We start from the raw sequence: 93,809 nt of genomic DNA on the forward strand, positions 1-93,809 counted from the left end.
TTTGCTTGACTTTCTGTCCTATAAAACCTTAAAAGCTGGGTAGGCTGACACAAATTTTTTAGATTTACGGCATGGTGAAAATGGCTCGCTTTCACTGCTCCTTTTAACTAAAACCATGAAAAAAAGTTTTTCGCTCCTGTTTGCCCTATTCGTTCTGCTAACCAGCGGCCTGCTGCACGCACAGGCTCCCGCCAAACCCAATGCCGCTGAGCTACTGCAGGATATTAAAAAGCTGAACGTGCTAGGCACGGCGCTGTATGTGGCGGCGCACCCCGACGACGAGAATACCCGCTTTATCGCCTACCTGTCGAACGAGAAGCTATACAACACCGGCTACTTGTCCGTAACCCGAGGCGACGGAGGGCAGAACCTGATCGGACCGGAGATTCGGGAAGGACTGGGCATCATCCGCACGCAGGAGTTGCTGCAGGCCCGCCGCCTCGACGGGGGGCAGCAGTTCTTTACCCGCGCCAACGACTTTGGCTTTTCTAAAAACCCGGAGGAGACCTTTGCCATCTGGGACAAGGAGAAGGTGCTGCATGATGTGGTGTGGGCCATCCGCAAGTTCAAGCCGGACGTGATCGTTACGCGCTTCTCTCCAAAACCCTCCGAAACACATGGCCACCACACAGCCTCCGCCATGCTGGCCAGCGAGGCTTTTGAAGCCGCCGCCGACCCAAAGCGTTTCCCGGAGCAACTCAAGCACGTGCAGGTGTGGCAGGCCAAACGCGTGCTTTGGAACACAGGCGTGTGGTCCTTCCGCAGCCAGAAAGAGTTTGAGGACTATGGTTCACAACTCTTGAAGGTGGATGTGGGCGGCTACAATCCGCTGCTGGGCAAATCCTACCCGGAGATCGCCGCCCTGAGCCGCAGCATGCACAAGAGTCAGGGCTTTGGCGCTACCGGCACGCGCGGTGTTACACTCGAGTATCTGGAGCATACCAAAGGAGAGCGGGCAAAAGAAGAGCTGTTTGAAGGCATCAACACGACCTGGAGCCGCGTGAAAGGAAGTGAAAAAGTGGCGGCCCTGTTGCAGCAAGCCGTAGCGGAATTTAAGCCCGAGCAGCCAGCTGCCGTGGTGCCCACCCTTCTGGCCGCCCGTAAGGAACTGGCCAAACTACCCGACAGCTACTGGAAGCGCCTTAAGACAGAGGAGTTGGAAGAGGTGGTGAAGCACAGCCTGGGCCTATACCTGGAAGCGGTGGCTACCGACTATGCCGTAACGCCGGGCGAACGCCTGCACGTGCAGCTGGAAGCCATTAACCGTTCCGCTATACCTGTGCAGCTGGTAAGCATGCGCCCCGCCTTTACTTCTAAGGACAGCCTGCTCAACAAAACGCTTTCACCAAACGAAGCGCGCCTGATTCCCTTCAAACTTGAAGTACCGGCTTCCGCACCACTCTCGCAACCTTATTGGTTACGGCAGGAGGGAACGCTGGGACTGTTCCGGGTGGATGAGCTGCAGGAAATCGGAGCGCCCGAGAACCAGCCGGCCGCCGTGGTGCGCTTCGACTTGAAAATCAACGGGGAGCCGTTCAGCTATACCGTGCCGGTCGTGTTTAAGCGCAACGATCCGGTAGACGGGGAGCAGTACAGACCTTTGGCCATCACGCCGCCCGTGTTTGTGAACATCTCCGAGAAAGTGCTGATGTTTGCCTCGCAGGAGCCCAAGCCGGTGCATGTGCTGGTGAAATCGGGCAAGGCAGGTATAAAAGGCAATGTGGCGCTGCAATTGCCGAAAGGCTGGCGGGCAGAACCTGCACAAATGGCATTTGACCTGGAGCAGCATGGGGCCGAGCAACTGGTGCGCTTTATGGTGCATCCGCCCAAGGGGCAGCAAGAAGTAGAGCTGAAAGCGGTGGCTACAGTAGCAGGCAAACCCTATACTCGCGGTCTCAACGTAATCCAGTACAGTCACATCCCGACCCAGACCACTTTCCCAGAGGCCGTGACCAAAGCCGTGCGCCTCGACCTGAAACGCAATGGGGAGCAGATCGCTTACCTGATGGGTGCCGGCGACGACATACCTGCCAGTCTGCAGCAGATCGGGTACAATGTAACATTGCTGAAAGACGAGGATATCACCGACCAGCACCTGAAGCGTTTTGATGCGGTGATCCTGGGCGTGCGGGCCTACAATACAGTAGAACGCATGAGCTTTTACCAGCCGCGTTTGCTCAATTACGTGCAGCAGGGCGGCACCGTGATCGTGCAGTATAACACGGGGCATAGCCTCAAGACCAACAACATTGCCCCTTATCCTTTGAAGATCTCAAGCCAGCGGGTAACAGTGGAGGATGCCGACGTGCGTTTCCTGAAGCCAGGCCACCAGGCGCTGAACTCGCCAAACAAGATCACCAAAAAGGATTTTGAAGGCTGGGTGCAGGAGCGGGGGCTATACTTCCCGAGTGAGTGGAGCAGCGAGTTCGAAGCCATCCTCTCGAGCAACGACCCCGGCGAACCGGCCCGTAACGGCGGCCTGCTGATTGCCAGGTATGGCAAAGGGCACTTTGTGTATACCGGTTACTCCTGGTTCAGACAGCTGCCCGCCGGGGTGCCGGGCGCCTATCGCATCTTCACCAACCTGATCTCGCTCGGAAACGGGCATGGTGCCCAAGGCAGCAGCGCAGAGAGTACAGCGAAATAGGCTATTAGCCTGGAACGGCATCAGTGACTAGTGCATTGTCACCAAGATCTTTGTTAAGAAAACCATGAAAGAAACCGATAGCAAGCCTGCAGAAGAGCTTGAAAAACCGCCCTTTTTCAAGAACTGGAAAAGCATGTACTGGCTGGTGCTGGGCAACCTCGCTTTTCTGATCACCCTGTTTTACATCATCACCCGCATCTATTCATGAGGTTACTTGACTGGATTGTACTGCTCGGCACGCTGGGCTTTATTGTGATTTACGGCGTCTGGAAAACCCGGGGTAGCAAAGACATTGAAGGCTACCTGAAAGGCGACAACAGCATGAAGTGGTGGACCATCGGGCTTTCCATCATGGCCACGCAGGCCAGCGCCATCACCTTTCTCTCTACACCAGGGCAGGCCTACGAAGACGGGATGCGCTTCGTGCAGTTCTACTTCGGACTGCCCATCGCCATGGTCATCATCTCGATCACGGTTATCCCTATTTTTTACCGCCTCAAGGTATACACGGCCTACGAATACCTTGAGAGCCGCTTCGACCTGAAGACCCGTTCGCTGGCGGCCCTGCTCTTTCTGGTGCAGCGCGGACTGGCGGCTGGCATCACCATTTATGCGCCGGCTATTATCCTGTCTACCATTCTAGGCTGGAACCTGACCCTCACCAACCTGTTCATCGGTGTTTTGGTGATCGTCTATACCGTGTCGGGGGGCACAAAGGCGGTAAGCGTGACCCAGAAGCAGCAAATGGCCGTGATGATGGGCGGTATGCTCGTGGCCGGTTTTATGGTGGTGCGTTACCTTCCTGAAAGCGTATCCTTTGGCGATGCCGTGGCCGTGGCTGGCAAAATGGGCAAGATGAACGTGGTGGATTTTTCTTTCGACTGGAACGATCGGTATAACTTCTGGTCAGGTATGACAGGCGGTCTGTTTCTGGCACTTTCCTACTTCGGCACCGACCAAAGCCAGGTGGCCCGCTACCTGGGCGGAAAATCAGTAGGGGAAAGCCGACTGGGTTTGCTTTTCAACGGTTTGCTCAAGATACCGATGCAGTTCATTATTCTGTTTATCGGGGTGATGGTGTTTGTGTTCTACCAGTTCAATCAGCCGCCCCTCTTCTTCAACGAGTCCGCCAAAGACAAGGTATACGCTACTGAATTCGCTCCGGAAATGGAGGCGCTCGAAGAGCAGCACACCGCATTGTTCAACCAGAAGCAGGAGGCCGTGCACGGCTTGGTGGCGGCCCTGCGAACCGACGATGAAACGGCTATTGCCGCTGCCCAGGCCGAGGTGCAAGGTATAACCGACGCCTCCAAAGTGGTGCGCAACGATGTGAAGGCACTCATCGCCAAGGCCACACCCGATGCCGAGACCAAAGATACCGACTACGTGTTCATTTCTTTTGTCATGAAGTACCTGCCGGCCGGACTGGTGGGTTTGCTGCTGGCGGTGATTTTCTCAGCGGCCATGTCGTCCACGGCTTCCGAGCTCAATGCGCTGGCATCCACCACGGTCGTGGACATCTACAAGCGCTCTGTTAAGAAAGAGAAGGACAACTTCCACTACCTGCGGGCATCCCGTGTTTTCACGGCAGCCTGGGGCGCACTGGCCATCATCTTCGCCACCTACGCCTCCCTGCTCGACAACCTGATTCAGGCTGTCAACATCATCGGGTCCATTTTCTACGGCACCATCCTGGGCATTTTTCTGGTAGCCTTCTATGTGAGGTACATCAAAGGGCACGCAGTATTCATTGCCGCGCTGATGGCCGAAGCCGTGGTACTGTATTGCCACTTCTATACCGATATCGCCTTCCTGTGGTTCAACGTGATCGGTTGTGTGGCGGTGGTCGTGTTCGGGGTGATCATCCAGTTCTTTATCGGGCAGAAGGATGACAGAACCTATGCATAATGATGTTCTATAGCACGAGCGAGGACGCCCCGAATCCAGTACGGGATCTTTGCTCGCGCTCTATGCCTTAGCCCCTGGGCTTCTGCCCCGCCACAATGTAAACCAGACTGCCGCCCGCCGAGACATACTCTTCGTTCAGGAGCCTCTGCTTGAGGGCGATCTTGTTGTAGAGCAGCTTCTGCCAATAGGCGTCGAACTTGTCTTTATCGCCGCCGCCGGCCATGAAGTAGTTCAGGTTATCCTGGTAGTCGTAACCCATCGAGTCGGAGTCGATCCACTGCAGCATCTGCTCCACGCGCAGCATTTTCTCCTGCGTGTCGTAGGGCGGGATGATCGAGAGGGCCTTGTCTGAGATCCACACCTTGATGTTCTCCAGGCCGGCCTTCAGGTATAGGTCAGGTATCACGTCGCCCAGGGAGTTGAAGCCTTCGCCCAGTCTTTTTTTGCCTTTTTCGATGCGCAGCTTTATTTCCAGTACCTCGAGGGTGCTTTCCACGTCAAAATCAGTTTCGCCGTAGCGGTCGAACATCAGGTTGGGCACGAGGTTGTTGGGTTCCAGCGCCACAACCCAGCCGCCGGGCTTGGTGATGCGGATCATCTCGCTGATCACCTGTTTGGGATCTTTCACATGGATCAGCAAAGTCTGACAGAGCGTAATGTCCGCCAGGTCATCAGGCAGGGGAATGCTGGAAGCGTTGCCCACCCGGAAGTCGTACCTGATGTCGTTGTGCCCGTAAATGCTCTGTGCTTTTTGCCTGGCTTCTTCTATGTACTGTGGCTCAAAATCAACACCGTATACCCTGGCACCGGAAGGGAGGTGCTTCGAGAACATGAAGCCCATCATACCCTTGCCGCAACCGATATCCACGAGCGTGCCGGTATATTCCAGGTGCAGACGGTGGGCCAGCAGCTCCAGGTAGTCGTCGTTCCACCAGTATTCCCGGGCGGGCCCAAGGTGGTCTTCTGAATGTTTTTTAGGTTCTTCCAACAGGTATAGTGTATTAGGTTCAAAATGGTATTAACCCACCCCTGCCCGTCCGGGGATGGTACTTCTCGTGCATAAATGTCCCCCTTGGAAGGCAGAACTTAACGGAACTGCCCCTTTGAAGGGGGCAGGGGGATGACAATTGTTCCCCAATTCCCCTTCTGGTGCTAGGGCCCTCTAAAAAGGGCCAGGTTTATACCATCAGTTAACGTATCTCAAAAAAGAAAGCCCCTGCCAGAGCAGAGGCTTTCGGTAAAAAGCGGGCAGGTATAGCCTACTTCATTTTCTTCCACTCGGCAATGGCCTTCTCATTCATACGCACGTAGTCGGCATTGTTTGCCTTTTTCGCCAGCTCGATTGATTGCTCAGCAGTTTTCACGGCGCCTTTGTAGTCTTTCATTTTCGCCTGGATTTTGGCCTGTGCGTGCAGGTTCCAGAATTTCGGGTCGTTGGCGTTGGCTTTCTTCATCCACTCCAGCGCCTGCTTCATGTCTTTGTTGTTGTCGGCGTAGTAGTTGGCAGCTGCAGCGTACAGCGCAGGAGACACCTCTTTGCCATTTACCACACGCTCCTGTATCTGTGCCATCACCTTGCTGTCTACTTCCGTCTCGATGGTGAAGCTGGCGATCGTCTTGTCCCACATAATCTCCAGATCGGCGGCGTTTGCCTTCAGGTTGGCAAAATTGATGGTGAATGTTTCCACCGTTCTTGGGTTGGTCTGCGGCTTCACGGTGAAGCGGAGCTGGTCGTCTTCCTGCTTGTAGGCAGCCACGTTTCCACCGATTTTAGTGTCTTTGTAGAGGATGATGGTCCACTCATTCTGGTTCGGAATGGTCAGCAGCGCGTACTCACCGGCAGGCACTTTTTTGCCCTGGATGGTCACCTCGTCGCTGAACTTAAGGGTAGTGGAGTTGTTGGCACCCGTGCGCCATACCTTGCCGAAAGGCACTACGTCACCACCGAAAACCGAGCGTCCTTTCATGGATGGGCGGGAGTAGCTCAAACTTGCGTTCGTCAGGCCAATTTCCTGGGTTACGGTGGACAGTGGGCTGGCGGCTGGCATGGCTATACCTTGCTGCTGGGCCTGAGCTGTCAGGGTAGTGCCGCCCAGCATCGCTGCGGAAAGAAGCACACTGAATAAAATCTTTTTCATTGTTCTATTTTTTAAGATTGCTGATGTTTTGCGATACGAAAATACTCAAAAATGATGATAATACCCCTTAAACGTTCCTTTCAGTGTAAGTTTTAAGGAGAACCCTAAAAGCTTCGCCCCACACTGAATCCGAAACGCGGTATAAAGGCCGGCCCCGGCGATTTGGTGTTGCTTTCTGTCGACAGAAAAGGCGTAAAGCCGACGCGCACCACCAGCCCGCCTGTCGGGTTCTGATAGCGGAACCCGATGCGGCTGAAGTACATGTTTCGCAAGAGGTCAGGTTCGTTGGTGAAGCGGCGGGTATAGCCCAGCCCGAACTCAAAGTGCTTCTGAAAGCGCCCGATCATACCCAGCGCCTCGACCGGCACCACCGGATAAAAGCCCGGCTCCTCAGCGGAAAAGAACTGGTTGCTCGCTATACCTATCCTGAAAGCCGCCTTCAGCATGGACTTCTGGTACACGATGCGGTCGTAGTTTGCGGACAGCAGATCACCATTCCCGCCCAATTCGGCATACACCGCATTACGTGCCCTAAACGAGTCGCGGTAATTCTGAGCCGAAGCCGATAAGCTGAATACAAGCAGCAGGCAAAAAAGGAGAGCTCGGGTGAAAGCGCTGGAAATATGCATAAAGTGATTCAGGAGCGAAGGTGCAGGTATAATGTAATGCTTCGCAAATTAGTGATTTATTGGGATATATTGATGTAGAAGTATGTGTGCTTGGCGGGAATGGTAACTGCCTGCATCAGGATTTGCAGGATTCCTGTGCATGATTGACATCCCCCTGCCCCCTTCGACGGGGGACTCTATTTTCTCTATCTGTCATCCTAAAAGGATCTTGGTTGAAGCGGGGACAGGCAGTTGCTATAACACACCCCTGCCCCTCTCGTAAGAGGAATTCCTGCCATTGCCATGCTACAGGTGTAAGCTATTTGTTTGAAGCAGTATCTTTGCAGTACCGGGTCGAACCACCCCTGCCCCTCCTTGTCCTTAAAGAGGACCCCTACCCCCAGGCGGGGAGCCTGATACTGCCACTTCAAAGTATAAGTTCGGTAGCCTCTGTTACATTCCAATGGCACGCATCGAAAAACTAACTTGCCCCGGAAGCAATGAAACAGATAGCATCAGCCAGGTGCACTTTACGGCGCTCCACTGTTCGAGCGTTCAGCGAGTGGGGGTAGGGGCCCTCGATTTGGAGCGTCTTGATTTTTTTGCTTACTGGGGGTAGGGGCCCTCTTTCTTTTCATCAAGGAAAAAATTGAGGCCCGCCCGGCCAGGGCAAGCTATAAAACAGTACAGGTTGCTATACCTGCAACTGCCACTAATGCTATACCTGCAACCCCGCCACTACTATACCTATAACAAAAAAGCCCCGTCGGCAAAACACCAACAGGGCTCCTATACCTTATAAAGTCAAGTTTAACTCATCTCAAACTGCAGCCTGAGCAGGTTGGCATAAATACCGTTATCGTTTAGCGACAGCACTTCATGTGAGCCTTCCTCTACGATCTCACCGCCATCAATCACCAGGATCTTATCCACTTTGCGAATGGTAGCCAGGCGGTGCGCGATCACGATGGTCGTTCTGTTCTTCATCAGTTCATCCATCGCCTGCTGCACCAGGTGCTCTGACTCAGAGTCTAGGGAACTGGTGGCTTCGTCGAGTACGAGGATAGCCGGGTTTTTCAGGATGGCGCGGGCAATGGCGACGCGCTGGCGCTGGCCGCCGGAGAGTTTGATGCCCCGCTCGCCTACCAGGGTGTCTAACCCCTCGGGGAAAGACGAGATGAAGTCGTAGGCATTGGCTTTGCGGGCCGCTGCTATAATTTCTTCTTCGGATGCTTCCGGGCGACCGTAGGCAATGTTTTCGCGGATGGAGCCTCCAAACAGCAGTACCTCCTGCGGTACGATGCCCACATTGGCGCGTAGTTCCGTCAGGCTCATCTGGCGGATGTCCTGCCCGTCGACAGTAATGCTGCCGTGGCTCACGTCATACAAGCGAAGCAAAAGCTGCACAATGGTAGACTTGCCGGCGCCGCTTGGGCCTACCAGCGCAATCTTCTCACCGTAGTTGATGCTGAAGTTGATGTCGCGGAGCACCTGGATGTCCGGACGGGTAGGGTAGGAGAAGGCTACCTGGCTGTAGCTGATATCGCCGCGAACCCGTCTGATCTCGCTCAGTGGGCGCTGTGCCTTATCAGTGGCTTCTTCCGGTTCAGCCAGTATTTCCTGTATGCGCTCAGTTGCACCCAGTGCCGACTGTATCTTGCCATAAAGCTCGCCCAGACCACCCACGGAGGCGCCGATAAACACGGTATAAATGATAAAGGAAATCAGCTCACCTATGGTCAGGTCGCCGTTCTGCACCAGTGTAGCGCCATACCAGATCACGAGGATGATGCCGCCAAACAGGCCTACAATCACAAAGGAGATGAAAGCACCACGGTAGTTAGCCGCAGAGAGGGCAGCTTTTACGGCTTTGCTCAGGGAGTGGCGATAACGACCGATTTCGAAGTTTTCATTGGTATAAGCCTTCACGGTATTGATCGCTTGCAAGGTCTCCTCCACAATCACGTTGGTGTTGGCCAGTTCGTCCTGTGTTTTCTTGGAGAGGCTCTTGATCTTGCGACCAAATACCAGCGTGAGCGCCACCAGCACCGGGAAAGTCGCCAGCATGAACATGGACAGCTTGATGGAGGTCCAGAGAATGATGATGATGCCCACCAAAAGCGTAGTGATCTGGCGGAAAAGCTCGGCCAGGGTGATCGACATGGCATCCTGTACCTGGGCCACATCGGTGGTGATGCGGCTGGTGATCTCGCCTACGCGCCTCTTTTCATAGAAAGGGATCGGCAGCATCATGAACTTGCTGTAGAGGTCGCGGCGGATGTCGGCTACGGCGTTTTCGCTTACCTGCGCAAAGAAGTATACCCTGAAAAAAGAGAAGATACCCTGCGCTAGGATCACGGCAAACAGGCCAAGGGCGATCATGTCGATGTCTTCGAGGAACCAGTCGGCGTTGCCAGTGGAGGAGTCGACCAGCTTGCCGGTGAGCAGCGGGAAGATCATGAAAGTCAGGCTGGAAAGTACCAGAAAGCCCAGACCGACCATGAACTTGAACTTGTAGGGTAGTACGTAGCTAAAGATCCTGATGCCGCGACGAAAGCTGTCTTTACTGATTTTCTTTCTGCCTTCTTTCTCCTGTGTGCTGTCGTTTAGCCCGATTCCGCGTTTTGCCATTAATGAAATCTATACTGAATAATAGGGGGTGCTGGCTTATAACAGCCAGACAGCACTAAAAATGCCACGTACCCGAAAAATCTTCCAAAGGTAAGCAAAGTATAGGATATAAATGCCAGAATCGGGATTTACAGGATTTAAGAGGGGCCTTGCCCACAGATTCGGAGGATTCTATTTCGCCTGTATCGGGATGTTGTAGGGACAGGTCGCGACCCAATGCCGTCAACTTAAGCAATGATCAATTCAAGCTGTCATCTCGACGATAGGAGAGATCTGGATACTTTCAAAATTTTCGCACTAATTCAGATTTCTCCCAAAGGTCGAAATGACAAAAAGGTCCTTAAGTTGACGGCATTGGGTCGCAACCTGCCCCTACGCGTGAACTACTCTTTTATACGATACCGCCCACAGCCCCACAAACGTCAACAACCCATTAAGGATCAGCACTTCAAAACCAAACTGGTAGCCGTTGAACCACGCGGCGGAGTTGGCACTGATGATGTAGGTAAGCACAGGTGCTGCGAGGCAGATCGCGGGCACATAACGGTCGCGCACCTGGAGGCGGGTAAATAGACCGAAGCTGTAGAGTCCCAGCAGCGGCCCGTAGGTATAGCCAGTCACTTGAAGCACCGTTGTGATCAGGCTTTGGCTGTTGATGGCGTTGACGGCAAAGATGACTAGGCCAAGCAGTAAAGAGAACCCGATATGCACAAAGTAACGCAGCCGTACCCGCTCGTGCTCGCTTTTATCTTTGAAGTTAAGGAAGTCCACACAGAAGGAGGTGGTGAGCGAGGTCAGCGCGGAGTCGGCAGAGGCATAGGCGATGGCGATGATGCCGAGGATGAAGGCTATACCTACCACAGGTGGGAAGTGGTTGAGCGCCAGATAGGGGAACACGTCGTCGCCACGTTCCGGCAGTGCTATACCTTTCGCGCCGGCGTACAGGTATAGCAGGGCGCCCAGCGCAAGGAACATCACGATGACCACCGTTAAAATGGCGGTGAACCAGAACATGTTCTTCTGCGCCTCGCCGATGTTCTTGCAGCTCAGGTTTTTCTGCATCATGTCCTGGTCAAGGCCCGTCATGGCAATGGTAATAAAAGCGCCTGCGAAAAACTGTTTCAGAAAATACTTGTCATCCTTGAAGTCCCAGGTGAACACATTCGAATAGTCACTGGCCGCTATCGTGTCGACCATTCCTTGGAACCCCAGGTTGAGTTCATCGGACACGACCCAGATACTGACTCCAACGGCCGTCAGCATGGCGGCGGACTGGAAAGTATCAGTCCAGATGATGGTCTTCATGCCGCTCCGGAAGGTATAGACCCAGATCAGCAGGATGGTGACGGCCACTGTGACAGCGAAGGGGATGCCTATTTCGTCGAAAGCAGCCAGTTGCAGCACACTGGCCACCAAAAATAGGCGTATGGCTGTGCTCAGTGTGCGTGATAGCAGGAAGTAAGCCGCCCCGGTTTTATAGGACCAGAAGCCGAAGCGCTGCTCCAGGTAGGTATAGATGGAAACCAGATTGAGACGGTAATACAGCGGGAGCAGTACCGTAGCAATCACCACATAGCCGGCTATATAGCCCAGCAGCAGCTGCAGGTACGAAAACTGCGCATCGCGCACCATACCCGGCACCGACACAAACGTAACGCCCGACAAAGTAGCGCCAATCATGCCAAAGGCCACCACATACCAGGGCGACTTCCGGTTAGCCAGGAAAAAGGTATAGGAGTCTGTCTTCTTACCTGTGAGGTAGGAAATCAGAACCAGGATGCCGAAATAGCCGATAAGGAGACTGATGATGAGCGTTGCAGACATGTGTAATGCGGAAAACGCTGCAAATATAACACTGCCTGCCGGTTTTTGGGCTATACCAGCTCCCGGAGCAAAACAGGCTCCCCGATAGCAGGTATACGCAGACCCTGCATCATGCCCGAGGCCGCTATCTGCTCGAGCAGGCGTACCGGCTCACCCGCCGGCTCATCTGACAGGTCAAATGTACCATAGTGCATCGGTATAAAAGTGCCGCCCCGCAGCACATTGTAGGCCCGTACCGCCTCGTGCGGGTTCAGGTGACTCTTCTGCATCAGAAAGCTCGGCCGGTAGGCACCCACTGGCATCAGGCAGACATCCATCGGGCCAAAAAGTTCCTCTATCTCCTCAAAGTGTCCGTTATAGCCTGTGTCGCCGGCAAAATAGAGCTGCATGGTGGGGGTTTTGATCAGGAAGCTTCCCCAGAGCACCTTGTTCATGTCGAACATCCCGCGACGGTGCCAGTGCGAAGCCGGAAGGAAGTAAATCTCGATGCCTTCCGGCGTGAGATCGAATTTCTGGTACCAGCCCGCCTCCTGGTAAGGCAGATGCGGCTCGGCGCTACGCAGCAGATCGCCGGCATGCAAAGGGGCAAGGGCTTTCATGTCCGGATTTTGGCGGTAGAGCGTTTTGATGGAGCGTTCGTCGAGGTGATCGCGGTGGCCGTGCGAGAGCAGCACCAGGTCTATACCTGCGAGCTGCTCCGGCGCGCAGGGCAGCCCGATGCGGCGCTTGATCATGGGCAGGTCGTAGAACACGGGATCGGTGATCATGGTCAGGCCATTCACCCGGATCAGAAACGTAGCGTGACCGAGCCAGACCACCATGTCCTCATTCGATGTGATGAAGTCAGTGCCGTAGACGACGGGTGGCACAAAGGTGTCGGCTTTCTTTTCTTCGCGCTGCGGATTGCGGGTTGTTTTCCATCGCAGCACCTTGCTCATTTTAGGAGTAAAGAGCTCGTCGCCATTCAAAAACTGTCCGTTAATGGTCTTGTTGCCGCGGAAATCTGGTTTTACCACGGGCAATTTGTCGTTTTTCAGATGTCTCACTGTTTCGTTCTTCTGCCTCAAAATCTGAATAAGCTTGTTTCAGGGATTATTAACACGATAACGCGCACGAAAGTTGAAACGTGTGCCGGTAATTAATTAAAATACGCCAACAGGCATTAAAAAAACGCCTTCTCCTTTCAGAAAAGACGCTTTGTTGTTTTTTTATCCTACACCGGTAGGCTAATACCAGAAACCTCCGCTTCGGCCCACAGACACCGGGTGGTGAAAAGGACTGTAGAACGGGGAGGCACCTTTGGAGTAGCGCATAGCACCGGTCACCGAAAAGTGCTCCGTTATTTTATAAGTCGCCCGCATGTCCATGCCCTGGCGGCCCGGGTTCATGAAGTTCATGTAAGCTGGGTTCTGAGCTGGTATGTTCGAGAAATCCTTCCACACGCTGCCGCTCAGGATCAGGCGGTCGTTTACCAGGTAGTCGGCCCCCACATGCGCAATGTAATGATCGCTTGGGCTGGTTCGCATCAGCGTCGTTCCGCCATCGGAAGTAGGTACGGTAAACTGGCCCGGCATCACTGACATGTAGGTCAGGCTGCTGAACACACGTAGGCGCGGATTGAGCTGGTAACGCACGGTAGGTTCCAGGTAGGTGGCGCCAAAACCGCTGCCAAAGCTGGCTCCGGCCGAAAGGCTGTAGCTGAGGCGCTTGGCCGGCATCTCAAATTTCGTCGGCCTTTCTGCTTCAGCAACTGGTGCCGGTCGCTCCTGCAGGGCTGTGGCCGGCGCTGTCTCCAGACTGGCTTTCTGGCCGGTCTGAGCCATCGCGCTACCCACAAAAAGCAGGCTGCAGGTCAGAATGGTGCTTAAAAATATTTTCACGTGAAAAAGTCTCTGTTGAATGTGGTACTAAGTTACAGCGCAATCGCTTCAGAAACAAGCGCGTGTACTCTTCAAAACGGGTATGCACCTCATTTGTTGTCTACGGCTATACCTTGCTTTTGCTGGTTGGTTTGGGAGTACGTTTACTTAAAAAAGCCAGCCAGAAGCTAAGGCCCAGCAAAAGCAGGTAGTTTAAGGTATAGACGGTCATCACCGAGGATGAAACAAGTCTGCCGGGAGCAAAAAGGATGTTCTGAAGAGAGGGCATCTCTAAAACGCCTCCAAAAGCCAGCAAGACCGCGATCACCAGTACGATCAGGGTATGCTGCAGCCTGAGGCTCTTCCTGCGCAGCGCGATGAACGAAAGTGCCACACCAAAGAGCGCTCCGGCAAAAGGGGCATACCGGTGTACCAGCCTAAATTTGCTGATCCGGTCGGAGTTGATCTGGTACATGTTGGCGCTTTGCTCAAACTGGCCCAGGTCGCCTGTTTCCAGGTATAGCTCTGTCAGCGGCATGTCATAAATATAGCCGAGCGCGACAAAAGCATAGGAAGCCAACAGGACAGCCAGACTGTGCAGCAGGATGATCTTCAGGTTTATACCTTGCATGCCTACTTGATCTTGGTTCCCAACCAGGCCTGTCTGAACTGTTGCATGGCGGGAGTCAGCTCCTTGCCTGCGCTCTCATAGCGCTCGATCATCAGCTCCGGCATCTCCTCCAGCACGATCTGGGTGCTCACGACCGGAGCCATTTCGCTGCTTCGGTAGGTGATTGGCACACTGTGCGTCGGCTTTAGTTTGCTCAGGATCTTCTCCAGTTCCTTCTCGCTGGTCACTTTTTTGCCATTGAGAGTCAGCAGGATGTCGCCCCGGTTCAGGCCGGCTTTATAGAGCGGTGAAGTCACATAGGTGCCGCTCAGGAGCTTCGCGCCGTTTTTGCTGAACTCGAATTGGGCAGGCCCTAAACTGGCTTTGCCGGGTTCGGCTTTGCGCAGCTGCAGACCGGCTTCGGCCAACAGGGCGGCGTAGTCTGGCAGTTCGCTGCCGTATACCTGTCGCCTGAAAAAATCGGCTGCCCAGGCGGTGTCTTTGGTCACTTCAGCCAGCGTGCGCTCCAAGTCAGCCATGGTATAGGGTTTCTCGGTTTTGCCATACGTCTGCCAGAGCGCCTGCATGTAGGCGTCGAGGGTGGTGTTGAAGTCGCGGCGCAGGGTCAGGTCCAGCCCCATGCCCAGCATGCTGCCGTAGGTATAGTAGGAGATAAAGGTGTTGCCGCGGTTGTTTGGGTCCACGGAGCGGGCTGCATCCACAAAGGGTGCCTGCAGGCTCATCTCCAGCAGACTATGGTAGTGCCTGCCTGGTGAGAGCAGCACATAGTTCAGGTCGCGGGCAACGTTCGTGACATCGTTGATGCCAAGGCGGTACATGGTCAGGGCTCCGTAGTAAGAGGTAAAACCCTCGGCCAGCCATAGGGCCTCCGTCATGTTGGCCCGCTGAAAATCGAAAGGCTCGAGGCTCTTCGGGCGCAGGCGCTCCACGTTCCAGGCATGGAAAAACTCATGCGACACCGTGCCGAGCAAGGCCGGGGTGGAGGTGCCCAGCGGACGGGAGCTCGACACAATGGTGGAGTTGCGGTGCTCCATGCCGTCGCCGATGGCCTGCGGTCCGTAGCAGGCAATAAAGGTATAGCGGCCGAAATCGAAGTCGGGCAGCTCTCCGAAAACCGCCTGCTGCTCGGCCACGATCTGTTTGGTTTTGGCCACGTAGTCATCAAACTGTGCTTTGGTACCGTGGTGGTGCATGGCTACCTGTATGGTTTTGGGTTTGCCGCGGTCCTGCACGGTCCACTCCGCAAACTCAAAACTGCTCAGTTCGGTGGGGCTGTCCATCAGGTACTGAAAGTGAGGCGCGGTGAAGGTGGAGTCGTTTACAGGTTGCAACTGCGTAGCCACTTTCCAGTTGCTACCCTGCGGGATTCGGAACGTCACACGGGCAGGGGCTTGCTCAAAGCCTCGGGCATACATGAGGGTGGCCGGCATGTTCAGGTGCGCGTGCGTCTCGTCGATGCCGGTATAGGTGCCATCGGCGTGGGCGCCGAACAAGGTATAGCTTAGCGTGATTTCTCCCCCATGTCCGCTCACATCCCACTGGTGCGGGTTGGGGCGGCTGATCTGGAGCTGTTTTCCTTTGCTGTCGGTGGCTTTTACGCTGTACACGTTTTTGGCAAACTCGTGCAGCGCATAGCGTCCCGGCGAGCTCCGGGGCATGAGCACCTGCAGCGTGTCGCTCTTTATACCTGTAAACGTGACGCTGATCTGTGCCTCGTGGTGCACGGCGTTCGGGAAGGAGAGGTGGTAGCTGACCTGCTGTTCCTGCGCCAGCAGTGGGGTAAAAGACAGCGACAGGGCGGCGCACAGGGCACCGAAAAGTCTCATGGACATAAGGGCGTGTTTGGTTCGAAACTAAAAGTAGGAATTTTAATGCTATCGCGCAAAGTGGCTATACCTTTCGGTAGGCCCTGGCCTGCACCAGACCACCGTAAAATGTGGCGGAAGTTTCCAGAAGCAGCGGTTGTCTGGCGAAGTGGGCACCAAAGTCAGGTAGTCTGGAGGCCTTCACATCGCTCACCAAACCAAAAAAGGTATACATGCTTTTGAGTAGCAATTGGTGCCAAGTGGGTGCTGGCGCTTGTGCTGGCCAGAAATCGCTGAAAAGCCAGAGTCCTTGTGGGCGTAGTGCGATGCACAAGCGGTTCATCAGGTATAGCAGCCGTTCTTCGGGGAACAAGTCGAGCAAAAAAGGAGTGAGGATCACATCAAACATTTCGCTGGGCGACAGGCTGTTTTCATCTCCTAAGCGGAAGTCTATACCTGTAAGCGCGTCTGGCGCCCGTTGTGCAATACGCTGCCTGGTCAGTTGCAGCATTTTAGGCGAGACCTCCAGGTAAGTGACTTCCAATTTTGGCCGGGACTTCAGCAACTGCTCCAGCAGCCAGCCGGAGCCACCCCCGATCAATAGTACCTTCGCCTCCTCAGGTATAAGTGACAGATGTTGGGTTTGTGCCCGCCGCAAGGCATTGCCGAAGACCAGCCGCGAAAGCGCGTCGTATACAGGGGCAATGCTATCGAAGTTGGTGTTACTCACTAATTTTGTCATTTTGACCCGGGGCGAGGGTCAATGCAGTCAATTTAAGAAAAGATGAAACTAAAAAGCAAAGCTGATTTGGACATCTTTGTCCGAATCTTAAGCTGCTGCGGACTTCCAAATCCGCGTTTACCAGCATACGGGGATGTGGGCATCCCCAACAGTTAGCTTCGGGACATGGATGTCCCGAAGAGCAATTGCATAAATTGACGGTATTGGGGGTAGGGACTCTCGTTACGGGAGAAATCTGAAGATAAAATGGATATGCCAATTAGTAACTTCAATCCTAAATGGATTCCATTGAACGACAGAGTTAAAGATTGGGGGATTAACATACTATTTCGCTCCAGATTTCTCACTAGCGTTCGAAATGACAAAAGTAGCAATCCTCATCACCCATCATAAAGATTACCGAGAATAGTGATCTTCTACAATCCCTTTGAGCTTCTCCAGTACATATTCTGTGAATTGCTTGAGCAGGCTCAGGCTGTTTCCTTTGAACACTTCCCTGAACTCCTCCGCTTTGCCGTCATACAGAAAGGAAACGAAGATCGTGCCCACCGGTTTTTCGGATGTTTCGGAGCCTCCGGCGCCCGCAAGGCCGGTAGTGGCGACGCTGATGTCGGCGTTCAGGGCTTTTTTCAGGCCCATCACCATCTCGTTGGTTACCTGCTGCGACTCGGCGGTGTAGAGGTCCAGCGTGTCCTGTTTCACACCCAGCAGTTTTTTCTTGGCTTCCACATTGTACACCACCAGGCTGCCGATCAGCACATCGCTGCTGCCTTTGGCTTTTACCAGTTCAGAGGACAGCATGCCAGCCGTGCAACTCTCAGCAAAGGCAACGGTCAGACCATTGTCTTTCAGCATCATGGTCAGTTCGGTAAGCTCCGTTTGATTCATAGAGTTATATTTACTTCAGATAAGGGGTGATTCTCATACTGTTTTGCCGTCCGGGGGGTTGCCTGTCAGCGGGTAGCGCTGCAGGATGCTGTAGCGGGGGTGGGGCGATCCTAACTCCGAGTGCCAAACTGCTATCTTATTCACCTGCAGTGTAATAGGGTCATCAGGGTAAAACGATTCAAGATCGTGGGGCGCAGGGCGGTCCTTGCGAAAGCGGGCCAGCGTGACATGCGGTTTAGGCTCGCGGTTGGGGGGCGGGGCTTCAGAAAGTGCCAGCGTGAGGCTCCGACTCAGCTGGGCGAAGGCATCATGGCTTCTAAATCGGGCCCAGATCAGGCGTGGAGAGCGGGGCTTGGGCCCTGGTTCTATGGCCTCCAGGTACAGATCAAACGGGGCGAACTGCTGTGCCAGGTGGGAGGTGACGTCTTGTATAGCGGCCAACTGAGTGGCAGGTACGTTGCCGATAAAGTAAAGCGTCAGGTGCAGGTTTTCTGTGGGGATTTGCCGGATGGCGTCACCTTTATACCTACTGGCCTGCTCCGTAAAATACTGCTTGAGCGCGTCAGGAAGCGGCGCCGCGATGAAGAGTCTGGTGGTTTGGCCCATGCGTTGTCGTGTCTTTACTCAATGGCTTTGCATACGTAATTAAAGGTCAGGCGTATACTTAGCCTACATTTGAACAGAGACCCCAATATTCATGATACGAAACTTCTATAAAAAGCTGGCAGCGGGCTTTGCGTTGTTCACCCTCGAGCTGATCTTTGTGATGGTGGTTTTCCTGGCCTGTGTGCTGGTCTTTCTCTACGTGAGCGCCCAGGTGGTAGAGGCGTCCGGCCCGATCAAGTTCGACGAAGCAGCCTTTGCCGTGGCGGCCGACTTGCGAAGCGATGGCTTTACCCGTTTCATTGAGTTCATCACTTTTTTCGCCTCCCGCCACTTCATGACGGCGGCGGGTCTGTTGCTGATCGCCTATTTTCTGTTCGTGCGGCGGCACAAGTGGTATTCGCTCAAAGTGCCGGTGGTAGCGCTGGGGAGCATTTCGCTCAACCTGGTGCTCAAGTTCTTTTTTGACAGGGAGCGGCCCGCCATGCCCCTGGTCGACGCCTCCGGCCTGAGTTTCCCGAGCGGACATTCCATGATCGCCGCTTCTTTTTACAGTCTGATCATCTACCTCACCTGGAAGCACGTAGATTCAAAGCCGCTACGAAATTTTTTAGTCGCCCTGCTCGTTATTTTTATTTTACTCATCGGCTTCAGTAGAATCTACCTGCGCGTGCACTATGCAACGGATGTGGTGGCAGGTTTTGCAGCTGGTATTCTGTGGGTTATCTTCGGCATCGGGCTGCTGCGCCGTATCGAGAAGTATACCCGAAAAGAGATTGCTCCGGTGGTTGAGGAGGAGTGATTCTTTGTAAGAGGAATTTTTTTTCGGGTGAACTATTGCAGATAATAATTTCTGTTATACCTTTGCAATCCCAATCAACAAGGGTTAAAGGGTTTTGGGAAACACATTTTGATTACTACCAGCGCACGTGGCGAAATTGGTAGACGTGCAGGTCTCAGAAGCCTGTGCCTTCGGGTGTGGGAGTTCGAGTCTCCCCGTGCGCACTAATTCAAAATGTAAAAGAGCCGACTGCAAAGCCGGCTCTTTTGTTTTTATACCTTTCTGGAGTGGTTATCAATTAATTATTTTTAAGTGTGTGAAGGGTATGATGGCGCGAGCGTCCACGCTCGTGTCCGCTATGGTGGGGCCTCTGGCCCAGGTATAGCATACCTAGCTTCGTAGCTACTTCTTGTTGCAGGTATAGCTACGTATGTTGTTTCATTGCTTCGCCTGTGCGGCGGGCACTCACTTTTTGTCTTGACACAAAAAGTAAGCAAAAAAGTCAAGACGATTTTAAACTCGCTGACCGCTCAAACACAAAATCGTCATCGGTGCACCTGGCCAGTGCACTTCGTTTCATAGCCAGCGGGGCAAATAAGTCTTCCTATACCTGCCAGTGGACTGTGTGGTGTGTAGCAGAGGAAAATACAGCGCTTAAACCTGTCAATGGCAGCTTCAGATTCCCCGCCTTAGACAAGGAGGGGCAGGGGTGGTTGGACCCGGTATAGCAAAAGAACTACTGTAACTACGCAGCTATACCTGAGGGGCGGCAGTAGCAGAAGTCCCCCTTCGAAGGGGGCAGGGGGATGACAATCGTTCCAAATTCCAGGGACTCTATACAAAGATTCTAACACGCTATACCTGCAGACATCACAGTGTGCGCAGCTCCTGCGAATGTCCTAACCGACTGCCATCCATAGCCATACCTTTGCCTGTTCAGCCACCGCCGATCTGTTAGACACTCGAAGGTCTGGAAGACACTGCGAGGTCTTTTCAAAAAACTATACCTCACCTAACCACTCCTTCCTTCGTAAAGTGGGCAAAATGCATGCGACATGAAAAGCCTTACCAAGCGATTTCTGAAACTACTCGCGTTGCTATCGGCTGAGGCGGTGCTGGTGGCTTTGGCTTTTTTTGCCTGTCTGCTGGTGTTCGGCTACATGACCCGCGAAGTATTCATTCTGCACGACACCGGCCTGGACAGTGCCCTGTTTCAATTTGCGGCCTCGCACCGTTCTGAAAGCATGACCCGCCTGATGCGTTTTTTCTCTTTTTTCGCCTCTGCCGACTACCTGCTGGTTGCGCCCGCCCTCATCGTGCTGGTCATGGCCTGGTTTCATCACCTGCGCTGGTACGCCCTGAAGGTATTGGTGATCGCCTTTACCAGTACCATGCTCAATCAGTTACTTAAGCGTCTTTTTGAACGGCCCCGGCCCGTCACGGCCATGCTGGAGCAGTCGGGGTTAAGTTTTCCCAGCGGTCACGCCATGATTGGCAGCTCCTTTTATGGATTACTCATTTACATCGTGTGGCGGGAGGTAAAAGACCCTTTCTGGCGCTGGTTGTGGGTAAGTCTGCTTTCTGTGTTGCTACTCCTCATCGGCTACAGCCGCATTTACCTCAATGTGCATTACGCCACCGATGTGCTGGCAGGCTACGCGATGGGTATTATCTGGCTACTAGTTGCTGTCTGGCTGATGAAGAAACTCGAGCGATGGTATTTTGGGAGGTTAGAAAGGTTGGAAGGGAGAAAGTTAAAAAGTTAAAGCTCTTTGTGGGGACAGGTCGCGACTTCATGTAGTCGATTTTAGAGATTAAAAGATGCTGATTCGGATATACTTGTCTGAACCCTAATGAAGGCCTCAACCCTCAAATTTGCTAGCCTCAAGATCCGCTTATTCCGGTATACGGGGATGTGGACATCCCCAGCAGAAAACTTCCGGACATGGATGTCCCGAAGAGCGATTAGACATGGATATCCGGAAGAGCAGGCAGAGAAATTTGATACATGACCAATGGGGGAGAATAATCCAGATCTCTCATTGTATTTGAAATGACAGTTCAGCCCCTTATCTCTTAAATTGCAGGCGTCGGGTTACAACCTGTCCGAATCATGTACTGGCAACAATTAACAATCAGCAATCAACAATTTAACCATTCAACAATTCAACCATCCAACCATCCAACCATCCAACAATTAACAATTCAACAATTCCCTTTGTCTTCAGCATCAGGCAGCTTAATTTAGGGTGATCAACCGCCTCTCTAAAACGGAAACTATGTCTCGCCCCTTGATTGCCAGTCTTTGCTATACCTTCTTATACCTTACTATACCTGCCTTTGCTCAGCAGCCCGACCAGATCACCGAGGTGAATGCCAGGCTGGAGAAAGAACGACGCGCCTTGCGGGAGACAGGTTTAAGACCGTTGCCTGAGAGAGCAGAACGCATGATGGACTTAGGGATGTGGCAGGAGGCTGAGGCACTGCTTAAATCAACTGCGGGTTCTCCAGCGGTAAATTTAGCTAAAGCGCGGCTTGCTATGCTGCGGCACGAATACCAGGCAGCGGAAGCGTTGGCAGGAGGGGTGCTGAAGCAGGAACCTGCCAACAGAGCCGCTTTGCTGTTGCAGGGTAAGCTGCAGATCCAGGCCTGGGAGTTGAAGGAGGCGCTGGCCACCGCCCAAAAACTGCTGCGTGTCAATCCCAAAGATGAAGCGGCTACCCTGCTGGCGGGACGTATCCTGATGCTGCAGAAGAAGTACAACGAGGCCCTGGCACAGGCGCTGAAAGTGCAACGCTGGAATCCGGACAATGCCGCCGCTTACCTGCTGGAGTCGGATGTGCTTTTCTGGGACCAGAAGCCGGAGGAGGCCGAGAAACCCCTTGTCAAAAGCCTCACCCTCGACCCATTCGATGCGGATGCCCGCTTCAATTACGGCTATGCCATCTGGCGCAGGGTGGATGCCACGCAACTCAATGCCATGGCCGCGCAGTGGGAGTTGGCGCTGGCGCTCAACCCGCTGCACTATGTCACGCACTGGCACTGGGGCAACGGCCATACCAACCTCACCTATGCCGATTATGCCCAGCCGGAAGACGAAGCCGTGCGCAAAGCCCTGCAACCCGCTGATCAGCTGATCTCACAAAACAAACTGCAGGAGGCATTGGCTGAGATCCGCAAAGTCCAGCAGGCGTACCCGGCTTCGGTACTGCCCGACATGCTGCGTGGTTCGGCCTATTACATGGCCTTCGACCTGCCGCGCCAGCCGCGCCTCGACTCTGCTGAAGTGATCTTTCAGCGTGTCCTCCATAAGAAACAGCACTACGGTCCGGCGCACAACGCCCTGGCCGCTGTCATCAAGCAAAAACAACTCGTATACCTGGCAGCTTATGATTCACTCACGCAAGTGATCCGGCAGACGGAGGTCAAGGACCCGGTTAATTTCGCCCGGGTGTTTCCGGATGTAACCTACTATCCGGGTGAGACGGTGAAGAAAATGGTCTGGTCGCAGCTGTACGCCAGCACGGTGTATTTCCCTTTCCTGTCGCGGCAGGGCGAAAAGTTTGTGATCCCGCCCCTGCACATCGACCTGGCTATTGCCATGAATTCGCCTTATTTCCGGCAGGCTACCACTTTTGACAATCGTCAGTGGATGGACATCCGGGGGGTGGGCAGCGGGGCAGCCGCCATTGAGTACGTTATCCGGGGCGCTTACCTGGAGCGGAACGTGGTGCTGCATGAGTATGTGCACCTGTTTCATGGACGGGTATTTACGGACGCTGAAAACAGGGCTGTGCGCCAGCTTTACCACAATGCCATGAAAGAAGGGCGCACACTCGACTATTATTCAGCCAACAACGAGCACGAATACCTGGCCCAGACCTACCCGGCCTACTTCGAGCCCGTGAAAGTGCATCCGCTCAACCACAAGTCCGTCAACACCACCGCCGACCTGAAAGCAAAGGATCCGGCGCTCTATACCTTCTTGGACGAACTTGTGAAAAGGCAGCAAGCCTACCTGGCCGGCAACAAACAGGCCATGGCCAGCAACTGGGCACAGGTATATTTGAACCTGGCCGACCGTGAAACAAGAGCACAGAACTACCCCAAAGCGGCCGCGCTCCTCGACTCAGCCCTGACTTGGGACGCCAACTACCAACCTGCCTTGCTTGCCTATGCCGGACTGAAGCAAAGACAGCTGGCCTTTGACGATGCGCAGCAGTGGTTGCAGCGCGCTCAAAAAGTGAACAAGGACTATGCACCGATCTATGCCGCTGAGGCGGATTTGTTTGAAGCTCGCCGCAGAGCCGGACAGTTGTCGGTACGCCGGGCAGTGCAGGAGCAGCAGTCGCGTTATGACCAGGCCCTTTTGCTGGAAGATGACCTGCTGACCCGCGCCCGCATCAACCAGGCTTTCCGGGAGATGTATGCTGCCTACGGACGTCTTTCTGAGGCCATTGCAGTAGGGGAGCGCTACGTGCAAGAAGCACCGACTATCTCCACCTACCTGCGCGACCGTCGCGACGAGGCCCAGGCTTATACCAGTTGGCTGCGCGGTACAGCCGCGCCATCGCAGGAGGCGGAGCGCACCCTGGCGGCACTGGTCGCCCGCAAGCCGCAGCACTATGAACTGCGTCAGCAGTATGCCGAAGTACTGGCCACACAGGGCAAGTATACCGAAGCCATCGCTACCCTTGCTGAAGCGCAGCGCATCCTCACAGCGGCAGGTACGCCCCGCCCGGGCTACATGGTCCGCATGGCGGCCTGGCAGTTGCTGTTGGGAGACAAAGCCGCCGCACAGCAATTGCTGGAGCCCATTAGCAACGGTAAAATGCGTGCCCGCAGCGAAGCTACACTATTGGCCAGGGTATACGCCGGACTTGGTGATACGAACAAGGCACAGGAGGAGCTCAAGAAGCAACCCGTACAAAACACGCCCGCCGAATTAGCTGATTTTCTGTTCGCCTCCGGCAAGGTATGGGATGCGGAAAAGGATCACAAACGTGCCCAAAAAGCCTACGAAGCCGCCCTTCGCGAAAACCCATACCTGTACGAAGCCCGCCAAAGCCTGGTCCGGCTGCTGCACGAGGAGGGTAGAAGCAGCCAGGCCGAACGCCTGCTTACAGAAGGTATAGAGTTGGGGTATAAGTTGTAGGTGGTGTTGTCTGAATCAGGATTTACAGGATTTAAGGATTGACAGGATTCTTGAATTGAATTTAAAAATTTAATAAGATTCTGAATGGATTAAAGGTAGAATCGTAGACTTGCTTTATGGGAAATGAAGAGCTTACTTTCAGAATTATTGGCTGTGCTATGAAAGTCCACAGGACGTTAGGCAACGGTTTTCAGCAAGTAATCTACCAAAGGTGTCTGGCAATCGAACTTCAGGCTGCAGGTATTACTTACGAGCGGGAGAAAGAGCAAGCTATATTCTATAATGGTAATTGAAGTAGGGAGTCGTCGGGCAGATTTTATAGTTGACAACAGTGTTGTAATCGAGTTGAAGGCATTAATAGACCTGGAAGATGTTCATTTAGCCCAAGCCAAAAACTACGTTGTCGCCTACAATCTTCCACTTGGATTGCTTATTAATTTTGGCGCAACAAGCCTACAATACAAAAAGGTCTTCACTACTAATTTTAAAATTAATAACAGCTAGTATTTTAACCAGGATTAGATTACACATCATCATATTTGTAAATCAATCCTGTCAATCCTTAAATCCTGTAAATCCTGATTCAGACAATATTCTAAACCCTCTAACCTAAACCCATGAAAAATCTCTTCCGCCTCGCTTTCTTTCTTTTGTTTATAGGCGTGTTCAGTGCCTGCAATTCCGGCACCTCAACTTCTGATCAGCAGATCGAGGAGATCGAGACTGCTACGGAGGTGACAACCGTATACCTTGTGCGCCATGCCGAAAAGGATACTACCGATGCCTCGAATGAAGATCCGGAGTTGACAGAGGCAGGCCATGCACGGGCGGAGGCCTTGCGGGCTTTGCTGGAGGGTCATAAGGTGGATGCTTTGTATGCGACGAAGTATATGCGCACCGGACAGACGCTTTACCCGCTGGCCAAGGAGCGCAACTTGGAGGTGGTGCAGTACGAAGGGCATGATTTTGAAGGGCTGAAAGCGCGTATCCTGCAGGAGCACCGCGGGCAGACGGTTGTGGTGGCCGGGCACTCCAATACCCTGCTGCCGATCATCGAAGCGTTTGGTGCGACAAAGCCTTTCGAAGAGATTGCAGACAGCCAATACCGCTATCTGTTTAAACTGACTGTTCGTCCGGACAGTACGGCTAGCGTGGAGGTGACAGAATTTGGTGCTTAAGCAAGTACCCTGGTCTTGCAGATGCGGTCGTGGAACAGGCGGGAATGGGAGGAAACTCTTGTTCCTGTCAAGGCCTGCATGAGCAACACAAAAATGCTGATTGGCTTGAAAATGTAGCGGAAGCTGGCACATCGGAACGAGATGCGTTCACCGGCATGACCCACGACGCGAAGCCCCAGCAAATGTTTGCCCATAGAACCCTGCCAGGTTGCACTTTCGGTGCCGGCAAAGTAGAGCCAGCCCATCAGCAAATGCAGCAGGCGCTCTGACTTAAAGATAAAAGCCTCTTCGTTGCTGCTGATAGTAAAGTACTCGATCAGTCCGATAACGGAAAGCAAGAAAAGTGCGTCCAGACAAAAAGCAAGCACCCTTGCGCCCAACTGGGCCTCGAGTAGATGCGGTTTCGCTTTCTGATAAGACAATTGCATACGTAATTAAGGAGTAATAGCACCTTAACATAAGATGCTATTACTCTATACTACATACCTGCAAGTGGGTTGCAGTATTTTATTAAAAATTGTAATTTTTAAAATATAGAGGTCTGTGTAGCAGTCCGGAGTGCCCCTTCATGGCGCAAGAGCCACTCTTTCCGCCATAGACCACCTGCATAACCTGTCAAACTTCCATCGCTGCCGATCACCCGGTGGCAGGGCACCACAATGCAGATCGGATTCCGGCCATTGGCAGCCCCTACAGCCCTGATGGCCTTCTCTCCCGAAACAACTTTTGATACGGCCAGGTAGCTGGTGGTTTTGCCATGCGGTATACCCTGCAGCTCCTGCCATACCTGCTTTTGGAAAGTCGTACCTGCTGGCGCCAACGTCAGGTTAAACTCCTGTCGCTTTCCCGCAAAGTATTCCTGTAGTTGCTGCACGCAAGCATTGAGACAAGCGGGCAGTTCATCTGTCTGGTCATCTGGTGTTACTTCGTCATCACAGAACCTGACTTCCGTTATACCCAGGTCTGTACCGCTGATCCGGAGTTGCCCCAGGGGAGATGGCATATAAGTAGTGTAGGTTCGGTTTTCCATAGTATGCGCCTGGTTATACCTCAAATATAGAAATTCAAACTCACGTTCGCCATCAAACTTTTGAGAGTGTACTGGCAAACGCAGGTGTCAGGTATAGGGCAGGTCTACTTGCTGGCTACTGCCGTGGGTGGGGTATAGCGCTCTACCCTGTTGGCATTCGCCTCTACCGACATCAGGTATTTGTAGATCGCTTTCAGGTCGGCTTCTTCCATGCCCGCATACATGGCCCAAGGCATAATGGTGTTGAAATCATCGGGACCCAGCTTTTTGGCAGTTGCCTCAGGTGTTCCGTAGCTTTTAAAGCGCTGCACAAAGGTTTCTTCCGTCCAGTTGCCTATACCTGTTTGCCTGTCAGGTGTGATGTTGGCGGAACGCAACACGGCGCCATTCGGAAACTTAAACTCGAACCCACCGGCCAGGTATTTCCCTTCAATAGGTGCCCCTTTCTCCTGTGGCGTATGGCATTCAGCGCAAGCCGCTATCGTGAGCAGGTACTTGCCGCGGACCAGTTCATCCTCCAGTGTGCGTTCATCAGTAGGAGTAGGTTTCCCTGACGGGATGGTGCGGAGGATCAGACTCATGGGGAAATCCGGTTTGGGGGCCGGCACCTGGTGCTTGATCGGATCAAGTGAACGAATGTAGGAGACAATGGCGTAAGCATCATTGGTCGTCATGTTGGCATACGACTTATAAGGCATTACAGGGAAAAGCGGATCGCCGTTGCGGCTAACTCCCGTTGTGAAAGCGCGGTATACCTCTCCATCGGTCCAGTTGCCTATACCTGTTTCGGGGTCAGAGGTGATGTTGCGGGCATAAAAAACGCCAGGGAAGCCCATAGAGTGGTCAAACACATCGCCCCCTTTGCCCTCTGTGCCAGGTATAACCGGACCTGCAAAGCGGGAAAAGTCGCGGGTAGAATGGCAGTCAATGCAAACCGCCACATGGTTGGCCAGGTAAGCGCCCCGTTCAAGTAACTCCGGCGTTTTCTTAATGGTGATGGAAGGAGCCGCATCCACCTTCGGGAAGGTATAGCGCAGGTATAAAACTCCAGCCGCTGCAATAACCACCAGCGCCACAAGCAGCATACCGATGATTCTAAATGCTTTTTTCATAACAGTGAGAGGAATAAGGTAAGAGATCGGGTTTGGGTTAACTGTAAAGTGTAATATTTAAAATAAATATCTTTATAGTCAAGTGCATTTTTACCTTGGGTTGTATATTTTAGTGCAGCGCTAATTTGGAGGTGTGAAAGCAGTATATAATCAAGTATAAGCATGAACTATGTTGTTGTATTAAATGTATGTACATATATTTGCGAAATGGAGAGTTTTTATGATCAGCTATTGTCAGAATTATTCTCTTCAAGCTGGTTTTATGAATGAAACTTTTTCTTTCATGTAGCGCGGTTTGTAAGGGCAGGTCACGGACCAATGCCTTCAACTTAAGCAATGATTAAATCAAGCTGTCATCTCGACAGAATGGAGAGATCTGGATTCTTTCAGGGTTTTCACACTGTTTCAGATTTCTCCCAAAGGTCGAAATGACAAAAAAAACCTTAAGTTGACCCCATCTATCCTACAAGTTTCTATTTCACTCAAACTTGCGGCATGGGGAGATCTGTAGGACAGGTCGCGACCTGTCCGAATTGTGCACGATAATCTTGTAAAACCAGATTCAGATAATTTTCAGTAGGAAAAGGTTAATGCCTCACAACAATTAAAACAGCATAACATGAATATAGAAGAAGAAATTAAGCAGGCGGTTTTCAGGAGTCCGCACCAGAAAGCGTACATTAACCTGGTCTACACGGCGGGATGGGTTGAGCAGCAGCAGAGTATGCAGTTCAAACCTTTTGGGGTGAGTCTACCGCAGTACAATGTTTTGCGTATCTTGCGCGGACAATACCCGAAACCTGCTACCGTTAGTATGCTGATTGAGCGCATGCTTGACAAGACTTCAAACGCCTCCCGGATCGTGGATAAACTGGTGGCCAAGGAACTGGTCACCCGTCAGCAGTGCCCGAATGATCGCCGCACCGTTGATGTGCTGATAACCGACAAGGGCCTTAATCTGCTCAAGCAGATGGACGAACTGGAAGGAGGGAAGGGGACAGGTATAACGAATTTGTCGGACGAAGAGGCCTTGCAGCTAAGCAAACTGTTGGATAAAGTGAGGGAGAAGAATTAAACCATTTGACAATTTAACCATCCAAACATTCAACAATTTATAAATCACATGAAAAAAACCGCTATTCTGGCATCACTTGCCGCCGTGCTGATGCTATCTGCCTTTACAGGCACCTCTCGCACTGATCTGAATGCAACTGAAGTGGCCGCTCCTGCCAAAGCCCGTACGTTTGCTGTGGAGACTGCTGCCAGCGAAGTAAACTGGAACGCCAAAAAAGTGACCGGTGAGCACTACGGCAAAATCTCTATGAAAAGCGGCCAGCTGCAGGTAGACAAAAACCGCGTGACAGGTGGCACCTTCGAGTTTGATATGAGCTCCATTACAGTAGAAGACATCAAAGATGCCGGCATGAATGGCAAACTGGTAGGTCACCTGAAGTCGGATGACTTTTTTGGCGTAGAAAAGCACCCAAGCGCTTCCTTCGTGATCACAGAAGCTACTCCGATTGCGAAAGCCGCAGCCGGAAAACCGAACTACAACGTAAAAGGCAACCTGACCATCAAAGGCATCACCAACCCGGTGAGCTTCCCGGCTACCATCGCCGTGAAAGACGGTGTGGCCACAGCCAAAGCCGATGTGACTGTAGACCGCACCAAATACGACATCCGCTACCGCTCCAGCAACTTCTTCGAGAACCTGGGCGACAAAGCGATCTACGATGAGTTTACAGTGAGCTTTAACGTAAAGGCGAAGCAAACGAATAGCTAAGGTATAGCTAAAGTAACCCTATGCAAGCCCTCCCCTGAAAACAGGGGAGGGCTTTTTGTTTCAAGCAGGTGGGGGATCCTATTTGTCATCTCGACGAAAGGAGAGATCTGAATCATTTCAAAGCCTGTTCAATGTTTCAGATTTCTCAATAGCATTCGAAATGACAAAAAAACTTTCTGCCGGTGTAGAGATTCTGACAATTCACCTATGCACGATTCGGACAAGTCGCGACCTGTCCTTGCAAAAACCTTTTAACAATTCAGCCATCAGCAATTTAACCATCAACAATCCAACAATTCAAAAAATCCTGAACTATGTTTGTACAATAAATGTATATACATTAGATTTGCAAACAAAATCAGAAAACTATAATTATCTAAATTAGAATTACATGAAAAAGACAGCAATTCTTGCATCTATGGCTGCAGCGTTTTTATTTACTGCCTGCACCGACAGCAATACTGCAACTGAAAACACAACTGCCGTAACAACTGAAGCCACTGTTGCAACAGAAGGTGAGGCTTATGCCGTAGATCCGGCTGCCAGCGAACTGACCTGGAACGGTAAAAAAGTGGGTGGTGAGCACTCTGGTAACATCAGCCTGCAAGGCGGCGAGTTGGTAGTAGCTGACGGCCAGCTAGTAGGTGGTGAGTTTACCATCGACATGGCCTCTATCACCAACACCGACTTAACAGATGCCAAGTACAATGCTGACTTAGTAGGTCACCTGAAGTCTGACGATTTCTTTGGCGTAGAGCAGCACCCAACGGCTAACTTCAAGATCAACAGCATCAGCCCGATAGCCGACGCTGCTGCCGGTCAGCCGAACTATAACGTAGAAGGCGACCTGACGATCAAAGGCAAAACAAACCCGGTGAGCTTCCCGGCTACGATCAACGTTGAGAACGGCACAGCCACTGCGAAAGCCGATGTGATCGTTGACCGCGCCAAGTATGATGTACGCTACGGTTCTAAGAGCTTCTTCGATGACCTGGGCGACAAGGTAATCGACGACAACTTCACCGTGAGCCTAGATATTACTGCAAAGAAGTAATTTATATTACCTTCCCCGAGTAGGTAAACCCCTCCCAAGCCCTCCCCTGAATACAGGCGGAGGGCTTTTTCTGTCTGAATCTAATTATAGTTGGTCCTCAACCCCAAGAATTTTCAGGATCGTTGTATATGCCGGTTCCAACCACCCCTTACCCCTCCTTGTCTAAGGCGGGGAATTTTTCTTACGACTTCAACTTTCAATACTTTTCGCTAAAGTATTTTGAAGTAATGACTATGAAACAATTAGTAAGCTAAAGTAAAAACAGATTCCCCGCCTTAAACAAGGAGGGGCTAGGGGTGGTTGGATAAATTGGGTGACAATTTCGTAACTTGCTCTGGTTAAACGAACCTACTACATCATGTTTCAAAAAGCTCTCTATACCTTATTTTTTATATTGCTAATCAATATCACCTCCTGCCAAACAGAAAAACAGCCGGATGCACAGCAGATCGTGGACCAGGCGATTGAGGTGCATGGCGGAGAACACTTTCTGAAGAGTGCGATCAGCTTTGAGTTCCGGGATAGGCAGTACCGCGCTTTGCGCAATGGCGGCGTCTTTGTGTATAGCCGTACCTTTACAGACTCTACCGGGCATGAAGTGCGGGATGTGTGGCGAAACAGTGGTTTTACCCGCACCATCAACGGCGTTGAGGTAGAGCTGCCTGAAGAAAAACAGAAAGCCTATACTGCTTCTGTCAACTCAGTGATATACTTTGCGCTCCTGCCTTACGCGCTCAACGACGATGCCGTGCGAAAAGAGTACCTTGGGGGGGCTACGATCAAAGGCGAGCCTTACAGCAAAGTTAGGATTACGTTTGCGCAAGAAGGCGGTGGCGAAGGTTATCAGGATGTTTACGTCTATTGGTTCCACCAGCAGCGCCACACCATGGATTACCTGGCCTACTCTTTCCAGGAAAATGACGGCGGTACCCGTTTCCGCGAAGCCATTAACCCCCGCACCGTCGGTGGTATTCTGTTCCAGGATTATAACAACTATACCTTAAAAGACGAGACTATTCCCCTGGAAGCCTATGACCAGGCCTTCGAAGCTGGTAAGATGGAGAAGGTGTCGGAAGTTGTGTTGGAAGATTTTGAAGTGAAAGAGTTAGAAGGCCTGTAGGGACAGGTCGCGACCTGTCCGAATCGTGCACGAGTACATACCTGCTATATATAGTGCGTCATCCCCCTACCCCCTTCAAAGGGGGACACTCAATATGTGTGAATCATTATTGAAGTACGCACTGAGGAAAGTCACCCTTTGAAGGGGGCAGGGGTGGGTTAGTCGTACACCAACAGCAATTAAACCATCAACAACACCTTCCAAGCCTCTAGCACCTGGTGGTCATCTAGCAGCTTCTTACCCAAATTCTCCAATTCCTCCCGCAACTGCGTCTGGTCTTCTCTATACTTATTTAAGGTATAAGCTACAACCGGATCAGTTTTAAAGGTTTCTACTTCCTCAGCAGTAGGTATAACCTCTGTATTCCCCAGCCGCGCCAGGTGATTGCCGGTTAGGATGCTGCTGTTGCGGATGTGCTCCGGCAACTGGTCTACGCCAACGCCTTTGTTGCGCACCGGCTTGGGCAACTCGAAAATGCAATCTCCATTGGCTCTGAGGTAGTAATCACCACCCATACGCGCGACAGCATCGAGTTTGTAAGGATCTATCTTGCCTTCCTCGTTAAGGATATTTTCATTCACATGAATCAGCAGCACCTCGCAGATCACCAGGTTACCGGCGCCGCCTTCTGGCCCCAGACTGATTATATCATTTACACGACACTCCATGGCCACAGGGGCTCCCTTCACCCGCGGGGCTCGTACCATCACTGAAGGCTCTGGCGTCAGGCCCGATTTGATAAATTCATTAATACCCTTGTCGTACTCCGTGCTGGCCAGCGACATCTGCTCTACTATGTCGTAGTTGCTAATGTTGATCACCACCTCACGGGTCATTTCTACATTCTCCAGGGTATGCTTTCCAGTATTGTCACGCACCCGGCGGGCAGGGGAGAAGACCACGATGGGTGGTTTGGCGCTGAAAACATTAAAGAAACTGAAAGGGCTCAGGTTCACATTCCCCTCCTCATCCACCGTACTGGCAAAGGCGATCGGCCGCGGCGCAATAGCCCCTAACAATAAAGCATGCACTTCTGCCGTTTTGGTTTCTTTCGGGTTGATGGTTTTCATGGTAATCTCTTGTGTTGTTTCGAAGTATGGCAAGTTAAGAAAAAACGAGCGGGCTAGTAGCAAGAGCGCTAACTTCTCAATAAAACTGTCCCCTTGAGGGGACCCCAAGGGTGTAGAGCCAGTTACCCCTATTGACCCTTGGTCGTAAGTCTCGAACTCTCGTTCTAGCTTGTCCTCAAAGGGATATTTTTGTATAAAACCTAAAGGCTCTGGATTGGAGTAGACATAATTAACCACACATAAAAAATGTTTTCAAAAACATTTTACGTAATTTTGCTTTCTAGCGACAATGTGTTTGCATCACTGAGACTTAGTTGTGCCCTTTAGCTTGTTGCATGAGCAAATGCTATTTACCCTATATGAAAATTAAACTAGTACTCTTCCTGAGTCTACTCTTCTTCGCCTCCTGCAGTTCACTGCGTACCCGTAACATCGTCTATTTTAGCGATCTGGAACAAAAGCCCATTCTTACAGAATCAGTAGAAATAAAGCGTCTGACCATCAAGCCCGGCGACTTATTAGGTATTGAAGTGCTTACTCCTAATGTGGAAACGAACATGCTGTTTAATAGAGGCATTATTATGGAGGAAGGTGCCAGTGGTGGTGGACAGATGATCCGGCAACTGGGTAACCAGACCGAAGGGTATTTAGTAGATAGGCGCGGTACCATTGATTTCCCTGTATTGGGTACGATGCCTGTCAATGGGATGACGACGGAACAACTTCGGGACTCCATCCTGTTACGGGTAAAAGAATATGTGCAGGACCCAATCGTTAAAGTAAGACTGCAAAATTTCAGGTTTACCATGATGGGCGAGACTGGACCAAGAGTAGTAGATGTACCCGCAGATAACGAGGATGTGAACCTGCTCGAAGGTCTTGCGATGGCAGGTGGTATTTCAATTTACGGCAAGATGGAAAACGTGCTAGTGATCAGAGAGCAAAATGGAGAGCGTACCATGGCTCGGTTAAACCTCAATAGCAAGGAAACACTTAATTCGCCTTACTTTTATTTGCAGCAGAATGACATTGTGTATGTAGAGCCAGATAAGGCCAAGGTGACAGGTACCAGCTTTATCCGCCGTAACTGGGGTTTTGCAGCAGGACTAGTGTCCTCTGCTTTTGTGCTATACCAATTATTTAAATAGTATAACGCTTCCTATTTTATAAAATGTCCGAATTCGATTTTCAGGAAGACAGCAGTGAGCCTTTAGATATAAAAGGCTTGGTCATGAAATACCTGCGGTACTGGTACCTTTTTGTGATCGGAGTGGCCCTTGCCCTTGCTACCGCTCATTTGTATTTACGGTATTCAACACCGGTTTATAGTGTTAAAGCGACAATCCTAATAAAGGACGAAAGCGGTGCCGACCTTGCGAGCAGTGCTATGTTCGCTGATATGGCGCTAATGAAGTCGAATAAGACTTTTTCTAATGAGGTTTTGGTGATTAAATCCAAAGGCCTCATGGAACGTGTGCTTTCTGAGTTGGGTTTAGAGGTTTCCTACTTTGGCGAAGGACGTATCAAGTCACCTGAACTGTACGGCGGAAGAAGTCCTATTGAAGTAGTGATCGCTGATCTAGACTCTGCAGGTTTTGGCCGTAGCTTTGTAATAGAGGTAGAAGACAATAATACCTTTAGCATTTTTGAAGGGGAGGATAAGGTTTCTACACATAAATTTGGTGAGCAGATCAAGAAAAAGTACGGAGCTTTTACAGTAGTAGCAGACTCCGAAGTCACGAGCGATAAAGGCCGAAGGGTGTTAGTTCGTTTCAATGATTTACGCAAACTAGCTGCTAAGTATAGCAGTCAACTTGGTGTCAAAAATGTAAATGAATATGCAACAGTGATGGAACTTAGTCTGACGGACCCAGTACCAGCCAAGGGCAAAGATATTCTTAATAAGTTAATCGAAGTATACAACAGGGAGTCGGTTTACGAAAAAAATCAAGCTGTTACAAAGACGATTGAGTTTATAGACGATCGCCTAGTATACCTTACGCAGGAATTGTCAGATGTTGAGAAAGAAGTTGTCCAATATCTGCAGGAAAATAAAATGATTGATGTGGCTGCTAGCGGAGGTGTTTACTCTAGTACTGCCCATGAGTATAATCAGCAAGTCACTCAAAATGAAATCAGATTGGATATTCTTGGTTCTATCGAAGATTATCTGAAAAAAGATGAAAATCGGTTTGAATTAGTTCCTACCAGCCTTGATATAGCAGACCCTACCCTTAACGGCCTTATTGCAAACTTTAACGAGTTGCAAAACCAACGCCAACGTTTGTTGCGAAACAATACCGAAACTAACCCATTAGTACGAAATGTTGACGAGCAATTAGAAACTTTGCGATTTAACATTCTGGAGAACCTGCAAAATATCAAAAATGGATTATTGATCGTTCGACGTAATTTGCAAGCAAGTGCCCAACAGTTTGAGTCACAAGTCCGTAAAGTACCTTCTATGCAGCGTGATTTGCAGGTAATCGGTCGGCAGCAGGGGATAAAAGAAGGCTTGTATCTTTACCTCTTGCAGAAACGTGAAGAAGCAGCTCTCTCCCAGGCTATCACCCCCTCTAACTCCCGCGTAATTGATTCTGCCACGGCTGAAGGAAGCCCAGTTGAACCATTGGCTACTAATATTTACTTAATGGCACTTTTAGCAGGCTTGGCTATTCCATTTGCAGGCATCTTCCTACGCGATATGCTCAATGATACCGTGCAGGAACTGCGAGATGTGGAGAAAGCAACAACCACCCCAATATTAGGTGAAATTGGACATAACGGCTCTGGGAAAATGCTGGTTATCTCTGAGCAAAGCCGTAGTTCCAGTGCTGAACTTTTCAGACTATTACGCGCTAATCTACAGTTCGCTGCCGGAGGCAAAGAGAATAAAGTTATTCTGATTACTTCCAGTATGAGCGGGGAGGGCAAAACCTTTTTCAGCCTTAACTTAGCGGCCAGTTTGGTCATGACAGGTAAAAAGGTCGTAGTACTCGGATTCGACCTCCGCAAGCCAAAATTGACCCAGGGTGTTAACCTGCCAAATAATATTGGTATCACGAACTATCTGATATCTGATACGGTGCTGATCGAAAGTCTAATCCAGTTTGTGCCTGAAATGCCAGAACTAGCTATTATTGGTTCAGGTCCAATTCCTCCGAATCCAGCCGAGTTGATGTTGCTACCAAAGATTGGGACGCTGTTGGATGAATTAAAAGCAAACTTCGATTTTATCATCCTTGACTCTTCTCCAGTCGGACAGGTAGCTGATACTTTGGCATTAGCACCTTACATCGATTCCAGCTTATATATTGTGCGCTATAATTACACGCATAAAAAGCAACTGCAAATAATAGACGATCTATACAAGTCTCGTAAACTCAAGCACCCAATGATCGTGCTAAATGATGCAAAGAAGGGCAATAGCTATGGTTACTCTTATGGCTACGGTTACGGCTATGGCAACTATTATGAGGAGGACTCGAAAGGGCTGGGGAGTAGGATTAGGAATTTAGTGAAGTAACCTCCCCAACCTCTTTCTAAGAAATGAGGGGTAAATGACGATTACTTAATCTAACACTTCAAGGATGGGAGGATCTCGTGCAAAGCAGACCCCCTTTGAAGTGGACAGGGGAGGACAAGCATTCCCCAACTCAGAATAGAAAATAAAACAACAATAACACAAGACAATGCCGACAACAGATACTACAGGTGTAGAGAATGCAATGATCGCCGTCATAGGCCTGGGTTATGTGGGCCTGCCGCTGGCAGTTGAGTTCGCAAAGAAGTACGCCACTGTAGGATTTGACATAAACGAGACCCGCGTGCGGGAGCTCAACGAGGGGCGCGACCGCACTCTAGAGGTGGAGGCCGAAAACCTTAATGCCGTACTTGTTAGCAACCCGCTGGATAAAGGGCTCTACTGCTCTCACAGCCTAGCGAATATCGAGGACTGCAACTACTATATCGTGACCGTGCCCACGCCAGTGGACAAAAACAACAGACCGGACCTGACCCCGCTCTACAAGGCCAGTGAGACGGTGGGCAAGGTGCTCAAAAAGGGCGACATTGTCATCTACGAGTCCACTGTGTACCCAGGCGTGACCGAGGAGGAGTGCGCGCCGGTGCTCGAGCGCGTGTCTGGGCTGAGGTTTAACCAGGACTTCTTCGCCGGATACTCACCCGAGCGCATCAACCCGGGCGACAAGGAGCATACGGTGGCCAAAATCCTGAAAGTCACCTCCGGCTCCACCCCCGTGGCGGCCGAGAAGGTGGACGCGCTCTACAGGGCCGTGATCACGGCCGGCACCCACAAGGCGACCTCGATTAAGGTGGCCGAGGCGGCCAAGGTGATCGAGAATACCCAGCGCGACATCAACATCGCCTTCGTCAACGAACTGGCCAAGATATTCAGCCGCCTGGGCATCGACACGGACGAGGTGCTGGAGGTGGCGGGCACCAAGTGGAACTTCCTCAAGTTCAAGCCAGGGCTGGTGGGCGGCCACTGCATCGGCGTGGACCCCTACTATCTGGCCCAGAAGGCGCAGGAGGCCGGTTACCACCCGGAGATCATCCTGGCCGGTCGCCGTCTGAACGACGGTATGGGCGAGTACGTGGCCCACGAGGTGATCAAGCTCATGGTCAAGAAGGATATCCCGGTGAAGGGCGCAAACATCCTGGTGCTGGGCATCACCTTCAAGGAGAACTGCCCGGACGTGCGCAACTCCAAGGTGGTCGACATCCTGCGCACGCTTAAGGACTACGACACCAACATTACCATCTATGACCCCTGGGCTGAGCCAGCCGAGGTGAAGCACGAGTACGGCTGGGACTCAGTAAAGGAGCTCAACGGCACCACCGGCTGTGACGCCATCATCTTGGCCGTGTCGCACGACGAGTTCAGGACCCTTGTCCTCAGTAAGCTCTGCAAAGAGAGGGCCGTGATCTACGACGTGAAGGGCGTGCTGCCGAAAGAGCTCTCCGATGCCAGACTATAGGAAAGGTGCGAAAATCCCCCTCTTTGGATAAGGAGGGGTTAGGGGTGGTGGAATCACTCTTAAACTTACTCAACATTTGAAAATGTACGACACCCAATACCACACACAAGACCTCAGCCAGAGAACCTTCCTCGTTACAGGTGGGGCGGGCTTAATCGGCTCCAACTTAGTCGAGTACCTGCTCAAGTACGGCGCAGGCAAGGTGCGCGTGTTGGACAATTTCTCAACCGGCTCCCTCGCCAACATCGGGGAGTTCAAGTCCAATCCAAGTTTCGAGCTGATGGAGGGGGACATCCGCGATCTGGAGACCTGCTGCGGGGCATTGGAGGGAGTGGATTATGTATCGCATCAGGCTACGCTAGGCTCTGTTCCTCGTTCCATTAACGACCCGATCACAAGCAATGAGGTCAACGTCAGCGGCTTTCTTAACATGCTCGTGGCTGCAAGAGATGCAGGCGTCAAGCGCATGGTGTACGCTGCCAGTTCCAGCACCTACGGTGACCACCCGGTCCTGCCGAAAATAGAGGATCAGATCGACAATCCGCTGTCCCCTTATGCAGTAACGAAATATGTGAACGAGCTGTATGCGAGTGTCTTTTCCAAGACCTACGACTTCCATACTATTGGACTGCGCTACTTCAACGTCTTCGGGCCAAAGCAGAACCCGAAGGGGCCCTATGCGGCGGTAATACCACTTTTTATAGAAGCTGCACTTGATAACAAAGCACCTTATACCAACGGGGATGGGGAGACGAGCCGTGACTTCACCTTTGTGGAGAACGCCGTGCAGGCCAACGTCAAAGCCCTGCTGGCTGAAGCAATAGATGAGCATAAGGTGGTCAACATAGCGTATGGCGAGCGCACCACGGTGAATCAATTGTGGAATAGAATCACGGAGATCACCGGGATTAAGGTGGCTCCGGAGTACATGGAAGAACGGAATGGGGAAGTTCGCCATAGCTTAGCTGATATCAGCAAAGCGAGTGAAATTATCGGGTATGCGTCTGATTTTTCGGTGCTGGAAGGGTTAGGAATAGCTTATAATTGGTATCTAAGAGAGCTTCCAAGATTAAAGGCTTAACTGAGAATTAATCATATTAGATTCAAAAGATGAAGATTTTAGTTACAGGAAGTGCTGGCTTTATAGGATTTCATTTAGTTAACAGACTGCTAGAGAGTGGCGATGAAGTAGTTGGATATGATAATATAAATGACTATTACGAAGTCCGTCTCAAATATGGAAGGTTAGAGGAAGCGGGTATCCTGAAGGATAAAATTGAAAAGGGAAAACTAGTACAGAGTAATAAGTTTGCTAGTTATAGATTCGTCAAAGAGGATTTAACGAGCAAAAAGTTTTTACTTAAATTATTTAAAACTGAAAAATTTGATGCAGTCGTGCATCTAGCTGCTCAAGCAGGTGTTAGATACTCCTTAGAAAAACCTGATGAATATATCTCATCAAATGTTCAGGGCTTTCTAAATATTTTAGAATCATGCAGGTATTACCCCGTTAAACACCTAGTTTACGCTTCGTCGAGTTCCGTATATGGAACTAATACTAAGGTCCCTTTCTCAACTGATGATAAGATTGATCATCCAATATCGTTATATGCAGCCTCAAAGAAATCGAATGAACTGATGGCGCATACCTATAGTCATTTGTTCAGTATCCCTACTACTGGAATCAGGTTTTTTACTGTTTATGGGCCATGGGGTAGGCCTGATATGGCTCTCTTTTTATTTACTAGAAAAATATTGGAGGGTAAGCCTATTCAAGTATTTAATAACGGCGAGATGCAGCGCGATTTCACTTATATAGACGACATTGTTGAGGGGGTTGTACGAGTTATTAATAAACCTGCAGTGGCTACAGGTAGGCCAAAAAATAACGATGAGAATGGACTTCAAGCACAAGCTCCATATAAGATCTACAATATAGGAAATTCATCTCCTGTACTGTTGACAGACTTTATTGATGCACTAGAGGATGCAATCGGAAAAGAGGCTCAGAAGCAGTACCTCCCACTACAACCTGGAGATGTTTTAACAACTTGGGCTGACGTAGACGATTTGATTAGAGACATTAATTATCAGCCAAAGACAGAGTTAAGAACAGGGATTGATGAATTTGTAAGATGGTATAAAGCATTTTATGCCACTAATTAAGATAATAAGACTTTAATTATACGTAATGGCTGAGTTAAAGAATAAAAAAGTATTAGTAACAGGAGCAGATGGATTTATTGGAAGCCATCTGGTAGAGCGTTTACTAGAAGAAGGCTGCCAAGTAAGAGCCTTTACTTATTATAATTCCTTTAATAGCTGGGGATGGTTGGATAATTTTCCGAAAGATAAGCTCTCACAAATAGATATTTTCTCGGGAGATGTAAGAGATCCTAATGGTGTGCGTACTGCTATGAAGGACATAGACGTAGTGTTCCATCTAGCAGCTTTGATAGCTATTCCTTTTAGCTACCACTCACCTGATAGTTACATAGATACCAATGTAAAAGGTACGCTGAATATTGTGCAGGCTGCCAAAGATCTGGGTGTAGAGAGAGTTCTAGTAACTTCTACTTCAGAGGTATATGGTACTGCCCAGTATATCCCAATCGATGAAAATCATCCAAAACAACCCCAGTCGCCCTATTCAGCGTCTAAAATAGGTGCTGACTGTATTGCAGACTCCTTTTATAGAAGCTTTAACTTGCCACTCACGATAGTACGCCCCTTCAATACTTATGGGCCACGCCAATCAGCCAGAGCTGTTATACCTACTATTATTACACAGTTGCTGCAGGGTAGGACAGAGATCAAATTAGGGGACCTTACACCTACACGCGATTTGCTTTTTGTGAAAGACACAGCCAATGGTTTTGTTGAAATCGCAAAATCTGATAGCCTGATAGGAGAAGACTGTAATATCGCAACTGAGTCTGAAATAACAGTTGGAGATCTTGCCCAAAGTCTTGTCAATCAAATAAACCCTGAAGCCAGAATTATTCAAGATAATGTCCGCTTAAGGCCTGAGAAAAGCGAGGTATTCCGTTTGTATGGTGCCAATGGGAAAATTAAGAGTCATACAAATTGGGAGATGCAGTATAGCTTGGAAGAGGGTCTAGCCGAAACAATTGAGTGGTTCAGAAACAAGGAGAACCTTCGCCAATACAAAGCTGACATTTATAATATCTAACCTGTTACTTCAGGTAATCAAACTTAAGAACTTTCTTTATGGGGCAATCTTCTAAGTATGGCCACATCATACAGTATATAAAATCTCAATTTCCTAACCAAGACTTCATACCCCTACATGAGCCAAGGTTCATGGGAAATGAGAAGAAGTATGTAGCGGATGCCATTGACTCAACTTTTGTTTCTTCTGTTGGCGCTTATGTGAATCGCTTTGAAGAAATGATGCAGGAGATCACAGGGGCAAAATATGCTATTGCCACAGTAAATGGGACTGCTGCCTTGCATATGGCACTTATAGTAGCGGGCGTAAAGCAAGGAGAAGAGGTGCTATCTCAGGACTTGACTTTTATTGCTACTGCCAACGCCATCAGCTATATAGGAGCTATACCTGTGTTTCTGGATATAGATAGGAAGACACTGGGTTTATCAGCTGAGAGATTGGAATTTTTTTTACAGCAACATGGTAAACAAGTAGATGGAGTAACCATTAACAGCAAGACAGGAAACCGGATTGCTGCTTGTGTGCCCATGCACACTTTTGGATTCCCATGTGAGATAGAGCGAATAGCAGAGATTTGTAATGAGTGGAATATTCCTCTAGTTGAGGATGCTGCAGAGTCTTTAGGCAGCTATTATAAAGGCAAACATACAGGCAACTTCGGCTTGTTGGGTACTTTCAGTTTCAATGGGAACAAGACAGTGACGTGTGGTGGGGGGGGAGCAATTGTAACCAACGATATATGTATTGCTAAACTTGCCAAGCACTTGACCACCCAAGCAAAAATGCCACATGCTTGGGAGTTTAATCACGATTATATAGGTTATAATTATCGCATGCCAAATCTAAATGCAGCATTAGCTTGCGCTCAATTGGAGCAATTGGCGGCTTTTATAGAAAATAAACGGGAGTTAGCTGAAAATTATAAAAATTTCTTTGAGAAGGTAGAAGGAATAGAATTTGTAACAGAAGAATTAGACGCGAAAGCCAACTATTGGTTGAATGCAATTCTACTGAAAGACAGAGAAGCACGTGATTCATTTTTGACGGAAGTGAACAGTAATGGAGTGATGTCCCGACCAGTATGGACTCTGATGCATAAGTTACCAATGTTCCAGAACAGCCTCCATGATGATTTAACTGTAAGTAAGTGTATTGAGGGAAGGTTAGTTAATATTCCGAGTAGCGTGAGAATTTAACATGGAGTCAGTTGCTTTATTTGGATATTCAGGTCATACCTTCGTTGTAGCTGATGCCATCAACCAAATTGGATATAAATTGATTGGTTATTATGACAAAAATGAAAGTAAGACTAATCCATATAACTTAAAATACCTTGGCGATGTAAATAATGAAGTTGCATTATCTATAATAAGCGAAAGCGGTGCAAGCTTCTCTGTCAGTATAGGTGATAATTCTATCCGAAGAATAGTAATTCAACATCTTAATAAAAAAGGATTTGTAATCGCTTTAATTGTGCATCCTGCAAGTACGGTATCAAAATTGGCAACTAATGGCATTGGAAGTTTTGTTGCCGCTGTTGCAGTAGTAAATCCTTTAGCTAAAATAGGTTTGGGAGCTATAATCAATACGAGTGCAGTTGTTGAGCATGAATGCATAATAGGAATAACACACACATTGCTCCGGGGCTGTTCTTGCTGGTAATGTAAGTGTTGGTGAAGGGAGCTTTATTGGAGCAAATTCTGTAGCAAAGCAGAGTATAAGAATTGGTAAGAATGTTCAGTTAGGAACTGGTACAGTTATTATCAATAATGTGCCTGATAACAAAATAGTAGTTGGTAATCCTGGGAGGTTCCTATATTAGAAAAATGGATAGAGTTGCAGTTGTAGCAGTTATTTTTCCTGGCAATTTGCCCTTCTTCGGTAGCTTTTTAGCTTCAGTAGAAATGCAAACAACTGCTGATTTTGATTTAATAATCATAAATGATGGTGCTGGAGATTTAACAGGTGTAATAGGTAACAAAAGCTACTTAATAAAAGATGTAATCATTTTAAAAGGATTTCCATTTGAAATAAGAGTTAAAGCCATTAAAGAACTTACCAATAGAGGGTATGAGAAGCTAATTTTTTCTGATACTGACGATACCCTTAGCTCTAATAGAGTTAAGGTAGTTGTAGAAGCATTAAATCACTACTCAATAGTATGTAATGACTTAGACATTCTTAACGAGGAGGGAACAGTTGTCGAAAAAAATTACTGGTCAAGGAGGCTGGGTGAAAATTTTATCATTGAGCCAGCCTTTTTAGTAGATAAAAACATAATCGGGTTTGGAAACTGTGGCATAAGATTAGATATTGAGCTTCCCTCTTTCAGAGCATATCCGAATATAATGGCGCCTGATTGGATTTTCTTTTCTCAGTTAGTACGTAACGAAAAGAAGGCTTTGTTTACTGCGCAAGGTACTGTAGGTTATCGACAGCATAGTAATAATACTATAGGATTAAAAAAAGTTACGCAGGCAAGAATACTAAAAACGATAAATTGCAAAATAGAATTTTATTCTGAGCTTGTTAAAATGGGTTATAGTTTCGAGCAGGAGTTACAAAGGCATTTACACATGAAAGAAGCTGCCTTAAATAATGATTCATGGGTAGAATCATCATTAAATAAAATTAGAAAGGAAAACTTAAATCTATTTTGGTGGGAAGAAACAAATACTTTGATATGAAAAGCATTAAAATAAACGGAAAAGAAATCTATAATTTCTGCGAACCATACGTAATTGCTGAAATTGGAGCCAATCACAATGGTGATATAGAACTAGCTAAATTTATGATCGATGCAGCGATCAATTGTGGTGCAGATGCTGTTAAATTTCAGTCATGGACCCCTACATCTCTTGTATCGAAGGAGGAATACGATAGGAACCAAAAGTATAATGATTCTGCAAAGAAGCATTTTGGGTCTCTTAAAGAAATGATTGAGAAGTATTACCTTACAAGGGAACAGCATTTCGAATTGAACCAATACTGTGCTGATAAAGGTGTAGACTTTTGCTCTACTCCCTTTTCTAAAGAAGAAACTGATCTGCTTGAAGAATTAGATGTTCCATTCTATAAGATAGCTTCTATGGACATAAATAATCTTCAACTGTTGTCTTATGTGGCCCAGAAGAATAAGCCAGTTGTTGTTTCTACAGGGATGGCCACACTTGCCGAGATAGAGAACGCGCTCAACACACTTTATAAAAATGGGTGTAATGATGTATCCTTACTACACTGTATTTCAATTTATCCGCCACTTTACGAGGACATACACCTAAACAACATCACTATGATGCAAAAGACATTTGGTGTTCCGGTTGGATTCTCAGATCACACTATTGGGTATTCTATCCCGCTAGCAAGTGTGGCACTAGGTGCATGTATAATTGAGAAACATTTTACAACTGATAAAGATCTTCCTGGTTGGGATCATGAAATTTCAGCTGATCCTGCTGAAATGACTATAATTTGCTATGAATCGAAGAACATAGCTAAATCTTTAGGTTCATACACAAGAGTAGTATCCAAGGCTGAGCAAGAGAAAAAACTTAAATTCAGAAGAAGTATTGTTACCCTAAAAGAGCTCAAAGCAGGGCATATTCTTACAATGGATGACCTTACTAGTAAAAGGCCTGGAACAGGTATATCCCCCGACTTAATGGACCAATTGGTTGGGAGAACATTGAAGAAGGATGTAGCAGAAGATTCGCTGCTGACTTGGGACAATATTATTTAACATAAGCTGATGGTAAAAGTAGTCGCCTGCATCATAGCAAGAACAGTTTCAACAAGGTTACCCTTAAAGGTATTAAGAGATGTTGGTAATGGCATGTCAATCCTTGACTTTTTGATCAATAGGCTGAAATCAGTAAAAGAAATTGATGAAATCTTTATTTGCACTTCTACAGAGCCAGTTGATGACATCCTTGAGGATGTAGCGTCAAGAAATAGCATAAATATCTATAGAGGATCAGCTGATCAAGTGATAGAGAGAATGCTTAAAGTAGGAGCTATAACAAATGCAGATTATCTAATCAGGATTACCGGGGACAATCCTTTCACTTCGATTGAACATATTTCTACTCAAGTAGAAATGATAGAAAAGGAGGAGTTAGATTATGTGAGGCTTGTTAATGTACCTGTAGGTGCAACAACAGAGGTGATAAAATATCAAGCACTCCTAAGGTGTAATGAAATGATGGATCCAGATGTAAGTGAATATATGATGCTTTATTTATTTGAGCCACATAATTTCAAGTGCGGAGTTATCATTCCTTACGTAGCAGACTATTCCCACTATAGTGTAACAGTTGATACACAACAGGACTTTGTGCGAACTCGGAGAGTGGTAGAGGTTCTAAAGGAAAAGGCTCCAGAAGAAATTATGTTGGAAGACATTCTTGCTCTATACACAAACGCTGAAATTTCAATTCCTTTTGCTGAAATAAAAGCGGTAGACGAGGTAAAGCTGCCTTATAATAAAAAAGTGAGCTATACTGAATTCAAAAAAGATATGGATAGACGTATATCTCAGTCAGTTCAACTTTAACCATTTTCCTTATGAGTTATTTATATGTAGAGACTGCATTTCATCATGAAGGCGATATAGACTATTTGAAAGAATTAGTGATAGCTGGAAAAGAAGCAGGTGCCGATGGAATAAAGTTTCAAGTTCTAACTAATATTGATGACTTTCTTAGTACAAAACATTCCGCCTATAACTCGCTTAAAGATTACTGTTTTAGCTTAAGCCATTGGAGAGAGGTCTTTACACTAGCTACGCAGAATGGCCTTGACATCATATTGATGCCCCTGAATGAGGAGGCCTTGGCTCTGATAGAGGAGTTCCCAGTGAAATATATTGATATTCACTCAGTTTCATTTAGTGATGATATTTTATTGGAAGCAATAAAAGAAACAGGAACTCCAATAATATTAGGAGTAGGAGGCAGAAGCATAGATGAAATAATAGAAAAATCTCTTTTTTTTGGAGAGCAGCTAAAAATTTTGATGGTGGGATTTCAGTCTTTTCCAAGTAGGCTCGAAGACATAAAATTAGGTAAAATTACTAAGCTTAAAGAGCTGTTTCCTTCCCTTGAAATAGGATACGCTGATCATTCGGCTTTTGATGATCCATTTGCAATATCGAGTAATGAATATGCCAGGTTGCTAGGTGCCACTATCTTTGAAAAACATATAGCTATAGAAGAGGGAGTTGAACGTGTTGACTTTCAGTCTGCTGTATCTGTTGAGAAAATTAAGGAAATCGTAAGATGTCTGAAGTATATCAATCAAAATATACTTGTAGACACCTCCACATCTTTTACTTTCACACAATCTGAATTAAGCTACAGAAACAGACAAAAACAAATAGTAGCAAAAGAGGAGGTAAAAGTTGGAACCCTTCTTACGGAGGAAATGCTGACCACTAAAATGATAGACAAGCAGTTAGGGTTCACAAATATATATGAAGTAGTAGGTAAAACTGCAGTTGTTAATATTGATAAGGATGACATCATCAGCAAAAATTCTTTAAAGTAAATATGGAGAAGTTAACTTATACCAATGATGTTACGCTTGAGGAAGCAATTAGGCTGCTCGATAAAAATGGTAATGGGTTTCTCCCTGTAGTAGACACTGATAACATCTTGATCGGAATCATTACTGATGGGGACTTGAGGAGAGCAATTCTTAATAAGAGCTTTGAAGTGGAAAGCTTAATAAATAGAAATCCAGTTGTTGCTTCATGTTTGACTCCTCATAAACAAGTGAAGCAGCAACTAAGGAAGTTGCATAGAAGGCATATGCCTTTAGTTGATGAAAATAAAAGACTTATTGAAGTAGTTATTCTTGATGATTTTGAGGTAGAACCTAAGCCGAATTGGGTTGTTATTATGGCAGGTGGCTTGGGGAGTCGTTTAGGTAATTTGACGAAAGACACTCCTAAGCCAATGTTAGAAGTTGGAGGTAAGCCCATACTTCAAGGAATAGTAGAGCACTTCAGATCACAGGGATTCCACAAATTTATATTCTGTGTCAATTATAAATCGCATGTAATTGAGAACTACTTTGGCGATGGTAAGAAATTCGGTATAGAAGTTATCTATACCAAAGAAGAGAAAAAGCTAGGTACAGCTGGTGCATTAGGCTTGATTGATTTTGATTTGAAGTTTCCCTTTTTTGTTGTTAATGGTGATGTGCTGGCAACTATAGATTATGACGATTTTTTAAATTATCATATAGTAAGCAAAGCTGATGCAACAATGTGTGTAAAGAGATACCAACATGAAGTTCCCTATGCATGTGTTGAATTTAATGATGAAAATTCTCTTTTAAGCTTGAAAGAAAAGCCTAAGTACAGCTATCATATTAATACAGGAATGTATGTATTAAATCCTGAAATAGTTGAGTGGATTCCCAAAAAATGTTATTATGACATGCCTACTCTATTTGAAGATTTAGTACTTCATGGTATGAAGAAGTTAAAAGTTTTCAATACTGATGAGTATTGGCTTGATATAGGAAAGCCAGAGGACTATGAAAAGGGAAAAAGCGATTTAGAATTACATGTAAAAGCTAATGGCTAAAAAACAGGTCGTTCTACTAAACTTTAACTATAGTAGAAAGCAATGGGTTAACCTGCTAAAACCTATTTTTACTGAAGAGTTTGAAATACATTGGATAAGCAAAGTGTCTCCTAAAGAAGAGAACTCTCCACTTATTAAAGGGCACACTTTCCACTATTGGGATAGTTACTCGAATGGTTTTGAGGTGATTGATTCTATTTCTCCTCAAGCAGTTATATTTATGGACATCTCCAGCGGATTATCTATATCATTGAATTATGCAGCTAAAAAGCGAGGTATTAAAACACTTTATTTGCAGCATGGTATTTTCAATGAATACGCGGATTACATGCTTTTAGAAAATCTCCAAAAGCAGAACAAGAATTTATTAGACAAAGATTCGGCCAAGAGTAAATTTAGTACTTTCCATTTTTTAAAGAAAACTTTAGGGTTTGAGGGACTACTTTATAACCTTCAAACTATTATATATCTCTTGATAGCTAGGAAAAGAAGTTACAGAAAAGCAGCTAAACTAATTAAAGATAAAAATCGGATACCGAGTTATTATCTATGCTATTCATTGAAGAACGCTCAAATACATGTACAATTAGATGGAGAAGGAGTTAAAGATAAAGTTAAAATAGTTGGTAATCCTGAACTAGAGCAATTTTTTGAAAAGAGTCATAATACTCTAAACCTGCAAAATAAATTTCAGAACTTCTGCCTACTTATAGATCAACCATTATCCGGAGGAGATTTGGGAGAATCATTCATTACAAGAGAGAAGCACATCCAGTTATACATAGCACTTGCTGAGAAAGCAAAAAGTGCTGGTATGAAGCTAGTAGTGAAACTACACCCCGGGAACTTTAAAGAGGACTGGCATCCTGTTCATGATAATATTATTTGGATAAGAGAGGAATATTCTATCATAGAACTGATAAAAGAGGCAAAAATTTGCTTTGGTGTCTACTCTGCAGCCACGATACTTTGCTTTTTAAGTAAACCAACAGTTTTGATAAAGTTCTTTGACTTGAAGAGGTTTTCTTATATCGAAGAGAATAATTTGGCTCAAGTAGTTACTTTTGAGGAATTGCTAAATGATGAACTGTTATTACCAAAGTTAAATAGTCAAAATGCATTTGAAGTCTCTTCCAAAGTGCTGCAAGATTATGGTTGGTATGGAAACCCAATATATAATCAAACATTAAGGAAGAGCTTGATAAGTGATATAACTGACAAATTGTAGCAATAAAATATAGAGTTAATTTTAGCATATGAATTTCAAAGATAAAGCGATTCTTATTACCGGAGGTACGGGATCATTAGGTAAAGCTTTAACCAAGCATATCTTAGAAACCCACTCAAATGTTAAGCGTTTGATTATCTTTTCAAGAGATGAGCAGAAGCAATTCATGATGGCCCAGGAGTTTCCACAAGATAAGTATCCTCAGATACGCTTCTTTATTGGTGATGTAAGGGATTATGATCGGGTGAAGAGGGCATTGAAAGGCGTTAACTACGTAATTCATGCCGCTGCTATGAAGCATGTGCCAATAGCAGAGTATAACCCGATGGAGTGCGTGAAGACAAACATCCTTGGTGCAGAAAATATCATTAATGCGTGCCTAGAAACTGAAGTTGAGCGTGTAGTGGCATTATCTACTGACAAGGCAGCTGCCCCAATCAACCTATATGGTGCTACCAAATTAGCTTCAGATAAATTATTTGTAGCTGCCAATAACATAAAAGGCTGGAATCCAATTCGATTCTCGGTGGTCCGTTACGGTAATGTGATGGGTTCGAATGGTTCTGTTATACCATTCTTTTTAAATAAGAAGAAAGATGGTGTACTCCCTATCACTGACACAACGATGACAAGGTTTAACATCAGTTTACAAGGTGGTGTAGACATGGTAATGCATGCTCTAGAAACTGCCTGGGGCGGTGAAATTTTTGTACCAAAGATTCCATCTTATAAAATCACTGATGTAGCAGAGGCTATTGGTCCTGAGTGCGAGAAAAAAGTGGTAGGTATCAGGCCAGGGGAGAAGATACACGAAGAAATGATTACTTCTTCCGACTCTTACTATACCTATGACCTTGGAAGATATTATGCCATAGTTCCGGCTATACCAAGATGGAATGTTGAGGACTTTATAAAGCAATTTGACGCTAAAAAAGTGCCCGCGGGCTTTCAGTACAACTCCGGTGAGAACACGGAGTGGGTGTCTATTGGGGAGCTGAGAGAGTTGATTAAGGAACACGTAGACGAGACTTTTTCCGTATGCTAACTAATCCCATTCCCTACGGCCGCCAGCACATCACCGAGGACGACATCCAGGCGGTGGTGGAGACGCTGCAGTCTGATTTCCTGACGCAGGGCCCGAAGGTGGCGCAGTTCGAGGGGGCCTTCGCCAAGTATGTGGGGGCAAAGTATGCCGTGGCGGTGAGCAACGGCACGGCCGCGCTGCACCTGTGCACCTTGGCGCTGGGTGTGAACGAGCAATCAAGGGTGATCACCTCGCCCATCACCTTCGTGGCCTCGGCCAACTGCGTGCGCTACTGCGGCGGCACCGTCGAGTTCGCCGACATCGACCCTGCCACAGCCCTGCTGGACGTGGAGAAGGTGCGGCAGCTAGTGGAGAGCAAGCCCCGCGGTTACTACGCCGGCATCATCCCGGTGGACTTTGCCGGCAACCCGGTGAACCTAGAGACGTTCCGCCAGCTGGCCGACGAGCACGGCCTGTGGCTCATCGAGGACGCGGCCCACTCCCCGGGCGGCTACTTCCTCGACAGCCAGGGCGAGAAGCAGCATTGCGGCAACGGCCGCTATGCGGATTTGGCCATCTTCTCCTTCCACCCCGTCAAGCACATCGCCACAGGCGAGGGCGGCATGGTGACCACCAACGACGAGGAGCTGTACCAGAAGCTGCTCCTGTACCGCACCCACGGCATTACCCGCGATGCGGAGCTGCTGGAGGAGCACCACGGCGGTTGGTACATGGAGATGCAGGAGCTGGGCTACAACTACCGCATCCCCGACATGCTCAGCGCCCTGGGCCTCTCGCAGCTGCAGCGCGCTGACGCAGGCCTGGCCCGCCGCAGGGGCATCGCCAAGGTATACTACCACGCCTTCGCCGGCGTGGCCGGCATAGAGGCGCTGTCCACGAACCCGGCCGCGCTGCACGGCGAGGAGACCGGCCACGCCTACCACCTCTACGTGATCAGGGTGGCGGACCGCAAGGGCCTGTACGACTTCCTCAGGAAGCACAACATCTTCGCGCAGGTGCACTACATCCCGGCCCACACCATGCCCTACTACCGGGGCCTGGGCTACAGCGAGGGCGATTTCCCGGCGGCCGAGCACTACTACAGCGAGTGCCTGAGCCTGCCGATGTACTCCTCGCTCTCGCAGCAGGAGCAGGAGTTTGTGATTGAGAGGGTGAAGGAGTTCGTGCAGCGGTGAGTGTGGTAGGTAACCTACGGAAACTGATTTTAGGCACCGCCCAGTTCGGACTGGACTACGGCATCAGTAATGTGCATGGGCGGCTGGCACAGGGCGAGGTAGTGGCTTTACTTGGTAAAGCTGCGGAGGCAGGCATCACTACTCTGGATACAGCAGCAGCCTATGGCGAAAGCGAGGCAAGCATCGGCATGGCCTTGCATGGCTCCGGCTCTTTCAGGATCATCACGAAGTATCCTCCCAACGCACCGGGTAAACCCACAGAACATGCTTTGGGGGAGTCGCTGCAGCGGCTGGGGCCGGGAAAAATTTACGGTTACCTCCTGCACAGCTACAGCACCTATCAGAACAAGCCGGCCGTGTTGGCTGAGCTTCAGGACCTAAAGGCGCAGGGCAAGGTGGAGAAGATCGGGGTCTCGCTCTATCATCCTGAAGAGGCTGTAGCGCTCTTACACGCCGATGCCCCCATAGACATCGTGCAGTTTCCCTACAGCGTCTTTGACCGCCGGTTCGAGCGTGTCCTTCCGGACTTACGCAGCAGGGGCATAGAAACGCACGCGCGCTCTATTTACCTGCAGGGCCTGTACTTTATGGGGCCGGATGCTATTCCTGTGCACCTGCAAAAGGCAGCTCCGAATGTAAAAGTGCTACAGCAAGTGGCGGCCAAGTATGACCTGCCGCTGGGCGCTATGCTGATGGGCTTTGTGCTGCAGAACGCAACCATCACAAACGTGGTTGTCGGTGTGGAGAGCCTGCAGACACTGGAGGAGAACATCGCCTTCACCACCACGCAACTATCAGAAGAGCTTATACTCTCGCTTCAGGATTTTGAGGAGCGGGACGAGAATATTATTTTACCTTACAACTGGGCAAAAGCATGAGCGCAAACGTGAAAACCTTATTTAACCTTGCTGGAAAAGTTGCTCTGGTAACCGGCGGCTACGGCCATCTGGGCACAGCCGTTTCGGAGGGGCTGGCAGAGGCCGGGGCAAGCGTCTATGTGCTGGGCCGGAGCAAGGAGAAATTCGCAGAGGCTTTTCAGCAAGAGGGGCATACTTCCATCCGGTTCCAAGAGTGCAATATTTCACTTACCCAAAGCATAAAGGATGCCTTCGCAGCCGTTGCGTTAAAAGAAGGCCGACTGGATGTGCTGGTAAACAATGCCTTCTACTCCAAGGGGCAAAACCCGGAAGCCTTAACCGATGAGGAATGGGCTTTTGGCATCGACGGCAACCTGAACAGCGTGTACCGCTGCATCCGGGAAATTGTGCCACACTTCAAGGCCAAAGGTGGCAGCATCATCAACGTGTCCTCTATGTACGGCATGGTCTCTCCAGACTTCAGCATCTACGACGAAAGCCCCGCTTTCCTGAACCCGCCGCACTACGGTGCTGCCAAGGCTGGCGTGCTGCAGCTCACGCGCTACTTCGCCTGTTATTTGGGCAAGTACAATATCACCGTCAACGCCGTCACCCCGGGTCCGTTCCCGAGTGAACAGGTGCAGCAGAACGAGGCCTTTGTGGAGCAACTGAAGAAGAAAAATCCATTGAACCGCATCGGCAGACCCGATGACCTGAAAGGGGCTTTCGTGTACCTGGCCTCAGATGCCTCGGCTTTTATGACAGGCCAGAACATGGTGCTGGATGGAGGGTGGATGGCATGGTAACAGTTGGCGCCATCGTACAGGCTCGGTTAGGTTCGGAGCGTTTGCCTAAGAAGGCCTTGCTGCCGCTGCCCTTTAGCGGTGGTCCTACCCTGCTGCAACATGTGGTAACGCGCGCAAAGGCAGCGCAATGCATAACCACGGTTGCCGTAGCTACTACAAAAAGACCTGCCGATGATGCCATCCATACCTTCTGCCAGGATAAACAGATAGACTTCTTCAGAGGCTCGGAGGATGATGTGCTGGAAAGGTTCTACACTAGTGCTCAAAAGTATGAGCTGGACGTAGTGGTAAGGCTTACGGGCGACAACCCCTTCATCACGCCGGCGACCATAGACGAGGCTGTTACACAACACGTAGCTGCAGGTGCGGACTACACTATAACGGAAGGCCTTCCGCTCGGCACCAACATAGAGGTCGTTTCCTTTTCGGCGTTAGAACGCGCTGCCAATGAGGCGACTGAGGCTGCAGACCGGGAACACGTCACGCCGTACATCCGCAGGGAGCAGGGGTTTGAGAGACAAACTATCACGTGTATTTCTGCACTAAGCTCGCTGCGCCTCACCGTTGACTACCCTTCGGATTACGCGCTGGCCAACTTACTCTACGCCAAGCTATATCATCAAGACAAGCTCTTTAGCTTTGCCGATATTGAAAAGCTGTTGCAGGAGCATGGCTGGCTTGCCAACGTTAATACACAGAACCAGCAGCGGCAGGCATTTGCCTCCGAGGCCGATGAGTTTGAGAGCGCGGCCAAGGCATTGAAGGAAGGCGGCTATACCCGCGTGCTGCAAAAATTAGAGGGGGTACGAAGATGAACTCAAAGCCCCGGATCATTCTCCGTGCCGACGGCAATAGCCGCATCGGCTTGGGGCATGTGGTGCACTCGCTGGCCTTGGCCGAAATGCTGCGCCATGATTTTGAGTGCCTGTTTGCCATACAGGTCCCAAGCCACGAGCTGCAGGAGCAGATAAAGAAAACCTGCGACGCCGTCATTGTACTTCCAGCATGCAACCACGACGAGGACAGGTTTGCACATGAGCTTGACGCCTACATTACCAAAGACGTGCTGGTGGTGCTGGATGGCTACAAATTCAGTACAGCGTATCAGCAAAGTGTAAAGAACAAGGGCTGTCAGCTTTTCTGCATCGATGATATCCACAGCTATGTGTTTGTGGCGGATACCATACTGAACCAGGCTGGTGGCGTGGATGCGGCAAAGTATAAGACGGCCCCATACACTAGGGTTTTGATCGGCCCGAAGTACGCCTTGCTCCGCCCCCCCTTTCTACGGGCGGCACAGGAAGAGAGGACTTTCCCTGCGGGTGATGTGCGGGTTTTCCTCAACCTAGGCGGCGCCGACCCTTATGACCATACCATGCGGATCGCCATGGAACTGCAGCGCATGCAGGACATAGGCAAGGTGGAGATAATTATCGGCAGCGCTTACCAGCACCTATTCGAACTACAGGCATGGCTGCACCAGAATCCGAAGTTTAGCCTGCACCAGAACCTCAGCGCCGAGGAGATGTGTCAGCTGATGCAGACTTGCGCCGTCGCCATCACCTCTGCCAGCGGCGTGGCCTACGAGTATGCCTCTGTGGGCGGCTTGCTATTCGTACTACAGACAGCGGAGAACCAGGAGAACCTTTATACTTTTCTGACACAGAACGGCATTGCGCAAAAGTATGAACAACTGCAGCAAAGTATAAAAATTGACCTGATTACTGCATTTGAGCAGGCGGTAACAAGACAGTGGCTGTATTTCGATGGGAACGCCGGTGAACGACTGCGGCAAGTCTTCCAGAACATGGCTTTGGCGGCAAGTATAACCATGCGCAAGGCTACCGAAGACGACTTGATGCTTCTCTTCGGCTGGAACAATGACTCGGAGGTGCGAAAAAACTCCTTCAACCCAAAACCCATTCCCTTGGCTAACCACCAAGCATGGTTCATGGCCAGACTGAAAGACGAAGACACGTCCATCTATATAGCGGAAAGCGCCGGGGAGCCTGCGGCACAGATCCGCTTCAGCCTATCAGGGGGCACTGCCACCATCAGCTACCTCATTGCCGGCGGGTTCAGGGGCAAGGGGCTCGGGCACGTTGTGCTGCTGAAGGGTGTTGAGAAGCTAAAGCAGGACCATCCTCGTGTAACCCTGGTGGAGGGGCTGGTGCAGCGGGAGAACAACCCCTCGATCAAGGCCTTCGAGAGGGCTGGCTTTTCCTACGGGGAGCCAGACCCGGAGCACCCGGGGGCATATCGCTTCGTGCTGGGGCGAGACAAAAAGTAAAACGTAAAACAGAAGAACATGATCAACGATATCAACATCGCCGGCCGCATGGTCGGCCCAGATTATAAGCCCTTTGTCATAGCCGAGATGTCGGGCAACCACAACCAGTCGCTGGAGCGTGCCTTGGCTCTTGTGGATGCGGCCGCTGACGCCGGCGCGGATGCCATCAAGCTGCAGACCTATACCGCCGACACCATGACCCTGCCCGGCGCCCTCACCATTGAGGACGAGAACTCCTTATGGAAGGGACGTGAGCTGTATGACCTTTACAAGGAGGCCTACACCCCCTGGGAGTGGCACCAACCCATCTTCAAGCGGGCTAGGGAGCGTGGCATGATCGCCTTCTCCTCCCCCTTCGATGAGTCTGCGGTGGATTTCCTGGAAGAGCTCGGGGCGCCGGTCTACAAGATTGCTTCTTTCGAAAATACAGACCACCCGCTGCTGCGCAAGGTGGCCGCTACGGGCAAACCGATGATCATGAGCACTGGAGCCGCCACATTAACAGAATTGGATGAAGCCGTGCGGGTGCTCCGTGAGGCAAGCTGCGAGCAATTTATACTTTTAAAGTGCACGAGCACCTATCCTTCTACCCCCGAAAATACGAACCTCGCCACCATTCCGCACATGCGGGAGTTGTTCGGCGTGCAGGTGGGCCTCTCGGACCACACCATGGGGGTGGGTGCCGCCGTGGCGGCCGTGGCATTAGGCGCAACCGTTATAGAGAAACACTTCACCCTCAGAAGGGCGGACGGAGGCGTGGACTCGGCTTTCTCACTGGAGCCCGAGGAGCTGCATGCGCTGGTGGTCGAATCTGAGAGGGCGTGGCAGGCATTAGGCCATGTGCAGTATGGGGTGCTGCGGGCAGAGGAGAAAAGCCGCCTGTTCAAGCGCTCCGTGTACGCAGCCAAAGACATTGCCGCCGGCGAGGCCTTTACCAAAGAGAACATCCGCGTCATCCGGCCGGGTTTGGGCCTGGCACCGAAGCATTACGAGGAACTGCTGGGAAGGCCTGCATCGAAAGCTGTTAAAGCCGGAACGCCGCTCAACTGGGACCTGGTGTAGTCAATGGAAAAGTGGTACGCCATCTATAGCAGATAAAAAGACTGCCAAGGTAATATATTCTTACATTTGCTGGCCGACATTTGAGGCACTGTGTCTAGAGTATGTGAGGTGCCTTATGGTATTCTTCATTACTTTTGAACTGTATTACAATATAGGAAAGTGTTAAATAAGCTAAATATGATAATTATTTTCTGTGGCTGTAGTCTAACTATCGTGTAAACTGCTCATGATGGGTAACTCGACCTTTTAAAGGTATTAGATCAATAAGTATAATAAGCTTATTATAATATAGATTGAAAGTATATTTAACTTGAAAAATACAATAAAAAGGACTTCCTTTTACCTATTATTAGGTTTCTTGCCTTTAGCTTCAAATTTTTTAGTAGCTCCCCTTTTTACTAGAGTGCTTCCTCCTGTCGAATATGGATTAATAGCATTAGCTACATTGTTCCAAAACTATCTTACAGTTACTATTGATGTTGGTTTAAAAGGTGGGTTTAGCAGGTATTATTTTCGCTTCTATAAAAGTAGTAAAATAGTATCTACTTTGTTGTCAACCACAGTTATAGCTTTAGTGGCAATAGCTCTGATAACTTATACAGTCTTGCTATTTTTTGGGGAACAGTTGTTTCAATTAGTATTTGAGAACAAGCTTTTTACATTTAGCAGGTATGGGCACTATGTATTTATACTTAGTTTTAGTGCTCTTCTTAATGCAGTGGTACTTTCATACTTCCGAAATGGCGAAAATTTAAAATATTTTGCTATTCTTTCAATTAGCACGTTCGCATTAATGACTTTAGGTGCTGTAACAGGTGTATTAATTTATAAACAAGGTGCGTTAGGTAGTATTGTAGGTAAAATGGCTGGTTCAGGAATTATTGTTCTTGCTTTTCTTATTGCTTTCTACAAGAAGCATTCTTTGCGTTTTGAATGGAGGTTATTGAAACCTATGCTCAAATATGGTTTACCTCTAATTCCTTTTGGGCTTTTGGGTATAACAATTCAAAATCTAGATCGTTTTTTTATTGAAAGGTATTTTAATCTGCAGGTATTAGGCCAGTACAATGTAGCTTTTCTGATAAGTACTATTCCTTTCATATTGCTCAATGCTTTTCAATCATCAATTAATCCGGGAATACTGAAGTTGCTTGAAAATACCAAATCAAACAATAAAGTTAATGCCTATAAAGAAATAAGTGGAAACTTTAGGTTGATGATCTTTTTTATGGGTATAACATTATTAGCTATGATTACTTTATCAGGTGTAGTTGTAATGTTTTACGTAGGTGAAGAGTACAGAGAGATTATAAAATACCTCCCTATACTTATTTTAGCCTTTATACCTCTGATCTATCAAAGCATGTATAGCTTATTGCTATTTTATCATTACCAATCTAAACTTCTACCTTTACTTAGCCTGTTTACCTTAATTGTAGCCGTTGGTTTAAACATGTTGCTAATTCCATTATATGGTGTTTATGGAGTTGCATTTGCTGTGTTAGGTAAGAATATAGTATATGCGATTTGTACTTTTATTGCTGTAAAAAAGAAGGGTTTTTATGTGCCCGAAATGTTTGATTTAGGTAAAGTAAAAGCTATTCCGTTCGTAATTAGTGGATGTGGTTTGGTGGCATTTATTTTTATTTATATGTATCCCCAACTGTCGCATTTAATAACGGGAATTATAGGATCTCTTACTGGGGCTTTTCTGTTATTCTTCTTCAGAAGCGAAGTAATAAGTGTATTTACATCAGTTAAGATGAAATTTAATTTTTAAGACAAGAATGAGAGTACTTTATGCGCTATCCCACCTTGAAGATTGGGTTGGTTTCGCTTTAGAAATGAAGCAACATCATGGCTGGGATCCCCAATACTGGCTTTCAACTTCAGCGACGGATCATTTGATAGGTCATCACTTTCCTACCTGTAGAAGACATTCTTATACAGATATAATACGAGGTAAAAGCCCTTATGGAATAGATCTGTTTCAGCCATCATCCATTGATCAAAAAACCATTAGAGAGTATGCTTTCGAAATGGATCAAGCCATGAAGATGATGGATCGCTTAGATTCAGGAGATGCATTTTCATACAATGAGAGAAAAAGCTTTTTGATAAAGATGCTTAATTATGCTCATAATGTATATTTTACCTTTAGACCTGAGTTAGCCGTCTTTACTGAGGTGCCTCACCATGCCGCACAATACATTTTGTATGTCGTACTAAAGCGATATGGCGTAAAGACACTTATGTTTAAACCTATCTTTGTTGGTGAATTAAGGCTACTAATATATGGTGATATTTATGATAATCCCTTCGACACTCTGAATGCTTTTTCTCTTAATACAGGACCCTCAGAGAGTGAACTTGCGTCTATAAAGCAGTATATTGCGAAATTAAGAGGAGATTATGGTGCTGGTATTCCTGAGTATATGATGAAACAACAGAAAACGTCAGGATATGTTAGTACTATATATAAAACCTTTTTTCATTTATTAAGACAGGGGAGTGTTAAAAATCTGCTTGATAGGGCCAAAACTACGAATGTTCTAAAGTTGAAGGATAAAAGGCTGGAGGAATCATTGCCAAGTCGAGCAGATTTATATTGGATCAAATTAAAAGGGCTAAAAAAGAAGAGAGAACTGAGACATGAATATAGAAAGCTATCAATTGAAAGACCAAATCTAGATGTTCCATTTGTGTTTTTTCCTTTACATTATCAGCCTGAGAGAACAACCTCTCCGGATGGAGGAGTATATGTGGATCAATTTTTAGCTATAAGTTTACTACGGAAAATATTGCCAAATGAAGTTAAGATATATGTAAAGGAACATACTTCTCAGTTTCACCCAAAGATGGATGGACATTTGGGACGTTCTGTATATCAGTATTATGAAATTAAAGAATTATACAATGTAGAATTAATTTCAGACTCTTTGCAATCCTTTGAATTGATAGATAAAAGTATCTGCGTTGCTACAGTAACGGGTACTATAGGTATTGAGGCTGTTGCTAGAAAAAAAGCTGCTCTGATTTTTGGGCCAGGTTGTTGGTACAGGTCACTTAAAGGTACTTTTTTTATAGATGATGAGGAATCATTGAAGGTTGCAACAAAGAAAATATTTGAAGGAATGGTAATTGAGGAACAAGATCTTCTTGATTTCTTGATCAAATTACATACAATAACATTCAAAGGTAAGCTTACTCCTGGTTCCAATAGCATTAATTCTGAAAGAAATATTTCTGCACTTGTTAAATCTGTAGAGCTATACGTAGCAAGAGTTTTTCAAAATGATTTTTCTGAGGATCATGCACTGTAGTGAGGCTGTAATTCTTTAAGTTGATTTAATTTTTCGTAGTAATGACTGTTGCCGTAGTAAAAGATGAAAGAACTTCGAGAAGTATAAAAAGATATACAAGTCTCATAGAGGCAATTGATAACTATGAAACCTACACGATTCCAAAATCAAAGTATCGCTTATATTCACTTGTGCACAAATACCTAGTAATTCCAGCAAAGCTGGCTTTTTCTAAGCATAAAAAAATAATTTTACCATCAGAGAGATATAGTTATTTGTTATTGTTTCTTCACCATAAAAAAGTGTTTATTGTATGCCATGATCTACATGATTTGATGGATAAAAGCTCTTCTTGGTGGCGAAGATGTTTAGATAGGAATTTTATAAAACTTTTAAGATACTCCACAAAAATAATTTGTGTCTCTGAGCATACTAAAGAAGATTTAGCTAGAATTATTGAGGAGAGATTTCTTTCCAAGGTTACTGTAATACATAATCCCGTGGAAGAATTTTGGTTTGAGAATGTTCAAATAAATGACTCTAAATTTGCCGCGTTAAAGAAACGGCAGTTTATACTGCTTGTTGGTACTAATGCATGGTATAAGAACATAAGAGAAACTCTAAAGGCTCTTGCAAAAGTTAAGAGCAGTCTAATAGTTAGAGTAGGAGCAGTAGATCCAGACTTGCTCTCACTATTCGAAGAAGATCAACTAATTCAATTTAATGGTATAACTGAGAAGGAATTACAATGGCTATATCAAAATGCGGCTTTATTCTTATTACCTTCTATTCATGAAGGATTTGGATGGCCTGTTCTGGAAGCTATGGCATCAGGCTGTCCAGTTGTAGTATCCGATAGGGCGAGCATTCCAGAAGTAGCAGGAGATGCAGGTTTGTATTTTAGTCCATACGATATGGGTCAAATGCTAAAAAATATAAACAAGGTTCTATTGGATAGGGATTTACAACTTGAAATGTCTGAGAAGGGTAAAGCTATTGCATTCAAGTTTAGATTTGATATATATCAAAGTCGCTTTAGTAATGTGCTTAACAAAGAATAAATTTTTATAATACAAGTTATTTTGATTATCTTTTTAATATAGTGTTTCATGAAATTTTTTGAAGTTAGCTTGACTTCTCTACGTTTATATATAGTAGAGCAGAAAATTTCAATATGTTTATTATTAATATTTGAAAATGAAGGTTCTTTTTGTACAAAAAGAGGGTGGAATATTTGGAGCAGAAAATTACCAGCTTAAGATTATTCCAAGCCTTCTAAAAAAAGGGATTACTATAGAATTTTTAAGGCTTTATACTAAGTACCAAGGAGGAAAGGGAGGGGCTTTTATAGAAAAGCTTAATAGTCTAGGAGTTAAAACCTATGAAATTAATATCGGGAAATACCCTAGCTTCCCAAAACTTAAGGCAATAAAAAATATTATTGAGGAAGGGCAGTATGATTTAGTGCACACACATCTTATTCATGCGGACTTCTACTTATCATTAACCAAAGTCTTCTTTAGTTTACCGTGTAAATGGGTTTCAACAAAGCATGGGTATGATAATGAGTTTACAAGTCAATATGGTTTTGACCCTTCTAAGCAAAAACTCACACCCTACTTTTTAATATCTCGATTTGCAGAGAAAAGAAATGATAAATCATATACTATATCTCATGGCCTAAGAAATTTCTTTACTGAAACAGGTTTAGCAAAAGCCAATAAAATGGAACTCATTCATTATGGCTTTGATTTTCCCGAAGTGACAGAGGCTTGGATAGATAATAAATTTCGAATGTTCAAAAAGCAGGTTGTAATAGCAGGAAGACTAATTAAGTTTAAAGGCCATAGTAAACTTATTGAAGCTATTTCTGAATCAGTAAAAAAGGATAGCGAAATTGGTTTAGTAATTGTTGGTTCTGGTATATTAGAAGAGGAACTTAAGCAACAAGTTAAAATGCTCCAGATTGAATCTAACGTGCATTTTACTGGCTATAGTACAGAAGTGATTAAATATATGTACAATTCTGACTTGGTAGCAGTGCCTTCAATATCTGAGGGTTTTGGAGTTGTCTTCTTAGAAGCTTTCAACTGTAAAAAACCTGTTGTTGCTTTTGATGTACCAAGTGGGAATGAGTTGATGATTCATAAAAAAACAGGATATCTTGTTCCTGCCTATGATATACAAGCTCTAGGAAATCAGATTGTAGAGATCTTCAGTGATCAGAGCGAGGCAAATAAAGTGGGCGCTAATGCTTACCGACAACTTATAGATTATTATAATTTAGATAGAATGGTTGATGAGACTATAAACTTCTATCAAGGCGTTATTTAGTAATGGGTGAATCTGAATGGTTAGGTTTTTTTATTGCTACTATCTGGGTTATAGTTTTAACTTCATTATTAGTAAGATCTAGATACCTAAAATCAATAAAGAAGATAATATACTTGGCAGTCTCAATCAGAATTGCAGGAGTATTGATATACCATTTTGTAGCTTTTGAAATTTATGGTGGTTCGGCAGATGGAGTAGTGTATTTTAGGCATGGAATAAGGGTGCTTGACTTATTTAATGAGGTTAATTTTGATATCTTTTTTAATCCTCTGTACTATCGAGGTACTAGCTTTTTAGGGACTAATTTCATGTCCTATTATGCTGCTATATTTATTACATTGTGCGGCGAATCCTTTCGGGGTACATTTCTCTTAGCAAATTTTGTAGGCTTTACTGGCCTGCTGCTAATTATCAAAACTTTTATGATTAGATACCCCTCCATGCAATGGAAGAAGCTTTCAGTTACTTTATTAGTTTTACCTTCGCTTTGGTTTTGGGCAGCAAGTATTAGTAAAGAGATTGTAGTTTTGTTAGGTCTAGGCTTAGTCATCTATAATTTCTTTACAAAATCACAGAATAGATTTGCTTCCATTCTGGGCACAGCAGCAGGTTTAGCAATCATAACTTCAGTAAGGCCACAAATCTTGTTAGTTGTACTTGTTGCTATGATTTTGCCAGAATTGCTCGGGAAAGGGAGGATTCTTTCTTTGCGGAATATGGCAATCCTGATACTAGCCATTGTTGGATTTAGCATAAGCATGTCTTTTCTAGGCTTGCAAAGTACTTCAGTAGAAGCTTTTGAAGATAAACTAATTGAGGATCGTCGATATAACGCTTATGGAGGAAGTGTTATAGCTGAAGAGGAACCGCTAACGCTGAGTCAAGCACATATTGCCTTAATTAACTTTTTATTTCGACCATTTCCATGGGAGGTTAGTAGTTTTACTAACCTTATTTCAGCGGTAGAAATTCTATTTATTTATTACTTAATCTATACAAACTTTTCAGCATTCAAAAAGTCTCTCTTAAATATTAGAAAAGATAAACTCCTAATGATGTCATTAGTTTTTATCATCTTATACTCAGTTGCAGGGGGATTAACCGCAGTCAACTTAGGTTTAATTGCAAGGGTTCGAATCTTCGTTTATCCATTCTTATTCATATTAATATACTCTCAACAAAAAGATTACAGACTGTTAGCTAGAATCAAGGCTATAAGTCAAAGAAAAGAAAAAGAATCAATTATAGGATGAAAAAATTGGCTATTATTGCTGGCTACGCCCCTTCTTTATTGAATTTTAGGTTAGATTTGATTCAGGCGTATCAAAATATGGGATTTGAAGTCTATGCATTCGCCCCTGCCGAGGAAATCAATTTTGAATTGCTTGAATCATTTAAGAATCTAAACATTCACTTTAAGGATATACCAAGTAATAGAACTAGTCTTAACCCATTTAGTGATTATAAATTTTATAGAGTACTAAAGAACGAACTACATAGGATTAAACCAGAGATTGTCATTTCATATACAATTAAGCCAGTAATATATGGCTGCTTGGCTGCTAGGAATTTGAAGAATGTTAAAAATGTAGCATTAATAACAGGAAGAGGTTCAGCATTTGAGAAAGGTGGTATTAAAAGATGGATCCTTGGCAATATGGTCTCACTCCTATATAGAAAGTCATTGAGCAAAGCCACTCATATTATTTTTCAAAATGAGAATGATCTTACTTTTTTTAAACAAAGGGGGATAATTAAAAAAGGAACTAAGACTAAAATAGTAGATGGGTCAGGCATCAATTTAGATAAATTCCAGCTAAGCCAACCGATTTCAAATCCGGTTTCATTCCTTCTGATTTGTCGACTTATTAAGGAAAAAGGGGTAATTGAATTTATCAAAGCATCTGAGATATTAAAAGAAAAATACCCGAATGCTTCGTTTAAAATTTTAGGCCCTCCTGATTCCAATCCAAATGGAATTGCCATAGAAGATTTAAACCCATACATTGAAAAAGGGATTATAACATATCTAGGTCGCACCAATAACGTGTTGCCATATTTTCAGAACTCCTCAGTTTTTGTTCTTCCAACATATTATAATGAAGGATTACCAAGAACATTATTAGAAGCATTAGCTACTGGAAAGCCCATTATTACTACAGATCATCCGGGGTGCAAAGAAACAGTAATCTCTAACCAAAACGGTTATCTAATTCCAATAAAGGATGTAGAGCAGTTAGCCATAGCTATGGAGCGTTATATTAATAGCGATCAACTAATTGAAAAGCATGGAAAAGAAAGCCGTAAACTTGCAGAGTCAAAGTTTGACGTTAATATCATTAATAAAGATATGATCAATTTTATTGAAGTTTAAAGAATTTCATATGAATAGGCTGTTGTTTATATTATGTGAATTTTTTATATAGATTCTATTTCCGGAATTAATAACATTTACCTATGAGAATAGCTGTAGTTGGCACCGGTTACGTGGGCCTGGTGACGGGCACCTGCTTTGCCGAGGTGGGCATCGACGTGACCTGCATCGACATCGACTCCAAGAAGATAGACAACCTCAAGCAGGGCATCCTGCCCATCTACGAGCCCGGCCTGGAGGAGATGGTGCTGCGCAACTCCCAGAAGGAGCGCCTTTCCTTCTCCACTAACCTTGCCGAGAGCGTGCAGGGCTGCCAGGTGGCCTTCATCGCCGTGGGCACGCCCCCGGGCGAGGACGGCTCGGCCGACCTGAAGTACGTGCTGGCCGTGGCCCGCGAGATCGGCCGCTCCATGACCGACTACCTGGTGGTGGTGACCAAGAGCACCGTGCCGGTGGGCACGGCGGCCAAGGTGCGCCGCGCCATCGCAGGCGAGCTCGAGGCCCGCGGCGCCGACATCGCCTTCGACGTGGCCTCCAACCCCGAGTTTTTGAAGGAGGGCGCCGCCATCGACGACTTCCTCAAGCCCGACCGCATCGTGGTGGGCGTGGACTCCGAGCGCGCCGAGCAGGTGATGGCCAAGCTCTACAAGCCGTTTCTGATGAACGGCCACCCCTTGATCTTCATGGACATCCCCTCCGCCGAGATGACCAAGTACGCGGCCAACGCCATGCTGGCCACCAAGATCTCGTTCATGAACGACATCGCCAACCTGTGCGAGATTATGGGCGCCGACGTGAACATGGTGCGCAAGGGCATCGGCTCGGACGCCCGCATCGGCAACAAGTTCATCTACCCGGGCATCGGCTACGGCGGAAGCTGCTTCCCCAAGGACGTGAAGGCGCTCATCAAGACGGCCTCCGAGAACGGCTACTCCATGGAGGTATTGAAGTCGGTGGAGACGGTGAACGAGAAGCAGAAGTCGGTGCTCTTCAACAAGGTGATGAACTACTTCAACGGGGACCTTTCGGGCAAGACCTTCGCTGTTTGGGGGCTCTCCTTCAAACCGAAGACCGACGACATGCGCGAGGCCCCTTCGCTGGTGATCATCGAGAAGCTGCTCGAGCAGGGCGCCAAGGTGAAGGCCTACGACCCGGTGGCCATGAAGGAGGCCAAGCATTCTCTGGGAGACCGCATCGAGTACGGCAAGGACGAGTACGAGACCCTGATCGACGCCGACGCGCTGCTGCTGGTGACCGAGTGGCCCGAGTTCCGCTCGCCCAACTTCGCCGTGGTCAACAAGCTGATGAAGGAGAAGGTCGTGTTCGACGGCCGCAACATCTACGACGCGCGCGAGATGGAGGAGAAGGGCTTCACCTACTTCGGCATCGGCGTCAAGCAGGCCATGGTTCCACAACAAACAAAGGAGACGGTATAGTATGGCCAGAAAAAGAGTATTGGTAACAGGCGGCGCCGGGTTTCTCGGCTCCCACCTGTGCGACAGATTCATAGCCGAGGGCTACCACGTGATCGCGATGGACAACCTGATCACCGGCAACCTCGAGAACATCGAGCACCTTTTCAAGCTGGAGCAGTTTGAGTTCTACCACCACGACGTGTCCAAGTTCGTGCACGTGCCGGGCAAGCTGGACTACATTCTGCACTTTGCCTCGCCGGCCAGCCCGATCGACTACCTCAAGATCCCGATCCAGACGCTGAAGGTGGGTTCGCTGGGCACGCACAACCTGCTGGGCCTGGCTATGGCCAAGAAGGCCCGCATGCTGATCGCCTCCACCTCGGAGGTGTACGGCGACCCGCTCGTGCACCCGCAGAGCGAGGACTACTGGGGCAATGTGAACCCGGTGGGGCCGCGCGGCTGCTACGATGAGGCCAAGCGCTTCCAGGAGGCCATGACCATGGCCTACCAGATGCACCACGGGCTGGAGACGCGCATCGTGCGCATCTTCAACACCTACGGCCCGCGCATGCGCCTGGACGACGGCCGCGTGCTGCCTGCCTTCCTGAGCCAGGCCCTGCGCGGCGAGCCGCTGAGCATTTTCGGCGACGGCAGCCAGACGCGCTCCTTCTGCTACGTGGACGACCTGGTGGAGGGCATCTACCGCCTGCTGCTGAGCGACTACCACATGCCGGTCAACATCGGCAACCCGTCCGAGATCACCATCAGGCAGTTTGCCGAGGAGATCTGCAAGCTGACCGGGGCGGAGCTCAACATCGAGTACCAGCCGCTGCCGACCGACGACCCGCAGAAGCGCCAGCCGGACATCAGCAAGGCCAGAGAAGTGCTGGGCTGGGAGCCGAAGGTGGACCGCGCCGAAGGACTGCAGCGAACGCTCGAGTACTTCAAGCAAAAAGTAAAAGTGCCAGCCGAGCGTATGGTAAACTAGACACCGAGCGGATTATAAAACAAAAAGCCCTGACAGCGAACCTGTCAGGGCTTTTTGTTTAAAGGTATAAGTAGCTTAGATCTTTTTGTGTGCTTTCATGAAGTCTTTCGCCTCTTTGTTGGCAGCATGTTTTTTGTCGGTCGCTTCCAGCACTATATTATAGTAATGCTTCGCTGTTTTCAGTTCACGTTCCTGCTTGGCAATGCGGGCGAGGTTTAGATACGAGTTGACAAAATAGCCGGAATCACGCTCGTTGCTCATCTCGGCGAATGTAATGGAGTTCTGATAGTAGGCTTTTGCCTTCTGGAAATCACGGTACTTGTTCTGGTTGATGTAGGCCAGGATATAAGAGGCATAACGCCCGCTAACGGCTTCGTAGCCCGGCATGCGCCGATCGAGCTTGCTCAGAATATCGAGGCACACCCGCTCGGCCATCGTAAAGTGACCCTGCACAAAAAGCGCACGTGCGTAGAAGCGCTGGAAATAGGCGTTGTTAGGGTATTTTTCTACAAGTCCCTTTACCAGATCCAACGCAGCTTCCATGTTGCCTTCCTCGTTGGCGTAGATCTTCATCAGGAAGAACTTCGCCTCCGTACCGGTATAGAAGCCGTTGTTGGCCACGTAGCGCAGCTGTTTTATACCTAGTCGCTTGTCGCCGCTCGGGAAGAAAGCCAGTACGGGCCGCAACATTTTGTAGTTTTCATGAATCCAGATGGAGTAGTAATTGAAGAGCGCCTCTCCAAACAGAAACTCCGGGCTCAGGCCGTTGCCGGCTTTAGCCTTCTCCAGGTACTCCAGCGACCGCTTGCTGGCGATGGTTGCTTTACGCCAATTGCTTCGCTCAGAGTGCAGACGCCCGGCAAATCCATTAGCGGCTGACAAAAAGAAGGCGGCCTCGTAATCTTTATTATTGGCATCGTACAGCTTCTCTGCTTTCATGATAGTGGAATCCATGTAAGCGAAAAACAGGTCATCATACGCCAGGGTCTGAATATTGGTAGGCACGATCTTCCACCATTGGCTGAGGCCCATCAGGAAATAGGGCAGCGGGTGGTTTGGGTAGCGGCGTCGCAGGGATTTGAATTGCTTTTCGGCCAGCTCATACTTGAAGTTGTACATGTTGTCCACGGCACCCTCCAGTTCGTACTGGATGTCTTTGTCCATGAGCAGCATGCCTTTGATGTTTCCGGCCGCAGGAATGACCTCCACTGATTGAATTGTCACCTCTCTGATAGCCGTGTCAGACTGCTCCTTAGAACCTTGCCCAAAAGCCAGGTTAGTCAGGATGATACCGAGAAACGCAAGTACAATCTTCTTCATAGGTCAAAAGAAAAGTCCGGAGTGTCGTGCCAATAGCCCCTTATGTGGAGAACAGGTACTAAAAGTACAACAATTATATTAATTTTGAATTGATACAAAAGAAATATTGCATGAAACTTCTGAAACAACTCTGCAGCATACACGCACCGTCCGGCAACGAAAAAAAGCTATCCGATTTTCTGCTTAACTACATTGAAGAACAGAAAGTTCAGTGGAAGCAACAACCAGTAGTTATACATGGAGAAGGTTTTCAGGATTGTATTTTGTTAATATTCGGGAAGCCCAGAACAGCTGTTTTCGCACACATAGACTCCATTGGATTCACTGTGCGCTATGGCAAACAGCTGGTAAAGATCGGCGGCCCTGACCTGGAAAGCGGCTATACGCTGGTAGGAGAGGACTCGCAGGGGAAAATTGAGTGTACGCTGGAGCTTGATGAAGAGACGCACGCGATCAGCTACAGGTATGAGCGGGAGATAGAGCGTGGGACGGAACTTGTTTTCAAGTGCGATTTCCGGGAAACGGAAGAAACAGTGCAATCGTGCTACCTTGATAACCGACTTGGTGTGTGGAGTGCATTGAAAGTCGCTGAAACATTAGAGAATGGCATCATTGCGTTCAGTAGTTGGGAAGAACATGGCGGCGGTTCGGTAGCCTACCTATCCAAATACATTTCGGAGCGTTACGGTGTGCACCAAGCGCTTATTTCCGATATTACCTGGGTAACGGAGGGTGTGAAGGCAGGGGAGGGCGTTGCCATCTCGATGCGCGACAGCCTTATACCTCGCAGGTCTTATGTTGAGAAGATCATAGGTATAGCCAGGGCCTCCGGTATACCTTATCAGTTGGAGGTAGAAGGTGCCGGTGGCAGCGATGCTAAGGAGTTGCAGCACGGACCCTACCCCTGGGACTGGTGCTTTGTTGGCGCCCCCGAAGACAATGTGCACACCCCAAACGAAATTGTCCACAAGAAGGACATCGAGAGCATGGTCGCGCTGTACAGGGAGTTGATGGAGAAGTTGTAGAAGAAACGATTAATAATATAGAAGGGCTGCCAGGTATAGGCAGCCCTTTTTGTTTGTCGACCGTGGTTCAAACAGGATGGAAGAGCAGCACCCGGCACAAATGACTTAACTCTAGCGGTATAGGGTGTGTCGGGGGTGTAAAGCTTTGGAAGTAAATATTTGGAAAAGTCAAACCAATAGGCTTTCTTTAATAGCTCTATATAGCAATTTCAGAATCTCAACCCTTTTCTACAAAACTAACTCTTATTGAATGGAACCTATTCTCTACGCAATTCCTGGATTTGGTCTGGCGGCCCTCATTTATACCTTTATAAGGTCGGCCTGGGTAACGAAGCAAGCAGCAGGTAACGAACGCATGACGGAGATCGCCCGTCACATTTCCGATGGCGCCATGGCTTTCCTGAAGGCGGAATACAAAGTGCTCTTCTACTTCGTAGTCATCGCCAGCTTATTCCTGTTTTATCTGGGCTATACCGGTGAGAAATCGCACTGGACGATCGTGCTGGCCTTCATCATGGGTGCCCTTTTTTCAGCTGTTGCCGGCTTTATCGGTATGCGCATTGCCACCAAGGCCAACGTACGTACGGCAGAAGCAGCCCGGACAAGCCTGTCGCGCGCCCTCAGTGTGTCGTTTGCCGGTGGTTCGGTGATGGGTATGGGTGTGGCTGGTCTGGCTGTGCTGGGCCTGGGCTCACTCTTTATCGTGCTCTACTACTTCTTTGTTTACAGCGTGAATGGCAGCGTGAATGGCCACGAGATGGAAGTGGCCCTTGAGGTGCTCACCGGTTTCTCGCTGGGTGCTGAAAGTATTGCCCTTTTCGCGCGCGTAGGCGGCGGTATCTATACCAAAGCAGCTGACGTGGGTGCCGACCTGGTAGGTAAAGTAGAAGCAGGTATACCTGAAGACGATCCGCGTAACCCCGCTACGATTGCCGATAACGTGGGTGATAACGTGGGTGACGTGGCAGGTATGGGAGCTGACCTTTTCGGTTCGTATGTGGCCACTATCCTGGCGACGATGGTACTGGGCCGTGAAGTAGTTTCAGAGGATAATTTCGGCGGCATGGCCCCAATCATCCTGCCAATGTTCATTGCGGGTCTGGGCATCTTGTTCTCCCTGATTGGTATGCTGTTCATCCGGGTAAAAGAAGGTGGCGACGTGCAGGGGGCCCTCAACCTGGGCAACTGGATCTCTGTTGCCCTGACGGCTGTTGGCGCTTATTTCGCTATCCACTGGATGCTGCCAGAAAACATGAACCTGCGTAACTTCGAATTCACTGCCAATGGTGTGTTCATCGCCGTGATCGTGGGTCTGGTAGTGGGTACGCTGATGAGCATCATCACGGAGTACTACACGGCCATGGGCAAAAAGCCCGTTAATTCTATCGTGCAGCAGTCTTCCACAGGCCATGCCACCAACATCATCGCTGGTCTGGCGGTAGGTATGCACTCGACGGTGTTGCCTATCATCGTGCTGGCCGCCGGTATTGTGTTGTCGTATGCTTCTGCCGGTCTTTACGGCGTGGCTATTGCGGCTGCCGGCATGATGGCGACTACGGCCATGCAGTTGGCTATCGACGCTTTTGGTCCTATTGCCGACAACGCCGGTGGTATTGCCGAAATGAGCGAACTGCCGAAAGAGGTACGCGGTCGTACCGATATCCTGGATGCTGTAGGTAACACGACTGCCGCCACCGGTAAAGGCTTCGCGATCGCATCGGCAGCCCTTACGTCACTGGCTCTTTTTGCCGCTTTCGTAGGTATAGCCGGCATCGACTCCATTGATCTTTACAAAGCACCCGTGTTGGCAGGCCTGTTCATTGGTGCCATGATACCGTTCATCTTCTCGGCGCTTTGTATCGCGGCGGTTGGTCGTGCGGCCATGGCCATGGTGCATGAAGTACGCCGCCAGTTCCGCGAAATTCCGGGCATTATGGAAGGCACCGGTCAGCCGGAGTACGAAAAGTGCGTGGCTATCTCCACAAAAGCGGCTATCCGCGAAATGATGCTGCCGGGCGCCATTGCCCTGATCGTGCCGGTTCTGGTGGGCTTTGGCTTCAGAGACGTATTTGCCGACACTCCTTCAGCTGAGATCCTGGGTGGTCTGCTGGCAGGCGTAACCGTATCAGGTGTGTTGATGGCGATGTTCCAATCCAACGCCGGTGGTGCCTGGGACAATGCCAAGAAGTCGTTTGAGAAAGGCGTGGAGATCAATGGTAAGATGGAGTACAAAGGCTCTGATGCCCACAAAGCTTCCGTAACCGGCGACACCGTTGGTGACCCGTTCAAAGACACTTCCGGTCCTTCCATGAACATCCTGATCAAACTCATGTCAATCGTGTCGCTGGTAATTGCGCCCCACATTGCCACAGAGCGCACGCCGGCTATACCTGAGGAGCCGAACCTGAACATGGAGATACAGCAGGAGGCCCCGTCTACCGGACAGATCATCTACCCAGACAATACAGTTGTCGTGGCTGGTTTAGCGACCCGATAGCCAACACAATCTCTATCAGTATAAATAAGCCCAGCCATGAGGTTGGGCTTATTTTTTATTATCCGTACCTTTGTTTGCCAATAAGACCAATACGCTATATGGAGCCCCGTACCATCACGATTCACGATTGTGACTTCAGTACCTATATGTACGAAGAAGAAATCATTGCACGCATAGTGATGCTGGCAGAGCAAATTGAGCAGGACTACACTGGTAAAAACCCACTGTTTCTGGCAGTACTGAACGGTTCATTCATGTTCACGGCCGACCTGATGAAGCGCATCAACATACCTTGCGAGATCTCATTCATCCGCATGTCATCCTATCAGGACATGCACAGCACCGGCCAGGTAAAGGAAGTGCTGGGCCTGACCGAGGAAATTGAAGGGCGTGACGTGCTGATCATTGAAGACATCGTGGATACCGGGCACACGGTGACTGCACTGCTTCGACAGCTGCAGGAAAAGAAGCCTGCCTCCATCGAGATCATTACTTTGCTCATGAAGCCCGAGTGCCTGCAGCACCAGCTGGATGTGAAGTATGTGGCCAAGGCGATACCGAACGACTTTGTGGTAGGCTACGGACTTGATTACAATGGACTGGGCCGCAACCTGCGCGATATTTACAAGATTGTTTCCTAAAAGGACTGAGCCATCTGGGGCCAAAACGACTGCCCGGGATTTGGCACAGCTCAAAAATTATTGAACAATACACCGATTTTATACTTAAATTTGTTTTTTATCATAAATCATAGATATGCTCAACATCGTTTTGTTTGGCCCTCCAGGTGCTGGTAAAGGTACGCAAAGCCAAAAGCTGATAGACAAGTATAACCTGATACACCTGTCAACAGGTGATTTGCTGCGCTCCGAAATTGCCGCAGGCACTGAACTGGGGATGAAAGCCAAATCACTGATGGATAACGGCCTGTTGGTGCCGGACGAAGTGGTGATTGGCATGATCGCAAACAAAGTGAGAGAAAACAATCACGCGGGCGGGTTTATCTTCGACGGATTCCCGCGCACGGTGCCACAGGCCCAGGGGCTGGACAAGCTCCTGATGGATCTTGGCACGGAGATATCCTGCATGATTGCCCTGAAGGTGGACGACGAAGAACTGACCAAGCGCCTTTTGCTACGCGGACAGACTTCCGGCCGCCCGGATGACCAGAACGAGGAGTTGATCCGCAAGCGCGTAGTGGAGTACAACACCAAAACGACGCCAGTTGCTGATTACTATGCCGGACAAGGCAAATATTATGCGGTGGATGGCATCGGTGAGATTGACGAGATCTTCAGCAATATCTGCGCGCATATCGATAACATGAAAGAGAAGCAAAAGAAGTAATCTTCTGCTCAGCTTTTATTAGATAGAATACAGAAGGTATAAGCAGGCCGGAACTCAAATGCTCCGTTCTTGCTTATACCTTATAATTTATACCTGTTAGCATTACCTACATTGGCCCAATCCAACTTTATTGATTACGTAAAAATCTGTTCCCGCTCCGGACATGGTGGCGCTGGCTCAGCGCACCTGCACCGCGACAAACGCACTGCCATGGGTGGTCCTGACGGTGGTGATGGGGGCAGAGGAGGCCATATCATCCTGCGTGGCAACGCCCAGTTGTGGACTTTGCTGCACCTTCAGTACCGCAAGCACGTGATTGCCGAAAATGGTCAGGGTGGAGGCCCGAGCCATTCTACAGGCGCACAGGGTAAGGACGACGTGCTGGAGGTGCCACTGGGAACGATCGCCCGCAACGCCGAAACCGGCGAGTTCATGTGCGAGATCACGGAAGACGGGCAGGAGATCATCCTGACACCGGGCGGCCGTGGCGGGCTGGGCAACGCCCACTTTAAGTCGCCTACTAACCAGACACCTCGTTATGCCCAACCGGGTGAGCCAGGTATAGAGGAATGGGTAATTCTGGAACTGAAACTATTAGCCGATGTCGGTTTGGTGGGTTTCCCGAATGCCGGCAAATCTACTTTGCTATCCGTGGTATCAGCAGCTAAGCCGAAGATTGCCAACTATGCGTTTACGACGCTGGAGCCTAACCTGGGAGTAGTCGCTTATCGCGATTACAGGTCTTTTGTGATGGCTGATATACCTGGTATCATCGAAGGAGCTTCAGAAGGAAAAGGCCTAGGCCTGCGATTCCTGCGCCACATCGAGCGTAACTCCATGCTCCTGTTCATGATTTCGTGCGACAGCCCCGATATAGCGGAGGAGTACAAGATATTGGTAAACGAGCTGGAAACTTACAATCCGGAGCTGCTGGACAAGAAACGCATATTGGCGATCACCAAAACAGATATGATCGACGATGAGCTGGAAGCAGAGATGCGCGAGACCTTGCCGAAAGATGTGCCAGCTGTGTTTATTTCGAGCATGACGCAGAAGAATATCACCCAATTGAAAGATATGATCTGGTCAGCGCTTAACTCGTAGTCCGTCAGTCTTCATACAAATATCTATCGGTAGAGGCTGCAAGGCTTGCTACCGATTTTTTTTGAAGCACCAGCTGGGTGCTGATTGATAGAATGTTGTTTTATTACAAAGGCTGTTGCTGGTATAGCGGTTGTGCTATTGCATAGCTAGCTTTTGCCCTGGCCGGGCGGGCCCTACTTTTTTCCTTGATGAAAAGAAAGAGGGCCCCTACCCCCAGTAAGCAAAAAAGTCAAGACGCTCCAAACTCGCTGAACGCTCAGACAGTGGAGCGCCGAAAAGTGCACCTGGCTAAGGCTGTTTGTTTCATAGCCTCCGGGGCAAGTTAGCCTTGCTATACCTGCCAGTGGTCTGTGATCGCAACTACAGCACTTATACCTGTAAAGTAGTAGTGGCAGACTCCCCTCCTTGGACAAGGAGGGGCAGGGGTGGTTTGACCCGGTGTAGCTAAACAGTGACTTCGAAGCTTATACCTGATTGAACTGGAAACGGCCGGAAGCTCCCCTCCTCTAAAAGGAGGGGCTAGGGGAGGTGATGCCCCTCTCGGGAGGCAGGGCTGTTAAGTTCTGTATAAAACTATCCCCTTGAGTGGATTATAGGGGTGTTGCTTCAGTACTAAAATGCTGGCCATATTACTGTTTTAACACAATCGTAAACACCCCTCTGCGCTCCCCTCAAGGGGAGAATTAGCTAGAACTTAACGACCCTACCTATCGGGAGGGGCAGGGGCAGGTACAATCGTGCATGAGAATCCTGTTAATCCTGAAATCCTGTAAATCCTGATTCAGACATTTTCAGGTATAGCAAGTGAAATTCACTAAAAACAAAGTCACTCATTCACTCAATCACTAAATCAACAATTTAAAGTGCCAATCTGGCACGAAAGCAGAATTGGCAAGACAATTGAAAAGACAAAATAGACCTATCAACCTATAATTCTTAAGGCATTATGTCAGAGAAAGATATCAAGAAAGAGCAGGAAAACGCAGAACTACAGGATAACACTGCCAATACGGAAGAAAATAACGGACAGGAGCAGACCGAAGAGACAGCAGAAGAAACTGGCTCCGAAACCCAGGCCGAGGCCGAACTGGCAGAGATGAAAGATAAATATATCCGCCTGATGGCTGAGTTTGAGAACTTCAGACGGCGTACCAACAAGGAGCGCCTGGATTTGCTCAAAACAGCAAACGAAGACCTGATGAGCGAATTATTGCCTGTGCTGGACGATATGGAGCGTGCCCGCCAGTCGATGGAGGCAACCAGAGAGATAGATGCTTTGTTGCAGGGCCTGGAGCTGGTATTCCACAAACTCAAGCACGTGACGCAACTCAAAGGTTTGAAGCCGATTGAGGTTAAGACAGGTGATGAATTTGACAGCGACTTCCATGAAGCTGTTACCCAAACCCCAGCTCCGTCAGAAGAACTGAAAGGCAAAATAGTAGACGTGATCGAGAAGGGCTATACCTTGAATGAGAAGGTGATCCGCTTCGCGAAAGTTATAATAGGAGCTTAATCAATGGCTAAGAGAGATTATTACGAGGTTTTAGGTGTAAGCAAGGGAGCAAGTCCGGAGGAGATAAAGAAGGCTTACCGTAAGCTCGCCATTAAGTTTCACCCCGACAAGAACCCCGACGACCACACGGCGGAGGAAAAGTTTAAGGAGGCGGCTGAAGCTTACGAAGTACTGAGCGACCAGCAGAAGCGCCAGCGCTACGACCAGTTCGGCCATCAGGGTATGAACGGCGGCTTCGGCGGCGGCGGTGGTATGAACATGGAGGATATCTTCTCCCAGTTCGGCGACATTTTCGGTGGCGGCGGTGGCGGCTTCGAGAGCTTCTTTGGCGGCAGCAGCCGTCAGGGTGGCCGACGTACCCGCAAAGGCAGCAACCTGCGCATTAAGCTCAAACTCAACCTTGAGGAAATTGCCAACGGCGTTGAGAAGAAGATAAAAGTAAAACGCTATGTGGCTTGCGGAACTTGCGGCGGCAACGGCGCCAAGAATGGTACCGACATGCAAACCTGCGGCTCTTGCCAGGGCTCAGGTCAGGTGCGCAAGGTGGTGAACACCATGCTGGGCCAGATGGTGAGCACGGCAACCTGCCCTACCTGTAACGGCGAAGGCCGCATCGTGACTAAAAACTGCGAAGCCTGCCACGGCAGCGGACGCGAACTGCAGGAAGAGGTGATCACGATCAACGTGCCGGCTGGCGTAATGGACGGCATGCAGCTGTCGATGAGCGGCAAAGGCAACGTGCCGGAGCGTGGTGGTGTGCCGGGCGATCTGTTGATTCAGATTGAAGAAGAAGAGCACCCAAGCCTGAAGCGCGACGGTAACAACGTGATATTCGACCAGTACATCAGCTTTATTGATGCTGCGCTAGGTTCAGATATTGAAGTACCGACCATCGGTGGCCGCGTGAAGATCACGATCAAGCCGGGCACGCAGAGCGGTGAGATCTTCAGGCTGCGTGGCAAAGGTGTGAAAGACATCAACGGCTATGGCAAAGGCGATCAGCTGATCCACATCAACGTGTGGACGCCGAAAACGCTGAGCAGCGAGGAGCGTGCCGCACTGGAGCGCCTGCGCGATTCCAACAACTTTGCTCCGCACCCCGGCAAGAGTGATAAAGGCTTCTTTGAGAAAGTGAAAGACTATTTCCAGTAAGCCAGTCAATGACTAGATAAAAAAGCCTGCCTTTTCAGTAGAGAAGGCAGGCTTTTGTTTTGTGGGTCAGGTATGCGTAGACATCCTGCACCTTAACCAGAGCGCCCTGTATAACTCTTAGCTAAAATTCATGGTAGGAGGGACTTCTAAAGAGGGGTTACTCGTTTTAAAGTCTATTGTCCTTTGTCAAAATTTCCTTTGTCACAAAAGCAGTACCTTTCAAGTTAACTGATGGGCAGCTGTCCTAAACAACCTGATGCACGTACTTGGTATAGCCTATACCTACGTTAGTCGATTAAGTATAGGGCTTTATTGATATTGCTTGTCACTCAGCCCTAAAAAGGCTATTTTTGAACATACCAAAAGGTTAACCGCATTGAGCATACTTAAAATAGATGGCGTCACCAAGCGCTACGCCAACCACACGGCCCTTGACAACGTGAGCTTTGACATCCCGGCCGGCTGCATTTTCGGCTTACTGGGACCAAACGGGGCAGGCAAAACGTCCCTCATCCGCATCATCACCCAGATAACAGGAGCCGACTCCGGCGAGATATACTTCAAAGGCGAGAAACTTCGGCCATCACATATCAAGGACATGGGGTACCTGCCCGAGGAGCGCGGTCTGTACAAAAAGATGAAGGTAGGGGAGCAATTGCTATACCTTGCCCAGCTCAAAGGCCTGTCCAAAGACGAGGCCACGGCCCGAATCAAAGAATGGGTAGTACGCTTCGAGATCAAGGACTGGATGAACAAGCACATCGAAGACCTTTCGAAGGGGATGCAGCAGAAAGTTCAGTTTATGGCCACCGTGATGCACGAGCCATCGCTGATCATTCTCGACGAGCCTTTTTCCGGCTTCGACCCGATCAACGCTAACCTCATCAAAGACGAGATCCTACGCCTGCGCGACAATGGGGCGACCATCATTTTCTCAACGCACCGCATGGAGTCGGTAGAGGAGCTGTGCGATAACATCGCCCTGATCAACCGCTCCCGCAAGGTGCTCGACGGACCTGTGCGCGAGATCAAGGACACGTACAAGACCGATACCTACCAGGTGATCGGCAACGGGCAGCTGCTCATCACGTCACCAGATTTTGAGGTGCTGGAGCAGCACGAGAATCATGGCGTGTTCCGCGCTTCCATCCGTTTGCTCGATGGCGCTTCGCCAAACGACTTGCTACGTTACCTGATTCAGCGCGTGGAGGTGCACTCGTTTGTAGAGTTGGTGCCGAGTATCAATGACATATTTATCCGAAAAGTAAAAGAAACCTACCATGCATAAGATCTGGCTCATCATACAACGCGAATACCTGACACGCGTGCGGAAGAAAAGCTTTATCATCATGACTTTCCTGACTCCGCTGTTGCTGGCCGCTTTCATGGTTATACCTGCCTGGCTGGCCACCATATCGGACAGCGAGGATGTGGTGATGGTGCTGGACGAAAGCGGGCTCTTCGCCGATAAGCTGGAAAGCAAAGAAGACCTGAAGATCATCCCGATAGCAGCCGGTTCGCTGGAACAGGCCAAAACGGCTTATCAGGAAACGGACTATACTGCCTTGTTGCACATCCCAAAACTCGACCTGGATAACCCGGAAGGTATACGCCTTTACTCCAAGAAGAACACTAGTCTGCAAGTGAAATTCAGGCTGGAGAACATGCTCGAGAAGGAAATTGAGAGTCAGCGTTTTATGGCCTCAGGTATAGACCGCGAGATGCTCAACAAAATGAAAGCCAACGTGACCATGACGACCGTGAATCTGAGCGAGAGCGGCGAACGCGACAGCAACGTTTGGGTGACGTCGGGTGCGGGTATTATCGGGGCGGTGATTATCTATTTCTTCATTTTCCTGTATGGCGTGCAGATCATGCGCGGCGTGATTGAGGAGAAAACCAACCGCATTGTGGAGGTGATGATTTCGTCGGTAAAGCCTTTTCAGCTGATGATGGGCAAGATCGTAGGTATAGCCGGTGTGGGCCTGACGCAGTTTTTGCTTTGGGTGGTGCTGTCGACCATTGTGGTGGGCAGTGTACAGGCGGCTTTTGACATCAAGCCAGCGCCCACACCCATCGAGCAGATGCAGGCCGGACGCGATTTAGCGACTGGCGAAGAGTCTGCTCAGACGCAGGAAGAAAGCCAGGCGAACATGTTGTCGGAAGTGAGCAGCGCCATCTCCAACCTGAATTTCCCGCTCTTGCTGGGCTGTTTCCTGTTTTACTTTTTGGGTGGCTACCTGCTGTACGGCTCCCTCTTCGGGGCCATTGGTGCTGCCGTGGATAACGAGACCGACACGCAGCAGTTCATGTTCCCGATCACGATCCCGTTGATCATCTCATTCATCATGTCCTACACCGTGGTGATACAGAATCCGGATGGGCCTGTAGCGTTCTGGATGTCGATCATTCCGTTTACATCGCCGATCGTGATGATGGTGCGCATCCCTTTCGGCGTACCGGCCAGCGAACTCTTGCTCTCCATGGGACTTCTGATCGTAGGCTTCATCTTCACCACCTGGATCGCTTCCAGAATCTACCGTGTAGGTATACTGATGTACGGCAAGAAGATCAACTACAAGGAGTTGTCAAAGTGGTTATTTTACAGGGTGTAGATGATTTTCTGACAAAGGAATTTTTGACAAAGGACAAAAGACGTATTCCTAACTGCTGCTATGCCGTGTTTTGAACCAGCAGCGACCTTATACTAGTGCACACTAACACATAATTAAAAATAGCTGGTTCTTCGGAGCCAGCTATTTTTTTGTACCTTGATAGAGGAAACTTAATATTTGACAATGAACCAGAAAATAGAAATTCCGCTTAGCAAAGCGAAAATGATGCTCTTCTTGGTAGGAGCCGTCGCCTTCGTTGTTGCAGGAGTTTTCTTTGCAATCGAGCCGGCAAGATTCATATCTCCAATTTTCAGGAGTGAGGAGATTATCCGGATTGCTGGAGTTACTGCTGTGCTATTTTTTGGGTTAGGCGCAGTGTACATCCTTAGAAAATTATTCGATAAGAAGGTAGGGCTGACGATTGATGAAGAAGGTATTACGGATAACTCAAGTGCAGTAAGTGTTGGTTTAATTGAGTGGCAGGATATAACTGGCGTAGAAACACTGGAGATCTCATCGAATATGATAATGCTATTGCATACTAACAATCCTGAGAAATATATGGCGCGCGCTACCAATATGTTCTTCAGGAAAGCAATGCAGGCGAATCACAGGATGTATGGAACACCCTTATCCATTACAGCAAACTCGCTCCAGATTAAATATAAAGAGTTAGAGCGGTTGGTATGTGAAGAATTAGAAAACAAGAAAGTGCTCTAGGCTAGTAAGCCTCATAAGATTCCTGAAAGAACAATCTGTTAAAGTTAATAACGTTACGATGACCCGACTTTCACTTCTCACACTTCTATTTTTTATGTTCACCACAGGTATAGCCACCGCTTCTGACAAAGACAAACTTGCCTATGTGCTTTACAACAGCAAGGGCAAGCAGGTAAAGTATGGGAAAATGCTGGACGACTTGCAGAAGGCCGATGTAGTTCTGTTTGGTGAGCAGCACAACGACCCGATCGCGCACTGGTTGCAACTGGAAGTAGCCAAAGACCTGCACAAAGTGCATCAGCAGCATTTCGCTATCGGTGCCGAAATGTTTGAAGCGGATGTGCAACTGGTACTGAACGAGTACCTGTCAGGACAGGTGGCGGAGAATAACTTTGAGCAGGAGTCGCGGCCCTGGAATAACTACAAAACCGACTACCGCCCGGTGGTGCGTTTTGCCAAGGAGGCGGCTATACCTTTCATCGCGACCAACGTGCCGCGCCGCTATGCCGCCATGGTATCAGCAGGAAGCCTGAAAGCGCTGGAAAATGTGTCGGCAGACGCCAGGCGCTACATCGCGCCACTGCCCGTGCAGGTCGATATGAACTTGCCGGGGTATAAGAACATGCTGGCTATGTTTGGTGGCAGTACCCATGGCAATACCAAAAGCGAAAACATCGTGCAGGCCCAAGCCTTGAAAGACGCGACTATGGCCCACTTCATCCTGCAACAAGTAAGCAGTGGGAAAAAGATGCTACACCTAAACGGCGCTTATCATTCAGACAATTTTGAAGGTATAGGCTGGTACCTGAAGCAAGGCAACCCACAAATTAAAACACTTACGATCACGACCGTACTGCAGGAAGATCTGGACAAACTGACTGAAGAGAACAAGCAGAAAGCGGATTTTATTCTGGTTGTGCCAGCAAGTATGACGAGAACCTATTAAATACAGTCTTATGCTGATAGCTACATTTTCCTGGGTAATTTTCCTTATAGTAGCCTTCGCAGGTATCTGTATTGTAAGTTTTTATTATGCCAAGCCTGTAAGGGAGAAGTATCGGCTTGAGAAAACAACAGTGTGGGTAGGGGGACTATTCTTTATTCTCTTGAGTTTCCTGATCACTTACTCTTCGAGCCTTGCCATTTGGCGCTATTACTCGGATGTGGAGTTTGATCAGGCAAAATGGTGGGCAAACCCTGACAAAAGGTATAGAATGACAGAGGATCTAATAGCCCGTGAACTGCTTATTGGAAAAACCAAACCGGAAGTTGAAAAGTGGCTGGGTGCAACGGGAAGAGAGAACCAAAGAAATGAACGATGGATATATTATACAGGACGGTTGCCTGGCCCCTTTTCATTACAGCCTCACGTAATAGATATTGAATTTAAAGCGGATACAGTGGCGAGCGTTACACAATACGATGACCGCCACTGATTAAAACAACAAAGCCCGACCAATTGGCCGGGCTTTGTCTTTCTACTAAAGAGAAAGAAAGGTGCTTTTTATGCAGAGAACGAGCTTCCGCAGCCGCAGGTACTCTTGGCCTGTGGGTTGCTGAAAACGAAGCCACGCGCGTTCAGGCCGTCCTGGAAATCAACTTCCATACCCAGCACATACATCGCATGCTTCTTATCCATGATCAGGCTCAGGCCATCCAGGTCATAAACCTCGTCGGAGTCCTTCGCTTTGTCGAAGCCCAGCAGGTAAGACATGCCTGAGCAGCCACCGCCTTGCACCCCAATGCGCAGGCCGTATTCTGCAGGTACGTTCTTCTCTTGCATTATATTTCTAACCTCAAGCAGGGCTTTTTCAGTAAGCGCTATCGGTGCAGTTTTTGTTTCAGTTGCCATAGTCTGTTCAAATTTGAAATGGAGCTGCAATTTACGCAATTACTTGCAATTTTGCTGCGGCTCCAGAATGTATTAGCAAAACAGCTATACCTTGAAAATGATTCATGCCAACCTAAATTAATTTTTCCCGATATTTAAGGTTCAAAACAATTGCAAATGGAAGAAGGTACCAATATTATACTTGACATACTGAAGATTTCTATACCTGCCATCCTGGTGGCCGCAGTAGCTTACTCTATCATCAAAAAGCACCTGGAGCGTGACTATAAACTGCGCCTTTTGGAGCTGCGCCAAAAAAACGCTGAGGTGGTAACGCCTATCCGTCTGCAGGCCTACGAGCGCATTGTGCTGTTGCTGGAGCGTATCACGCCAAGTAATCTCTTGCTGCGGGTGGGCGGTGGAGGCCACACAGCCGCCGAATACCACCGCATCCTGCTCACCGAGATCCGAAACGAATTCAACCACAACATGTCGCAGCAGGTATACATGACGGAGCAATCCTGGCAGCAGGTGCGCCATGCCCGCGAGGAAGTCGTGAACCTGATCAACAAATCCTACCAAAGTCTGGACGAGAAGGCGAAAGGTACCGAACTTGCCAAGCGCATTCTGGAAAACGTCCTCAACAACGAGATCGACCCGACCGCCAGAGCCATCAGCTTCCTGAAGCAGGAGATCGGGCAGGTCTTCTAAGTTAAAAAGGTAGAAAGTTTAGGAGTTAGAAAGTTGAGATGTGAAGACTGGGAACTCTAACGTCGTAATGCCATACAGATTCCACGCTCTTTCGGACTTCCATGTCTGAAAGCCACCTGTTGGGGATGTCCACATCCCCGTATGCCGCTCTTGTTTTCAAGCATAGGGGACAAGGATGTCCCCGGCAGAAATACTTTCGGACACGGATGTCCGAAAGAGCGCGGAAATCTACTCTCGGGGATTAGGAAATCCCCGAGAGTTTGCTTCGGGATTGATAAATCCCGAAGAGCCTTGTAGCAGAGCATTTTCCGAACGTAACTACCTGTAGGGACAGGTCGCGACCTGTCCGAATCGTGCACCGCTATACTTCTCTGAATCACATACCTGATTAAACCATATACCGGAATCCTCCTTTAATACACACTCTATACCTATGCAAGCATGTATCCTATACCTGGCTGGAATGTGTACGGCAGGTATACCTATAACCCATTGCTTGTTGCGCACAATCAGCTATACCTGAAACCGTGCCTTAATACAAAATCCGGAACTTGATCGTAGCCGGTACCTGCTTCATCTCTTCGATCACTTTCTTGTCATACAGCTTGTCGATGTCGGTAATCACGTAACCGATCTGTTCGTTTGTTTTCAGGTACTGGCCCAGGATATTGACCTGGTTTCCAGCCAGCACACTGTTGATATTGGCGAGTACGCCTGGCACGTTCTGGTGGATGTGGATCAGGCGATGTGCGTTTTTAAGCTCCGGAAGCTGGATATTCGGGAAGTTGACACTCTGGTAGCTGTTGCCGGTGTTGATGTACTCCATGATGCGGCTCGGCACGAAGGTGCCGATGTTTTCCTGCGCTTCCATGGTGCTGCCACCGATGTGTGGGGTCAGGATGACGTTGGGCAAACCGCGTAGTTCGTTTACAAACTCCTCGTCGTTTGTGGCGGGCTCATAAGGGAACACATCTACCGCGGCGCCATGCACCTTGCCTGATTTAATGGCTTCAACCAGTGCCGGCAGGTCCACGATATGGCCACGGCTCAGGTTCAGAAAGATGGCACCGTCTTTCATGGCGGCAAACTCTTTTTCGCCGAACATGCCTTCATTGCTGGTCCGACCGTCCACGTGCAGACTCACAATATCCGATATTTCGAGTAACTGTCTCAGCGTCTCGCATTTGCGGGTATTGCCGAGTTGCAGGCGCTCGATCACATCATAGTAGTACACGTCCATCCCCAGAGCCTCAGCCAATACCGACAGCTGCGCCCCAATGCTGCCGTAGCCCACTATACCTAGCTTTTTGTCGCGCACTTCCACACTACCTGTGGCCGACTTATCCCAGATGCCTTGGTGCATTTTAGTGCTTTTGTCCACCACGTTGCGGCAGAGCATGATGATCTCACCAATAGCCAGTTCCACCACGCTGCGGGTATTGCTGTAAGGGGCGTTGAACACCGCCACACCGGCGTCAAGGCAGCTCGTAAGGTCGATCTGGTTGATGCCGATGCAGAAAGCGCCGATGCACATCAGTTTGTTGGCATGCTCAAGCACCCGCTTCGTAACCTGTGTTTTAGAGCGTATACCCAGCACCGATACGTTTTTGATCCGCTCGCACAACTCGTCTTCGCTCAAAGCGCCTGATACGGTTTCGATCTGGTAACCTTCACGTTTGAACAACTCGACAGCTTTCGGGTGTACGTTCTCCAACAGCAACACTTTGATACGATTTTTGGGGTAGGAGATAGCCATCGGCAGTTTGTGCTGGTACAGAAACTCGTCCAGACTCGGGGCCACGTTGTCGGCTTTGGCTACTACGTTGTCCCGCACCACGTTTTCGGTGAAGGCGTAGAATTTATTGGCCAGTCCCGCCTCCTTAATCTCGTAGTCGGTATACCCATCGCCCAGCACGTACACATCGCCTTCCAGTGCCAGCTCTTCGAGTAGCTTTATCTTCCCCCGGTCCAAGCTCAACAGATTCTCTTCATCAAAACCGATGATATTGCCCTGCTCGTCAAACTTAAAAGTATTGGCGTAGATATTCTCCTCCTTGATGCCATACTCCGTTACAATAGGCGTAATAAACTCCTTGAACCCGCTTGACACGATCAGGATGTTGTCGGCGTAGGCCTGAAAGAAATCTTTGTTGCGTCTGATGGAGTCCGACACCCTGTTCTGCAAAAGCTGGATCAGCGGCTTCAGGTGGCGCCGGTTTGCCTTGAGCAAGGCCAATCGTTTGGACAGTCCCTCGGTAAAAGAGCTCTTTCCTTCCATGGCACCATTAGTCAAGTCACGGATTTGCTGCAGGATCTCTGCCTTGTTTTCTTCGCCTTCTAGTGTGATCTCGCCCAGTTCGTCCAGCGCCTCAACCTGTGTAAACGTGCTGTCGAAGTCAATGATGTAGTATTGGTCTTTTGCCATAGTTTGGTAGGTGATAAGGTATAGTAGTACTTCCTAGGGTTTGTCGCTTTTGTCATTCCTTGTGCGCTTCGCCCTCGCTCGCCTCTGTCGAGTGTGAGGTATTCGGTGACCTCCCGCCACTTGTGCACGATTCGAACAGGTCGCGACCTGTCCCTACAAGTGTTCATGTTTCCTAAAAGGCTCTTCAAAAAGCTCTTCCGGATTTCTCAATCCCCAAGCTTTGTCGAGGGGGCCTACCCCCACTGTGGGGATTTCCGAATCCCTGTGTCCCGCTTACTGCGGATTACAAATCTGCAACAGGTAGATTTCGGATTGAGAAATACGAAATAGCATGCAGTTCAGTGCCAGTGCATAAACACTAGCGGCCAGAGTCCGCCCGATAGCTCACACTCGACAGAGGCGAGCGAGGGCGATGTTCTCTCCTTCCGTCGAGACGACAAAGAACCAGTATGAGTTGACACACTAAAGTAAATATAGGACATAAAAAAATCCGGCAACAGGTATAGCGGCCGGATTTTTAGTCTTTATTTCAGAATTACAGCGGATTACTGGTTTCAGCCAATTGTGCGTCGATGATGCGTTGGTAGAATTGCTCGTAGAGCGGCACAATCGTGTTAATGTCAAAGTCGTGGGCACGGGCCAGGGCATTTGCCTTGAAAGTGGGCAGGTGGGCATCGTCGAGGATGTAGAGGGCGTTTTTGACCATGTCGCTCACATCGCCTACTTCGCTCACAAAACCGGTAATGCCGTGTATGTTCAGCTCAGGTATACCGCCCGCGTTGGTCGAGATAACGGGTACCTCGCAGGCCATCGCCTCGAGTGCGGCCAAACCAAAGCTCTCTTTCTCGGACGGCATCAGGAACAGGTCCGCAATGGAAAGCACTTCTTCCACCGCCTCCAGCTTGCCCAGGAACCGCACATCGTTGTAGATGTTCAGGTCGCGGCACAGCTTTTCCATTTTAGGGCGCTCAGGTCCGTCGCCCACCATCAACAGCTTGGACGGCATCTGCTCACGCACCTTGGCAAAGATATGGATCACGTCCTCCACGCGTTTCACGCCCCGGAAGTTAGAAGTGTGCACCAGCAGTTTTTCGTTGTTCGGACTGATCGCCGCTCTGAAATGATCTTTCTTCTGGCGCTTGAACTTGTTCAGGTCGATGAAGTTGGGGATTACCTCGATCTCTTTTTCAATCTGGAAGAACTCGTAAGTCTCAGTGCGCAGACTCTCCGACACGGCCGTTACGCCATCCGACTGGTTGATGCTGAACGTGACCACCGGCTCAAAAGAGGCGTCTTTGCCAACCAGCGTAATGTCCGTGCCGTGCAGCGTCGTGATGACAGGTATATGGATGCCTTTGGTGCGCAGGATCTGTTTGGCCATGTAAGCCGCCGAAGCGTGCGGTATGGCATAGTGCACGTGCAGCAAGTCCAGCTTCTCAAAGCGGGCGATGTCTACCATCTTGCTGGCCAGCGCCAGCTCGTAAGGCGGATACTGGAACAGTGGGTAATTAGGGATGTATACTTCGTGGTAGAACAGGTTTTCGTTAAAAAAGTCGAGGCGGGCCGGTTGGCTATAGGTGATAAAGTGTACCTGATGCCCGTTGAGCGCCAGCGCCTTGCCGAGTTCGGTAGCGACAACGCCGCTTCCCCCGAAGGTAGGGTAACAAACTATTCCGATTTTCATGGTTTTGTGCTGTGGAAACAACAAATGCAGCCCCACGCGGAGCTGCATTTGTCAACAATCCATTCTATGTTAAGTTTTAGGAACAATCGATTTATAAATCACATCGTGTATACGGGTGCGGATGTTATACTTCACCAGTTTGGAGTTGCCGGCATCCGGGTATACCCTGTTACTCAGGAAGATGTAGATCAGTTGATTCTCCGGGTCAACCCAGGCGCCTGTACCGGTAAAGCCGGTGTGGCCAAACGTTGACTTCGAGGCCAGGTTCGAGGTCGGGCCGTTGCCGTCGGGGTCGGGTTTGTCCCAGCCCAGGCCGCGGCGGCTGGTGGTGGACTGGCGCTTCGAAAACTCCGTCACCACCGGGGTGTTGTAGAACTTGTGCCCGCCGTAGTTGCCGTTCTGCAGGTTCATCTGCAAGAGCACGGCCAGGTCGTTGGCATTGGAGAACAAGCCCGCATGGCCGCCCACACCGCCCATCATGGCAGCGCCCTGGTCATGCACCGTTCCCCAGATCAGGTTCTTGCGGAAGTAATTGTCATCCTCGGTCGGTACGATTACATCGCGCGAGTGCTTCAGAAGTGGGTTATAGGTCATCGTGCTCAAGCCGAGCGGACCGTAGAAGTTCTGATCCATGAACTCGTTCAGCGGCTGGTTCAGCATGCGCTCCGACATACGCTTCAGGATGTAGAAGCCCAGGTCGCTGTACTGGTACTCGTAGGTCTTGGCGGCTTTCGGCTTTGTCAGCAACGGTGAGCGCACGGTCCAGGCCCACAGCGAGTCTTCCATCGATTTGATGGAGTAGATGCCAGGCACCACTTCGTTCGGGAACACGTCGTTCTGGGCGCTGGCGTAGAAGGTCTGGTTCAGCTGCAGCTTGTCCAGTGTTTTCTGCCAGTGCGGTATACCTGCGCGCAAACCCGACTGGTGGGCCAGCACGTCACGGATCACCAGGTTGGCCTTGTTGGTGCCTTTCAGTTCCGGCAGGTAGGTGGCAACTTTCTCGTCGAGATTGATCTTTCCCTGGTCTTTCAGGAACATCACGGCCTGCAGTGTTGCCGCCACTTTGGTGATGGACGCGATGTCATATACCGTGTTGTTGGTCACCGGCTTTTTCTTGTCGTAGGTATAGTGGCCGTACGATTTGTTGAAGATCACGGTGCCGTTCTTCACCACGAGCACCTGCGCACCCGGCGTGGCAGCGTAGGCAATGGCTTCGGTGGCAATGTTGTCGATCTGGGCCAGCGTCCTGGAATCCATCCCCACGCTCTCCGGCGTGCCATACTTCAGACGGCCGAGATTAGGGGTAGCTATACCTGTGCCCGCCTTCAGCGTAGCCGAGGCGGTGATGGGCAATTTGCCTTTCGCGGCACGGGCACCAAAAAGCACCTGCGGCACCAGCGATTGCGATATCGGGTTGTCTTCGTAGCCTGCCACCAGCCAATCGCTCTTGTCAAAGTACTTCAGACTGTAGGCATTGCCAAATACGGCTACCACCACTTTCTTGTCCGTGCGCTCCTGCAGGTACTTGATGAAAGCACGTGTGCCCAGGCCAATGCCGAAATCCCGAAATGGCGTGTTGTTCATACCGTGCACGCTTACCACGATCACATCATGGTCCTGCAGTTTTGCTATAAGTTTGGTAAAAGCCGTGTCTGGTGCAAAGCGGTCTTTGATGTTAAACCTGGTTACTGGCGCGTAGTTGCCCAGTGTTTGCTGGAAGATGTTGTTAGGGCCTGTGCCAATGGTTATGGATGCAATGCTCAGTGTATCCAGGTTGCGGAAAGGAATGAGGTTGCCTTTGTTGCGGGCCACGGTCACGGCATGCTCGTAAAGTTGCTCCTGCACCACATTGCTCAGCGGACGATCTACGTCCTGCTGCAGATTGGTCAGCGATACCGGCTTGTAGTTGTTCAGGCCAGCCCAGTACTTGGCGTGCAGGATCTTGCGCACACGCTGGTCAATGTCTTCCTGTTTGAGTTGCTTGTTGGCGATGGCCTCGTTGATCTTGCGCACAGCGGTTGGCACGTCCTCCGGGAACAACAGGACGTCGTTACCAGCCAGCAGGGCTTTCAAATCCACTTCGCCGGGCTTGTAGAAGCTGCTCACGCCTTTCATGTTCAGGGCGTCGGTAAACACCAGGCCCTTGTACTTCATCTTTTCTTTCAGAAGTCCTGTTACGATCGGCTTAGAGAGCGTGGCCGCCTGGTTTTTAGTAGAGTCGATCTTGGGCATGTGCAGGTGCGCCACCATCACGCCCATCACGCCGGCCTCAAACGACTTATGGAAAGGGTATAGCTCCACCTCCGAGAGGCGCTTCATGTCATGGTTCACCACCGGAAGGGTCAGGTGAGAGTCGGTGTCGGTGTCGCCGTGGCCGGGGAAGTGCTTGGCAACGGCAATTACGCCGTGGTCCTGTAGACCTTTAATATACGCTACGCCGCGTCGGGCCACTTCTTCTTTGGTCTCGCCGAAGGAGCGGTTGCCGATCACCGGGTTGGCCGGGTTCACGTTCACGTCCAGCACAGGCGAAAAGCTCACGTGCACGCCCATGCGCTTCATTTTAAGCGCAATTTCGCGGCCCATCAGGTATACGTACTTGTCGTCGTTGAGGGCCCCCAGCGTCATTTGCTTGGCGAAGTGCATGCTGCTGTCGAGGCGCATGTTCAGACCCCACTCGGCGTCCAGCGCGATCAGCATCGGTACGCGGGCCTTGCTCTGGAAACGGTTGGTGAGCTGGGCCTGCCGCACCGGGCCACCCTGCATGAACATGATGCCGCCGATACCGTAGCGGCTCACCAGCGTGTCGATTGACTGGAAGTGTTTTTCGTTTTTGTTGGAGTAGGCGGCCACCATAAAGAGCTGGCCCAGACGCTGATTGGGAGTCATAGACGTAAAGACACTGTCTACCCAACTTTGCTCTTTTGAGGCCACAATGATGCTGTCTGACGGTGTCAGTGACATCAGCGGTCCCATTCCGAGAAAGATAAGTATAAGTAACCCTAAGCTAAAACTCTTCAACATCCTGTACTAGTATTATATATTGGAACAAGTCGAAATTACCCCTATTTTTGCAGAAGGCGGCTCAAAAAAACGAGAAAAATTATTTCTGGTCTTTTTTGCCTCCCTAAGGCGGTATGGCGGATGGTGCTTGCAAGTTGCTAACGCCTCAAGAGACACAAGTCATATAGCTTCTCTTGTTAAGATCAGAATCCGGATGAACTCTAATTTCCGGGCATATTTTGCAACCGGTCTGTAAATTAGTAATAAATTTCATTCCGAATAAGTTCTGTTTTGACAAAATAGTATATTCAAAAACCCGGCCGATTTCCGAAATTGGGTGCTTTGAAGGGAAGATACCACCAAATTGAATTTGAAATAGCGGATGTCCGATATTATACACTTATTGCCCGATTACCTTGCCAATCAGATAGCTGCAGGCGAAGTAGTGCAGCGGCCTTCGTCGGTGGTGAAGGAGTTGCTCGAGAATGCCATTGACGCTCGCGCCACGAGCGTGCAACTTATTGTGAAGGATGCTGGCAAGCAACTGGTGCAGGTAGTGGACAACGGGATCGGTATGTCGGAAACCGACGCCCGCATGTGTTTCGAGCGACACGCTACCTCCAAAATCAAGTCTACCGAAGACCTCTTCCGGATCCGCACCATGGGCTTCCGGGGCGAGGCCATGGCCTCGATCGGGGCGGTGGCGCAGGTAGAGCTCAAAACCAAGCCGCACGGCGCCGAAACCGGTACCCGCCTGTTGGTGGAAGGCTCGACGGTGGCCGCGCAGGAACCGGCCGCCGTAGCTGCCGGATCATCCATCGCCGTCAAAAACCTCTTTTATAACGTACCCGCCCGCCGCAACTTCCTGAAGACGAACGCGGTGGAAATGCGTCATATCCTCGACGAGTTTCAGCGGGTGGCTCTGGCTTACCCGGAAGTGGCCTTCACACTGCACCACAACGACGTCGAGATATTCAGTTTGCCGGCCGGTAAGCTGAGTCAGCGCATTGTGGGCGTGTTCGGCAACAACTATAAGGAGCAGATGGCCGGCTGTGAGGAAGAAACACCCTTTATGAGCGTGCGCGGCTACATCGGCAAGCCCGAGTTTGCCAAGAAGACCCGCGGTGAGCAATTCTTCTTTGTGAACAACCGTTTTATCAAAAGCGGCTACCTCAACCATGCCGTGATGACGGCCTATGAGGGACTCCTGCCAAAAGACAGCCACCCGTTCTATGTGCTCTTCATCGACATTGAGCCCGAGCGGATCGACATCAACGTGCACCCGACCAAGACCGAGATCAAGTTCGAGGACGAAAAGACAGTATACGCCATCGTACATGCCGCTGTGAGAAAATCGCTGGGGACGCACAACATCGCCCCTTCGCTCGATTTTCAGAGTGACGTGAACTTTGCGCCGCTGCAGCCTATCCGAATGCAGCATGGGGGAGAGGGCTTTGAGAAAGAAGGTACCTTTCCGGGCTTTAAAGTACCGTCCTCGCCTAAAAAAGCGAGCGTTAACGGCTGGGAGCAATTGTACGAACCTTTGCGCAATGTGGAGGCGGTGGAACAGCAGGAGGAGCGGATCACGTCCCCATCGGGTATGGGACTGCTCGACGACACGTTCGCTACGCCCATGACCACGTCCAGCAAAACTTTGCAGGTGCATCACAAGTACTTGTTGGTGCAGGTGAAGTCAGGCGTGATGATCATCGACCAGCAGGCGGCGCAGGAGCGGATTCTTTTTGAAAAATACATGGCCTCGCTGCAGAAAAAGATGGTGACCTCGCAGGCCTTGCTTTTCCCGCAGACCATCGAGCTGTCGCCCGCTGATTCGGCTTTGGTGAAAGAGTTGCGGGCAGAGTTTCAGGAGCTGGGTTTCCAGTTTGAGGACTTCGGCGGCAACACCATCATCCTGAACGCTATACCTGCCGATGTGCAGGCGGCCAATGAAAAAGAGCTGCTCGAGGAACTGATCGAGCAATACAAAAACAATCTGGCCACGCTCAAGTTGGATAAACGGGAGAACCTGGCTCGGGCCATGGCCAAGCGACTGGCTTCCAAGGTACAGCCGCGCATGTCGGAGCTCGAAATGAACTCGCTTGTAGACAAGCTGTTTGGCTGCGAAGTACCCAACTATACCCCTGGCGGACAGAAGACGCTGGTCATCATGGAGCTCGGTCAGCTGCATGACCTTTTCCAGAAGGGGTGATTTGAATTGTTAAATGGTTGCTTGTTAAATTGTTGATTTTGACTTGAGCTATTAATAACCTCAGGTATAGCCAACAGGTATAGCAAGCAACGCGAGAAAAAGAAGATAAGATGTTCAATATAACCCCCATGGTCAGGAACCTCCTGATCATCAACGTGGTGGTGTTCATACTGCAGGCAAATGGTGTGTTCGACTACCGGTCATTTGCACTGCACCACTTCGGCTCCGACTATTTCCAGCCGGTCCAGATATTCACGCACATGTTCCTGCATGGCGGGTGGGCGCATTTGTTCAGCAACATGTTCAGCTTGTTCATCTTCGGGCCCTTGTTGGAGCGGTTCTGGGGTTCGCAGCGCTTTCTCAGCTTTTACCTGATCACCGGTCTGGGCGCCAGCATGCTCTACTCCGGCGTGCGGGCATATGAACTCAACACGATTGAAAACGAGGCGGTGCAGTACATCGAGAACCCCACGCCGGCGGGCTTCTATAATTTTATGGAATCGCATTACGCGGGTGGATACGAGAAACGCTTTGCGATCGAGTACCAGCGCAACCCGGATAACGAAGGGTACATCACCGAAAGTAAAAAAGCCGTTACGGCTGTCTTCAACCAGGCGTTCAACATGCCGATGCTGGGTGCGTCGGGGGCGGTGTTCGGGATCCTGATGGCCTTTGGTATGCTCTTTCCGAATCTGGAGCTTTTCCTGCTCTTCCTGCCCATCCCCATCAAAGCCAAGTATTTTGTGCTCTTCTATGGGGCGTATGAGCTGTATGCAGGCTTTAACAGGGTGCCAGGCGATAACGTAGCGCACTTTGCACACCTCGGTGGTATGCTGTTTGCGTACATTCTTATTAAAATGTGGCAACGCAACGATTATCAGGATACGTAATAGTAAGAACAATAAGTATAAGCTAGCAAGGCGCAAAAGCCTTTCCGCTCTTTTCAGCTAACAGGTATAATGAGCATCATCCAAGACATAAAAGACTCTTTCCGGCAGCAAAACAATACCCTGAAGCAACTGATTCTGATCAACGTCATCGTTTTTGTGACGTTGATCGTGCTTCGTACGGTGCTGTACCTGACCAGTAGCAGCTGGGCCTACACGGGGCTGATGCGCTTTATTGCATTGCCCTCTGACCCGCTCGTTTTCATTACCCGTCCCTGGACGATCATTTCCTATTTCTTTACACACGAAGGTTTCCTCCACATCATCTTCAACATGCTCAACCTTTACTGGTTCGGGCAGCTGATCAGGGAGTATCTGGGTGAGAAGAAATTGCTGAGCCTCTACATATTGGGAGGTATAGCCGGTGGTATACTTTATATACTGAGCTACAACCTGATCCCGTACTTTGCCGACCGTGCCGCCTACGCCGTGATGATTGGTGCTTCGGCCAGTGTGCTGGCAGTGGTCGTAGCTTCCGCCACGCTGATTCCGAACTATACCTTTAACCTGATCCTGATCGGTCCGGTTCGGATCAAGTACATCGCGGCTTTTCTGGTGATCCTGTCTATTTCCGGCGCTGTGGGCGATAATGCCGGTGGTAACATTGCCCACTTGGGTGGTGCCCTGTTTGGCTGGCTTTTCGTGAAGCAACTGCAGCGCGGCCGCGATATGGGACGCCCCTTGCACAGCACGATGGACTTTTTCACCAACTTGTTCAAGCGCCGTCCGAAGCTGAAAGTAACGCACCGGCAGAAAGCCACTGTTGGGAATGATTCACGCCCTTCCTCTAGCTACCATACAGGGTATGCCGGTAAACCAAGCCAAATGGAGATCGACCTGATTCTGGACAAGATTTCGGTGTCGGGTTACGAAAGCCTTTCCAAAGAAGAGAAGCAGAAGCTGTTTCAGGCGAGTCAGAAGGATTAGGCAGTTTTCGCTTAACCAGCTGGGCTTCTTGCTATGGTGCGAGCCTCCTCGCTCGTGTCTACTATGGTGGGGCCGCTGGCACAGGTATAGGTATAGCCTGCTTTGCACTGTGGCTACTGCCTTTTGCAGGTATAGCTACCTTTGTTTCATAGCTTGCCCTGGCCGGGCGGGCCCTACTTTTTGTCTTGACACAAAAAGTAGGCAAAAAAGTCAAGACGCTCCAAACTCGCTGAACGCTCAAACAGTGGAGCGCCATAAAGTGCACCTGGAACAGCTGTCTGCTTCGTAGTGAGTGTGCGAGTTATCCTTTCTATACTTGCCAATGGTCTTTTTCAGATGCCATAGAGCTTATACCTGTGAGTTGGCAACTACAGACTCCCCGCCTTGGATAAGGAGGGGCTGGGGTGGTTCGACCCGGTATATCAAAAGGACTACTGAAACTACTACGATTATACCTTCGAAAGGCAATAACCTAATTCCCCTCTCGGGAGGGGCGGGGGATGACAATCGTGCAAGAGAATCCTGTTAATCCGTGGGGGTAGGGGCCCTCTTAAA

The 93,809-nt window shown here is 48.9% G+C and carries 79 protein-coding genes, 1 tRNA gene and 1 pseudogene; 60 read left to right on the forward strand and 21 right to left on the reverse strand.

Going from position 1 to position 93,809, the window contains the following annotated elements:
- The first annotated feature begins 115 nt into the window (after window positions 1-115).
- From IEV97_RS15640 to IEV97_RS15650, 3 genes are all read left to right on the forward strand, one after another.
- Window positions 116-2,647 carry a PIG-L family deacetylase gene (locus IEV97_RS15640; RefSeq protein WP_188502437.1) on the forward strand — a complete coding sequence of 844 codons (2,532 nt, stop codon included), beginning with the start codon at window positions 116-118 and terminating at the stop codon, window positions 2,645-2,647.
- 64 nt (window positions 2,648-2,711) lie between these two features.
- A complete protein-coding gene (locus tag IEV97_RS15645; RefSeq protein ID WP_188502438.1) occupies window positions 2,712-2,855 on the forward strand; it encodes a hypothetical protein in 144 nt (47 codons plus the stop codon).
- Window positions 2,852-4,555: a sodium:solute symporter family protein gene (locus IEV97_RS15650; RefSeq protein WP_188502439.1), complete on the forward strand. Its 1,704-nt coding sequence runs from the start codon at window positions 2,852-2,854 to the stop codon at window positions 4,553-4,555. The genes IEV97_RS15645 and IEV97_RS15650 overlap by 4 nt, the downstream gene beginning before the upstream one ends.
- Before the next feature lie 67 nt (window positions 4,556-4,622).
- Here IEV97_RS15650 and IEV97_RS15655 read toward each other — a convergent pair whose 3' ends face one another.
- The 12 genes from IEV97_RS15655 to thpR form a co-directional block, all read right to left on the reverse strand.
- On the reverse strand, window positions 4,623-5,543 hold the full coding sequence (locus tag IEV97_RS15655; protein ID WP_188502440.1) for a class I SAM-dependent methyltransferase: 921 nt from the start codon (window positions 5,541-5,543) through the stop codon (window positions 4,623-4,625).
- Window positions 5,544-5,814: 271 nt separating this feature from the next.
- Window positions 5,815-6,693, reverse strand: coding sequence for a DUF2911 domain-containing protein (locus IEV97_RS15660; protein ID WP_188502441.1), 879 nt, complete (start codon window positions 6,691-6,693; stop codon window positions 5,815-5,817).
- Between the two features lie 104 nt (window positions 6,694-6,797).
- Complete coding sequence (locus tag IEV97_RS15665; RefSeq protein ID WP_188502442.1) at window positions 6,798-7,322, reverse strand: hypothetical protein; 525 nt, start codon at window positions 7,320-7,322, stop codon at window positions 6,798-6,800.
- 789 nt (window positions 7,323-8,111) lie between these two features.
- Window positions 8,112-9,932 (reverse strand): ABC transporter ATP-binding protein, encoded by a 1,821-nt coding sequence (locus tag IEV97_RS15670; protein WP_188502443.1) that lies wholly within the window; start codon window positions 9,930-9,932, stop codon window positions 8,112-8,114.
- 372 nt (window positions 9,933-10,304) lie between these two features.
- Window positions 10,305-11,756: a sodium:solute symporter gene (locus IEV97_RS15675; RefSeq protein ID WP_188502444.1), complete on the reverse strand. Its 1,452-nt coding sequence runs from the start codon at window positions 11,754-11,756 to the stop codon at window positions 10,305-10,307.
- A 50-nt stretch (window positions 11,757-11,806) separates the two neighbouring features.
- Window positions 11,807-12,802 carry an MBL fold metallo-hydrolase gene (locus IEV97_RS15680; protein ID WP_229733980.1) on the reverse strand — a complete coding sequence of 332 codons (996 nt, stop codon included), beginning with the start codon at window positions 12,800-12,802 and terminating at the stop codon, window positions 11,807-11,809.
- A 180-nt stretch (window positions 12,803-12,982) separates the two neighbouring features.
- Window positions 12,983-13,636 (reverse strand): porin family protein, encoded by a 654-nt coding sequence (locus IEV97_RS15685; protein ID WP_229733981.1) that lies wholly within the window; start codon window positions 13,634-13,636, stop codon window positions 12,983-12,985.
- A 106-nt stretch (window positions 13,637-13,742) separates the two neighbouring features.
- On the reverse strand, window positions 13,743-14,246 hold the full coding sequence (locus IEV97_RS15690; RefSeq protein ID WP_188502446.1) for a hypothetical protein: 504 nt from the start codon (window positions 14,244-14,246) through the stop codon (window positions 13,743-13,745).
- A 2-nt stretch (window positions 14,247-14,248) separates the two neighbouring features.
- Window positions 14,249-16,078, reverse strand: coding sequence for a M61 family metallopeptidase (locus IEV97_RS15695; RefSeq protein ID WP_188502447.1), 1,830 nt, complete (start codon window positions 16,076-16,078; stop codon window positions 14,249-14,251).
- A 58-nt stretch (window positions 16,079-16,136) separates the two neighbouring features.
- Window positions 16,137-16,793, reverse strand: a complete 657-nt coding sequence (locus IEV97_RS15700) for a class I SAM-dependent methyltransferase (protein WP_188502448.1) — start codon at window positions 16,791-16,793, stop codon at window positions 16,137-16,139.
- A gap of 396 nt (window positions 16,794-17,189) precedes the next feature.
- Entirely contained in the window at window positions 17,190-17,681 is a 492-nt protein-coding gene (locus IEV97_RS15705) for a CinA family protein (RefSeq protein ID WP_188502449.1), read from the reverse strand.
- A 33-nt stretch (window positions 17,682-17,714) separates the two neighbouring features.
- Window positions 17,715-18,287, reverse strand: coding sequence for an RNA 2',3'-cyclic phosphodiesterase (thpR, locus tag IEV97_RS15710; protein ID WP_188502450.1), 573 nt, complete (start codon window positions 18,285-18,287; stop codon window positions 17,715-17,717).
- Between the two features lie 91 nt (window positions 18,288-18,378).
- Here thpR and IEV97_RS15715 point away from each other — a divergent pair, with 91 nt between their 5' ends.
- From IEV97_RS15715 to IEV97_RS15740, 7 genes are all read left to right on the forward strand, one after another.
- Window positions 18,379-19,086, forward strand: coding sequence for a phosphatase PAP2 family protein (locus tag IEV97_RS15715; RefSeq protein WP_188502451.1), 708 nt, complete (start codon window positions 18,379-18,381; stop codon window positions 19,084-19,086).
- A gap of 121 nt (window positions 19,087-19,207) precedes the next feature.
- Window positions 19,208-19,289: transfer RNA gene (locus tag IEV97_RS15720), tRNA-Leu, on the forward strand.
- Window positions 19,290-20,120: 831 nt separating this feature from the next.
- The gene (locus tag IEV97_RS15725) at window positions 20,121-20,831 is read left to right on the forward strand and encodes a phosphatase PAP2 family protein (protein ID WP_188502452.1); all 711 of its coding nucleotides are present in this window, start codon (window positions 20,121-20,123) and stop codon (window positions 20,829-20,831) included.
- A gap of 513 nt (window positions 20,832-21,344) precedes the next feature.
- Window positions 21,345-24,221, forward strand: coding sequence for a tetratricopeptide repeat protein (locus IEV97_RS15730; RefSeq protein ID WP_188502453.1), 2,877 nt, complete (start codon window positions 21,345-21,347; stop codon window positions 24,219-24,221).
- A 158-nt stretch (window positions 24,222-24,379) separates the two neighbouring features.
- A complete protein-coding gene (locus tag IEV97_RS20175) occupies window positions 24,380-24,514 on the forward strand; it encodes a GxxExxY protein (protein WP_308419861.1) in 135 nt (44 codons plus the stop codon).
- Window positions 24,504-24,725, forward strand: a complete 222-nt coding sequence (locus tag IEV97_RS20180; RefSeq protein ID WP_308419856.1) for a GxxExxY protein — start codon at window positions 24,504-24,506, stop codon at window positions 24,723-24,725. The genes IEV97_RS20175 and IEV97_RS20180 overlap by 11 nt, the downstream gene beginning before the upstream one ends.
- Window positions 24,726-24,838: 113 nt before the next feature.
- A complete protein-coding gene (locus IEV97_RS15740; RefSeq protein WP_188502454.1) occupies window positions 24,839-25,399 on the forward strand; it encodes a SixA phosphatase family protein in 561 nt (186 codons plus the stop codon).
- On the opposite strand, the gene IEV97_RS15745 is transcribed toward IEV97_RS15740, so the two are convergent.
- The 3 genes from IEV97_RS15745 to IEV97_RS15755 all read right to left on the reverse strand — a co-directional run bounded on the left by IEV97_RS15745 (window position 25,396) and on the right by IEV97_RS15755 (window position 27,541).
- Window positions 25,396-25,827, reverse strand: coding sequence for an RDD family protein (locus IEV97_RS15745; RefSeq protein WP_188502455.1), 432 nt, complete (start codon window positions 25,825-25,827; stop codon window positions 25,396-25,398). The two genes, IEV97_RS15740 and IEV97_RS15745, sit on opposite strands and share 4 nt — an antisense overlap.
- A gap of 98 nt (window positions 25,828-25,925) precedes the next feature.
- Window positions 25,926-26,429 carry a methylated-DNA--[protein]-cysteine S-methyltransferase gene (locus tag IEV97_RS15750; RefSeq protein ID WP_188502456.1) on the reverse strand — a complete coding sequence of 168 codons (504 nt, stop codon included), beginning with the start codon at window positions 26,427-26,429 and terminating at the stop codon, window positions 25,926-25,928.
- Window positions 26,430-26,533: 104 nt separating this feature from the next.
- Window positions 26,534-27,541 carry a c-type cytochrome gene (locus tag IEV97_RS15755; protein ID WP_188502457.1) on the reverse strand — a complete coding sequence of 336 codons (1,008 nt, stop codon included), beginning with the start codon at window positions 27,539-27,541 and terminating at the stop codon, window positions 26,534-26,536.
- A gap of 619 nt (window positions 27,542-28,160) precedes the next feature.
- Here IEV97_RS15755 and IEV97_RS15760 point away from each other — a divergent pair.
- From IEV97_RS15760 to IEV97_RS15775, 4 genes are all read left to right on the forward strand, one after another.
- Window positions 28,161-28,616: a MarR family winged helix-turn-helix transcriptional regulator gene (locus IEV97_RS15760; RefSeq protein ID WP_188502458.1), complete on the forward strand. Its 456-nt coding sequence runs from the start codon at window positions 28,161-28,163 to the stop codon at window positions 28,614-28,616.
- Between the two features lie 48 nt (window positions 28,617-28,664).
- Complete coding sequence (locus tag IEV97_RS15765) at window positions 28,665-29,324, forward strand: YceI family protein (protein ID WP_188502459.1); 660 nt, start codon at window positions 28,665-28,667, stop codon at window positions 29,322-29,324.
- Between the two features lie 391 nt (window positions 29,325-29,715).
- Window positions 29,716-30,378 carry a YceI family protein gene (locus IEV97_RS15770; RefSeq protein WP_188502460.1) on the forward strand — a complete coding sequence of 221 codons (663 nt, stop codon included), beginning with the start codon at window positions 29,716-29,718 and terminating at the stop codon, window positions 30,376-30,378.
- A gap of 358 nt (window positions 30,379-30,736) precedes the next feature.
- On the forward strand, window positions 30,737-31,498 hold the full coding sequence (locus tag IEV97_RS15775) for a DUF6503 family protein (RefSeq protein ID WP_188502461.1): 762 nt from the start codon (window positions 30,737-30,739) through the stop codon (window positions 31,496-31,498).
- 179 nt (window positions 31,499-31,677) lie between these two features.
- Here IEV97_RS15775 and IEV97_RS15780 read toward each other — a convergent pair whose 3' ends face one another.
- Window positions 31,678-32,568 (reverse strand): flavin reductase family protein, encoded by an 891-nt coding sequence (locus IEV97_RS15780; protein WP_188502462.1) that lies wholly within the window; start codon window positions 32,566-32,568, stop codon window positions 31,678-31,680.
- 359 nt (window positions 32,569-32,927) lie between these two features.
- Here IEV97_RS15780 and IEV97_RS15785 point away from each other — a divergent pair, with 359 nt between their 5' ends.
- The 30 genes and pseudogenes from IEV97_RS15785 to IEV97_RS15930 all read left to right on the forward strand — a co-directional run bounded on the left by IEV97_RS15785 (window position 32,928) and on the right by IEV97_RS15930 (window position 66,227).
- Complete coding sequence (locus IEV97_RS15785) at window positions 32,928-33,716, forward strand: polysaccharide biosynthesis/export family protein (RefSeq protein WP_188502463.1); 789 nt, start codon at window positions 32,928-32,930, stop codon at window positions 33,714-33,716.
- Between the two features lie 23 nt (window positions 33,717-33,739).
- Window positions 33,740-36,094 carry a GumC family protein gene (locus IEV97_RS15790; protein WP_188502464.1) on the forward strand — a complete coding sequence of 785 codons (2,355 nt, stop codon included), beginning with the start codon at window positions 33,740-33,742 and terminating at the stop codon, window positions 36,092-36,094.
- A gap of 166 nt (window positions 36,095-36,260) precedes the next feature.
- Window positions 36,261-37,568 (forward strand): nucleotide sugar dehydrogenase, encoded by a 1,308-nt coding sequence (locus tag IEV97_RS15795; protein WP_188502465.1) that lies wholly within the window; start codon window positions 36,261-36,263, stop codon window positions 37,566-37,568.
- Window positions 37,569-37,650: 82 nt separating this feature from the next.
- The gene (locus IEV97_RS15800; protein WP_188502466.1) at window positions 37,651-38,649 is read left to right on the forward strand and encodes an SDR family oxidoreductase; all 999 of its coding nucleotides are present in this window, start codon (window positions 37,651-37,653) and stop codon (window positions 38,647-38,649) included.
- 29 nt (window positions 38,650-38,678) lie between these two features.
- Window positions 38,679-39,734, forward strand: a complete 1,056-nt coding sequence (locus IEV97_RS15805; protein ID WP_308419857.1) for an NAD-dependent epimerase — start codon at window positions 38,679-38,681, stop codon at window positions 39,732-39,734.
- Window positions 39,735-39,759: 25 nt separating this feature from the next.
- Complete coding sequence (locus IEV97_RS15810) at window positions 39,760-40,761, forward strand: NAD-dependent 4,6-dehydratase LegB (protein WP_188502467.1); 1,002 nt, start codon at window positions 39,760-39,762, stop codon at window positions 40,759-40,761.
- 38 nt (window positions 40,762-40,799) lie between these two features.
- The gene (locus IEV97_RS15815; RefSeq protein WP_188502468.1) at window positions 40,800-41,957 is read left to right on the forward strand and encodes a LegC family aminotransferase; all 1,158 of its coding nucleotides are present in this window, start codon (window positions 40,800-40,802) and stop codon (window positions 41,955-41,957) included.
- 1 nt (window position 41,958) lies between these two features.
- Complete coding sequence (locus tag IEV97_RS15820) at window positions 41,959-42,423, forward strand: PglD-related sugar-binding protein (protein ID WP_188502469.1); 465 nt, start codon at window positions 41,959-41,961, stop codon at window positions 42,421-42,423.
- A 13-nt stretch (window positions 42,424-42,436) separates the two neighbouring features.
- Window positions 42,437-42,583 (forward strand): annotated as a pseudogene (locus tag IEV97_RS20245) (acetyltransferase); the annotation flags it as partial.
- Between the two features lie 4 nt (window positions 42,584-42,587).
- Complete coding sequence (locus IEV97_RS15830) at window positions 42,588-43,448, forward strand: glycosyltransferase family protein (RefSeq protein WP_188502470.1); 861 nt, start codon at window positions 42,588-42,590, stop codon at window positions 43,446-43,448.
- Window positions 43,445-44,500, forward strand: coding sequence for an N-acetylneuraminate synthase family protein (locus tag IEV97_RS15835; protein ID WP_188502471.1), 1,056 nt, complete (start codon window positions 43,445-43,447; stop codon window positions 44,498-44,500). The genes IEV97_RS15830 and IEV97_RS15835 overlap by 4 nt, the downstream gene beginning before the upstream one ends.
- Window positions 44,501-44,509: 9 nt before the next feature.
- The gene (locus tag IEV97_RS15840) at window positions 44,510-45,313 is read left to right on the forward strand and encodes a cytidylyltransferase domain-containing protein (RefSeq protein ID WP_188502472.1); all 804 of its coding nucleotides are present in this window, start codon (window positions 44,510-44,512) and stop codon (window positions 45,311-45,313) included.
- A gap of 11 nt (window positions 45,314-45,324) precedes the next feature.
- A complete protein-coding gene (locus IEV97_RS15845) occupies window positions 45,325-46,305 on the forward strand; it encodes an N-acetylneuraminate synthase family protein (RefSeq protein WP_188502473.1) in 981 nt (326 codons plus the stop codon).
- 2 nt (window positions 46,306-46,307) lie between these two features.
- Complete coding sequence (locus IEV97_RS15850; RefSeq protein ID WP_188502474.1) at window positions 46,308-47,351, forward strand: nucleotidyltransferase family protein; 1,044 nt, start codon at window positions 46,308-46,310, stop codon at window positions 47,349-47,351.
- Window positions 47,344-48,579, forward strand: a complete 1,236-nt coding sequence (locus IEV97_RS15855; protein ID WP_188502475.1) for a polysialyltransferase family glycosyltransferase — start codon at window positions 47,344-47,346, stop codon at window positions 48,577-48,579. The genes IEV97_RS15850 and IEV97_RS15855 overlap by 8 nt, the downstream gene beginning before the upstream one ends.
- A 28-nt stretch (window positions 48,580-48,607) precedes the next feature.
- Window positions 48,608-49,624, forward strand: a complete 1,017-nt coding sequence (gene pseB, locus IEV97_RS15860; RefSeq protein WP_188502476.1) for a UDP-N-acetylglucosamine 4,6-dehydratase (inverting) — start codon at window positions 48,608-48,610, stop codon at window positions 49,622-49,624.
- A complete protein-coding gene (pseC, locus tag IEV97_RS15865; protein WP_188502477.1) occupies window positions 49,618-50,799 on the forward strand; it encodes a UDP-4-amino-4,6-dideoxy-N-acetyl-beta-L-altrosamine transaminase in 1,182 nt (393 codons plus the stop codon). The genes pseB and pseC overlap by 7 nt, the downstream gene beginning before the upstream one ends.
- A 2-nt stretch (window positions 50,800-50,801) precedes the next feature.
- Window positions 50,802-51,677, forward strand: coding sequence for an aldo/keto reductase (locus IEV97_RS15870; protein WP_188502478.1), 876 nt, complete (start codon window positions 50,802-50,804; stop codon window positions 51,675-51,677).
- The gene (locus tag IEV97_RS15875; protein ID WP_188502479.1) at window positions 51,674-52,462 is read left to right on the forward strand and encodes an SDR family NAD(P)-dependent oxidoreductase; all 789 of its coding nucleotides are present in this window, start codon (window positions 51,674-51,676) and stop codon (window positions 52,460-52,462) included. Before IEV97_RS15870 ends, IEV97_RS15875 begins: the two co-directional genes overlap by 4 nt.
- Window positions 52,456-53,277 (forward strand): cytidylyltransferase domain-containing protein, encoded by an 822-nt coding sequence (locus IEV97_RS15880; protein ID WP_188502480.1) that lies wholly within the window; start codon window positions 52,456-52,458, stop codon window positions 53,275-53,277. Before IEV97_RS15875 ends, IEV97_RS15880 begins: the two co-directional genes overlap by 7 nt.
- Window positions 53,274-54,752 carry a UDP-2,4-diacetamido-2,4,6-trideoxy-beta-L-altropyranose hydrolase gene (gene pseG, locus IEV97_RS15885; RefSeq protein ID WP_188502481.1) on the forward strand — a complete coding sequence of 493 codons (1,479 nt, stop codon included), beginning with the start codon at window positions 53,274-53,276 and terminating at the stop codon, window positions 54,750-54,752. The genes IEV97_RS15880 and pseG overlap by 4 nt, the downstream gene beginning before the upstream one ends.
- A gap of 18 nt (window positions 54,753-54,770) precedes the next feature.
- A complete protein-coding gene (pseI, locus tag IEV97_RS15890; RefSeq protein WP_188502482.1) occupies window positions 54,771-55,814 on the forward strand; it encodes a pseudaminic acid synthase in 1,044 nt (347 codons plus the stop codon).
- 310 nt (window positions 55,815-56,124) lie between these two features.
- Complete coding sequence (locus IEV97_RS15895) at window positions 56,125-57,594, forward strand: oligosaccharide flippase family protein (RefSeq protein ID WP_188502483.1); 1,470 nt, start codon at window positions 56,125-56,127, stop codon at window positions 57,592-57,594.
- Window positions 57,595-57,601: 7 nt separating this feature from the next.
- Entirely contained in the window at window positions 57,602-59,137 is a 1,536-nt protein-coding gene (locus IEV97_RS15900) for a hypothetical protein (protein ID WP_188502484.1), read from the forward strand.
- 41 nt (window positions 59,138-59,178) lie between these two features.
- Window positions 59,179-60,177, forward strand: coding sequence for a glycosyltransferase family 4 protein (locus IEV97_RS15905; protein ID WP_188502485.1), 999 nt, complete (start codon window positions 59,179-59,181; stop codon window positions 60,175-60,177).
- Between the two features lie 136 nt (window positions 60,178-60,313).
- Window positions 60,314-61,450 carry a glycosyltransferase family 4 protein gene (locus tag IEV97_RS15910; protein WP_188502486.1) on the forward strand — a complete coding sequence of 379 codons (1,137 nt, stop codon included), beginning with the start codon at window positions 60,314-60,316 and terminating at the stop codon, window positions 61,448-61,450.
- Between the two features lie 113 nt (window positions 61,451-61,563).
- Window positions 61,564-62,703 carry a hypothetical protein gene (locus tag IEV97_RS15915; protein ID WP_188502487.1) on the forward strand — a complete coding sequence of 380 codons (1,140 nt, stop codon included), beginning with the start codon at window positions 61,564-61,566 and terminating at the stop codon, window positions 62,701-62,703.
- Window positions 62,700-63,824 (forward strand): glycosyltransferase family 4 protein, encoded by a 1,125-nt coding sequence (locus IEV97_RS15920; protein WP_188502488.1) that lies wholly within the window; start codon window positions 62,700-62,702, stop codon window positions 63,822-63,824. The genes IEV97_RS15915 and IEV97_RS15920 overlap by 4 nt, the downstream gene beginning before the upstream one ends.
- 83 nt (window positions 63,825-63,907) lie before the next feature.
- Window positions 63,908-65,260 (forward strand): UDP-glucose dehydrogenase family protein, encoded by a 1,353-nt coding sequence (locus IEV97_RS15925; RefSeq protein WP_188502085.1) that lies wholly within the window; start codon window positions 63,908-63,910, stop codon window positions 65,258-65,260.
- A gap of 1 nt (window position 65,261) precedes the next feature.
- Window positions 65,262-66,227 (forward strand): UDP-glucuronic acid decarboxylase family protein, encoded by a 966-nt coding sequence (locus IEV97_RS15930; protein ID WP_188502489.1) that lies wholly within the window; start codon window positions 65,262-65,264, stop codon window positions 66,225-66,227.
- 75 nt (window positions 66,228-66,302) lie between these two features.
- On the opposite strand, the gene IEV97_RS15935 is transcribed toward IEV97_RS15930, so the two are convergent.
- Window positions 66,303-67,547: a tetratricopeptide repeat protein gene (locus tag IEV97_RS15935; RefSeq protein ID WP_188502490.1), complete on the reverse strand. Its 1,245-nt coding sequence runs from the start codon at window positions 67,545-67,547 to the stop codon at window positions 66,303-66,305.
- A 110-nt stretch (window positions 67,548-67,657) separates the two neighbouring features.
- On the opposite strand from IEV97_RS15935, the gene IEV97_RS15940 reads away from it, so the two are divergent.
- The 12 genes from IEV97_RS15940 to IEV97_RS15995 all read left to right on the forward strand — a co-directional run bounded on the left by IEV97_RS15940 (window position 67,658) and on the right by IEV97_RS15995 (window position 80,956).
- Complete coding sequence (locus IEV97_RS15940; RefSeq protein WP_188502491.1) at window positions 67,658-68,572, forward strand: M20/M25/M40 family metallo-hydrolase; 915 nt, start codon at window positions 67,658-67,660, stop codon at window positions 68,570-68,572.
- 250 nt (window positions 68,573-68,822) lie between these two features.
- Window positions 68,823-71,069: a sodium-translocating pyrophosphatase gene (locus IEV97_RS15945; protein WP_188502492.1), complete on the forward strand. Its 2,247-nt coding sequence runs from the start codon at window positions 68,823-68,825 to the stop codon at window positions 71,067-71,069.
- Window positions 71,070-71,167: 98 nt separating this feature from the next.
- Window positions 71,168-71,710: a hypoxanthine phosphoribosyltransferase gene (hpt, locus tag IEV97_RS15950; RefSeq protein WP_188502493.1), complete on the forward strand. Its 543-nt coding sequence runs from the start codon at window positions 71,168-71,170 to the stop codon at window positions 71,708-71,710.
- Window positions 71,711-71,825: 115 nt separating this feature from the next.
- Window positions 71,826-72,416 carry an adenylate kinase gene (locus IEV97_RS15955; RefSeq protein ID WP_188502494.1) on the forward strand — a complete coding sequence of 197 codons (591 nt, stop codon included), beginning with the start codon at window positions 71,826-71,828 and terminating at the stop codon, window positions 72,414-72,416.
- Window positions 72,417-72,527: 111 nt separating this feature from the next.
- The gene (gene obgE, locus IEV97_RS15960; RefSeq protein WP_188502495.1) at window positions 72,528-73,520 is read left to right on the forward strand and encodes a GTPase ObgE; all 993 of its coding nucleotides are present in this window, start codon (window positions 72,528-72,530) and stop codon (window positions 73,518-73,520) included.
- Between the two features lie 946 nt (window positions 73,521-74,466).
- Window positions 74,467-75,033, forward strand: coding sequence for a nucleotide exchange factor GrpE (locus tag IEV97_RS15965; protein ID WP_188502496.1), 567 nt, complete (start codon window positions 74,467-74,469; stop codon window positions 75,031-75,033).
- 3 nt (window positions 75,034-75,036) lie between these two features.
- On the forward strand, window positions 75,037-76,185 hold the full coding sequence (dnaJ, locus tag IEV97_RS15970) for a molecular chaperone DnaJ (protein WP_188502497.1): 1,149 nt from the start codon (window positions 75,037-75,039) through the stop codon (window positions 76,183-76,185).
- 376 nt (window positions 76,186-76,561) lie between these two features.
- Window positions 76,562-77,473 (forward strand): ABC transporter ATP-binding protein, encoded by a 912-nt coding sequence (locus IEV97_RS15975; protein WP_188502498.1) that lies wholly within the window; start codon window positions 76,562-76,564, stop codon window positions 77,471-77,473.
- Window positions 77,466-78,800 (forward strand): ABC transporter permease, encoded by a 1,335-nt coding sequence (locus tag IEV97_RS15980; RefSeq protein WP_188502499.1) that lies wholly within the window; start codon window positions 77,466-77,468, stop codon window positions 78,798-78,800. The genes IEV97_RS15975 and IEV97_RS15980 overlap by 8 nt, the downstream gene beginning before the upstream one ends.
- Window positions 78,801-78,983: 183 nt before the next feature.
- A complete protein-coding gene (locus IEV97_RS15985; protein WP_188502500.1) occupies window positions 78,984-79,520 on the forward strand; it encodes an STM3941 family protein in 537 nt (178 codons plus the stop codon).
- 58 nt (window positions 79,521-79,578) lie between these two features.
- The gene (locus IEV97_RS15990) at window positions 79,579-80,466 is read left to right on the forward strand and encodes a ChaN family lipoprotein (RefSeq protein ID WP_188502501.1); all 888 of its coding nucleotides are present in this window, start codon (window positions 79,579-79,581) and stop codon (window positions 80,464-80,466) included.
- 10 nt (window positions 80,467-80,476) lie between these two features.
- Complete coding sequence (locus IEV97_RS15995; protein ID WP_188502502.1) at window positions 80,477-80,956, forward strand: hypothetical protein; 480 nt, start codon at window positions 80,477-80,479, stop codon at window positions 80,954-80,956.
- A gap of 68 nt (window positions 80,957-81,024) precedes the next feature.
- Here the strand turns inward: IEV97_RS15995 and IEV97_RS16000 are convergent, their stop codons facing one another.
- Entirely contained in the window at window positions 81,025-81,372 is a 348-nt protein-coding gene (locus IEV97_RS16000; RefSeq protein ID WP_188502503.1) for a HesB/IscA family protein, read from the reverse strand.
- A gap of 156 nt (window positions 81,373-81,528) precedes the next feature.
- On the opposite strand from IEV97_RS16000, the gene IEV97_RS16005 reads away from it, so the two are divergent.
- Window positions 81,529-82,062, forward strand: a complete 534-nt coding sequence (locus IEV97_RS16005; protein WP_188502504.1) for a DUF7935 family protein — start codon at window positions 81,529-81,531, stop codon at window positions 82,060-82,062.
- A gap of 532 nt (window positions 82,063-82,594) precedes the next feature.
- Here the strand turns inward: IEV97_RS16005 and serA are convergent.
- From serA to IEV97_RS16020, 3 genes are all read right to left on the reverse strand, one after another.
- Window positions 82,595-84,487, reverse strand: a complete 1,893-nt coding sequence (gene serA, locus IEV97_RS16010; protein ID WP_188502505.1) for a phosphoglycerate dehydrogenase — start codon at window positions 84,485-84,487, stop codon at window positions 82,595-82,597.
- Window positions 84,488-85,022: 535 nt separating this feature from the next.
- Window positions 85,023-86,171, reverse strand: coding sequence for an N-acetyl-alpha-D-glucosaminyl L-malate synthase BshA (gene bshA, locus IEV97_RS16015; protein WP_188502506.1), 1,149 nt, complete (start codon window positions 86,169-86,171; stop codon window positions 85,023-85,025).
- A 69-nt stretch (window positions 86,172-86,240) separates the two neighbouring features.
- Window positions 86,241-89,132, reverse strand: a complete 2,892-nt coding sequence (locus tag IEV97_RS16020; RefSeq protein WP_229733982.1) for a serine hydrolase domain-containing protein — start codon at window positions 89,130-89,132, stop codon at window positions 86,241-86,243.
- Window positions 89,133-89,553: 421 nt separating this feature from the next.
- Between IEV97_RS16020 and mutL the strand changes: the two genes are divergently transcribed.
- The 3 genes from mutL to IEV97_RS16035 all read left to right on the forward strand — a co-directional run bounded on the left by mutL (window position 89,554) and on the right by IEV97_RS16035 (window position 93,254).
- On the forward strand, window positions 89,554-91,380 hold the full coding sequence (gene mutL, locus IEV97_RS16025; RefSeq protein ID WP_188502508.1) for a DNA mismatch repair endonuclease MutL: 1,827 nt from the start codon (window positions 89,554-89,556) through the stop codon (window positions 91,378-91,380).
- A 128-nt stretch (window positions 91,381-91,508) separates the two neighbouring features.
- A complete protein-coding gene (locus tag IEV97_RS16030) occupies window positions 91,509-92,270 on the forward strand; it encodes a rhomboid family intramembrane serine protease (protein ID WP_373283836.1) in 762 nt (253 codons plus the stop codon).
- 69 nt (window positions 92,271-92,339) lie between these two features.
- Window positions 92,340-93,254, forward strand: a complete 915-nt coding sequence (locus IEV97_RS16035; protein ID WP_188502510.1) for a rhomboid family intramembrane serine protease — start codon at window positions 92,340-92,342, stop codon at window positions 93,252-93,254.
- Window positions 93,255-93,809 lie beyond the last annotated feature (555 nt).

Origin of the sequence: Pontibacter amylolyticus (assembly GCF_014638845.1) — a bacterium.
Taxonomy (GTDB): Bacteria; Bacteroidota; Bacteroidia; order Cytophagales; family Hymenobacteraceae; genus Pontibacter; species Pontibacter amylolyticus.

What these genes read in the sequence shown, in the direction of transcription:
- IEV97_RS15640 (WP_188502437.1), top strand. Translation starts at nt 116, where the DNA reads ATGAAAAAAAGTTTTTCGCTCCTGTTTGCCCTATTCGTTCTGCTAACC.
- IEV97_RS15645 (WP_188502438.1), top strand. Translation starts at nt 2,712, where the DNA reads ATGAAAGAAACCGATAGCAAGCCTGCAGAAGAGCTTGAAAAACCGCCC.
- IEV97_RS15650 (WP_188502439.1), top strand. Translation starts at nt 2,852, where the DNA reads ATGAGGTTACTTGACTGGATTGTACTGCTCGGCACGCTGGGCTTTATT.
- IEV97_RS15660 (WP_188502441.1), bottom strand. Translation starts at nt 6,693, where the DNA reads ATGAAAAAGATTTTATTCAGTGTGCTTCTTTCCGCAGCGATGCTGGGC.
- IEV97_RS15665 (WP_188502442.1), bottom strand. Translation starts at nt 7,322, where the DNA reads ATGCATATTTCCAGCGCTTTCACCCGAGCTCTCCTTTTTTGCCTGCTG.
- IEV97_RS15670 (WP_188502443.1), bottom strand. Translation starts at nt 9,932, where the DNA reads ATGGCAAAACGCGGAATCGGGCTAAACGACAGCACACAGGAGAAAGAA.
- IEV97_RS15675 (WP_188502444.1), bottom strand. Translation starts at nt 11,756, where the DNA reads ATGTCTGCAACGCTCATCATCAGTCTCCTTATCGGCTATTTCGGCATC.
- IEV97_RS15690 (WP_188502446.1), bottom strand. Translation starts at nt 14,246, where the DNA reads ATGCAAGGTATAAACCTGAAGATCATCCTGCTGCACAGTCTGGCTGTC.
- IEV97_RS15695 (WP_188502447.1), bottom strand. Translation starts at nt 16,078, where the DNA reads ATGTCCATGAGACTTTTCGGTGCCCTGTGCGCCGCCCTGTCGCTGTCT.
- IEV97_RS15700 (WP_188502448.1), bottom strand. Translation starts at nt 16,793, where the DNA reads ATGACAAAATTAGTGAGTAACACCAACTTCGATAGCATTGCCCCTGTA.
- IEV97_RS15705 (WP_188502449.1), bottom strand. Translation starts at nt 17,681, where the DNA reads ATGAATCAAACGGAGCTTACCGAACTGACCATGATGCTGAAAGACAAT.
- thpR (WP_188502450.1), bottom strand. Translation starts at nt 18,287, where the DNA reads ATGGGCCAAACCACCAGACTCTTCATCGCGGCGCCGCTTCCTGACGCG.
- IEV97_RS15715 (WP_188502451.1), top strand. Translation starts at nt 18,379, where the DNA reads ATGATACGAAACTTCTATAAAAAGCTGGCAGCGGGCTTTGCGTTGTTC.
- IEV97_RS15725 (WP_188502452.1), top strand. Translation starts at nt 20,121, where the DNA reads ATGAAAAGCCTTACCAAGCGATTTCTGAAACTACTCGCGTTGCTATCG.
- IEV97_RS15730 (WP_188502453.1), top strand. Translation starts at nt 21,345, where the DNA reads ATGTCTCGCCCCTTGATTGCCAGTCTTTGCTATACCTTCTTATACCTT.
- IEV97_RS20175 (WP_308419861.1), top strand. Translation starts at nt 24,380, where the DNA reads ATGAAAGTCCACAGGACGTTAGGCAACGGTTTTCAGCAAGTAATCTAC.
- IEV97_RS20180 (WP_308419856.1), top strand. Translation starts at nt 24,504, where the DNA reads ATGGTAATTGAAGTAGGGAGTCGTCGGGCAGATTTTATAGTTGACAAC.
- IEV97_RS15740 (WP_188502454.1), top strand. Translation starts at nt 24,839, where the DNA reads ATGAAAAATCTCTTCCGCCTCGCTTTCTTTCTTTTGTTTATAGGCGTG.
- IEV97_RS15745 (WP_188502455.1), bottom strand. Translation starts at nt 25,827, where the DNA reads ATGCAATTGTCTTATCAGAAAGCGAAACCGCATCTACTCGAGGCCCAG.
- IEV97_RS15750 (WP_188502456.1), bottom strand. Translation starts at nt 26,429, where the DNA reads ATGGAAAACCGAACCTACACTACTTATATGCCATCTCCCCTGGGGCAA.
- IEV97_RS15755 (WP_188502457.1), bottom strand. Translation starts at nt 27,541, where the DNA reads ATGAAAAAAGCATTTAGAATCATCGGTATGCTGCTTGTGGCGCTGGTG.
- IEV97_RS15760 (WP_188502458.1), top strand. Translation starts at nt 28,161, where the DNA reads ATGAATATAGAAGAAGAAATTAAGCAGGCGGTTTTCAGGAGTCCGCAC.
- IEV97_RS15765 (WP_188502459.1), top strand. Translation starts at nt 28,665, where the DNA reads ATGAAAAAAACCGCTATTCTGGCATCACTTGCCGCCGTGCTGATGCTA.
- IEV97_RS15770 (WP_188502460.1), top strand. Translation starts at nt 29,716, where the DNA reads ATGAAAAAGACAGCAATTCTTGCATCTATGGCTGCAGCGTTTTTATTT.
- IEV97_RS15775 (WP_188502461.1), top strand. Translation starts at nt 30,737, where the DNA reads ATGTTTCAAAAAGCTCTCTATACCTTATTTTTTATATTGCTAATCAAT.
- IEV97_RS15780 (WP_188502462.1), bottom strand. Translation starts at nt 32,568, where the DNA reads ATGAAAACCATCAACCCGAAAGAAACCAAAACGGCAGAAGTGCATGCT.
- IEV97_RS15785 (WP_188502463.1), top strand. Translation starts at nt 32,928, where the DNA reads ATGAAAATTAAACTAGTACTCTTCCTGAGTCTACTCTTCTTCGCCTCC.
- IEV97_RS15790 (WP_188502464.1), top strand. Translation starts at nt 33,740, where the DNA reads ATGTCCGAATTCGATTTTCAGGAAGACAGCAGTGAGCCTTTAGATATA.
- IEV97_RS15795 (WP_188502465.1), top strand. Translation starts at nt 36,261, where the DNA reads ATGCCGACAACAGATACTACAGGTGTAGAGAATGCAATGATCGCCGTC.
- IEV97_RS15800 (WP_188502466.1), top strand. Translation starts at nt 37,651, where the DNA reads ATGTACGACACCCAATACCACACACAAGACCTCAGCCAGAGAACCTTC.
- IEV97_RS15805 (WP_308419857.1), top strand. Translation starts at nt 38,679, where the DNA reads ATGAAGATTTTAGTTACAGGAAGTGCTGGCTTTATAGGATTTCATTTA.
- IEV97_RS15810 (WP_188502467.1), top strand. Translation starts at nt 39,760, where the DNA reads ATGGCTGAGTTAAAGAATAAAAAAGTATTAGTAACAGGAGCAGATGGA.
- IEV97_RS15815 (WP_188502468.1), top strand. Translation starts at nt 40,800, where the DNA reads ATGGGGCAATCTTCTAAGTATGGCCACATCATACAGTATATAAAATCT.
- IEV97_RS15820 (WP_188502469.1), top strand. Translation starts at nt 41,959, where the DNA reads ATGGAGTCAGTTGCTTTATTTGGATATTCAGGTCATACCTTCGTTGTA.
- IEV97_RS15830 (WP_188502470.1), top strand. Translation starts at nt 42,588, where the DNA reads ATGGATAGAGTTGCAGTTGTAGCAGTTATTTTTCCTGGCAATTTGCCC.
- IEV97_RS15835 (WP_188502471.1), top strand. Translation starts at nt 43,445, where the DNA reads ATGAAAAGCATTAAAATAAACGGAAAAGAAATCTATAATTTCTGCGAA.
- IEV97_RS15840 (WP_188502472.1), top strand. Translation starts at nt 44,510, where the DNA reads ATGGTAAAAGTAGTCGCCTGCATCATAGCAAGAACAGTTTCAACAAGG.
- IEV97_RS15845 (WP_188502473.1), top strand. Translation starts at nt 45,325, where the DNA reads ATGAGTTATTTATATGTAGAGACTGCATTTCATCATGAAGGCGATATA.
- IEV97_RS15850 (WP_188502474.1), top strand. Translation starts at nt 46,308, where the DNA reads ATGGAGAAGTTAACTTATACCAATGATGTTACGCTTGAGGAAGCAATT.
- IEV97_RS15855 (WP_188502475.1), top strand. Translation starts at nt 47,344, where the DNA reads ATGGCTAAAAAACAGGTCGTTCTACTAAACTTTAACTATAGTAGAAAG.
- pseB (WP_188502476.1), top strand. Translation starts at nt 48,608, where the DNA reads ATGAATTTCAAAGATAAAGCGATTCTTATTACCGGAGGTACGGGATCA.
- pseC (WP_188502477.1), top strand. Translation starts at nt 49,618, where the DNA reads ATGCTAACTAATCCCATTCCCTACGGCCGCCAGCACATCACCGAGGAC.
- IEV97_RS15875 (WP_188502479.1), top strand. Translation starts at nt 51,674, where the DNA reads ATGAGCGCAAACGTGAAAACCTTATTTAACCTTGCTGGAAAAGTTGCT.
- IEV97_RS15880 (WP_188502480.1), top strand. Translation starts at nt 52,456, where the DNA reads ATGGTAACAGTTGGCGCCATCGTACAGGCTCGGTTAGGTTCGGAGCGT.
- pseG (WP_188502481.1), top strand. Translation starts at nt 53,274, where the DNA reads ATGAACTCAAAGCCCCGGATCATTCTCCGTGCCGACGGCAATAGCCGC.
- pseI (WP_188502482.1), top strand. Translation starts at nt 54,771, where the DNA reads ATGATCAACGATATCAACATCGCCGGCCGCATGGTCGGCCCAGATTAT.
- IEV97_RS15900 (WP_188502484.1), top strand. Translation starts at nt 57,602, where the DNA reads ATGAGAGTACTTTATGCGCTATCCCACCTTGAAGATTGGGTTGGTTTC.
- IEV97_RS15905 (WP_188502485.1), top strand. Translation starts at nt 59,179, where the DNA reads ATGACTGTTGCCGTAGTAAAAGATGAAAGAACTTCGAGAAGTATAAAA.
- IEV97_RS15910 (WP_188502486.1), top strand. Translation starts at nt 60,314, where the DNA reads ATGAAGGTTCTTTTTGTACAAAAAGAGGGTGGAATATTTGGAGCAGAA.
- IEV97_RS15920 (WP_188502488.1), top strand. Translation starts at nt 62,700, where the DNA reads ATGAAAAAATTGGCTATTATTGCTGGCTACGCCCCTTCTTTATTGAAT.
- IEV97_RS15925 (WP_188502085.1), top strand. Translation starts at nt 63,908, where the DNA reads ATGAGAATAGCTGTAGTTGGCACCGGTTACGTGGGCCTGGTGACGGGC.
- IEV97_RS15930 (WP_188502489.1), top strand. Translation starts at nt 65,262, where the DNA reads ATGGCCAGAAAAAGAGTATTGGTAACAGGCGGCGCCGGGTTTCTCGGC.
- IEV97_RS15935 (WP_188502490.1), bottom strand. Translation starts at nt 67,547, where the DNA reads ATGAAGAAGATTGTACTTGCGTTTCTCGGTATCATCCTGACTAACCTG.
- IEV97_RS15940 (WP_188502491.1), top strand. Translation starts at nt 67,658, where the DNA reads ATGAAACTTCTGAAACAACTCTGCAGCATACACGCACCGTCCGGCAAC.
- IEV97_RS15945 (WP_188502492.1), top strand. Translation starts at nt 68,823, where the DNA reads ATGGAACCTATTCTCTACGCAATTCCTGGATTTGGTCTGGCGGCCCTC.
- hpt (WP_188502493.1), top strand. Translation starts at nt 71,168, where the DNA reads ATGGAGCCCCGTACCATCACGATTCACGATTGTGACTTCAGTACCTAT.
- IEV97_RS15955 (WP_188502494.1), top strand. Translation starts at nt 71,826, where the DNA reads ATGCTCAACATCGTTTTGTTTGGCCCTCCAGGTGCTGGTAAAGGTACG.
- IEV97_RS15965 (WP_188502496.1), top strand. Translation starts at nt 74,467, where the DNA reads ATGTCAGAGAAAGATATCAAGAAAGAGCAGGAAAACGCAGAACTACAG.
- dnaJ (WP_188502497.1), top strand. Translation starts at nt 75,037, where the DNA reads ATGGCTAAGAGAGATTATTACGAGGTTTTAGGTGTAAGCAAGGGAGCA.
- IEV97_RS15980 (WP_188502499.1), top strand. Translation starts at nt 77,466, where the DNA reads ATGCATAAGATCTGGCTCATCATACAACGCGAATACCTGACACGCGTG.
- IEV97_RS15985 (WP_188502500.1), top strand. Translation starts at nt 78,984, where the DNA reads ATGAACCAGAAAATAGAAATTCCGCTTAGCAAAGCGAAAATGATGCTC.
- IEV97_RS15990 (WP_188502501.1), top strand. Translation starts at nt 79,579, where the DNA reads ATGACCCGACTTTCACTTCTCACACTTCTATTTTTTATGTTCACCACA.
- IEV97_RS15995 (WP_188502502.1), top strand. Translation starts at nt 80,477, where the DNA reads ATGCTGATAGCTACATTTTCCTGGGTAATTTTCCTTATAGTAGCCTTC.
- IEV97_RS16000 (WP_188502503.1), bottom strand. Translation starts at nt 81,372, where the DNA reads ATGGCAACTGAAACAAAAACTGCACCGATAGCGCTTACTGAAAAAGCC.
- IEV97_RS16005 (WP_188502504.1), top strand. Translation starts at nt 81,529, where the DNA reads ATGGAAGAAGGTACCAATATTATACTTGACATACTGAAGATTTCTATA.
- serA (WP_188502505.1), bottom strand. Translation starts at nt 84,487, where the DNA reads ATGGCAAAAGACCAATACTACATCATTGACTTCGACAGCACGTTTACA.
- bshA (WP_188502506.1), bottom strand. Translation starts at nt 86,171, where the DNA reads ATGAAAATCGGAATAGTTTGTTACCCTACCTTCGGGGGAAGCGGCGTT.
- IEV97_RS16020 (WP_229733982.1), bottom strand. Translation starts at nt 89,132, where the DNA reads ATGTCACTGACACCGTCAGACAGCATCATTGTGGCCTCAAAAGAGCAA.
- mutL (WP_188502508.1), top strand. Translation starts at nt 89,554, where the DNA reads ATGTCCGATATTATACACTTATTGCCCGATTACCTTGCCAATCAGATA.
- IEV97_RS16030 (WP_373283836.1), top strand. Translation starts at nt 91,509, where the DNA reads ATGGTCAGGAACCTCCTGATCATCAACGTGGTGGTGTTCATACTGCAG.
- IEV97_RS16035 (WP_188502510.1), top strand. Translation starts at nt 92,340, where the DNA reads ATGAGCATCATCCAAGACATAAAAGACTCTTTCCGGCAGCAAAACAAT.